Here is a 115,343-nt window from a genome sequence, read left to right as displayed (position 1 = left end):
TTTGCAAGCCAACCCCACTACTCTCGAAGCCAAGGGCAAAGATTTACTGACGCTTCAATAGGGAACCAGCAGCCAAAGCACCAAACAACAACATACTCAACATAGAAGTTGGTTCGGGAACAGATCTCGATACTGTGCCACTGATGCCCATCGAATAATCTCGGTTGTCAGGATAGAAATCAATACTGTAGCCTACCGTAAATGAGTTCCCGTTGTTGCCAGGAGGTGTCCCAATGGCATTTGTACCGCTTGTAGTGGCAATAGCAGCAGCAGGGATACTGTAACCATCTCCTAAATCGTAAAATGGAGTCACTGTCAACCAATAAGTTCCTGGCTCAAGGTAAAGATCTAACCCTGAAACGGAGAGAGTGGATACAGGTTGATCAGAGACGGTGAAAGTAGTAGGGATTATTGACGCAGGACTACGACCAAAAGCAACAGTTTCGCCGTTCAAAAATGGTGCATCATCTATTCGTTGTGAGAGGTTTGTTACAATTCCCCAAGAAGCTGTTGGAGCAGAAGCTTGAGAATATAGCAGGTTGTTAGACCAAACCGTGTCAATGTTCCAACCCTCATCAGTAGTTGGAATAGTAAAGTCGCTCCAAATAGTCCGGTTAGATTGTCGTTGACCAAGCCAGAATATCTGATTCGCTGCGAAGCCTTGCCCATCGGGGTCACCGTTATACCAAAGCGTGTCGGCAGCAGTAGGAGTGGCAGTAGCATAGCTGAAGGTAAGAGGAACTGCTAAAGGAAGGACAAGCTTACAAAGGGTAGGTATCAACCAGTTATTGATGATTTCTGAACGCATAAGACACCCTCCCTAGAGCAGCACTTCTTCTTTGCCTAATCCTCACCTTTTGGGTAAATTTCCTGCTCTACCTCAAAGTATATTTTTTGATGCTACCTGTACACGGTTTTACAGGATTTCTGAGGCACGCTACCAAGATAAAACGGAACCTTAAAAGTTTAGAAGAAGTACTGCTAAATCCAAGCTACATCGAATCTCGGTATTTTTGTAGCAGTTGGGGGATATAGTCATAGCCATCAACGCCAATGATTGGGATGATTTTTGGGCGCTGTTGTCCCAACAATCGTTGGAACGCCTCCATTCCCATCTGACCCTGCAAAATTGTTAGTAAACCTGCGGCTTTACGCCAATCATTAGAACCAATTTGTTCGAGAAGATATGCACCTAATGTTCCGGTGTAGATAGTTGTTTCCCAATTTTGTAAGCTATAGGATGCTTCAGCTAAGTAAGTGAGGTTGAGACCTTGGAGGTACAAATCGCCAGAAAATTGAGCGGCTTGCCAGCCTTTTTCTAGATATGCGATCGCTTTTTCCGGCTGTTGGATCACAACATAAGCAATGCCCAAACTACTAAAACACAAGGCTTGACTTTGACCATCGCTTAAGCGTTCCGACAATTGCAACCCTTGCTCTAAATAGTAAATTGCATTCTCATATACCTCTGGTTCTACCTGTTGGGTATCCTGAGCTTGGAAGACTTCACTGTAGCCAAAGTTTGCCAAGGCATTGGCTTCTCCTAACCGGTTTCCCGATTGCCGAGAAAGAATCAAGGCGCGTTGACTATAGTTAATTGCTTCAGCATAAATTTTCCGAGCGACATAAATTCGGCTGAGGTGATTGAGATTAGCCACTTCACAAGCCCTATCACCCGCTTCACGCGCAATCTCTACTGCTTGTTGATGAAACGATGTTGCTCGATCATATTGACCCTGAGCTTGTAGTGAATAACCAAGTAAAGTCAGAATTCGTGCTTTTTCCTGTGTTCCCTCAACACGCCGTAAAGGTTCATCTAAGTAATTCAGGGCATCCCGCAGATAGTTTCCAGCCAATGAGGCAAAAACACCACCGTAGAGGGGAAAATAATCTCGCTGGGCGAAGGCGCGGAGAATTTGCAGACTGACTTGAAAACAGCCATTAACAATAGCATCGCGTTGGTCACTACTTAGTGCATAGTTCAAGACACTAGCTAACTGTGACCAAATCACGGCAAAGGCGATGAAGGTCGAAATTGAAAGTTTAGCTCCTACCTTAGAGTCATAAACCATCTTATCGAACCAAACGACTAGCCCTCGCTGCAAGCACTGAAGAACAACAGCCAACTCCACCCAAGCACTAACTTCCAGATTTCGCTGACTATCTGCCCATTCATTGAGCGGTTGATTCCGGGCTAGAGCTTGAAATAGAGATTGGGGTAAGGGGCTATTGACCTGTTTTGCCCACAATGCCCAAGGTCCACGCTGTTCAGGGATGCCGTCAAATCCTAATGACCCTCGGTTTTGGTCGTAAATCCAGCTAACTAAGTGATCTTCCAAGCGTTGCCAGGAGGCTAAACCCGCTGTAATGCCTGCCGATAGTTGCTGAATTTCTTTTGCACTTTCAGAGTCAGATGCTGAAGCTTGTTTTTGTAGAGTTTTTGCGAGTTGAGTGAGTTGTTGTAAGTTCAGTACCTCTTGCCGATTCGGGTCAATCACTCGCACTAAAGCAGTGAGACGGTCAGCTGAGTTAGCTGAGGTAATGGCTTCAATGGCGGCGGCAAGACTTTTAGAGACTTGGTTTTGCTGCTGTACCCGTTCCCACTCACCACTGATCGTTTTTAGTGCCCTAAGCACCCGCATCGCCTTAGCTTGCTTGATTTCACTAACCGGATTGTCTACCTGCTGCTGGGTTGTACTCAGTTGCTCTTCGAGGCAACGCTCAAAGATTTCCCCAGTACCGCTACTGACTCCTTGCAATAGCATTTGATAGACCTGCTCTTTCGAGCGGATTTTCCCCTTTAGGGTTGCTTGCACAATTTCATCAATTAACCCTAAGTAGCGACTTTGTAGTGATAGAGGCTCTGACATAACTCCTGCTCTTGAAAGAGCTGACTTTACCTCAACTGTACTGCGAAATTCCTCTTCCTATCGCTTCTTTTAAGCTGACTTAGAAGAGGGATTGTTGTCCCAATTCCCAATTCCCAATTCCCAATTCCCTAAGTCAAACCTTTCCAATTCTTCTTACTAGACTCGCAACAGTCGTTGCGAGTTCGGCTGGTTCTACAGGCTTTGGAATGTGCATCTGAAAACCAGAGGCGATCGCTTTCATTCGGTCTTCAGTTCTAGCATAGGCTGTTAGTGCGATCGCTGGAATCTCTCCCCCCTGCTCTGCTGAGAGTTGCCGAACTTTACGAATTAAGCTGTAGCCGTCCTCAAGCGGCATTCCAATATCGCTCACTAAGACATCTGGCTGGAACTGTGATATAGCTTCCAATGCCTCACTCGCTGATGCAACGGCAAAGACTTTGGCTTCACACTCCTCCAAAGCGGCAACGAGAAGCTCTCGCGAATCCACCTCATCATCAACAATCAGGACTCGTACTCCATTGAGCGTTGGTGGGTTGTTGAATGGTACTCCCAGATCAACGGTGGGATGGACACGCTCACCGAGGTAAGGCTTGACGCGGACGGGCATAAGCGGCAGCTTAACGGTAAAGGTGGCTCCCTTTCCTTCCCCTTCACTATCAGCACGCACTGTGCCACCGTGCAGCTCAACCAATTGTCGTACAATCGCGAGTCCCAGTCCCAGCCCACTATAGACCCTGGTGCTAGAACTATCGGCTTGCCGAAAGCGCTCGAAAACGTAGGGGACAAACTCAGGGCTAATGCCTTTACCCGAATCCGTGACGGTGACTTCAACATAGGAGTTCACTCGCTCTAAGCGCACCATAACACGCCCCTCTTTGGGCGTGAACTTGATGGCATTTGATAACAAATTCCAAATGATTTGCTGCAAGCGATCAAAGTCACCCGCAACTGGCCCGGCTGCCGGGTCAAGCACTGATTGGAGATGAATTTCCTTGGCTTGGGCGGCAGGACGCACTGTTTCAAGCGCCGCCTCAATTACTGCAACCAGTTCAACCGGACGGACATTCAAGCGGAGCTTACCCTGGATAATCCGGGAGACATCCAGCAAATCCTCAACCAGTTGTGCCTGTGATTTGGCACTGCGCTCAATCGTTTGCATTGCGCGTGCCGTAGTCGCTTCGTCAAACTTTCGACTATTGAGTAACCGCGTCCATCCCAGCATCGCATTCAGAGGCGATCGCAATTCGTGGGAGAGAGTCGCCAAAAACTCATCCTTGAGGCGATTAGCAGCTTCGGCAGTGGCGCGTGCCTCCTGTTCACGGGCGAGTAGCTGGTTGCGTTCATCTTCCGCTTGCTTGCGCTCGGTGAAGTCACGCATGATTTTAGAAAAGCCACGTAGCTGCCCCGTCTCATCTTGTAGGGGCGTAGTGATACCACTTGCCCAGAATCGGCTACCATCTTTACGAATGTGCCAGCGTTCATCCTCAGCCCGACCTTCCGTCACTGCTGTTTCCAGTTCTTGCTTGTCTATACCGTGCTGAAGGTCTTCAGGGGTAAAGATTATTGAGCCAGGTTGTCCGAGAATTTCGGCTTCCTGATAGCCCAACATCCGTTCTGCTCCCAGACTCCAACGGCTAACCTGCCCTTGGGTGTCGAGGAATAAAATTGCGTAGTCCTTCACATTCTCCAACAACAGGCGAAACCGTTCTTCGCTGACCCGAAGTGCTTCTTCCGCCTGTCTACGGTCTGTCATGTTAGCCAGGATGTAAACAGCACCGATGAGTGCTCCACCCTCATTGAACACAGGGTCTACTGTTATGGAAAACCATTGGCTATCGGAGTGAACCTCCTGGCTTTCGCGCTGACGAGTTTGCTGAACGTGGCTGAAGGGAGCTGCCTCAACCGAACCCAGTGTCGTTGGCATTAGCTCTTGATACAGGCAACCAACGAGTTCACTAAAAGGTTTCTTTAAAAGCTCTGTCATGGCGCTATTGCAGCGCATAACTCTTCCTTCCCGATTCAGGAGGCAAACGCCATCGTTCATTGCATCAAATGTACTTTGCCACTCTCGCGCTAAGGAGAGTGCGGACTCCTCAGCCTGCCGAATGCGTAACAGAGATTTGACAGTAGCAATTAATTCAATCGGTTCTACAGGCTGCGCCAGGTAGCCATCTGCACCACTATCTAACCCCTGTGCCTTGTCCCGACTTTCAACAAAACTCGCGGAGAGATGGAGTACGGGAATAAAGGCAGTAGCTGGGTTAGTTTTGATTCGTCGGCAGACCTCAAATCCGTTTATATCAGGCAGCTTCACGTCCAGAATAATTAAGTCTGGTCTGGCTTCAGTTACGAGTTGCAAGCCAGCTTCACCTGTCGCTGCCTCAATGATGTTAAACCCCCTATGTCTTAACATCCGCTTGACAGCATAACGATTGGCTTCGTTATCGTCTACGTGCAAGATCGTGATTAGCTGCGACTCAGACATTATCTTCCTCACAAGGCTCTAGTGCTATCCCTGCCTTTACAAGTGCTTCCCTAACCCGTGTGATCGGTTCTGACACTCCTAACGTCCCTAGCGCGATCGCAACGTCCTGCAATGCCATTTCTTTAGAGAGAATCGCCACGGTACTCTCAGCCAGAGTCCCTCGCTCTTGGGCTTCAAGTAGCTGTGAGGTATTAATAATCACAGGAATGTGGTTAGTTGTAGAGTCGCTTTTGAGCAGCGATAAGACCTCGACACCGCTCATTTCTGGTAGGGAAAGATCGAGAACAATGCAGTCAGGCTTTTCGACTTGAGCCAGATGGATACCCTCGCGTCCATCGACTGCTTCAATAACATTAAGGTGAGTGTCACTTAAGAATTGCTTAAACACGTATCGGGCTGTTGGATCATCGTCAATAAGCAAGAGCTTACTTGGTCTCTCACGCTTTAACAGCCTATTGATTTGGTTCAACAATAAAAATCTATCCACAGGCTTAACTAAGAAGCCATCAGCCCCTAAAGCCATCACTTGCTTTTCATTATCAATGACGGTGACAACGAGAATAGGAATATCTTGGGTTACTTTATTTCCTTTCAGCTCCCGAAGAAACCCCCAAGTGTTTTGCTCCTCCAACAAAATATCCAACATGATTACGCTGGGGGTGAATAAAGCCATTGCTTGTTCGGCTTGTGTCAGCGTTCGTGCCAGGAAGGGTTGATAAATTGACCCTTGGAAATACTTCTCGTAAGTGAAAAGGGTTTCTGCATTGTCCTCTACCACCAGTACGGGCAAGCGTTGCGAGTCTACCTGCCAGGAGACTAACGGCAAAGCTGGCTCTTCGGTAGAACCAGGATAGACAGCAGGGATAGCCGCAAAAAAGCTAGAGCCAACTCCCAAGGTACTACTGACCCAAACGTTTCCTCCTAATAACTCTGCTAGCTTACGCGAAAGCGGTAGCCCCAGACCTGTGCCTTTTACCTGCCTTTGTAAGGGAGAGTCCACCTGGACAAATTCTTCAAAGATTCGCTCAGTATCCTCTGGTGCAATACCAATGCCTGTATCGGCAACGGAGAAAGTAATAGTATTGCCAACCCGCACGGCGGATACTCGAACCTCACCCGTGGGCGTAAATTTGAGAGCGTTAGAAATAAAGTTTCTGAGAATCTGGGCAACCTTGCCCTCATCGGTGTGAAGCGTTGGGATATCGTGGGGTTCTTCAAAGACTAAAGCAATTGAGGAGTTGTGAGCAAGCAGAGGGCGCAGCATTCCTCTGAGAGTTCCGAAGAGTTCGCTTACTTCAAATTCGTCGGGCTGTACGACAATTTTTCCCGCCTCCACTTTCGCAAGATCTAAGAGGTCGTTCACTAAATCAGAGAGTCCTTCTGCCGCTTTTCGGATGAATGTGACCTGCTTTTCCTGCTCTGGCGTTAACTCACCATCCATTCGGTCTAACAGCATCCGGGATAGGGAAGTAATCGAGTTAACAGGTGTACGAAACTCATGGCTCATGTTTGAGAGGAAACGGGTTTTGAGTTCGTTGGCTCGTCTTAAAGAATCCGCTTTTTCGTCTAATTCGGCGTACAGCGCTACGACACCCCGATTGGTATCTTCTAGTTCACGGTTAAGTTGAGTTAACGCCTCCTCTCGCTTTTGTAGTTCTTCTAAGGCACAGAGTAGTTCCTGGTTCTGCTGCTGGATTTCTTCAAATGGATTGCTAGGCGATCGCTTAATCAACTCATCCGCTATCTGTGCCAAACGAGTTGCATTCACTAAAGGCGATCGCTTTGGCAAGGGTTTTCCCATCCGCACAGTTGTCCCGTTACTGGGTGAAGACTCAATCTCGAACTGCTCCATGAGTCGCTTGCCGCCAAGAATCCCTAACCCCATGCCAGTTTCCGACGTATATCGCCCCTCCAAAATCGAGTTCAGATTGGTGATGCCTGACCCTTTGTCACGAATGCAGATTAGCAAGCTTTGAGAGGATTCACCTTCCACCCAAAACTCAACTCTTCCTCCCTTTGCATACTGAAAAGCGTTGCGGGCGATTTCCGATACAGCAGTGGCAATGCGGGTTTGATCTTGAGAGTCAAAACCCAACAGTTCAGCAATCTGCCGTGCCCGCTGACGGGTCATGACAACATCTTGTTCAAAGCGTATTTCTATCGTGAGGATAGCTGCCCTCATTTCATGTTTAGATCTTAGATTGTGAAAACTCTCCCATCTCCCCATCTCCCCATCTCCCTATCCTCCAATCTCTCCCTCACGGGCAACTAACACAGTTACGTCATCCCGACCTCGGTTGAAATCCCGGTATAGAACTCCAGCAATGAGACTGGGATGTCTGGTTACTAAGCCAGCATAGCGATCTAAACGCCACTGTGTGCCCAATCCATCAGAGTGCATGACCAGAAGCCCTCCTTTAGTCCACGGATAGACAAACTCCTGAATCTTGCGAACCTCATGCCCAACCGTGCCGTTATAGGAAACCAGGTTGTTGTTTTTTTCCGGAGAAAGAATCGTGCCAGAAATGTTTCCGACACCAGCAAAACGCACGATTAAGCGTTCAAAATCAACTTCTGCGATCGCTAAAGCGGCTCCGCGTGTACTTCGCAGTGCCGCGTGTGCCACCTCAACAATCTCTTTAGGACTTTTGCCCAGATTCTCTCGAAATACCCTTACCGCTTCACGGGAGGCAAGGGCGGCTTGTGAACCGTGACCCAACCCATCTGCCACTAAGAGCAAATAGCGACCTGAATCTTGATCGATTGCCCAAGCATCACCCGAAACGTCTTCACCTGTCTTGGGTAGACATACGACACCGCTTTCTAGATAGTTGTCTTGCGACTTTGCGGGTAAGCCATTAGCCCAGAGGTGGCTTAATAAGGCTGTACCCCCATTCGGAAGCGAATAAAGATCAAAAAAAGCTGAGAGGCGGCTAATTGCCCCCAAGCCAGTTCCAGGAGTTCCTGCTGTTGAAAAGCCATCACGCAGGCACTCGTTGATATTGCTGATTCCTGGTCCTTTATCCAAGGCTAAGATTTCAATGCCCTCGCTCTTGTCTCTGGTCAAAGGTTGTAGCAGTAGTTTGCCATCTGTGGCGTGCCGAACGAGGTTATTTGCCACTTCTGTAACCACAATGCCGACTTTCCCTCGCTCAGTCTCGTTGAAGCCAAGACGACTCGCAAGAGCGATCGCCATCCGTCGCGCTTCACCTGCCTGACTAGACTCTAAAATCGGTAAGGCAACGGGTTCTGTCATGATTTAAGTCATTTCCATTTGGTAATAGTAACGCAGGTGCCTTCTCCGACCTGGGAAACGATCTTGAATTCGTTGACCAGCCGCTTTGTTCCACTTAAGCCCATACCCAGTCCGTTACCAGTCGTGAAGCCGTCCTTTAGGGCTAGTTCAATGTCTGGAATTCCTGGTCCCTTGTCTTCAAACGTCAACTGTAGACCTTGACGAATTCCATCCTGTAGGACTTCCAGCTTTACCGTACCACCACCACCATAGTCCAGGGTGTTACGGGCAAGCTCACTCGCTGCGGTGACAATCTTAGTCTGATCTACCAGACTAAATCGCAGTTCCACTGCCCACTGACGCACGGCTTGCCGTACTAGTACAACGTCGGCAGAGGACTGGATGCTCATGGTTTCAGACCTCTGTCTGTCCATTTGCGCTCTCCGTGGAAGACGCTGCCAACGAGGCACGGAGGCGAGCCATTCCCTTTTCAACGTTTAATGCCGTACTAATTCCTGTTAAGGAGAGTCCTAACTCGACCAGAGTAATGGCAACGGCTGGCTGCATTCCGACAACAACTGTTTCGGCATCCAGTATCCGCGACATTTTGGCAATGTTTCCCAGTATCCGCCCGATGAAGGAATCAACAATTTCTAAGGCTGAGATATCAATCAGCACACCGCGAGCACTAATTTGGGTAATTCGGTTGGTCAGGTCGTCCTGTAAGGTCATTGCTAGGCGATCGTGCATATCGACCTGAATCGTCACTAGAAGGAATTCGCCCATTTGGAGGATGGGGATACGTTCCATAAACTCTCCTGGCTCTATAGTGTCCCACTTTTGGAACGACTGATTGTTGCCCCAGTTCGCTTTAGGGCAAGAGCAAAAGCATCGGCAAGTGAAGCTTTTGTGACCATATCCGCGAGATCTACGCCCAGGTAGACAATGGTTTGAGCGATCTGGGGACGAATGCCGCTAAGGATACAATCAGCGCCCATCAGACGAGCCGCTGTTACTGTCTTGAGTAAGTGTTGAGCCGTTAGGGTATCTACGGTTGGCACTCCTGTAATGTCAATGATTGCCACTTCCGAACCCGTCTCGACAATTTTCTCCAAGAGCGACTCCATCACCACTTGGGTACGGGCGCTATCAAGGGTACCAATAATCGGTAGGGCTAAGATACCATCCCACAGTTTTACGACAGGGGTTGAAAGTTCCATCAGCTCCTCTTGCTGGCGCATGATCACTTGATCGCGGGTTTTCTGATAAACCTCAGTTGTCCAAAGCCCCAGCTCGTCCAGCAGGTTGCTTGCTAACAAAATGTCTTCAACTAGGGCTGCTCCATCCTGTGCTTCGGAGCGGAGGTGGTTGAATAGGGGTTGCTTAAAGGAGAAAACAAAGGTTGCCGTTTCCGATGGTGTAAAGCCTTTCTGGGAACGAGTTCGGGAAACACTTGCCAACATTTCGCGCACTCCCTTCCACTCTGGGGCTTGAGTATCACTCAAGTCACTCTGCTGTACAGCAGTTTTAAATAGCTCCAAAAACTCTCTGCACTCTTCTCGCAACTCTGCCTCTTTGAGCAAACCATGGCGGTTACCATGAGCCAATTGCTGTTGGAGCCAGTCCTCTAACAGTTGAGTTTTGTAATTTGTAAAAATCTCTGGAATTTTACTTTTGCCGCTCAAGTCCATAAAAAATCCTCGAAGTTGGAACCCCCTGTCCTCAGACGGTAGAGGAAAACGGTTAGACGACTCAAGTCCCAGTGTTCCACCCGCCGAGAGTTCACTCATTATTACAGGTCAATTATTCTAAACTTTCCGGTTAACTAGCACGAGTGGTGCTGTAGAACTGTGAAGTGGCGGGAAATTTACGGGCGGCGCTTCAAGAGTGCCAAAGGATAAGTTAACTACTACTGGAGGTATTCCTTAAAGGCTGATTGACCTACTTATTATAGGTACAAAGTGGGTCAACTGCTGCGGACACTCTTTCCACGGGGCTGTTCTCTACAGACAACGTAAATAGACCTCTTGCTCTCATTCCTTTTCATCAAATTCTGGGGCAGGCGGGATGCCTACCCCGCCAGAAAAAAGGCTATGAGTGGGATGAGCCGAAAAGCCCGACCTAGCTATTGCTCTTCAAGAGGTTTAATGTATAGCAGTAGCCACGAATGTTAGGGCATTAAGGGGAGAAGAGCGTTCCTTAACTAGAGCCGATTTGACCCAAAGCTGACCGCCCAAAGCTGACTGCTGATGGCTATACATTAGCTGAACACTTGATTAGTAGAGCTAGCTTCTGTTGCTCGACATGCCTGTTGTCGCGTGGGAATTTCAATCCAAAACTCGGTTCCCTCTCCGGGTTTGGAAAAACACTGAAAAACGCCACCATGTTTTTCCACCACAATCTGGTAACTAATAGAAAGCCCTAAGCCTGTGCCTTTTCCAATCGGCTTGGTTGTAAAAAATGGGTCAAAGATTTGAGATTTTGTCATTTGGCTCATCCCCGGCCCATTGTCAGAAATCTGAATAACTACATCTTCAGCAGAAGCATTATTTTGAATGGTGTTAAGGGGCATGGAATAATTTTCCCTATCCCCTACAAAGGGTTTCATACCAGTGCGGATGGTGATCTGGCTCTCTTCGATTTGAGTTCCCTGTAATAACCGGGTTGTGTGGTACTCTTCTAGAGCATCGATCGCGTTACTGAGGACATTCATGAATACTTGATTGAGCTGACTGGCATAGCACTCAACTAAGGGTAATTCTCCATAGGCTTTAACAATCTTGATGCCGGGATAATTAGGCTTATTCTTCAGGCGATGTTGCAAAATTAAGAGTGTACTGTCTAAGCCTTCGTGAATATCCACCGGCTTCATCTCAGCTTGGTCAAGGCGGGAGAAATTCCTTAACGACAGCACTAGCTTACGGATGCGCTCAGTACCGATTTTCATGGAAGCGAGGATTTTTGGTAAATCTTCGTCCAGGAAATCTAAGTCAATATTCTCGGCAAGTTGGGCAATCTCTGGATTGGGATTGGGATAGTGTTTTTGATACAGGTGTAGAAGATTCAGCAAATCCTGAGCATACTGACTGGTGTAGGCAAGGTTGCCGTAGATAAAGTTGACTGGGTTGTTGATTTCGTGAGCGACACCCGCGACCAATTGCCCCAAGCTGGACATTTTTTCGGTCTGAATGAGTTGAGTTTGGGTCTGCTTGAGATTGTCAAATGCGATCGCAAGTTGTTCTGTCTGCTGAGTTGTCTGTGTCAATAATTTCGCTTGCTGTAAGGCAACACCGAGGTGCGCTGCAATCTGGGTCACAAAATCTATTTCGGAGGCGTTCCACTGTCGCGGTGTTCGGCATTGGTGGATACAGAGTAATCCCCAAAGTCGAGGGGGTGCCCCTGTCCCTTCTCCTCCTTTTAGCAATGGCACAACTAAGTTGGCTTGTACTTGAAATTTTGCCAAAATCTGGATGTGGCACTCACTTAAATTGGCATTGTAGATGTCAGCCACTGCCTGAATCCGACCTTGATGATATTGAGCAGCAAACTGATTCCCAAAGCAGTGGTCGTAGATTTTTGAGTCAAGTGCTGGCGGCAAATTGGGTTGAACATCTTCAGAGATAAATGTTCCCTCATCGTAACCAGAGTCAGGATTGAAGCGAAATATCGCAACTCGGTCAGCGTCTAGTAGTCGCCGGACTTCTGTCGTTGTTGCTTTGAAGATTGTCTCGACATCCAGGGATTGTCGGATTTTGGTAATGACTCCAAACAAGGCTTGCTGTTGTTGGGCAACTGTTGCGAGTTTTTGGGCTTGTGCTGTCGCTGTAGCGGCGGCGGTGCAGCTTTGTTCATACAGTTCGGCTTGCTGAATTGCAACAGCCGCTTGGTCAGCTAGCTGTTGTAGTAACTCAATTTCAGAAGCTTGCCAACGACGTGGTGCCTGACATTCTTGAGCAATCAAGAGTCCCCACAACTGTGCGCCAACTCCTATCGGGACGATCAGTGATGCCTGAATTTGGAACGCTGCCAAAAACTGTCGATGTTCTAGTGTGAGGTTGAATTGAGAGACATCGTTAATGACTTGTACGCTGCCTCCTTCGTATAGTTGACGCTGTGGGTCGGGAAAGTAGCCTTGAGGGTCACTGACTCCTAGAATTGATAAGCAGTTACCGTTGAGTGATTCCACAATCACTTGCCCTGGAGTGCTACTCGCAAATTGGTAAATTACTACTCGATCCGTATTCAGCAGGTGCCGGACTTCTCGCACTATTGTTTGCAGAGTAGTTTTCAAGTCAAGGGTGCTGCGGATTTGCTTCGTAATACGCTCCAAAGCCCGTCCCTGTTCCAATGATTGTTGTAATTTCGCCGTGCGCTCCTCGACTTGGCGTTCTAGATTAGTGTTGAGGGACTGGACAAGGGAGTAGAGTTTGTATTGCTCAATTGCCATCGCCAAATGACGACCTAACGCGATCGCAAGTTCAATGTCATTCGCTGTCCACTCTTGAGATTCACCTCGTTTTAACTCTCGCCAAACTTCAAAAGAGCGACGAGGCAGTTGTTGTTTCGCACTAGGGTCAAATTGTCCTGCCCATAAGGTTTCGGTATCAACTTGGGGACGAAAGACGCTGAGGTAGCCCAAGAACCCACAGCGATAATACAACGGTAAAACCAATATTCCTCGAATTGCTGTCGAGTTAAAGGCTGAGGTGAGAATCTGTAAGTCTGGGCTTTGATACAGGTTCGTCGTCGTCAGAGGTTCACAACCTTGTTGGAGATTAGGGATTGCTAAAGAGTCAGTTGATACACGCTTTGCTCTATTAATAGGCTCTTTCCCATTCCCATTCCCATTCCCGATTCCCGATTCCCGATTCCCGATTCCCGATTTCCCATTCCCGATTCCCGACAAAGCCCAAGCTGAAAAGACCGGATGCTGTTCAATAGGGTTCTGTATTTGCCCATCCCAGGACGAGGGTTGAGTCCCATAGACAAATACCTCAGCAGAATCAGCGGTTTTGTAAGGAGCAATGTAGAGTCTGCCACCACAGCCTTGGAGGGCGGTGACAGTTTCTTCTAGTGCCGTTTGTAGTTCAATCGTCGGTAGGGAATGTAGGAGAGTGGAGACTCGGTTAATGGTTGCTTCGATAAAGTGCTGTTGACGCGCTTGAGACAGGAGATTGGATTGAGCGATCGCCATTGAAACTTGATCGACTACCAATTGCACAATTTGCAATTCCTGTCTTGAAATTGAGTGGGCTTGGGAATGATGTGACACGATTAAGCCCCAAAGTCGCTCTTGACTTGGCGTTGCCTGAATATCGTAATGCACAATCGGTAGTACTAATGAAGAGGCGACACCCATGGCTGTGAGGTAAGCCGCATGGCAGGGGTCTACAGGGCGATAGTAAAATTCTTCAACCACAGGGCGATCGCTAGAAGCAACAGCATCCATAGGCGAGAATCCAATCATCCCAGCAGCAACATCGACGATTGAACGTAGGCGTACTGTCAGGTAAAGCTGCCGAGCAGTTTCAGGAATATCATCGGCTGGAAAGTTTAGCCCTTTGAGAGACGGAAGGCGATTGTCTTGAATAGACTCTGCCATCACTTCTCCACTGCCAGATTTGTGAAATCGGTAAATCATGACCCGATCAGTTCTCAAAAAGGCACGGATTTCACTTACCGTCGTTGTTAGGATTTCTTCTAATTCCAGAGATTGACGAATCCGATTAGTGATTCGACGCAGTAAATCTTCCTGGTTAAGCTCTGGCTGTCGCACTGTCGTACTCTCGCTAGGATTTTTTCTAGTTATGCACCCGCCATAAATGTTCGATGAAGACTTTCTCTGTACAAGCATTTTCTTACCTAAAAGCCAATCAGGACATACATACAACCCTGAAAGTTCATAAAAATTAAGCAAACTTAGCTACTTCTTGTACTTGTTCTATAGAATATACACAGATAACGATTTTTAGTTAATCTCTCGTGTGTTTACGGGTTGGCGTAATTCAGCGAAGCCGTCGTTTCGGGATAGATGAATAGGCATTAGTTATCAGACAATCTGTCTCACTTCCTCATTCCAAACTCTTAAAGCAGTGAGATTTATGGTTGTTCACAACTCAGTTCCTTGCCTAAACGTAAAGACAAGATGTGAATCGCTGGATGAAGATTGAGGCTTTTTCATTGTTGATGTGTGATTCTTTAGATAAGTAATGAGGGCAATTTATTTAATAGACTGATTCCTGTCCAAGGGTAACTGAGCCATGTAAAGCCAATCTCACCTGGGAAAATGGACAAATCAAGGGTTAAAGTGCATTACAGGTGTAATACTTCTTGAAAAAGCTTCAAGTGAATAAAAGATGATGTTATTGTTAATATTCTAATCTTGAAAGCTTCAATCCGTCGAATTCTGGAAATCGCTCATCAAGAAAAAGTTTTGACTTGAGGCGTTAGGGCTTAATTCTTACTGCCGCTTGCCACAATGCTAGGTTATTTGCTGCCGTTGTCGGATTTCTTGGCGAACATTCATGAGAATTTTCCCTAATTGGTTTTGACCCGTTTTATCTTGACCACAGCCCCAGTAATAATCAACAGGAGAGTCTTCCACAATCAGTTCTTCGCCAGTATCAAGCAGAATTGCCTGAATATCGGTATGGGTGAGAAATTTGGTTAAAACACCTTGCCACATGACTTGTGACTTCACCTGCTCCCAGTCGGGACGAAGTTTGCGAGTGCGATCGCGTCCTAAGGTTGCCGCATCCATCGGTGTTGGAGCATCGCGAATCACAGCGATTAAGGCTTCATCTTCGGTACCGACAAATTTGTGAGCTTGGTAGTAATGCTCCACAGTTTGCCAATACAACTCCTTGATTTGAATTGGATGGGGGGAGAAGTTGGAAAAGCAACCGTAGGGTTCAGTAACCTTATAAAAGTAAATCGTCATGTCAAACTATTTGTTCTATGCCTAGAGTAAAATATTGGAGACCTTTTCTTTAGCCAAGCTCAGCCTTGAGATAGTTGCCAGATTTAAAAAAGTGTCTCTGTTTTGGTCTAAATACTCTGCGAAGTGAGATTAGACAGTTCAACAGATTAACGCTGTAATCTGACTAGAGGCTGAGCCACACAAAGGCGTAATGCATATCTCCAGCAAGGCTGAGAGAATAGTTGTTGGGTTAGCTACTCTCTTTTAAGGATAGGATGGGTGACCGCTTTGTCCATCCCCTGTATAGGTGTCAAAGAGTCGGCACACGACAACTCAATGTTATAGAAATAGAAATAGAAGCTGTATCCAGAATCAAACTGAATCAAACCGAGTCATTCGTTTTTCTTCCCCAGTGGAGGCGCAGTACGCACCTAAAAATGCTACCGAATAATATTAGTAACTCAAGTTGCCAAGCCGTTATTTATGATCAACTCTCTAAATCGCGACTCTGCTTCTCTGGAATGGAGCAATTTTCAACTTAGTGGAAAATCAGGAAAAAGAGTTTCTATTGGCTCTTCCACAAGACACTAAAAAAAGCAAAGCTGTATCGTACTATACATTTAGTCAAGATTAGCTAGCTTTAAAAGTTAATATAAGATTAGCTAATGTTCAAAGCATCCACAATCCATGCTACTAAAGTTTCAATTAATTTAAATTTAGGCTAGGTGCCGTTATGGACTTTGAAGAAAATTATCAACAATGCTTAGATAAATTACTTTGGGTCAACGAGCAATTAGAGGTAAAAATTCCTCAAGCCCAACTTTATAAAATTGCTAAGCTTATTGTTCAAACAATGACGGGCCCTTGGCGCTATTTTCATTCAACCGAACATATTTTTGAAGTCGGTGGATATAGAGATGCGATTGAAGTACTAGCGGCTTTATTTCACGACATAGTATATGTACAAGTGGATGGAAGTGTAAATTTTAACCTCACCTACTATCTGACTCCTTTTATTAGAGAAGAGGAGGGGAAAATGTTTATTCAAGAGAAAAGTGAATATAATTGTGATTCCGACTTTGAGATGGTAGCTGCGATCTTTGGTTATGTTCCTGGGCAGCCGCTTTCTCCTTTTTCGGGGCAAAATGAATTTTTGAGTGCTGTCGTTACTGCTAAGGTCTTATCAGCTTTTTTGAGCGCATCGCTAATTGTACAGATAGTTGCTTGTATTGAAGCTACGATTCCTTTTCGCTCAAAGTCAGAATCAGGGTTGAGTCCTTGTGAAGTCTTATATCAGCGACTGAAGTTAACTAATGAGCAGTTCAATCTTCAGTTGACAGAGGAAGAAATCATTCAAACCTTGAAGCGCTCAGTAAGAGTGGCGAACCGCGATGTATATAGCTTTGCTAATCAGAGTTCTGCTATCTTTTTATCCAGCACTTGGAGTTTGTTACCGGAAACTAATCATAATCTCCAGAAATCGGGTTCTTACACGGTTCGTGATTACCGAATTGCCATGCAAAAGATGGCAAATTTCATGAACTTTCTCAATCCAGATCTAATTTTCCGTCAGTTCCAAGGAGAACCGGATGACCAAACCTATCAAAGCTTGGTTGAGCAAGCGAGGACGAATCTGCAAGCGGGACGGCTTTATTTGGAGAGCAAACTCGTTACAATTGCTATTCTTGAAGCCTTGTCTTTACGAATCGGCTCAGATGTTTCTCTATCAATCATTATGGGAGAATTGCCAGGTTCCGGAGTTTCTGTCGGTCGGTTGGTAGAGTATTTCCCTGATATTCATAAGGTTTATCAACCTGCAACTGATACTGAAATAACAGTATTGAATTTATTTGAAGTTGGACGAAGTAATAATACAAGTTACGATTTAAAAACTTCACCCTTAACTGCCTTTATCGCTAAGTACGTTGGATTTGATGAAATTCGAGAAATGCGATCGCACTCGTATTCCTTTTTCCAAGGAACTATTTCTTCCGAAGATTTCCTTGCTAAGTGTGATGCTGCTCTCATCAATATCATTACTAACGGCGTAATCAAACTCTTGGAGAATCGCAAAGCAGCATTGCTTGGTTCATGGCCGAGTACGTTTTAAAACAATCAACTGCAAGATAGTAACCTTTTTTGTGCTAAGGCGACACGGGAGCTTTTCTCTTCTTCAGTCCTCTCACGAAGTTAAGGATAGGTTATCGAATTAGTAATACATTAGCTTTAGTTTAACCCAAGGTTTTCTGCTTCTTGGGTAGTTATCAAAGCTCAGTCAGTAGAGCAATATAATTAAACGTGCTACAAAAATCATATGTTTTACTTTAGATAAAATATAAACGTAACCTCAAAAAAATATAATTTACCGCACTGATTTTTAATCCTAACTTTACTTTTACTGAAATACAATCGAAGGAATGATAGCAAGCACCATAGTTGTAATCTAATAATCCTGTGCTTAGGCTCATCATTAAGCTAGAGAGACGCATCTACTAGGCAATGTTGAGTACACCCTCGCCACAAACTATTAATTGTGCTTGTTCAAATACCGGATAGACTTACGCTTGATTCAAGTCTGGCAGACCTCCCAACACATGACTTTCAAGTTAGCTTAACAACCTTGGGGGAGGTAGTCGTAAAAAAGTTTCAGCGCCAGCCTGAGTTACCAGGGGTAATGATTACGAATGATAGTCAAATCGTAGGCATGATTTCTAGAACTCAATTCTTTGAGTGGCTCAGTCGTCCCTATGGATTAGAGACTTTCCTGAAACGTCCAATTAAATCCCTGTGGAGGATGATTGCGGATAGTGGGGAAATTGCTGATGTAGAAAAATTCCTAGAAAAGTATCTCGTGTTGAGTGCGACTTGCCCTATTGATAAAGCCGTAGAACTTGCTCTCAAACGTCGAACCTCCTTAGCCTATGAACCAATCATTATTGAATGGGCAGATGGACGGCGGCGGTTACTCGATATGCAAGTTTTGCTTTTGGCTCAATCTCAGCTCTTTGCCCTAGCCAAAGAAGCGGCTGATACCGCCAATAGAGCTAAAAGTGAATTCCTCGCCAATATGAGTCATGAACTGCGTACTCCCCTAAATGCCATTCTCGGCTTTACCCAGGTAATGAACCGAGATCCATTTATATCTACTGAACAGCAACAACATTTGGGCATCATCAATCGCGCTGGTGAGCATCTGCTGGAATTGATCAACGACATTCTCGAAATGTCCAAAATTGAGGCAGGCAGGATTGCCTTGAATGAAACTAGCTTTGACCTGTATCATTTGCTGGATAGTCTCCGCGAGATGCTACAACTCAAAGCCTCATCCAAAGGCTTACAACTTCTTTTTGACTATGCACCAAACGTCCCTCGATACGTGCAAACTGACGAGCGGAAGTTGCGAGAAGTCTTGATTAACCTTCTCGGTAATGCCATCAAATTTACTCAACAGGGACGTGTGACGCTGCGGGTAAGTATGCGGAATGGGGACAAGGAAGACAAGGGGGAACTTTCTCAAAACGCAGCCTTATCTCCCTACTCCCTATTCTTTGAGGTGCAAGACACAGGAGCAGGTATTGCCCCAGAAGAATTAGACGAATTGTTTACTGCTTTTGGGCAAACAGAAATAGGTCGGAAATCAGGGGAAGGAACGGGATTAGGTTTACCAATTAGTCAAAAATTTGTGCAATTGATGGGGGGGACTATTACTGTTAGTAGTAATCCCAGTCAAGGGACAACGTTTGCTTTTGATGTCCGAGTGAAGCTAGCTCAAGCGGCTGACATTTCAAAGACTCACCCAACCAATAGGGTTATTGGCTTAGCACCTGACCAGCCAAACTATCGCATCCTGGTGGTTGAGGATCGTTTAGAGAACCGTCTACTGTTGGTCAAGTTGCTAACCTCTTTAGGCTTTTTTGTCCGTGAAGCTGAGAATGGTCAAGAAGCTCTTGAATTATGGTCAAGTTACTCGCCGCACCTGATCTTGATGGATATGCGAATGCCTGTAATGGATGGGTATGAGGCTACTACACAGATCAGAGCACATCTCAAAGGTCAGGCAACAGTAATTCTTGCCCTGACTGCTAGTGTCTTTGAGGAGGAGCGAAATATTGTCTTGGCAGCAGGTTGTAATGACTTTGTGCATAAGCCTTTTCGAGAAGAGGTGCTTCTAGAAAAAATGGCAGAACATTTAGGGGTGCGTTATCTCTATGAAGAGGTAAAGTCGCTAGATGTTGTGTCTGGAGATGGCGCTTTCGAGGAAACTCAAGGTGAGTTGATAACTGACCAATCCCTCTCGCTTCACTTATCCCAAATGCCAACTGAATGGGTAAAACAACTTCATCAGGCGGCGAATAGATGTCTGGATCATGTGATTATTCAGCTTGTTAAAGAAATACCACAGGCTCATACGCCTTTAGCGATCGCATTGGAGAATTGGGCGAATAATTTTCTTTTTGAGCAAGTCCTAGATTTAATTCAACAGGTACAGGTAAAAGAACCATTATCCACTCTAAACAATTAGAAGCGTCAAACCTAATCTGAAAATAGGTGATAGGTGGTAGGAAAAGGGGTTTCCATCCTTTGTTGTCGCGAAGTGTATGAGCGGCTGTCTTAAAAGTAGGCAGTCATTTAATTGTTATTTCTCAGCTAAGTGATATTTCGTAAGGGTTGGTTTTCAGATGCTGAATTCAAATTACAGATGAATACTAATCAAATTGATACAACTAAAGGGAACATTCTTGTCGTTGATGATACGCCAGACAATCTGCGTCTTTTATCAGCTATTTTGACTCAGCAAGGTTATGAAGTTGGCAAAGCGCCTAATGGTCAAATGGCATTGAGGGCGGCTAAGACTGCCCTACCTGATCTAATTTTGCTCGACATTAATATGCCGGATATGGATGGCTACGAGGTTTGTGAACGCCTGAAGGCGGATGACCAAACTAAGGATATCCCTGTAATTTTTATTAGTGCTCTGGATGAGGTTTGGGATAAAGTCAAAGCCTTCCATGCTGGTGGTGTGGGCTATGTGATTAAACCATTTGAGAGCGAAGAGGTTTTGGTTCGTGTCGAGAATCAACTCGTGATCGCGCGACTTCGTTCCTCCCTTCAGAAACAAAATGTAGACTTGTTGCCGGATACTCCAGAACTTTTGGGACAAGAAGGACAAGGAGAAATTTTTGAATCATCCTCTTCCGTCTCTCTTGAACAGGCAAGTAGAGGAAACCTTCTCATTGTTGATGATACGCCAGACAATCTGCGCCTTTTATCCACGATTCTGACTGAGCGAGGCTATGAAGTTGGTAAAGCGCGAAATGGAAACATGGCATTGAAGGCAGCTAAGACTGCCCTACCTGATTTAATTTTGCTCGACATCAATATGCCAAATATGAATGGCTATGAAGTTTGTGAACATCTGAAAGCAGATGACCAAACAAAGGAGATTCCAGTAATTTTTATCAGCGCTCTTGATGAGGTTTTGGATAAGGTCAAAGCTTTTAAGGTTGGTGGCGTAGACTATATTACTAAGCCATTTCAGAGTGAAGAGGTGTTGGCTCGTGTTGAGAATCATTTAAAAATTCGTGCCCTCTCGAAAGCACTGCAAAGAGAACAAGAAAAATCAGAGAACTTATTGTTAAATATTTTGCCTCAAGCGATTGTTGAGGAGCTAAAACAAAATCAGAGGGCTACGCCTACACAGTTTGAGGAAGCGACATTTCTGTTTGCTGATATTGTTGGCTTTGCTCCCCAGACCTGCTCTATAACTCCTACAGATGTGGTTAACTTGCTAAATCAGGTATTTTCTATCTTTGATCAGCTAGCCCAGCAGCATGGTGTTGAGAAAATTAGAACGATTGGGGATGCCTATTTTGTAGCAGGGGGACTGCCTGTTGTGCGAAACGATCATGCCGAAGCGATTGCTGAGATGGCACTCGATATGCAAAAAGCGATCGCACATTTCCAATGGCCAAATGGTGAACCCATAACGCTGAGAATTGGCATTAACACAGGTGGCCCTGTGGTAGCGGCTGTGATTGGCATCAAAAAATTTGCCTATGATATCTGGGGGAATGCTGTAAATATTGCGTGTCGGATGGAAACGCAGGGAGTAGCAGGACGCATTCAAGTGACAACAGATACTTATGATCGGTTGCAGGATAAGTATGAGTTTGAAGAACGGGGCGTAATCACGATTAAGGGTAGGGGAGAAATGATGACGTATTGGTTATGTGATCGCAAATCAAGTTAACAGTTCTGCCGCGACTAATCCTTTTTGGATAGCAAGAATGGCGGCTTGAGTGCGATCGCGTACTTCCACCCAATAATATTGAGTCTTGTGAAACCTAACTTATGAGCGACTTCCAAAATGACTCGTGTAATTGGTTTAATCAGTGGCACATCTGTAGACGGGATTGACGCAGCTTTGGTGGAAATTTCTGGTACGGATATCGATTTGCAAGTGGAACTGGTGGCTGGGGAAACTTATCCATACCCAGATAGTTTGAGAGAGCAAATCTTAGCGGTTTGTGCTGGTGCCTCTCTTTCAATGGCAGAGTTAGCCGAATTGGATGATGCGATCGCTTTTCAATTTGCCCAAGCGGCACAATCCATTCAAAGCAACTCTCCCTCAGCTAGCTTAATCGGCTCACATGGCCAAACCGTCTACCACCGCCCACCTGTAAAGCCGGGAAGTCAACCAACTGTAGAACCCCTTCCCACCTCCCCACTGGGATACAGCCTCCAATTGGGACGGGGAGAGGTTATTGCCCAACTGACAGGTATCAAAACAATCAGCAATTTTCGTGTAGCTGATATTGCGGCTAACGGACAGGGTGCGCCACTAGTGTCAAGAGTGGATGCTTATTTGCTCTCGTCACCAACTCAACATCGCTGTATTCAAAACATTGGTGGGATTGGGAATCTTACTTACCTCCCAGCCCGTCAAGGCAATTGGCTAGAAGCCATCTGTGGCTGGGATACTGGCCCTGGTAATGCTCTTTTAGATTTAGCGGTGCAGCACTTTAGTGACGGCAGCCAAACCTACGATCAAGATGGTAACTGGGCGCGTCAGGGTACCCCCTGTCAGGCACTGGTTGAACAGTGGCTTAGCGAAGACTTTTTCCACCTATCACCGCCCAAGTCTACAGGACGCGAGTTATTTGGTGTTGATTACCTAAATCGCTGCTTGGCAGAGAGTACAGCTTATCACCTGAGTCCGGCTGACACCTTAGCAACGCTGACTGAACTGACTGCATCCTCAATTGTCCACAGCTACCGCAACTTCTTACCCAAAATGCCCGACGAAGTCCTCTTATGTGGTGGTGGTAGTCGTAATCTTTACTTAAAGCAGCGCCTACAAGCCTTGATGGAGTCGGTGGAGGTACTAACAACTGATGAGGCTGGGGTAAATGGGGATTTTAAAGAAGCGATCGCCTTTGCTGTTCTAGCCTACTGGCGCTCTCTTGGTATTCCTGGTAATCTTCCTCAAGTTACGGGGGCAGCAGCAGCCGTACCTTTAGGGAATGTCTATGTTCCAATAGAGTCTTAGTACAGAGTTCGGTGTAGTATGTAAGACTCCGGTTATACTCTTAATGATACTTACCGCCTTTCATCCTCATCTATGCCACTTTGGGAATCCGTCTACTTAAGTTAATGACTAATCCTTAGTTGAGAGAATGAAAGAGGCGATGTGTTGCATTACAAGCAAAGGTAAAAACCGTGGCTCACACCTTTTTAATGGAGGCGGGACGCTGGACACTCCAGGGAAATTGGCTGGAGCGAAATGGAATGCCAATAGCGGTCAAAGGTAAGACGATCGTTGCCTGGGGTCGGGAAAACTGGTTTACTATGGTCACAAAGCTAGTTTTTCCTGATAGCGATCGCGAAGATATTTCTTTTCAGTATCGAGGGCGTCTTGACGCTGGTGAGCGACAGTACACCTTTGTTTTACAACACAGTGTCTTAGGTCGTGTTGAGGGAGAGGGCTGGGTCACGCCGGAATCCATTGTGCAACGCTACTGGGTCTTAGGCGATAAGCAACGGCGCAGTGGCTTTGAGACAAGGCACCGGCTTGATGAAAACACCTACTACCTATCAAGTGGCATTATGGCAGGTCACTATCTCACAAGCACCATGGAGGCAACTCTAGAGCGTCAGCCAGAATCACCCTATTCTTGAGTTTAAATAGTGGGTGAGTTTAATTTAACAGACGAGCAACTAGGCGGTGGCTTGCTCAATGTCCCCAAAATAACTATTTCTTTTCTTGCAAGAGAGAAATTAATTGTAGGCAATCCCAACGCCGCCTCAGCTTGCTTTGTTTCCTACTCGACTCATCTGAGAATCGTTAAAACGATGACCTGAGCAAGCTGGGTCAACTTGTATCACAATCGCTGGAAAGTTATGAGGAAATACTTTTCCTTGAAACCTCCTAAATTATGTTCTAACGAAATCGATCGCTAGGTATATTTCACAACTGCTTCAAGCTGCACCCACTTAAATCATGTTGACAGACCCTAACACTGGTCGCTTACTCGCCAATCGCTATCAACTCGTTGAGCTGATAGGCAAAGGCGCTATGGGTCGAGTTTATCAAGCCAAAGATATGTTGCTGGGAGGCGTCATCGTCGCCGTCAAGTTTCTCTCCCAAGCCTTACTAAACAAGAAAATGCGCGAACGATTTGAGCGGGAAGCAACCATCTGTGCGCTGCTCGGCGAGAAAAGCAATCACATTGTTCGCGTCAGAGACTACGGCGTGGATGAAAATGATATTCCCTTTTACGTCATGGAATATCTGGAAGGAGAGAACTTAAGTGCAGTGATTCGACCGCACCCTCTACCTTTACCTAGATTTTTGAACATCACCCGCCAAATCTGCCTAGGGCTGCAATACGCTCATAAAGGCATCATTATTGAGAATCACCTCTCCCCAATCGTCCACCGCGATATTAAGCCAAGTAACATTCTTATTATCCAAGACACCTCTTTCGGTGAACTCGTAAAAATCCTTGATTTTGGGATTGCTAAACTTCTCCAGGAAGACAGTTCTCAAACTCACTCGTTTATGGGCACGATGGCTTATTGTTCTCCCGAACAAATGGAGGGGAAGGAACTCGATAACCGCTCAGACATTTACAGTTTAGGCGTAGTAATGTTTGAAATGCTCACCGGAGAGATGCCGATTGTGGGAGAAACGCATTCTTTCGGTGGTTGGTACAAAGCGCATCACTTTTCACCTCCCAGATCGTTTGAATCTGTTAACCCCAGATTGAGATTACCAAAGGCGCTAGAAAATCTAGTAATGAGCTGTCTGGCAAAAGACCCAAAGGCTCGTCCTCAAAACGTTACGGAAGTCCGACAGACTTTAGAATCTTTAGAGCAACGCTTTGGTCGGGGTCAGCAACTGGGTCAGCGCATTGGTGCCGCACTATCTAAATTACCCGTTGTCACCGACTTACAACAGAAGCCTTCTCTTAGTGCTGATGAAATTTGTTGGCAGGCTTCCTGGCCCAAGGACAAACCCGTCGCTGCGATCGTCTTTCCTCATATCATTACTAATGGCAGCGAAGCTTTAGCCACACTCTGGGTAATGCTAAACAAACAGGACATTCAGAATCGTCAGGTAAGTACACGATACAACCATTTCCTGTTTCTAATGTCACCTCATCCAATGATGCTCTGGATTACGGCTCTGCACAACCGTGAACATGGAGCGCGGTGGCTTCCTTGCTACTTAGACCTCAAAACAGCGATCGGTCAAAGAATGGTTAGGCGCTTGGGCGAAACTGGATGCTATCGTATTTTATTCTTTGCCTTAACAGAACCAGAACATTGCGCTAATGTGATGACTTCAACGATCGCCCCTATCCAACGCAGACGGTTCATAGATTGGGCAAATACGAGTCAGACATTAATCACAACTTCTCAGCCAGAACTGAGTAAGAGAATCCTCAAGCAAGAGTTTGAGAAACTCAAGCCGAAGATTTTGATGAAGTTGGAGACGATTTACACTGGCGATACTACTGATATTTCGGATTAGGGATTGGGAATTGGGAAGAGCGTAGAGCTAAGTTAGTTTCAGAACTCCCTGTCACTAGTCACCAATCCCCATCCCCATCCCCTATTAGAGCTGCTTGACTTCAGACACTAGCTGCGCTACGACATCCTTAGCACTGCCAAAGAGCATCATGGTTTTGTCTTTGTAAAACAGGTCATTATCGACACCTGCAAAGCCTGTACTCATCCCTCGCTTAATGACGATCGCATGTTTTGCCTTGTCTACTTCTAGAATCGGCATTCCATAAATTGGGCTACCCGTATCGCTGCGTGCGGCGGGGTTCACCACATCGTTTGCACCAATCACTAGAGCGACATCTGTTTCCTCAAACTGGGGATTGATGTCATCCATATCGTACAACTGGGGATAAGGCACATTCGCCTCTGCCAATAACACATTCATGTGTCCCGGCATCCGACCCGCAACCGGGTGAATCGCGTATTTTACCTCAACGCCTTTCCCTTCTAGCTGGTCAGCCAACTCGCGCACTGAATGTTGTGCTTGAGCGACTGCCATACCATAGCCAGGAATAATCACCACTGAGCGGGCATATCCCAACATCATTGCCGCTTCTTCTGGATCAACGCTCTTGACCGTTTTATCCGAGTTGCCACTGCCACTAGCACCAGCCACTGCCGATTTCCCACCTCCTCCAAATGCACCAAACAGCACACTTGTCAAGGAGCGGTTCATCGCTTTACACATAATCTGGGTCAGGATGATACCCGACGCGCCGACTAATGCGCCAGCGATGATCAACATATTGTTCATCACTACAAAACCAGCAGCACTCGCGGCTAAACCTGAGTAGGAGTTCAGCAGAGAAATCACCACTGGCATATCGCCACCCCCAATTGGGAGAACGAACAACACACCGAGTAAAAGGGAAATCGCAACCAAGCCTAGGAATACTGAGATATTGGCTTGTGTGACGATGAGATAGCCACTTGTGACGAGAAAGCCGATCAACAGCAGAGCATTAACAGGTTGTTGTAAAGGGAACGTAATCGGGGCACCAGGCAAGAGACCTTGCAATTTGGCAAAGGCGACAAAACTACCTGTAAGCGTGACACCACCAATTAAGACGCCGAGAATGATCGTAATCGTGGCGTCGAGAGATACAGGTTCCCCAGTACTAAGTAATCTCCAGAATTCTCCAATTGCCACTAAAGCCGAGGCAGCCCCCCCAAGACCATTGAGCAAACCAACCATCTGGGGCATATCGGTCATTTCGACTTTATAAGCTGCGATCGCACCCAGTACTGAACCAATCGATAGCCCCACGATAATCATTGGGTAGTTCAACACCTGCCGATCCAGTAGTGTCACCACTACTGCCAAGAGCATCCCTACCGCTGCTAAGGAATTACCCCGACGGGCTGTTGCTGGTGAACCCAACTGCTTCAAACCCACAATAAATAGCGACGCTGCAACTAAATAACTCAGCTCGATCCCCGTAGGCAGAAAGTCAATCACGCCTTCACCTCTTTTTTCTTAAACATTTGCAACATCCGATCCGTGACTAAGAAACCGCCCACTACGTTGATGGTTGCCAGCACTATGGCAATTAAGCCCAAAATCACAGTGACATTCCAGTCTTTTGGTCCAGAAATGAGTAGCGCCCCAATCACAGCGATGCCAGAAATTGCATTCGCCCCAGACATTAAAGGGGTATGAAGCGTTGGCGGCACTTTGTTGATCACTTCAAAACCAACAAATGACGCTAAAACAAAGACAAACAAACTTGCAAGTAATGCTGTTGTCATAAACTGAACTACGTTTTTCCGATACTAGACGCAATAAATTTGACGCGATTGACAAGCGAAAAAGAGAGTAGTTTCCTGGATTTAAACGGCTGCCCTAACCTGATCTAGAGCCTCCTTGACTCGTTGGTTCCGAATTTCCCCAGCGTGAGTTACGCAAGTGCTACCAATGATGTCGTCGTCAAAGTTCAGTTGTAATTCGCCATCTTTAACCAGGTACTGCAACAGGGTAGAGATGTTCTTGGCATACATCTGACTGGCATGTATTGGCATGGAAGAGGGTAAGTTAATCGGCCCGATAATCGTAACACCGTGGCGTACAACGTCCTTACCCGGTTCGGTGCCTGCACAGTTGCCACCTTGCTCAGCCGCGAGGTCAACAATCACGGAGCCAGGATTCATCTGGGCTATCATTTCTTCAGTGACGAGTAACGGGGCTTTTCTTCCAGGAACCTGAGCTGTTGTGATTACGACATCGGCATTCTTGACGTGTTCAGCTACGACTTCTTGAGTGCGCTGCTTGGACACCTCAGAGACTTCTTTGGCGTAACCTCCTGCGGCTACGGTTTCTTCGTCTAGCTTGACTTCGACGAATTTAGCACCGAGACTTTGCACTTCTTCCTTAACGGCTGGACGGATATCAAAGGCTTCAACGATCGCACCTAGACGTCGAGCCGTTGCGATCGCTTGTAGTCCTGCAACCCCTGCTCCCATCACAAATACCTTCGCCGGTTTGATGGTACCAGCCGCCGTGGTCAACATTGGGAAGAACTTGGGCAGTGCTGCCGCTGCAATCAGTACAGCTTTGTATCCAGCGACACCTGCCTGAGACGACAGAGCGTCCATACTCTGCGCTCGGCTAGTACGAGGAATCAGCTCCATCCCAAACGCTGTTATTTTCCGATTTGCTAAGTGCTGGGCAACCTCTGGTAACCCAAGCGGATTGAGGAAGCTAATCAAGACGCTTCCTTCCCGCATTTGGTTAATTTCATGTTCTTTGGGGACGCCTACTTTCAGTAGGATATCTGCCTCACCCCAGAGGGTAGCTGCATCATGGATAATCTTGGCACCAGCAGCTTCATAGGCATCATTACTAAAGAACGACGCCTCACCCGCACCGCTTTCTACCCAGATTTCTAAGCCCTGTTTGACTAATCGGGCGACGATATCAGGAATCAAGGCGACGCGATGCTCACCAACTTCTACTTCAATTTCTTTAGCGATCGCTATTCTCATGAACGCTCCTTGCAACTTCAGCTAGTGATAACGATAAAAACTTGCCTCAAACAAAACCAATCACTTCAACTTCCGACCCAGCACTTCACTGGCAGCACAAAAGAGCACTAGCACAGTGCAGGTAGCCAGCAGATCAAGTAAGGAAAACAAATCCCGTCATAATTTGCATCCTATGTTGCACTCCAAATCCTGATCGCTATCTTTAACTTCTCTTATGAATTCGATGTTTAGGCAGTAACAAATCTTAGAGTTGATCTGGGATTATCAAGTGGCGTTTGTCATACAACTTAAAATAAGTTGAGTAGAGGAAATAGGTCAAAATCCCTATCCCATAAAGAATTAGGGTTAGATACGGTTCTTAGTACAAACGCTCAGCTTGGTGAGGTGTTCTTAACAATTTGAATTAAAGCTTGCGACATTGTTGTGTATGGATTGCTGAAGTGATAAGAATATTTGGCGCTTTCTCACAGATTCTCCTTTTTGATCAAGGGGGAGTCAACCCGGATTTGGGATCAGAAGCTTTTCCGGGTAATAGGGAAAGAAACATGGCTAAAAACCTTACAACCATCAGCTACCGCTAAATATCAATCCGTAGCGGCACTTTTGGGGAACTTTTTACGTCAGGGTAAAGTAAGGAGTAAAGGGCAACGGTAGGATTAGAGTGATCGCTTTGTTAAAAGGCTGGGTAGAGAATTCTCCCTCTCTCCTATTTCATCTTCTTCAGTCATTATTCAAAGAGACTTAACTCTGATAAAGTCAAGAACAGTAAATTTTAGTAACGAACGTCACTACTATACCCTTAAGAGCAACAAGCCTATGTTCTCCACAAAATCATCCATACGCCGCCTGTTTAGTGCCCTGGCAGTTACGGGTTGCTTACTTACAGGTGTTGCCGCTACTAGTTGGGCACAGACTAACTCCGGATTAACGCTGTTTAGCGGAGTTCAGCGTGAAAATCAACTGAACTATTACCTAGATTTTGGGGGTCGCCCTGACCAATTCGATCGTTACCGACTACGCATCCCTGCCAAGAAAATGGAGTTGGGAGTTTCCCAATTTGCCATTTCTTATCCAGATTATTACAACGGCAAGTTTGATCTAAACAAAATTGAGGTGCGGGTTAAGGGTGATGCGGTTCCTCTGTCCAATGTCGAGTGGGATCAGGAGAATCATGTTGTTCAGATTGAGTTGGAGGAGCCAATTTCTGCGGGTAATAAAGTCGAGTTAGTGTTTTCTAACGTGAAAAACCCGCGATTTGGTGGGATTTATTACTTCAATTGCCAAATTTTGACACCCGGTGATGTTCCACTACCCCGTTACCTGGGTACATGGATTTTGAGCATTGGTCAAGGTTAGAATTCATACTCTCACAACGGGATGTTCTAGTATTGGTCGCTCATCGTTATTAGTAGAGGCGTGGTTAAGGAAAGCTGTGGCGTACCGCTTTGCGATCGCGTTTCTATGCCGTCAGTTACGGGTAAAACCTAACAACGAACCGGAATTGTAGGCACAGGAGTAATTTTCATAAAACGCCTTGATTGGGTGTCTAGCACCTGTCTCGTCTTTAATGTTGTAGAAAATCACGCCTCAAGCATTCCTAGAGCAAGCTTTCCCCTAGCCAAGGTGCTAATGTAATAGACTGTGGCTCTTTTACAAAACGTCAAATCGCTTTTTTTGAAGTAATCGCTCATGACTCAACGTACTCTTCACGGTACCAACCGTAAGCAAAAAAGAACCTCTGGTTTTCGCGCTCGGATGCGAACCAGAACTGGTCAAGCTGTAATCAAAGCTCGTAGAAAAAAGGGACGTTATCGTCTCTCTGTGTAGTTGCGGTTTATTGCTACAGAGCAATCCGCACTCTTGTTGCACTGTCGATTGTACTCTTGTATGGGAGTTGTTCGTGGCATTGCCTCAATCCAATCGACTTAGGCACTGGCGAGATTTCCAGACGGTTTATCAAAAAGGAATTCGTCGCTCAGGGCGTTTTTTAACATTGCGGGGTCTGCGGCAGCGTAATAATGTCGTAGACACCCCACCGTCAAGCAAGTCACTGGCGAAGGATGAGAGCAAGCCTCCAACTCGAATTGGCATTTCTATTAGCCAAAAAGTTAGCAAAAAAGCCGTGGTTCGTAATCGAATTAAGCGCCAAATTCGAGCAATTTTCCGCCAATTTTTGCCGCGTCTTTCAACGGGATGGCAACTGGTCGTGGTAGTAAGACCGGGAGCCCAGGAGTGCGATTATGGGCAAATTTTGCGAGAATTAGAGCAGTTGTTAGCAGACGCAGAGGTGCTTAATGGGCATTAAAGAGGAAACGTTCTTTGAAGGTGGCCCTCATGTTGGTGATTTGATTATTAATATATTGATCGGGTTTACGGTTGTTGGCTTGCCCTTAACCGTTGGTTCAATTGTGCGATCGCTTTGGCTACGCTATCGAATTACGGATCGCCGTATCTCTGTAACCGGGGGATGGCGAGGACGCGAACGCACCGATCTTATTTATTCAGAAATTTCAAAAATTATCAAAGTTCCTCGTGGTTTTGGGGGTTGGGGGGACATTGTTGTCACCCTGAGAGATGGTAGCCGCTTGGAGTTGCGTTCAATTCCCCGTTTCCGCGAAATCTACGACTACATTGCCGAAAAAGTCTCACAAAAAACAGGCAAACCCATCGACTCCGTAAAGTCTTAAGGTAACAGGCACCTTAGTCATGCCCAATCAGGTGTGACCCGCTAGAAGAGAAATCAAGTCTCTAACCCTCAACTATTGCAATCTACAAGGCAACAGAGGCGAACAACGTGCGGGTCATCTGGATGGCATCTGTCGGATAACCAGCCTCGCATTTTGACAAATTTTAGATAAATTAGATTAGAAAACTCTACAGCGTCTAGGTTGACTTCATACGAATGGACTTTGGTATCGGGTTTCTTTCTAACAACGTAATGCTGCCAATCCTGGATTTCTTTTACGGGATTGTGCCAAGCTATGGTCTTGCCATCGTGGCGCTGACTCTAGTCATTCGCTTTGCCCTCTTTCCTCTAAACGCTGGCTCCATTCGCAACATGAGGCGTATGAAGATCACCCAGCCGCTGATGAAAAAACGGCAAGAGGAGATTCAGAAGCTCTACAAAGATGACCCAGCCAAGCAACAGGAGGAAGTGAGCAAGCTCTTTAAAGAGTTTGGTAATCCCTTGGCAGGCTGTTTGCCTGTGCTGTTGCAAATGCCAGTTTTATTTGCCTTATTTGCTACCTTGCGAGGGTCGCCGTTCTCAGATGTCAACTACTCTGTGAACCTACAAATCTTCCCTAGAGAGCAACTTGAACTAATTCAACCTCAAGCGTTTGTAACCAAACCCCAAAATATTTACATCGCTGATGGCGTTCATGCTCCAGTCGCCGCTTTACTTCCCGCTGGCAACCGCTTGGTCGTTGGCGAAAAGACCAAAGTTGACTTTCAAACGGTTGAGGGCAAGCCTCTAAGTAAATTTATAGCTGAGTATCCGGAAACTGAAATTGCTCCCCAATGGCAAATCACCAAAGGTGCGGAGCGGGTGCAAATTCAAGAAGACGGAACCATCGAAGCGCTGGAACCTGGAGAAGTCACAGTTCAAGGTACTCTCCATGGACTTGCCGCAAATCGAGGATTCCTCTTCATTGATGCTTTAGGGCGTGTGGGGGCATTTGATGAAGATGGAGCAATCCACTGGGATATTGTCGGCATGATTATCGCCTTTGGAGTCAGCTTATATATCAACCAACTTCTTTCTGGTCAGAGTGGTGGTGATGCGGCTCCCCAGCAAGCAGCGATCAATAAGTTTACTCCCGTCTTGTTCTCTGGGATGTTCTTATTCTTCCCGCTTCCGGCTGGTGTGCTGATGTACATGCTGATTGCCAACATCTTTCAGACTGTCCAGACCTTCATTCTGATGCGGGAACCGCTTCCGGAAAATATCCAGAAGATGATGGAGCAGCAAGAGAAGGAGACAAAATCGTCCTCTGGAGAGACAAGAGAAGCACTGCCTTTTGAGCGGCGTTCCAAGAAGAAGGCTTCAAGTTAGACCCCTGTGGGCAGTTGCTCACAACGAACGATGAAAATGGCTTTTCCCCATTCCCTACTTCCTGAATCCCTATTTTCGAGAGAGTTATGAGCAACCAGCCAATGCAGAGAGGTCAGCAGTGGCTTGAAGAACTTCTGCACTTATCAAGCTTGCCTACCCGTGTTGAAGCCACAGATATCGACGACTCACAAGACGATAAGCCAAGCTACTGGCTAACAATTGATCAAACCCAACTAACTAGCGCCCATATTCAAACCTTAATTGGTCCAGAGGGCACAGTCCTTGACGCAATCCAGTACCTAGCTAATTCAATTTTGAATCTGGGTCAAGGTGAAGAACTTCAAGCCTCTTACACCGTTGAACTTGACGGCTACCGCCTCCGCCGTCAAGAGGAACTTCGGGCGATGGCGACAGACGCCGCCGAGCAAGTCCGCCAAACGGGTCAAGAGTTTGAAATGAAATCCTTGTCTTCGGCAGAACGGCGTCAAGTTCATACCTTTTTAAAGGAGTGCGACGACTTAGAAACTGAGAGTAGAGGGCAAGAACCCGATCGGCGCCTTGTTGTGCGTTTACGCTCTCAAAATGGCTCTTAACAATTAAAATTGGCTCACAACTGGGTGTGAGTCATTTGGAAAGTGGGATAAGTATCATGGAAGCGATTCATATTCCTTGGCTGCTCAAGCTACCAGAGCAGACAAATGAAATTCAAGTTAATGAGTTGATTGCTGGTTTAGAAACCCTAACACCAGTGAGAGGACGCTTAAAAGTGAGGCATCAAGGTAATTACCTGGAGGTTTCGGCTCAAGCGGAAACGATTATTACTTTGACTTGTCACCGCTGTTTACAGCAGTACAACCACCGTTTAAAACTGGATGCCTCAGAACTCGTTTGGTTAGACGAGTCAGCCAACCAACCGGATGACGGGCCTCTAGAGCGTGAGACGGCGCTGGACGATTTGGTGGAAACGTTGCCGCCGCAAGGGTATTTTCAACCCGATACTTGGTTGTATGAGCAACTGTGTTTGGCAATTCCTCCACGGCAACTGTGTGACCAGCAGTGTCCAGGAATCCAAGTTACGGACACGGAGAGTGCCTCGCCTACGGATCGGCGTTGGGAGGCTCTGGAAGCGCTAAAGCGACAACTTCCCGGATAGTCCGCTCTACTCAAGAGTTATGGGTTATGTTATAAGCTTACGAGTTATGAGTCCTAAAACTAGTGGCTCATAACTCGTAAGCTTATAGAGGTAGATGTACGACGGCTGAGTTTCCCTGGTGCCATGAGTTTCAATGATGAGTTTGAGCTGCTTCTACGTGCCCGCTATCCGTTGATTTACATCCCGACTCCGGAAGAGGAGCGAGTGGAAACGGCGATCGCACAATCGGCAAAACGCCTAGGCGATCGCGCTGTCTATATTTGGGATTTTGTTGATGGCTATCAGGGCAACCCCAATGACATGGGTTTTGCTCGTCGTAATCCCTTGCAAGCCTTAGAATTTGTAGAAAAACTACCAGAAAGTGCAGCGGCAATCCTTATATTAAGAGATTTCCATCGCTTTTTAGAAGATATCTCCGTTTCTCGTAAACTTAGGAATCTATCTCGCCGTCTAAAATCCCAACCTAAGAATATTGTGATTGTGACACCGCAAGTCGCTGTTCCCCCAGACTTGACGGAAGTGCTAACGGTTCTGGAATTTCCCTTACCCGATGCCTCGGAAATTAAAGCGGAGGTGGGACGCTTACTCGCGGCTACGAGTCAATCTCTGAGCGATAAAGTCTTAGATGAACTGGTGCGTTCTTGTCAAGGTCTTTCCTTAGAGCGGATTCGTCGGGTTCTCACTCGTGCGATCGCATCTCACGGAGAAATCCAACCCGAAGATGTGGAACTGGTTCTAGAAGAGAAACGCCAGTCGATTCGTCAGACACAAATTTTAGAGTTTTACCCAACTCAAGAAAAAATTTCTGACATTGGTGGCTTAGACAACCTGAAAGACTGGCTGCTGCGTCGGGGTGGGGCTTTTACAGAACGGGCGAGACAATATGGCTTACCTCATCCTCGTGGCTTGCTACTCGTCGGAATTCAGGGAACGGGCAAATCGTTAACCGCAAAAGCGATCGCTCATCACTGGCACCTCCCACTACTTCGCCTAGATGTTGGGCGTTTGTTTGGTGGCTTAGTCGGAGAATCTGAATCTCGCACTCGGCAGATGATTCAACTAGCCGAAGCCCTCGCCCCCTGCATTCTCTGGATTGATGAAATTGACAAAGCCTTCTCTGGACTGGATTCTAAAGGAGACGCTGGAACGACGAGTCGTGTCTTTGGCACCTTCATTAGCTGGCTAGCAGAGAAGAAATCTCCAGTATTTGTTGTCGCCACTGCCAACAACATCCAAGCTTTACCCCCAGAAATGTTGCGTAAAGGGCGGTTTGACGAAATCTTCTTTGTCGGGTTACCTAGTCAGGAAGAACGTCAGGCAATTTTCGAGTTACATTTATCTCGACTGCGACCTCATAACTTAAAAAGTTATGATCTAGACCGATTAGCCTACGAGACACCGGACTTTTCAGGTGCAGAAATTGAGCAAACTCTGATTGAAGCCATGCATATTGGGTTCAGCCAGAACCGAGACTTCACCACTGATGATATATTGGAAGCCGCGAGTCAAATCATCCCCCTAGCTCGAACAGCGCAAGAGCAAATCCAGTTCCTCCAAGACTGGGCAGCCGCCGGAAAAGCCCGCTTAGCGTCTAGAGATAGCCGTCTGAGCAGTCGCATTCAGCGTCAACTTCAATAATTTCTTGTTGGTTGTTTGTTATGGGTATCAATCAAGCAACCAACACCTAATAACCCACAACTAACAACGAACAACTCCTATGAGTTTTTCAGGTATAGCTAAATTTGTCATTGGTTTTATTGTCGGTATCCTCCTCTTGGCGGGTAGCAGTGCCGCTACTGCCTATTACTTCTTTACTAAACTTGCCGCTCCCCCTCCTAAACCAATCTTTGCGGAGGAGCAACCGAAGGCTTCACCCGTTGCCAAGAAAACTAGTGCGCCCTCAACCTCCAATCAACCCAGTAAGCAACCCACCCCTAGTGCCTCACCCTCACCAACAGAGGAACTACCACCAGGCGCTTACAAGGCTCGTGTTACCTGGGAAGAAGGCTTAAGCCTCCGTGATGGGCCAGGAGCAGAGGCAAACCGTATTGGTGGGGTTGCTTTTAATCAAGAAGTCATCGTTCTTAAAGAGAGCAATGATCAAAGATGGCAGCAGGTACGATTAGCCGAAGGGACACAAGAAGGCTGGATTAAGTCAGGTAACATTCAACGAGTCAATTAAGGAAACCGTTTCGGATTGTCCTATATAGCGGTTCTCAATTACCTGGGGTACAGCGAAAAGGCTCCTCGTTTATAGCCCCAAGCGTCTTTCTGGCATGAACCATGTAGCTTGCTTCTCACGAAGTGCGAATACCATGAAGCCAAATACTGGTACTTTACTCTCATTGAGAACTGCTATGGACTAGGGCGAGAAGTGCAAGTAGCCTAACGATTATTCCTTTATTGGTATGGGTTTGATAGATTTAGCAAATGACAACTTAGACTGGAGGCAAATTGACACGCCTCTTGTGAAAATCGTCTGTCAACTTAATTTTATTAAGAAAGGTAGCTAAATTTTAATCTTAATTGCAAAATCCCAGGTAAGTGGAAAGCTAGCTATGAAGGGATGGTAGTTTGTATGAACTGTAACTCACAGTCTTAACAACTCTACTTACAAACTACAAAAGATGTACAACAATAATTCTGATAAAGACTGGCTAACTGCTGCTGTAACGGCTGCCTTAGGTGCTGGAATCGTTACATCTTTCGCCGTTAGCCAAGGCCAAAATCCATTTGTTGCACTAGCGATTACTGGTTTTTCTGCGCTTGTTGCTGTGTTGTTCAGTCAGACAGGATTGATTTAAGAGATAACTTCTCTTAACTGATAGCTGGAAAAGCACTCACCTTGTTAATCGTCAATTTAGTGAAGAATAAGCACTTTATAAATGATTAAACGCCTCAGTAACAAGGTGAGTTAATAAGGGCAATACTCAGACTCTAACCTATTAGCTGGTGGACTAGAAACAAGCACTGAGATTGAGGTCTCCTGTAGCAGGAAACCCATTGGACATCCAGCCAACAACAGGGGACGTGAGTCTAACCCACTCGCGCCCTTCACTGTCTACTCTCGACTGTGGAGGATTATTGAGCGTGACTCGCTCTTCAAAAAATACTGTACTGAGTGGACGAGAGTAAATATCCGGTCGTTCACGGACAACCACACCCTCAAGTCCTTGATAAGTAACTTGGCGGCAGAGGTTTGAGCCAGGAGGACGAGGACGGGTGACAACTTCTTCTGAGCGAGGAGGACGAGGACGGATGACTACTTCTTCCGGTTCTTCCGAGCAGCGCTTAAGGTCTCTTGCCTCTACAAACCCCCTAATCGGAGAACTAATGGCTATCCACCCCCCCCTACCATCTTCCTCTGCTAGGACAACTTGTTCATTGGATTCTAGCGCTCTAGTTGGACTGGCACTTGAACGCTCTCGGTAGACAAATATTGATCTAGATGCGGCGCGGCATTGCCCTACAAGCCCCTGTGCTAAGTGAAACGTCCGCTTCTGCTGAGACTGGTTTAGTTCCGCTTCAAGAATCAGGTTAGCTGAACTAGTGTTGGAGAAAACAGTAGCGATCGCTCTTATATCTCCTACAGCACTTAATGCTAAAGCTAAGAGAGCGACAGGTGTTCCCCAGTAACTCATATTTTTCATGCCATTAACCCCTCACTCACTTTGTCAGTCTCTTAGTTAAATAGCAGACCTATAAAGACTTGTGCAAATCATAAGGTTTATTGAATCACATCTTACAATCTGACTACTGGCTCACTCGTTGAAAGGTCAGCATTTTCTACCAAGGCTTAACAGAGTTAATGCTTCCGATGCGTCTAATCCTTCAAATAAGTAACTAGTCGTAGGGCGATTTCTAGAAAAATCAAGAGCTTGGATAGTCAGCCAGAATTCCTCTAAACCAATAAACAACGCAGCGATTTCAATTTGACTCTAAATTTTTAGTTAGAAGCACTACTCCTAGAGAAGTTAGTACACACTAGCTTTATCGAAACTAAACTTGAGCATAACTATCGGTAAATAAATTAGCAAAATCGTCGTTTCAATTGATAAACTAGCGAGATAAATTTCCTAGAAATGATATGGAAACTATTGCCTATCTTCATCTTGCACTAACCCACGAAGAACCTACTGACATCACTCAGAATTTAACCCTAGAGAATTTAAAGCTTCTAGAGTGGCTCAAGCAGCAAAAGCTAGCCACACACACTCGGATTTATTTGCTATCCCTGGTTGTTAGCCTGAGCATTTTGGGGATAGCAGGTGAGGCATTGGCTCAACGAGTACTTAGACAAGGCTCACGTGGTTCGGATGTAGAGTTAGTTCAAGAGCGTTTACAAGAGCTGGGATACCTTTACCAATCTCCTGATGGTGTGTTTGGTCCCGCAACTAGGAATGCACTTATCCGATTTCAGCAAGCTTATGAACTGACTCCTGATGGCGTTGTAGGCTCGGAGACGGAAGCAGCACTATTTGACCAAGTAGGGCAGCGTCCATACAATACATTTAATACCCCGCCCCTTCCAACTCTCTATCCCCCTTCTGTGTCCAGCTATGAGGAACGCTCAGTTCCCAGCCGTTCTGGTCGCTTGACAGATATAACTCTATTGCAACGAGGGGATAGTGGACCAGAAGTCCGACGACTCCAGGAAAGGTTGAGACGTGAAGGGTATAATCCTGGTGCAATTGATGGCATATTTGGAAGAGATACTGAGAGAGCTGTTCTGCGGTTTCAGAGAGCTAATGGTTTAGAGGCTGATGGCGTGGCTGGTCGAGAAACGCTCACAGCCTTGGGAATCGGTTCTGGTTCTCCAAGAAATTCCTATGTGGTAGTCGTACCAATTCGCGGTGACGATACACTTTCTGAGGTGCGACGGTACATATCTAGTGCTACACGGAGAAACTCAAAACGTGGTGAGTATGTTAATGCTAGGGCGTTTAATAACCGAAACGAGGCTGAAAGCCTGTCTTATCAGTTGCGATCGCGTGGATTTGATGCACGGGTGGTGTATCGCCCATAGTTGATGTATCCCAGGTATCTTAAATAGTGAAATCTCCAGCTAAACTGGTGCTTTGCTTTGTGATGCTTCTGGTAGAACAATGGAAACTCTTGCTTATCTTCACCTTGCCTTAGCCAACGAAACCCCAACTGATAACGATTACATTGCTTCGATTTCGACGTGGGAGGGTATAAATCTGTTTGAAATGCTCAAGCCGCAGAAGCTTTCAACACGAGCCACCTACAGTTTGCTCTCCTTCACCATTGCACTAGGGATTTTAGGAACGGCAACTCAGACATTAGCCTTGGTACAAGAAGGCTCACGCGGTTCACAAGTAACAGCCATCCAGCAGCGTTTACAGCAACTGGGTTACTTCAAGGCAAATGTTACTGGCTATTTTGGCTCCCAAACGAAAGAAGCGGTCATCCGATTTCAGCAAGCTAAAGGACTGACACCGGATGGTGTAGTGGGTACAACTACAGAAACGGCTTTGCGTGGACAACCTGCCCCTCGCCCACAGCCTGTAAGAGTGCCTTTTAACGGTGTTTTGCGATTAGGCGATCGCGGCGACAAAGTTAGTCTTCTTCAAGAGAGTTTAGCAGCAGCCGGTTACTGTAGTGGGACTAGAGGTGTCTTCGATTCACAGACTCAAGCGGTTGTTCGGCAATTCCAGCAAGCCAGAGGACTAAGGCCTGATGGCGTTGTCGGTCCACAAACTAGAGCCGCCTTGCCTGCAATTGGTGGATCAGAGTCAACACCTACATCAGTAAGTGTGACTAGTCAGTTTGATACACGATCTTTGCAAAGGCGTTTGCAAGCCCAAGGATTCTATCGCGGCGTAATTGATGGAATTTGGGGACCACAAACTCAAGCCGCAGTGGAAGCCGCTCAACGCGCCTATCGCGTTAGTACCAGTGATATAAGAACCGGACGCTTTTAAGTCGTTATCCTAAACACCAGCACTGCATCTACTCAGCAGAGTACTAATTTCTACAACCGTTTCACCAAGCTAGCATCGATATCTTGTAGCGTGGCACAGCCGCTCAACGCCATTGCTAAATTTAACTCGTCCCGCAACAGTTCCAGTACATGATGCACCCCAGCTTCTCCACCAACAGCTAGCCCCCATAACACGGGACGCCCTAACAACACAGCTTTAGCGCCTAATGACAATGCTTTCAGTACATCTGTGCCGCGTCGGATGCCACCATCCACGAGAACTTCTGCTTTGTCTCCTACTGCTGCAACCACCTCCGGGAGAGCATCAATAGTTGCGATCGCACCATCTAATTGCCTGCCCCCATGATTTGACACAATCACTGCCTTTGCTCCATGTTCTACTGCCCGCAGAGCATCGTCCCCTCGCAAAATTCCTTTCACAACGACTGGCATTGTCGTTATTGATTGCAACCATTCCAAATCCTGCCAGGTTAGGCTTTGGTCAAGCTGCTGCGTAAAATAGGTAAGCAACCTCGAATCTTCTACTGTTGCAGGAATTTCCCTACCCTTCATCGTCACGAGATTTGCCATTTGCATTCCTGACGGCAGTGTAAAAGGATTACGCCGACTTTTTTCCCTAGAGCCAGCCAGTTGTGCATCCACAGTCAAACATAAAGCACTAAAACCCGCCGCCTCAGCCCGTTCGACCAAGGCACGAGTAAGGGCGCGATCATGATGAATGTATAGCTGGAACCATTGAGGTGTGGACATTGGCACACTTGCCACCTCCTCCAAACTTTTGGTAGACATTGTACTCAATACCATTGCCACACCCATCTCAGCCGCTGCCCTACGTGTTGCCATTTCTCCTTCTGGATGTGCTAGACATTGGAAAGCTGTTGGAGCAATCAAAATCGGCATTCGGACAGCTTGTCCTAAAATTTGAGTACTTAAATCTCGATGACTGACATCTACTAACATCCGAGGAGAGAGTTTGAAGCGCTCAAAAGCTTCCCGATTATCCCGCAACGTTACCTCATCCCAAGCGCCACCTGTGTAATAACCCAGTGCCATCTCGGATAAATACTGACTCGCTAATGATTCGTACTCAAAAAGGTTAATCGGTCTTTCTGAAGAATTGATTATCGGTTTTGCTTGCACCGAATGAGCCGACTGTGCCTTCTCCAAGCAAACCTTTAGCTCTTTAACTAGCACCTGTACATGAGGTTCATCGAGTACGGTAAAGTGAGTACCGGGTACATCATAGACCTCCAGACCTTGCTCAAACCGATCACCTCAACCCAATAAAGGGTCTCGAAACCATTCTTCTTCTTCTGCCCATGTATTTGCTCTCAAAAGAATTCCCAAACCTGGATAAACGTTAGGTTTGTAATTTTTTAAAGCTAGTCGATTTGTCTGCTCAATAGTTGGGAGAGTTGGAGTTGGTTCGGCGTTGGCTAACACAAGTCCTCGGTTTTGAGAAAGCTTATGTTGAAGCTTTTCCCTCATAGACGTTTGAATCGTCTTGATTCTCGTTGTCACTTTGTTGAGGATGTAATTTGGTCCCAGGCGTGAAAAACTTTGCCAATGATTAGAAAGCCGCTCTTTAACTGACAATTTTTTGAAGGCCACGACACTGCCCGCATCAAAGAGAACCAGCAGCGCTATCTTCTCACCTTGAGCAACTAGTTGCTGTGCCATCTCGAAGGCAACGGCTCCCCCAAAGGAGTAACCAGACAAATAATAAGGCCCTTGTGGTTGGATGAGGCGTACTTCTTTGAGGTATTCGGTTGCCATGTCTTCAACGCGAGATAAGGGCGCTTGTTTGCCATCTAGCCCTCTTGCTTGTAATCCATAAACAGGTTGATCTGAGCCTAAATAACGCGCTAAGTTCCAGAAATTGAGAACATTGCCCATTACGGCATGGACGCAAAACAGGGGTGGCTTAGAGCCAGCAGGTTGAATGGGTACTAGCGCACTCCAAGAAACAGTAGACTCCTCTTCCTTGGTGAGAAGGTTCGCTAGTTCCTCTACTGTTGGTGCTTGCAGTAGGATAGCGAGAGGTAGGTTTTTGCCAACTATTTGCTCAACTTGAGCAAGCAGTTGAGCCGCAAGAAGCGAATGTCCCCCTAACTCAAAAAAATTGTCTTTGATGCTAATGTTCTCAATGCCTAAAACCTTCTCCCAAATCTGTGTCAACTGAAGTTCTAAGTCATTTTGAGCTGTTACAAAGGTTTCCTTTCTCTCGGCATCATCTTGAGTAGGGGCTGGGAGGGAAAGGCGATCAAGTTTTCCATTTGGCGTTAGGGGCAGCTTATCCAGAAGCACGAAGGCAGAGGGCACCATGTAGCTGGGTAACTTCTCCTCTAAGACAATACGAAGTTCTTTAATCAAAGCGGTTTTGCTGATGTCTGCGGAAGGTAGCTTAGGAACGATATAAGCGACAAGCCGTTTGTCGCCTGGTTTGTCCTCTCTAGCCGTGACGACACTTTGCCTAATCGTAGGGTGTTGTTCCAGTACCGACTCAATTTCCCCTAACTCAACACGCATCCCCCGAAGCTTTACTTGAAAGTCAACACGACCTAGTATTTCTAAGGTGCCATTGGGTAGGTAACGTGCTAAGTCACCTGTTTTGTAGAGTCGCGCTGATGACTCAGATGCGATCGCGCTAGCGCCCTCACCAAGGGCGATCGGTTGTTCTTCTACAAAGGGGTTATCAATAAACTTCTCAACATTGAGTTGATCCAGGTTAAGATAGCCACAAGTTACATTAGCACCTGCAACATGGAGTTCACCTGGCTCCCCAACAGGAACTCGCTGGAGTTCAGAGTCGAGGATATAAACCTGAATCTCACAAAGAGGATACCCGACGGGGACATATCCCTGTTCTCGATCAAATTCAGTTGGGATAGGATAAGCACAAACTCCAATGGTTTCTGTTTGACCGTAAATGTTGACAATACGGGGTTGATTTTTTAACTTGCAGCGCAACTTTTTATAGAGTTGACAGTGCAGCAAGCCGCCCGAAAATACTAGGAGTCGTAATTTGGATGCTAGAAGTCTGTCTTGAGAGTTCTGATCCAAATTTTCAAGTGCCTGAAGTCCATAACGCCAAACTGACTCAACAGTATCAATGATGGTTACACCCTGTTTCTGGATTAACTCAAATAATGTTAAGGGGTTCTGTGTTTGTTCGCGAGTAGCGAGAACCACTCTAGCTCCTTGAGACAGAGGTACAATTAACTGCCGAATTGATGAGGAAAATGAGAAAGAAGCTGTGTGGAGATAGACATCATCGGGCTGAACCTGCAAAACTTTGTTGATTGCCTCAATATAATGTGAAACATTTGTGTGGGAAATTTGTACGCCTTTTGGTTTGCCTGTGGAACCAGAGGTATACATCACGTAGGCAAGGTTCTGGGGTTTTACCTCGTTAAGGGGTGTTTCTTGACTCTCCTGTGCAATGGTTTCCCACTCTTTGTCAAGGCAAATTACAGGTACTCCCTGCTGGAGAAATCCTTCAACTAGATGCCTCTGAGTTAATAGGAGTGATACTTGAGTGTCTTCTAGAATGAAAGCAATGCGTTCTTTTGGATAGGCAAGATCCAGGGGCACATAAGTACCACCTGCTTTAAGGATTCCTAAAATTCCTACTACCATCTCTATGGAGCGTTCCGCACAAATTCCGACTCGCATTTCAGGAGCCACGGATTGCTTTTTGAGGTAGTTCGCTAGCCGATTAGCTTTAGCATTAAGTTCTTGATATGTCCATTGCTGATTTCCTTGAACTAGTGCGATCGCGTGTGGCGCTAGCTCAACCTGAGACTCAAAGAATTGATGCATACAAAACATATTGGTACTGACACGTCTAAATGAATTTTTGGTTGCATACACCCTATGAAACTCAAGAGCAAATCAACAAACTTATTTGGTTTACTCAATAGCAGGTGATTAAATGTAAATTTACTATAAATCTCCTTATAGCAAAAAAACTTTCACTAGACTTTATCAGAAGATAATGTTCTTTTATTTAAATTGAAGTTTGTGTCTAATTTTAGAGTTTTAGCCTGAAGTTCTCTTTTAGAACTTCAGGCTAAACTTACGAGTGAGTTTCACCTACCTCAATAGTCTCTTAGCTAAGAGCTTCCAGATAATCTCTCACACGGTTACGACGCTTTGGTTGGCGCAATTTTTGTAAGGCTTTCGCTTCAATTTGACGCACTCGCTCACGAGATAACTCTAGAGCACGACCAATTTCTGCTAAGGAATAAGGATGACCATCTCCTAGACCAAACCGCATCCGAATGACATCTCGTTCACGGCTAGTAAGGTCTGCTAGAAGTTGCTGCAAATCGCGTTGTAGCGCTTCTCGCATCAAGACTTCTTCGGGAGAAGTCTCCTCGGTTTCGAGCAAGTCACCTAACTCCGTGTCTTTTTCCTTGCCTACTTTAATTTCCAAAGAAACAGAGCGAGGCACACGGAGTAAAACTTCCCGAACCTGAGGAGGTGTCATTTCTAGCTCAACGGCAATATCCTCAATCGTTGCTGTGCGACCTCTTTCTTGGGAGATTTTGCGCTGAGCTTTTTTGATTTTGTTGAGTTTTTCGGTGATGTGAACAGGGAGACGGATAGTACGGCTTTGAGTTGCGATCGCTCTGGTGATGCCCTGACGAATCCACCAGTAGGCGTAGGTGCTGAATCGGTACCCCTTCGTGGGGTCAAACTTCTCGACTGCCCGCTCTAATCCAAGTGTTCCTTCCTGAATTAGATCTAGCAGTTCCAATCCACGATTTTGATACTTTTTCGCCACCGACACCACAAGGCGCAGGTTAGCTTTGATCATGTGTTCTTTGGCTCGGACACCCTGAGCTTGAATGTTATCTAGCTCTTTGACTGTCAAGCCAGCTAACTCTGCCCAACGCCGTTTTCCAGCCGCCAAGCTCGGCTTCAAGTCCGAAACTTCCACCCCAGCGACAGCAGCCCAACGCTCCCAAGAGGGACGGTGACCTAACTGGGATACTAAACGGTCATGAGCATCAATTAGATGGGCAAAGCGCTGAATCAGTTCATCCGCCTGCGTCGCAAACTCAGCCCGTAAGTCCAACAGCCGCATATATCGCTGAACTTTTTGGGCTTCCGATACTTCCTCATCTCGCCTTAATAAACGAACCCGACCAATTTCCTGAAGGTATAACCGAACGAGGTCAGTAGGGCGGCGGCTGGTACTCTTGGTAAAGTTAGTAGCGTCTGTACTCTCACTCTCCGTATCAACCAAATCAACTACCGATGGTTCCACATCTTCACTTGTACCGTTAAGCTCAAAGCCAAAGGCAGGTAGCTCGTGGTCGAATTCTGTGTCGGCATAGAAAGGAGTGGCTGGCATAATGATCTCTTAATTACGACTGGTGACCACACTTGATGCTCGTGCGTCACACCTTATTACTAGAGTTCCCACCCTTGATGACCGAAGAACAACGCTTATCTTTTTTTTTACTGGAACGTACTAGCTGTCTCACTAGGTGAGTGTTACCAGTAATTAGGATTGATGAGTCGCTTTAGTGTCAAATACTAGATGAATTTCAGCAAGCAGCTTAAATCCATCTTTAGTAAGATGACTATTCGTCTCTCTTTAGTAACTAGTATAAGCGGAACACTAACTAAAGATAGTGACTTCGGTCAAATGGATATGTTAATCTACATCACCTCTTAGGTAGATTCCTGAAGAATTATCCAGATTTAGAAAAAAAGTTTTAAGAAAAAGTTCCTTTTTTTCCGGAGCCTGAGTTAGGTTAGTAAGATTTGACATCAACTAACTTAACTTGTGGCTACTCTTGCTTGATATCTCGCAACATTAGCGCCTCAACGGCTGCTTGTGGTGTAATCTCCCCTTGAAGCAAGCGATAAACCTGACGAGTGATAGGCACTGAGATTCCTCGCCTTTGCGCTCGTTCAACCAAAACGGCTGTTGTGTTGACACCTTCTGCTGTTCCCTCTAGGTGTGCCAAGATGTCCCTTAGGGTTTTGCCTTGGGCGAGTTGGTAACCCACTTGATAATTGCGGCTGAGGCTGCTGTTGCAGGTTGCCAATAAGTCTCCCAGTCCTGACAAGCCATAGAATGTTTCGGGTTGAGCGCTCCAATCTGCGCCGACTCGGATGATTTCAGTCAGTCCACGAGTGAGGAGAGCCGCTTTGGCGTTTGTTCCTAACTGCAAGCCATCACAGGCACCCGATGCGATCGCCATAACATTTTTGAGCGTACCACCCAGTTCAACACCAAGGGGGTCAGGATTGGTGTAAACCCGGAAGTTCGGCGAAGAAAAGGCTTTCTGTACTACCTCTGCTGCCTTCTTGTTGGTACTGGCAACAACACTAGCCGCAGGCAGTCCTTGCTTGATTTCTTTAGAAAGATTTGGGCCGGAGAGTACAACGACTGGATTAGCAGGGAACTCCGCTTGCCAAATTTGAGAGGGAGTACGAGTCGTCGTAGCATCCAATCCTTTCGTTGCTGTTACGAAAATTGTCTCAGGAACAATTGGCAATGACTGTAACTGGGACACGACAGAACCGACACCTGACATGGAGACTGCTGATAGAACAATATTTGCCCCCACCAGGACATCCTCTAATCTTTCCTCGCTACGACGCGACCATATACAGACATCATGACCGTTTTGAGATGCCACAGAACTGAGGGCTGTTCCCCAGACACCGGCTCCAATGATGACGATTTTGGTCATTTGTTAGTGGTTTAGTTGTCAGTTGTCGTCAGCGTAGCATCCTATTACCCCAGCACATCTTGTCTAGGATAGCGTTTCATTAACTCCCTGACTTGTTCAGCGTGGTAGGAACTGCGGGTAAGCGGGGAGGAGACGACTTGCAAGAATCCTAAGGATTCACCCAGTTTTCTCCAAGCATCAAATTGTGCGGGTGTAATGAACTGAGCAACATCTAAGTGTTTTTGGCTCGGTTGGAGATACTGTCCAATCGTGAGGATATCGCAGCCTACTGCACGTAAGTCCTGCATGACTTCTCGGATTTCTGCATCGGTTTCACCCAAACCAACCATCACGCCAGATTTTGTATAAGTCCAAGGCGCTAGCTCACGCGATCGCCTCAGGAGTTCAAGCGATCGCTGATAATTTCCCTGAGGACGCACCCGTCGATAGAGTCGGGGTACAGTTTCAGTATTATGATTAAGGACTTCTGGTTTAGCCTGGAGAATTACTTCAAGGGAATCCCAGTTTCCACATAAGTCAGGAACCAGCACCTCAATGGTTGTCTGGGCTGAGACACTACCGATCGCTTCGATACAACGTGCAAATTGGGAAGCTCCCCCATCCGGTAAATCATCCCGGTTTACTGAGGTAATAACTACATGGTTTAAGGCTAAACGCCGTACTGCTTCTGCTAAGCGTGTTGGTTCAGTAGGGTCAAGGGCTTTGGGCTTTTTCTCAAAGTCAATATCACAGTAGGGACAGGCGCGAGTGCAAGCTGGTCCCATAATCAAAAACGTAGCGGTTCCAGCATTGAAACACTCGCCAATGTTTGGGCATGAAGCTTCTTCACAGACAGTATTTAGCGCCAAATCCCGTAAAATTTCTTTAACGTTTCCGACGCGCTCCCACTGAGGTGCTTTAACACGTAACCATTCTGGCTTAACAACCACTCTCTTAGAATAGCTCCCACTGAAGTTACACAGTGTTAATCCTAGCAAGCGCGAGGCTCTTTGCCATACAACGTGATATGATGTATGGATTATAGCTTATCGGGATGTAGCGCAGCTTGGTAGCGCACTTCGTTCGGGACGAAGGGGTCGCAGGTTCAAATCCTGTCATCCCGACTGCAAAGCATTGCAAATTAAAGGCTCTTAGCTTTTGTAGCTATAGAGTCTCAATTTATTTTTTGAGTGTAGAGAAATCAATGGCAAAAGGAGTAAATTTAGATACAGATAGTCTTAATAAAGTTATCTTGCAATCAAATTTTCAAAATTGTTGAATAAGCCGCCGTTGAAGTCATCCCCACCACTGATGAGCATCGCACGCCTCTAAAAAGCGATCGCTCTAATCCATCACGCTTCATACACTGTAAATATTACTCAATATCAAGTTCAGCTTTTTGACAAAGGCTAGGTCTGACACTAGTAGGGTATCCAGAGTAAACTGTTGCTGACACTCTTGCCTTAAGACAGGTAGTTATCGCTTAGGTTCGCTTTGAGATAACAACTTGCAGGTGTGTGAGTTATTTTTACCCTTAAGTTCAAAACATACACTCTTACTTGGCAGATGCCCGTTAGTCCAGCTTTATGTCAGTCGCGCAACCAATATTTATCTTGGGATCTCAATGTTCTTTCACCTCCTTGGTTTGGGCTATGCTTGGTCAGCACCCGGAAACCTATGGAGTGCCAGAACTCAATCTGTTGCTCACAGAAACTTTAGAGGAGTTCGCTCTCAGTCTAAGAGGTTCACGCCAATTCCAAAGTCATGGATTATTGCGTACTATCGCTCAACTTTATGCTGGTGAACAAACTCTGTGTTCCATTGACATGGCACATCGTTGGATTTTTAACCGTCTTCACTCTATGACCGCAGAAATTTATTTTGAGTTATGTCATAAAGTTTCTCCTCTGCGTCTAGTCGAATCCAGCCATGTGTATGCCACTGATCTGGAAATCTTAAATCGCATCTACAACACTTTTCCGCACGCTTACTTCCTTCATTTGCTTTGTCATCCCAGAACTCAAGGCGAGTCAATTATGAAGATAGCTAATGGTGCTATGGCAATTCTAGAGGACTGGATAGATTATTCAACTGAGCCACCAGTCGTAGAGCCGCAGTATGGTTGGTACAAGCTCAACTCCAACATTTTAGATTTTTTGAAAGGTGTTCCTGCTAGTCAAAAAATGACTATTCGTGGCGAAGACATTATCAACGAGCCTTGCTTCAATCTGGAAAATATCTGTCGCTGGTTAAACTTAAACTGGGATGAATCTGTCTCAGCGGCGCTATTGCGTCCTCAAGATTCATCCTATGCTTCTTATGGGCCTTATGGAACTCATTTGGGTCTCGATCCGCACTTTCTCAAATATCCCGCTCTTGAGGCACATAAAACGACAGGAGTCGTTAAGCTCGAAGGCCGACTCTCATGGCGCAATGATGATAAGGGATTCATCCCTGAGGTACTCCAAATGGCTCAAGAATTTGGTTACGAGTAGATTTTTTTTTGCTGAAACATGCTGATGTTAATAGGAAACGAAGAGGTTCCCTATGTGGATCAAGGAACCTCTTGGTAAAAATGAAAGTCAAAAAGTTTAATTTAAGACTGGAAAAATTACCTCCAAAGTGGGTAGACTTCTGTATGAATTGCAAAGTTAAGGTTTTTTTACCACTAGCAGTGCTTCGTTGTGCCACTTCAGTTGTGCTGACGCTCTTAATAGCAAGTAGCTGTAGTGCTTTCCCGATCAGCCAGTCTTCCTCTAGAACACAAACGGGAGATTCTGTGTATAAACAGAACTCTGAACCTCATACTATTAGTTCCCTTCCCAAAGCGGAAGTAACCAATTCTGTGTATCAAGCTAATCCAGGACCCTATACGGTCGGCGTTTTGGATAATATCACCCTCACAGACACTCGTCGCGATCGCGATGTGCCAGTCAAGATTTACTATCCACAAGGACAGGGACCGTTCCCTGTGATCATCTTCTCGCATGGAGCAGGAGGCTCTAAAGAAATCTATAGTTACCTGGGCGAGTTTTGGGCAAGTCATGGATATGTCTCTATCCATCCCACACACCAAGGTACTGATACAACTGTCCTGAGAACACAGGGACTAGCAGGACTAGCCAGAAATAGCAATGAGCCTAGACAACGCCAGCAGCGTTCTCAAGATATATCGTTCATAATCGACTCTTTCGGTACATTGGAACGTCAGGCTCCCGAACTAGGCGCAAAAATGGATCAATCCCGAATTGGGGTTGCGGGTCATTCTCTTGGTGCTTACACAACTATGGCAGTTGCTGGAGTCCGCCTAGCTCCCCCTTGGGGTCAAGGTGGAGGGGTTCGTGACCCCCGTGTTCGAGCCTTTATTGCGATCTCTCCTCAAGGTCCAGGAGATGCTGGTCTAGATAGGTACTCCTGGGATGCAATTACAGCACCAGTGATGATTGTGACAGGTACTCGTGACATCGCACGTGAGACTGTAGGACGCCAAGAACAGCCAGCATCGTGGCGGCGGCAGTCTTTTCAGTACATGCCTCCTGGAGATAAATATCTTGTCTGGATCACGGGTGCTACCCACTCCGCTTTTGGTACCGGTGAGAGTCGCGCTGGTATAAGAGGTGAAAATGGTGTAGGACTGAGGAGGAGAAGATTGCTAAGAGAGAACAGGCAAAGACAAACTGACGCTAACACTGAAGCTAACACGACTGGGATAGCTGATACAGAGACTGTACAACGCTATACCAAAATAGCAAGCCTAGCTTTTTGGGATGCTTATCTCAAGGGAGAAACCCCAGCCAGAACCTATCTGAAGTCCACTCAGCTTCAAACTTATAGTGATGGTGATGTCTCAGTTTCTGTGAAGTAATTGGCGCTCTTGTCTACTAAGTAGATTTTGCCTGTTGGTCAAGAGATTAAGGAAGCCAAGACCAAATTTCAACCTGTACAAAGCGAACAATAGAACGAGTGAAGGCGGCAAAAACTGGCATGGTGCGTCCTTCAATCTTTGCATAACCAGACATCCCAGCTTTAAGCAATCTATCTGTGTTAGGCAGGTCTACAGTGACTTTTACAAACTGTTCAGTCAAGCTAGAAGTAGATTCATCAGCATTAGTAAGCTTAGTGGAATCACTAGCAGCGATCGGCTCCACAGAAACCACTTCTCCAGTAAGGGGTTTATCTGGATAAGCTAAAAGCTTAACCTCTACTTTTCTACCGACAGAAAAATCGCCTATATCGTATTCTGGGACTTCTACTTCGCCTCGAATATGATGATTATCTTCAGCAACAGCAAACGTTTCACCTTGATCTAGATAGCTACCCACTTTTTGGTTAAGAGATGAGGTCACTAGATAACCATCAATTGGCATCACCAAGGGAGTTCGTTTAACTTGGTCTTGATTATATTTCAACTGTTGCTGGAAACGCTTAAGATTAGCACGAGCCGCTTCAACTTCTTTACGAGCTGCTTCAATCTCTTCAGGAAAAGGACCACTCAACACTGAGGCTAAGTTAGCTTCTGCTTTCTTTATATCTTGACGCTTTTTCTCTACATTCTGTTTGGCTTCTTCAACATTCTGTTTGGCTTCTTCAACATTACTACGGTCTGTTTCTGCATCTTTTGCAGAATTTTCATATTGTTGTAAGGAGAAAGCGCCCGTATTGTACAAAGCCTTATAACGTTCCGCTTGACGAGAGCTAAATTCTGCCTTGCCAATAGCTGTTTTAAGCTGTTCTTGAGCAACTTCCACTTGTTGTTTGGCAACTTCCACTTGTTGTTTGTCAACTTCCACTTGTTGTTTGGCAACTTCTACATCTTCCTTTCTAGGAGTAGCGAGTAGTTTTTTCAAGTTAGCCTGTTGCTTCTCTAGCTCAGCTTGCTGCTGTCTTACTTGCTCTTGTGTTATTAATACTGAATTTTCTATATCAACTGCCTCTAAATTCGCAATTACAGTTCCCGCTTTTATCCATTGACCATCTCCACCCTCGAAAAAAACTTTAGTGATTTTACCTTTGACTTGTGCTTGAATCTGCTGCTGTGTTGGAGGTGAGATTTTGATTACACCACCAGGACGATATGGGTAAGGCAAAAAAAGTAATATACCTAAAGCAACTAAAAGAGATAGTCTAATGAATTTCTTCACCCAAGACTTTAGTATCTTATTAAAGCTGTTCGATTTATTAACAGATTTAGGAAAATCACTGAGAAACAAATCTACCTCTCCCAGTGGATGAAATAATGGTGTTTGCCGAGAGCGATCGCTTGTTTTTTCTAAATTATTTTGGTTATGTGAGTTCTTTCTATCCTGCTTTGGGTGAGTCGCTACCCATAAAGTCCGAAAGCCCAGCATAAAAGGTAGACTAATTAGTAAAGCTGTGGCTCCGTTTCCTAAAATACCAGGAGAAATATTTCTTAGCAGCCTATGAGACATATCATTAACTAGCTTTAGTGCCAAGAATATCCAAGTAAGGATCATCAGAAGAGATAATCCTTGTAGCTTCAGTTTCTCTGGGAAAGTTAATCGCTTTGGCAAAGGTCGCCGCTTCAGGATCATATCGAAGATAAGAAGATTCTTTTTAAGCCAGTTCGGGGGAAGACGAAAGTATGCAATCATCAATCCGTAACCGTCAGATGGCCAAAACGGGCTGGAGTCAAAGAGGAAGTCTAGGTATCCCATATAAGCCAATGAAATAGCCCAACCTCTCAATCCATTTTCAGTTCCCTTCGTCCAGTACCAAATCAAGGTTCCTAAAGAAAATATAAGAATTCTAATTATTAGTGGTGTGCCAAAAGACCATAACTGAATCTTACGTGGAAGCTGCCATATCCCATCTTTTTTTAGATAAAAGCGAGGCAGAATCCCAAATGTTAGCTTCAGCCCAAACTCTCCTACAATTCCACCATAAGAAGTGCAAACTATTCCCTGAGCTAGCTTACTAGTTAAATTGACGACAGTCATGTTTAAAAGATGATAAGCCACCCAAGAGGTCGGTTTTACCAATAAACCTATATCGCGTCTAAATAGTAATTGATTGTTGAATATAGTAAATAAAGCTAATATCAATAAAGGGATTAGTAACCAAAGTAACAAAGTGGCAATTGGCTGAAAAGGCTTAGCCATCTTTGCCAGAAATTTAAAAAATGATTCTGAATTAGATACTGCCCAGACTTTGCCTCTTTTTCCTTTCTTTCGACGCTTAGATAGAGTTGAGAATTGTAATTTTTTATTTTCTTCTTCGCTTTCCGTTGAACTAGTACCGAGAGGAAGCGTCTCTTGCTCATCAAATACTTCCAGAAGACCACATTCTGCAATTTCTTGTGAAAATTGATTAAAATCCTCTTCTGTTAGTACTAACCCAAACTGTCTTTCAAAAGCTGCTAATATTTCTGATGGCGTAGAAATACCATCCATAGATTTGCATAATAAATATTCCTCTTCCCCAAATTCAAACGCTTCACCAGAACTTGGCTTCTTGAATGAATAAGAGTGTTTTGAAGTCTCCGGATCTACGGTTGTTGTAATCAATAGATCTTTTCGTAAGCGAGTTTCTAAAGGTTTATACATGACAACAGCAATACCACGATACACTTGGCGTTACAAAACTTAACCGAATTGGTTTGAAAGCTAAGATAAAGTTTGCCTTACAACAATCCATCTAATTTAACTAACATAGCTAATTTATTGAGACTTTATGCCCAGGAAGATGAGGGATTGGCAATAGACGCTATAGGTTGGGTTGTGGGCAATGGGTACTCTGGAGAATAGCTTGATTGTTATAGTAGAGCTTTGTCCAGCGATTTGCCCTATAGGTTGCTCCACAGGGAAGTGCGGCTGAATTGTCTAGAAGTTGTGAATAATAGAGAGGTAAATACGTTAAAATTAACACCAACTTGCCCTATGCCTAGACTGCTTACAAGAACTTCTCGGAACAAAGGCTAGATAATGATGAAGTAGTGAAAAGTACTGGTGAGGTGGACAATGCCGTAAACATTCGTAGTTAGGATGAATAGGTTAGCTCATTAAACAAGAAGCTGATTTGACTTAAGTTAAACCTACTTGTAGAGTTAGAGGTTTCGCCACGTCTAGAGCCTAAACTTGCTGAAGCAAAAGCTGTTAAAGACAGCTTTGTCGGTTTTCTACTTGAATGACCTGTGAGGAGCCTGAACCCCTTACAGCAGCATTTGAGAATGCTATGATAAAATCCACAATTTACGAACAACGGAGTTTTTATGCCAAAATTTATTCCTAGTGTAAAACGGCTGACTGAAGAAAGAAACCAAGTAAAGGTTCAGGATATAGCACCTCAAGTTTCAGATAGAGATCGATTAAAAATCGGTCTTTCACTTGCCAAAGAAAAACGTCTTGATGAGGCTTTAGACGAATTTAAAGCTGTTTTGGAAAACAATTCTTCATCTATTCCTGCCCATATGGGTGCAGGAACTGTGTATCTGAGACAGAAACGATATGATGAGGCGATGAATCACTTCCAAAGTGCAGTCAAACTAGATCCCTTGATGTCGAAGGCAGCATTAAAAGTAGGGAGGATTTACTTCATAAAAGGTGAGCTAGATAAGGCAGCTGAGGAGTTTCAGAATGCACTCAACCTAGACCCTAAATCGACTCAAGCTTATATAGCAATGGGTCAGGTTTTCATGAAGCAGAAGGATTACGAGGCTGCCATAAAGCAGATTTCTAAGGCTTTACGCTTAAATCCACAACTGGCTAAGGCTCGTCTACTAGTTGCCCAAATTTATAAAGCCCAGGGGAAGATTCCAGAAGCAATCGCAACCCTTAACACTGTACTGACGATCGATCCCAAACTTTTTCTTCCTTATTTATTAATAGGTCGCCTTCATCTTATCCAAAAGGAATATGGTCTAGCAAAAGAGGCTTTTCAAAAAATAATTAACAACGAGCTGCCAACACCTGGGGCTAATCTGGCGAAGCTCTTAGGCTTTGCAGAAGCTTTAACTGGAGTAAATGAACTAGAAGAGGCTGTTCAAATTCTCAGGAATTTGCCTGAAGTTGATGCTATTGCCGCCAAAAAACATCAGCTGTTTGGAGATGTTTATTACAAACAAGGCTTATTTAGGCAAGCGACAGAGGAGTATCAAGCCGCAAAATTCCTAGCTTCACAGGAAGAGAATGCGATTGATGAAACGGATGACTTTGACATATTGCTAGAACAGGATGACACTCAATGGGAGGACTTAGCAAGTACCTACAGAGCCTTAGGTAAGTCATTACTTTCCGATCCTTCTAATCCTCAAACTCCACAAAGACGCATTTCGAGCCTTTAAGTTTAGAGTTTACATAACGCTATGTGAGCGTTTTTTTCTCAGTTCGCTGTCGGTAAGTTGATAACAGATAGATACAGTGGCTCAGAAAAAAATTGATTCAGGCTTAGCTAATGAAACAAAAAGACTGTTTCAATCCTTCTTGAGTAGAAAGTTTATGTTCAGCCCTTTCTTAGAGAAGTTGGCTCAATAGCCAGAGTAAACTTAGCTTGATGTATTAAGTTGTAACCGTTTGACTTTACCCAATAAGATTGTTCTAGATGACAACAGACCATAGTGCATCAGCCGAAAAGCGACAAGCAATTCTACAACAAATCAGAGAACGTCACGGTAGCAGACAGAAATCCTCTAATAACCAGCAGGATATTGAGCTGCGACAGAACCTAGCTAGGAGTAACCAACAGACCCGTAACAATCAAGAAAAAGCTCTTCCTATCGATTTTCTGAAGAATGTTCAACAATGGATAAACAGCCCAGAAATTGAGCCAAACTCTACCTCTCTACAGGAACTTGAGCAACGTAAGCAAGAACTTCAATATCGCTCTGCTTGGCTACTAGGACTACTTGAAGTTACACAAAAGGAATTAAACGCTATACAGGAACATATAAAAATAAGAACAACAAAGTAACCTCTACAGGATAAAAAATAGAATGCGTGTGTTTCTTATAGAATCTTAAATCTCCTAGTTTAATGTAGAAGCTTAGGCATATTGTATGATTCTGGAGCTACATCAAATACTCAGGATTTCTACGAAACTTTAATGCCAAAGAGAGTTATAGCGATTCTCGTATCAGTGAAGCACATCTTACTTTCTTGCCAATTCCCCATTCCCAATTCCCGAAAACCCAGAACTTGTATCTCATCCTTTAGGAGAACCGCTACATATCACTTTCTTATCTCTGTATTGGAATTGCCTGTCTGAGGATTACCAATGGCTGAACCTCTAATAATCTTGTGCCCTTTACGTTCCTTCTCATCAGTTGCCTGTGGAATGCTAGGTCAACATCCAGAAATGTATGGTTTTCCGGAACTTCATCTATTTGTTGCAGACAGTATGCAAGAACTAATGCTGTATCACGAACACAAAGGTAGGGTAAAGGGAGGACCGGGCTTACTTCGGACGTTGGCACAGCTGCATGATGGAGTTCAAACAGAAACGACCATTCATAAAGCAAAACAATGGCTAGATGAACGGCAGAGTTGGTCTACCAAAAATGTCTTTGATTATCTGCTTGAACAGATTAATCCCAAAATAGGTATTGATAAAACTCCTGTAACTGTTATGAAATCTGAATTTATTGAGCGTGCCTATACAATGTTCCCTAAAAGTAAGTTCTTACATTTAACCCGTCATCCTATATCAGCGGGAAAATCAATGCAGGAGTTTTTTCAACAAATGTCAAAAATCTCTGTTAGAGAGTCTTCAAAGACATTAGATCCCGCTAGACTTTGGCTCCAAACGCACAGCAGAATTATGGAATTTACTAGCACACTGCCAGTGGGACAAAGTATGCGGCTCAAAGGAGAGGATTTATTATCTAATCCAGACGTATATTTACCACAAATAGCTGAGTGGCTTGGTGTGCGAACGGATAAAGAAGCGATTGAAGCAATGAAGCATCCAGAAACTTCATCCTATGCTTCTATTGGACCACGAGGAGCACGGGGGGGTAATGATCCGAAATTTTTAAAAAGCCCTGTCCTACGTGTAGGTCAAGTTTCAGAACCATCACTGAATAGAGCTTTGGAATGGGCATTAGATCAAGGATTTTCCACAAAAATTACTAAACTTGCAAAGCAAATGGGCTATCAATAGCGGTAGCAAAAGCTACATAACTATGTATTAGTAAAATCAGGCACTAAGTCCTAATACAACTAGGCAAAAGCGTATTACATTGCTATCCATAAATTCTAGAATGACTGAACCATTAATTATCCTATGTCCGTTACGTTCTTTTTCATCAGTTGGATGTGCCATGATTGGTCAACATCCAGAGATGTATGGTTTTCCTGAGCTTAATCTTTTTGTTGCAGACAGTGTTGAGGAAATGCTGCTGTATTATCTCCGCCAAGGAAGACCTCAAGGTTTGCATGGGTTGCTACGCACACTGGCACAACTACACGATGGTGTCCAAACAGAAACAAGCATTTTTAAAGTTCGAGCATGGCTACAAGAACGAATGGACTGGTCTACAAAAAAAATGTTCGACTATATCCTGGAACGAATTAGCCCTCGAATCGGTGTAGACAAAAGTCCCGTAACGGTTATGAAGCCAGAATTTATCGAACGTGCTTATGCAATGTTCCCGAAGGCTAACTTTTTGCACCTGACTCGCCATCCCATATCAGCAGCCAAGTCGATTCGTGAGTACCTTAAGCAAATGTCAGAGGTACGAGAAAATCTTTTTAAACCAATGTTAAAGACCAGTGGAACCCCTAAGCCACTCATTAAGAATGCACTCAAAGAAACTACCTTTGACCCGGCTCGCTTATGGCTTTACACTCACAGCAGCATTATCAACTTTACTAGTACGCTGCCTGTAGGGCAGAGTATGCGATTAAAGGGGGAAGACCTGCTATCCGAACCAGACTTGTATCTACCACAAATAGCAGATTGGCTTGGTTTACGAGTTGATCAGGATGCTATTGAGGCGATGAAACATCCTGAGAATTCATCTTATGCCTGTCGCGGTCCACTAGGGGCTAGGGGTGGGAATGATCTAAAATTCTTAGATAGCCCTAGATTACGTTCTGGCAAAATTTCAGAGCTATCACTGAAGAGCAAGACTGAGCTAGATTGGGCTTTGAATCGACAATCTTCACAAAAAATAATTCATCTAGCTAAGCAAATGGGTTATCAGTAGTTCTATTACTAACTAGAAAAAGAAATGTCTAAAGACTCTTTACTAGCGGCTCAATACTTTGCCAGTACCGAGCAAAAAGGTTACCAACAGTTGACAAGTAGTTTTAGCTGTTTCCTATTCTTATTTCAAAATCATTTATATCTTGCAATCACATCTAATTCAACACAAAAAGCAAATCACTCTGGCAAATTATTACGTCATGATTCCCTAAACGATACCTGGGATGAAGTGTATCAATTACCTCTATTAAATGAGGATAGTAGTGCTTATTTGACAAAGGCATCAAAGTCAAATATTAGTCAGAATGATTTAATCCATCATAACAAAATATTCAGCGAGATAGCTATTTTTAAAGGGGAAAGCGATAATGCCCCAATGCTTTATCTAAGTCTTATCTCCTCGCTTGAATCGCAACTTTTACGCACAGAAACTTGTGAATCTTTTCATGTAATTCCAAAGGCTAAAGTGGAACAGTATAGGTTGTCTTTCCGCCAACTTTATCCGTTCCAAAATAAGCTTTATGCGTCCTGTTTAGGAAGATTAACGGGTGAAGCCGAAAAGTGGGAAGATCTGCCTATTGTCTATGTTTCAGATGATCCAGCATTAGGACTATGGCAATGCACAAGTTTATCGGGTTTTGGCGACTCGAATAATAAAGCCATTTCCCAGATGGTGGCATTCAATGATTGCCTGTATGTGGGAACTGTAAATCTAGAGCAAGGATTTCAAGTCTGGAAAACTCAAGTTATTGAACCTTTTTCTTACTCTTGGAAGCAGGTTATCTCCAAGGGGGCATATAGATATACGATGAATGAATTTGTATCATCTATGGTTGTTTTTAAAGGCAATCTGTATGTTGCTAGTGGCAGATCATTACTTGCTGAGAATAATACCCATGAGTTTAATACTGCTCCTCCTGAATTGATTCGTATTTATCCTGATGATAGTTGGGACTTAATCGTCGGTACACCGAAATTTACCCCTGAGGGATTAAAGGTACCTTTATCGGCAATGGGACCAGGTTTTGATGACCTTGAGCAATCGAATTTTCAGTGCCTACTGGTTCATGATAATTATCTTTATGTTGGAGTCCAAAAACCGGGCAGGTTTCAAATGTGGCTTTCAGAAGATGGAGAAATCTGGGAAACTATTCCTTTAGAGGGAATTACTAATTATCCCCAAGTCGAGCTATGTGCGGCTATGTCCACCCCATTTGGATTAACCTTTGTTTTTGATACAATCCATGGTCAAACTGCAAATAATTCTTTATCTAATACACTTGGAGTTAATGGTTTAGAGATTTGGATTGGCAAGGAACACTAGTGCAAGAAGAAAAGAAGGCAGGAGGCAGAAGGCTTTTATGAATATTGCTTGTACAGTAAGCTTTTTAACCTTTTTCAACTGGATAGTTATTTCCGCTACGCTGCACTAAGTTGTTCTGATTCTTGTAGGGCTTTAAAGTAAATCCAAGCATTATGAAGACTCAAATAGCACCAGTTTCTGAAAAATTTGGTACTCTACTGCTAGGTACAAAATGTAGCAGCATTTTTAGCTTAGATAGAGATGAAGTTATTGACTTATTTAAGTCTTCTAATTTATTACTTTTTAGAAGTTTTAACGTTAACACTGATAAATTTAAAGCCTTTACTGAGTTATTTAGCACTAACTTTATGGCTTATATAGGTGGCGCCTATAACCGGGAAATGATTAAAGGAGACAAGACTCTCTTATCAGTAACAGGTCATAGACTTTCCTTTGCAGTTCCTCCTCACGGAGAGATGTATTACAAAAAAAATAAACCCCAACTTATATGGTTTTATTGTGCTACTCCACCCTTAAAAGATGGTGAAACTACGGTTGGTGATGGAGCTGAGATTTATGAAGAACTAAGTTCTTCTACCAAAAAGCTTTTTAGCACAAAACGATTAAAATATATTCGCAATTATCCCAAGGCGATATGGAAGGAAATCTATCAAACTGATGACCTGAGAGTAGTTAAAAAAATATGTGACGAAGAAGATATCTCTCTTAGGGTAGATCAGGAAACCTATGCGATCGCAACGGAGTATTTATGTTCAGCCGTTGTTCAAAGTAGAAGAGAAAGTCATCCTATTTTTATTAACAATATCTTACCCGTAGTAGAGCAAGAGTTACAGGGTAAGGAAGCTAGTCTTGTGAGGTTTGAAGACAACTCCAAGATTCCCGACGCTGTTATCGATGAACTAAAAGAAGTTACTGACCGGCTCATGAAGCCAATTCAATGGCAAACGGGGGATATCTTGATGATTGATAATACAAGATTGCTTCATGGCAGAAGGTCATTTTCAGATAATCAAAGGGATATATATGTCAGGCTGTGTAACGCAGCTTTCCCCTTTTGAGAGCTAGGGATAGTTTCTTGTTTAGCTGCTTTGCCAAATTTCAAGACCACCATTGGGATTATCTTCATAAGTCCATTGCTCATTGACTTGAATGGCAGCACGCGGACCAAAAGGATTAGCGGTACCCATAAAAAGACCATAAGGTGTAGATACGATATTACGGAGTCCGTAGTTATAAAAATTGCCAAATCCTTGACGGCTTACTGGTAGCCAGTTTTCTCCATCAAAAGACCGCCACAGATCGAAACCGCCTTGATTCTTAATGAGATTTTCAATGCCTACTTGCTCTAGCAGCCAATTTAGCTTTTGAGATTGACCTTTAAGTCTGTTAAAGCGCAGGATGATGCTCCAATTCATGGTACCTGCATAAAGCCAACCATCATGAACTCCCATTCGCCAGATGTAACCATTGGAAATACTACCAAACCCTGCTGGCAATCCACTTAAAGGAAACTTACCGTCTCGCTCATCACCCACGATAATTTCCCAGGAGCCATCGTGAGCTATCCTGATTATTTCAGCTCCTGCCGGACCTATTTTATTCCGATGATCGTAACCCCCGTTTTGTATACCAGTGCCTACATATAAAGCATCTTTGAAAACCAACATACTGACGGTTCCCTGATTGAGGCTGCCCCGGTTTGCACCACGAGTAATTACTTTTGTCCAGTGGTAAGGAGGTTCTCCCTGTGCATCAGTGCGCCATATTTGAAAGCCGTTATTGTTAAACGTACCAACGTAGAGATAATTACCAAAATCAATCAGTTCGTAGATTGTCTTGTTATCAAAGTCACCAAATCCCGGTTCGTTGACAGCTTGCCACTCCTCTTGAACAGGGTCGCTAGTTTCATAGATGATAGGAATACCCGCCGTGTTTTGATTGCCGCGAGTAGCACCCGCAGGCGTTGTATAGAGTTTCCCTTTAAAAGGAAACAAAGAACGTAAGCTCGTGATCGGTAGACCAATTAAACCTGGTTTGGAGATTGGAAAAAAATTGATACCATCTTCAGAGCGAAGGATAATCGTGCCTGAACTACGAGAACGCGCACAGGTAGCAACGTAGAGGGCAGGCTCTGAATCGGATTTTCCTTGAAATACTGTCATAGCCCGGTAGCCAAAGTCACGGCTAAATTCAGCTCCTTGAGAATCGGTAACCATCGGAGATTGATAAACACGTTCCCAATAAGCTGTGCCTGGGCTATAGCGCCAAATTTCTCCCCGTGCTTGAGTATATTCAAATTCTTTGGAATAAACAGTATGAGGGCATTCGACTGGCCAAACATTGACATTTAGCGGAACGTGCGGCTTGAGAAAACAGAGAGTTGCCCGACCCGTGCCAACATACAAATGGTCTTTGAACCACACCATGGAGTAAGCGTAGGAATTGTTGCGATCGCCAAAGCCGTTTTCACTAATCTTGCGGAAGTTTGAGAAGCTTAGCCCAGGATTTGGTTCTGGATTAAAAGGTTTCATAATCAGTAAGTCTAGGACGCGGTATAAGATTTTACTAAATAAATCAATAGCTTTGGTCTAGCTGGGGTAGAAGCAACACATAATTCATATACCCTGAGTAGGTAGAAGACATCTTTAGCCATCAAAATAGCTTGAAGTTGATTAGTAGCTAAAGTTTTTCAAGATCGGAGTAACTAACTGCACTCAAGGAGAAACTATTATGACTACTGAACCTACTGTTCCAGACGATCGCGCCCTGACACCCTACGACCCAGAAATGCGTGCTCTTGTTAAGCAAGAGATGCCCAATGCTTCTGAGCAAGTGCAGAACGAAACTATTGCACTGATTGAAGCGATAAAAAAACGGGCTCAGTCAGAGGCACAAGGAGCAGGTGAAGTGACCCGTGATGCCTATCTAACCGCTGTCCGACAAATACGGGAAGTGATTGAACAAGATCTCACCACTCAGCCCTCATCCGCTTTTCTTAGGGCTGTTTCTCCTCCTAAATAGTCGTTGGCATATGCACTATGCAACATTCCTATTACATCAATCAATTCGTTAGGTTGGTGGATTAAAAACTCCGGATTCTGTGCTGCCAAGGCTTCTTTTGAGTTAAAGCCCCAGCTAACAGCGATCGCTTTCATATTAATTTTTTTTGCTGCTTCAATATCTCTAGTTTCATCTCCTACATAGATAACTTCTTCCGGAGTCAAATGGTTCTTTTGTAGAAACTTCCGGAGGACTTTATGCTTACTAAATAACTTTGTTTCTGAAAAAATAAAACTAAACAAGTCTTCCATTTCATGTTTTTTTAGAAAGATTCTGACATTCTCTTCTGAGTTGGAAGTGAGTATCCCAAGCTGATTTCCTTCATAATTTAGTTTGGCTAGAGCTTCTTCTATGCCAAATATGGGATTCAAATATAGAATTTCATTATGTAAATCGGCTTTTAGTCTTTTCAAAAGAAAAGGTATCTTAAAAAGCGAGATTCCTGATTGTTTAATTATTTCTCTAGAACCCAAATTTCTGATTTTAGCGAGGTCATCTGGAACCGCCTGCTTATAGCCGAATTCGCTGGCTAAACGATTACTAATACGAACGACGGCATCAAATGTGTCAGCAAGCGTACCATCGAAATCAAAAATAATTACTTTTACACTCATCATGCAAGCTCGGACTTTTAACAATAATTAGCTTGATGGCTTCGTTGCCTCAAGATTAGCTTGGGCATTCCGCCGCAGCATATCTGGCTTAATTCGCCTTAACGCCGAGGCTGGAAAGCGCCGATTCCACTCATCATCCGAGATGTTTGCTAGTTCGGTGAGTGTGGGAGCGATATTCCAGGGGTAGGGTTGAAATTCTGCTACATCAGTTGTGTGAGCAAAACGTTGGTTCCAGGGGCAGACATCCTGGCAGATGTCACAACCAGCAACCCAGCCTTCTAAACGGGCTGCAATGAACTCTGGCAAGTCCTCAGCCCGATTTTCTATCGTGTGATAAGCAATGCATCGATTAGCATCAACGACAAACGGTTTAGCGATCGCACCCGTAGGGCAGGCATCGAGGCAACGGGTACAGCTACCGCAGTGTTCTGTGTGGGGCGCATCTGGGGGCAACTCTACGTTAGTTAAGACTTCCCCTAAAAATACCCAACTGCCATACTTACGTGTAATTACATTGCCATTTTTGGCAATCCAACCGATCCCCGCACGCTCTGCCCAAACTTTATCCTGTACTGGCCCTGTATCAGCATAGTAACGCGCCTTGACCTCTTCACCTTGCTCAGAAAGCCAGTTAGTAAAGGCTTTTAACTTTTTATGCATTACCTTGTGGTAGTCTCGCCCCCAGCCGTAACGAGAGATTTTGGCAAATTCAGGCTCATTTGGACGTTGGTGAGGAGTGTAGTAGTTGAGAGCAACACAAATCACTGATTGCACTTCTGGCATAGAGGCACGGATATCGAAGCGTTTAGAATTTTCCATCCACGCCATGTCAGCCTGATACCCCAGCGCTAGCCATGCCTTGAGGCGCTGCTGTACAGCGGAGTCAGTATCAGCATCCACAGCCGCAACTCCACACAAGTCAAAACCTAGCGAGTAGGCTTTTTCTTTCAAGTGACTGATGCTGATAGGTATTTTCACTGGTAGTGACATTAATCACAAATAAACCAGACCAGTCATTATAGTTTTTCTGGCTTGGTATTTGTAATCTTTACTTGCAATTCTTAATTATACGTTGCAATATGAATTAAGTGAGGTTAAGCAAAGAGACATACATGCCTCCAATTGATTGAACGTCAAACACTACTAAGAAGAACTGGCTGGAGTTCAGAGGAGGGAGTTCTATAAAATCCATCTAAGAGGGCAGGTCTACACCTGCCTTTTTATTTAATACTGGTTTCGAGCTTGAGGAAAGTACTAATGAGCATTGCTAATGACATAAGCCCAACTAACGAGTCTGCTGCTACTACCGACTTAACTATAGAAGGAATTGATGAGCCAGTCGTGCTGCGCTACTTTGAGACGATGAATGCTGGTGAGTATGAAGCAACAGCCGTTTTGTTCGGCGATACAGGTACAATGCAGCCACCCTTTGAGCAACCCATTGAAGGAAAAGAGGCGATCGCAAATTACCTGGAAGCCGAAGCCAAAGGAATGCAGCTATCTCCCAAAGAGGGAATTGCTGAATCACTAGATAATGACCAAACCCAAATTCAAGTCACTGGCAAAGTGCAAACACCTTTGTTTGGTGTCAATGTATCCTGGATATTTCTCCTGAGTGCAGAACGAGAAATTCTCCATACAAGAATCAAGCTACTCGCTTCTCCCCAAGAACTTTTGAGCCTTCGCCGCTAGCCAGTAATGAATTCACGAACAAACTGTATGGCAGACATCTTGTCTGCCACATCTTCTTCCCTCCAACCTGAAAATAGGAAGTAGGAGAAGCGTCTTTTTTCTTGCAGTCGAGCGAATATCTTAACTATTTCAAATAGTAAAAATAACTAGAGCTAAATTGTGTTAACTTAGCAAAAATTATAATTTAGATTAAAAAAAACTATTATTGGTTGAGATTTGTAACAATAGTGGTTTCTAACAGCTATTTTCTGTAAAGTCTAAGCTCGAAAGTAGCGAATTGTAGCGAGACACCCGATATCTCTACCTTTGCGATCGCAAAGGCTTATTTTTCAGGCTCAAGATAAAGAGTAACAACGCTGGCTGAAACCTACCTACTTATTGAGATTCTTCTGGTTTAGGTAAACTCGCTTCCATCTTCAGGCAGTTGCGACCATTGACCTGCAAGCGATACTCCACGCGATCCATCAGTCGATTCATAATGAGCCAACCATAGCCACTTTCCTGCTTATCATCTGGATTTGGCGGCAAATACGTTGATAGATCAAACCCTTTGCCATGATCCCAAATCTCCAGTGCAATATCCCGTTCTTTGAGTTCCAAACGAATCAACACCGGCAAATTGGGCTGATCTCGATGAGCGTGACGCACCACATTGGAATACGCTTCCACCAACGCCAGCCGCAAACGATTAGATTGACGTGACCAATCGACAGAGTCGCCTAACTCCGCCTCCAGACTACCCAGTAGCCAACTTTCGACAATCGTCAAAAACTTCAAGTCACTTGGGATGTGCAGTTCCGTTTTCATAGACTACAGAACCTCCAGAGAGAGTATAGTTTGGTCATCTTCCTGAACATTGTTAGTCCGTTCTCGAATGCGATTTAGTAAATTGGTCAAGTCAAAGGGGGCTGATTCTTGACGCAGCAGTTGCCAAAGTCCGTCTTGCTTGAGCATTGCACCAGTGTTTTGCTCACAGTTTTGTGGGCGGGGGTTCACTTCTTTTACGGTCGCCTCTGTAATTCCATCACTGATTAACAGAAAGAGATCACCCGCATTTAACGTCAGAACTCCTGCATTCGCTTTCCAAGTGGCTAAAATCCCCAAAGGAACGCCACGAACTTTGAGGTAATTTGGTTCCACTGTCACCGAATTTTCAGATACAGCCCGTTGTTGAACGATTAATCTGTGAGACCAGACAATGGGATAGATGTGACCTGCGTTCGCGTAGACCAACTGCCGCGATGCTGGGGTATAGCGAGCTAGCACCATTGTGATGAAACAGTTGGTACTGACAAGATCATCGGACATAATGCTGTTGAGGTTTCGCATGACAACCTCCGGTTCTGGAGATACTTCTTGCGCGAGTTCTCGTCGCAAAATAGAGATGGCACTCGCCATAAATAGAGCCGCAGGGACACCTTTACCAGATACATCTCCAACTGCTAACCATACATCTCCTTGCGGATGAACATAAACTTCAAAAAAATCGCCTCCAACTTCTCGCGCTGGGTAGCAGTGGGCTTGCACTCGCAAACCTTCGACATCCGGCAAGCTTTGGCGTAGTAGGTTGTTTTGGATCTGGCGAGCTACCTCTAGTTCAGCACGCATCTGCTCAGCTTGTAGCTGGGTACGTTGGTAGAGTTTGGCTTGGGAAATCGCTAAAGCGGCTTGCTCAGCAACAGCTTCAATTAACTGAACATCTTGTGATGTCCACAGACGTCCTCTCTCATTTTGATAGAGAGATAGAACTGCCAAGAGTTGTTGCTGACAGATTAACGGGACGAGTAGATGTACGGAAGTATTGCCGGAGGTTTCATCCTGAACAATCTGTGTCTGTCGGTTCTCTAAAGCGTTTAGAACAGTTGAGTCGGCATCGGGAAGGGGGAGTAGTTCTGTGCTATCTTCCTGATAACAGAAAGATTCTAGTGTTAGCTGGTCACTATCTACTGGTCGCAAAATACAACTTTTGGCTTCAAACGTCCGACCAATTGTCGTGACAATCGTTTGTAGCATACTGCTGTAGTCGAGTGACTCTCGAATCGCCGTTGTCACCACATTGAAAAGTTCTTCTCGTCGTAAGGCGCGGCGCAGCTCATTAGTTCTTTGCTTAAGCACCCGGTAGGTGTCGGCAGCTTGTTGAACGACGGCTTTCAGGTTTTCAGGGTTCCAAGGCTTAGTGATGTACTTGAATACCTTGCCAGAGTTAATCGCTTCAACTAGATCTTCAACATCCGTGTAGCCAGTTAAAAGAATGCGAATCGTTTCTGGAAAGCGCTCAACCGTCTTGCTCAAGAATTCAGTTCCGTTCATTAGGGGCATTCGCTGATCAGAAATGATCACTGCCATTTCCCCATGAGTGTCTAGAAGTTCAAGAGCTTTCATCGCTCCGTCTGCTTTGAAGACGCGAAAATCTCGTCGAAAGGTTCTGTACAACAAATCTAGGTTGTCAGGCTCGTCGTCAACCACCATCAGTTTGAGTTTGCTCCGATCTGCCTGACTCATTTGGTCACTCCGGTTCTCTTGTTCGTTAGAGACGACAGCTTGAGGATAATCGGACTGGATGCTGTCGGCGTTCCTGCTTACCAACAACCTGACACAATTCTCAACGTGTGCTTCCTGCTTAAGATATCCCTAATTGTTAACTCAGGGGTGTGTTCCTCATTCACCTAAAATTGTCTCCTTCATGGTCGGATAAGTTGGATACAGCATCCATGGCAATTAAGAGCGATCGCACTCTTATGCACTCCCTCAAGCTTGGAAAATCGCACTTTAGGTGAAGTGAAGCCCCAAACAGGAGCAAAATACTCATCTATTCGAGACTATAGTAAATCAGACAACCCATACATAGCTAGAAAAACTGCAAGAGGAGCCAGCAGTATAGACTACCACTGGCTCTTAATGTCTAAAAAAGAATCGTTACTGCCTGTAGACAAAGGATTCTGGTGTTCATTCAAGCCAAACTGGTTGAGAAACACCCTAGTCTTAGATGAGTAAGCGAACTGGGTCATAGTTCTTACTCAAGGGTATTGCTCAATAACACCAAGTTCAAGGATGGGTTTCACGCCCAGACGATTGCTCTAACAGCTTCATGGTAATGTTACCGTCTCGTAGGCAGCGATCGCTTAACCAACTAAGCCAGAGCGAAGCGCACGAACTGCCGCTTGAGTACGGTCATCGGCACACAGCTTATTCAGGATATTACGGACATGGGTTTTGACAGTTCCCACCGTGATGTAGAGCTTTTCTGCGATCGCGGCATTGCTGCAACCTTCAACAATTAGCTGCAATACTTCCAATTCCCGTTCCGTTAGGGGATAGGCTTCAATCAGTTGGCTATACTCTGGTTCAGCAGCATTGATCGTTACAGTTTTCAAGGCAGCAGCGGCATCAGCACCCACCTCGCTTGACTTGGCTTGTGTTAGCACAATTCTTGCGATCGCAGGGTCAATCCAAGCATTCCCTTCGTAGGTGACTTGTAGCGCCTCTAGCAAATTATCGAAACTGATATTCTTCATGCAGTAAGAGTCCGCTCCAGCAGCAAACGCCGCCATCACAGCTTCCTCGTTATCCTGCAACGTCAAAACCAGAATCTTGGTTTGAGTCTCCTCTTCAGCGCTTCTCGCTTCCTTGAAGCGCCGTGTCAACTCAATGCCATCAATGTCAGGCAAACCAATGTCCACAATTCCGATATCCGGCCTGGACGTTTCCAGTAATTTCAGACCATCGGTGGCATTGGCTGCCTCTCCTACAAATTCAATTTCGCTACGCTGTTGTAGCGCTGTTCTGATCCCGACCCTCGTCAGGTCATGGTCTTCAATGAGAGCAACGCGGATTTTACTCATCGTCAACGTCCAGGGTGTGCAATTTTTTAGCGGTTACAGGAGAAGTTTATAAACTTTGGGTCAAACACCGAGTGATGTCCACCCATCGGTAGGGGTAGGGATTTCTGCACTTCGGATAGATTCTGAATGATACCGTCTCTTTGGCATCTTTCTTTACAGCTAGCTTAATCTAAAGCCTTTTTTCTAGCACCTTTATCTGTTGATGCGGAGCTAAGACTTTTAAAAAGAACTCATAATGGATAAACCCTTTAATCAAAACTTATCTACCTCTGGCGATAACGGTAAAGCTTCACAAGACTTTCATAGTCTTGAGCAACGCTTAGAGCTAAGTGAAGCGAGAAGTCATTGTCTTCTGGCAACCCTTTCTCAGATGGCTTGGTTCGCACAAGTCAACGGTGCAATTACTAATTTTAACCAGCAATGGTATGAGTATACTGGGTTAACCGTAGGAGAGTCACTGGGCTGGAAATTTTTTAAAGCGATACACCCGGAAGATCGCGATTCCTTGAGGGATAGTTATGGGGATTTTCGCCTTAGCTCCGTAGCATCGGCTTCACAAGTGCAAGCTGTAAAAGCACCCAGATCGCTTAACCTTAACCCAGAAAGTAGAGGAAACCGTAAACCCGAAGAGACTGGGGAAGAACAAGTTGATGGCTTTTTGGGCGAACCCTTACCAGCTTCCTACTTTAGCAGTGGCTTCACTGCCAAATCGAATGCTACGCCAGATCAGGCGATCGCTTCCTTGGCGTACACCGCGGCCAGTAGTAATCTGGAGCCAAAGAAACTACAGAACACCGAAATTGAATGCCGCATTCGTGGCAAAGATGGCGCTTACCGCTGGTTTATTGCACGAAAAATACCAGTGCTCGGAGGAAGTGGTCAGCTTTTGGAGTGGGTTGGCACCTTCACACTTAAAAGAGAATTAAAACCCTACACAGTTACCCCTTTACAACAAAATACAGAAGCTCATACCCATCAGATACCCTCACAACTACAGGTTGAACTAACGAGTCAACTCTCACTCGGTAAGCGGCAACCTACCCAATTACGGGTAAGGGAGCAAGCTAAACAGCTCCAGCCGAAACTTCCGAGTGAACTGTCTCAGGTAATTATCTGGGAAGCTGAGGCAACAACCGGGCAGTTCACCTTTGTTAGTCAAAGTGCTGAGAGACTTTTGGGCTATCCGATTGAGCAGTGGCTCACTCAACCTGATTTTTGGACTAATCTGGTTCATCCGGAAGATCGGCAGTGGACTCTCGCCCTGTACCGCAGACAAATGCTCCAAAGTCAAGACTGTGAGTTGGAGTATCGGTGCATCGCCGCAGATAATCGGGTAGTCTGGCTACGCGATCGCGCTTGTGTGATTCGAGATGACCAGGGTCAAGTTTACAAGCGTCGCGGGTTGATGGTTGATATCACCTTTGCCAAGCAGGCAGAAACAGAGCTTCATAGGCGTCTGTGTCAGCAATCTGCGATTACTCAACTGACTCAATCAGCACTTTTGGCGACGGACGTTTCCGCACTACTCGACGAGAGTGTTGCCCTAATTTCCCAAGCACTAGCGGTGGAGTATTGCAACGTTCTGGAAGGGCTTCCCGATAGCAATAACCTGCGAATGCGTTCCGGAATCGGTTGGTCACCAGGCTTAGTTGGGCAAGCGGTAATCGAAGCTAGTCCCAATACCCAAGTGGGTTACACCTTGCACTTGAATCAAGCGGTAGTTGTAGAAAACCTCCATCGTGAAACTCGTTTTCAAGGCTCACCCTTACTTCATGAACACGACATTGTTAGTGGCATTAGCGCCATCATCCCAGCAGGGCAAAACCCAGAAAGTGATGAGGGCAGATCACCAACTCCCCCTAATCGTCCTTTTGGCGTTTTAGGTGCCTATACCAGTAGACGTCGAGTGTTTAGTCAAGGTGATGTTGAATTTCTCCAAGCTGTTGCTAATGTTTTGGCAATCTCCATTGAGAACCAACGAACTCATGATTCTCTGGACAAGGTAAAAACCCAATTGGCTCAAGCAACGGTTGCCTTGGAAAAGCGAACTCAGGAACTTGACCAGTTTGCCTATATAGCCTCTCACGATTTGAAGGCACCGCTACGAGCGATCGCTAATCTATCGGAGTGGATTGAAGAAGATATTTTTGACCAACTCAATGAAGACAACCAATACCAAATGCAATTGTTGCGAGGGCGGGTTCATCGGTTAGAAGCTCTCATTGATGGTATGCAGCACTATTGTCGTGCTGGACGAATTACAGGTACGCCAGAAAGGGTGGATGTAGAAGCGTTGTTGAAACAAGTGATTGAGACACTAACACCACCGCCTGAATTCATCATTGAAGTTGCGCCAGGAATGCCAACCCTAGTTACAATGCGATCGCTTCTTGAGCAAGTATTTACTCAGCTCATCGACAATGCAATCAAGCATCACCCCAAAGCTGATGGTCAAGTGAAAATCAGTGTTCAGGAGCAGTTAGAGGCTTATGAATTTGCTGTGACGGATAATGGTGAAGGAATTGCGCCTCAGTTCCATGAGCAAGTATTTGTGATCTTTCAAACGTTGCAAGCGAGAGACGAAGTAGAGAATACAGGTGTTGGTTTAGCGATCGCAAAAAGAATTGTAGAAGGACAAGGCGGTACGATCCGATTGGAATCTCAAGAAGGTCAAGGGGCGACCTTTTACTTCACTTGGCCTAAGTCGAATGGCACTGACATAAGAGCCTTGAAATAAATTTCACCCCTCAAAGCTGAAGTAAGCTTTAGCTTACTACATCAGCCTTTCAACCCGTTTCAACGGGTTTTAGCTTTTAGCCCGAACTTTAGTTCAGGGCTTAAGTCAGTGACATTCAGCCTAAGCCGTTAAGCGAGTCTTGAAGCCAGATTAACTTCCTACCTCCCAACTTTGTTCGTCGATCTAACAGCGCGTTAATTTAATTGGAGAAGCTTGTTGATCGACTTGTGCAAGGAGTATGAATGATGGGTACCTCCAAAATCTCGCGAACTCAGCGTAGGCTCCAACCTGACCTTTCAGTCCGCTGGCGAGGTGGCTTAATTCTCTCGATTCCCGTTCTATGTTTGTTTGCTACAGTTTTCGTAATTTCCGCGCTGTCTTCTCAAACATCAGCAGCGATAGAGCGAAGGGAACAGAGTCGGCAAACTCTCTTAGATACTCATCGTTTACTCAGAGATTTACTCAATGCTGAAACTGGTGTTCGAGGTTACGTGATTACCAGGCGTCGGGAATTTCTAAAACCTTATACAGAGGCAAGAAATCTCCTACCTGAGTCACTTAATGCACTTGGCGCTAGAGTGCAAGCCAATCCAGCACAGCGTCAACAGTTTGAAGCGATTCCAACACTAGCGCAGCAACAAATGAGGCTTTTAGAGGAGGTTCTCAAGACCAGTGACCGACAAGGAGCAACAACAGAAGGCTCTCCCCTACTGACTGAGCAGCTGCTCAAGAGCAAACTGAACATGGATCACCTGCGGCAGGAAATTACCAAGTTTGCCCAGCAAGAAGAACGTTGGCAAGATACTCGCGCTTCGCAAGTCCTGTGGTGGCGGGAACTAACAAAAACTGTTCAGTGGAGCGCTTTGGCAACTGGGTTACTCGGAGCAGGTGCAGCTTTTTACCTCTTCAATCAGTTAGACCAGGATTTGGCAGAACGCGCAAGCAGCTTGCGAGAAGGGAATATCTATTTACAGAGCGTTTTCGACAATGTTGTCGATGGAATTCTCATCCTGAACGAGCGTGGCTACATTCAGACGGGTAATGCTGCTGCTGTTGAAATCTTTGGTTATGAATCGGATGAAATTGCTGGTAAACACCTACAACGACTGATTGCAGAATCCTTTACAGATGATAGTGGCAAAGTGATGGGTTCTCTGGTGGGGAACAATCAAAACAAACTACGACTTCAGCAGGAGACAGTAGGGCGACACAAAGACGGAAAAACCTTCCCAATGGAATTTGCCTTTAGCGAGATGCAGCTAGAAAATGAGCTTCTGTTCATTGTGATCGTGCGTGACATCACTGAACGTAAGCAGGCTTCCGAAACCCTGCTCAAACAAGCTCAGCTATTGGATTTGGCGAATGACACGATTATGGTGCGCGACCTCAATGACATGATTACCTATTGGAATCAAGGTGCTCAACGGATGTACGGCTGGACAGCAGCCCAAGCGCTGGGAAAATCCGTTCATCAGCTGCTAAAAACTGAGTTCTCTCAACCACTAGAGGAAATAAAAGAGACGTTGTTCCAAAACGGGTACTGGAACGGGGAACTAGTAAATTCTCGACGTGATGGCACCTGTCTTACTATTGCCAGTAGCTGGACATTACAACGCAATGAGAAAGGACAGCCAGTAGCTTGCCTGGAAATCAATCAGGACATTACTGAACGTAAGCTTGCAGAGGCGGCTTTGCAGCGTAGTGAGGAATTGTATCGCACTTTGGTTGAGAACTTTCCTAATGGCGCTGTATTTTTGTTTGATCAAAATCTGCGATACAACATTGCGGAAGGAACAGGATTATCGACGGTTGCTCTTGATAGTAAGACGCTTACGGGTAAAACAATTTGGGAGACATTGCCGCTGGAAACGGCTCAATTACTTGAGCCAATTTATCACGAGGCGCTAAAGGGCAAAGTGACTGTGAGGGAAATACCCTTTGCCGATCGCTTTTACTGTGTCCATGTGCTGCCTGTAACTAATGAACAGGGAGAAGTGGTTTCCGGGATGACGATGACTCAAGACATCACGGAGAGTAAGAAAACAGAAGAGGTTTTGCGATCGCGTGCTGAGGATCTGGCGCGGATGACGTCCGTTTTGGCACAGACAACCACAAGTCTAGAAAAGCGCAACGCCGAACTTGACCAATTTGCCTATATAGTGTCTCACGACCTCAAAGCGCCTTTAAGAGCGATCGCCAATCTCTCCCAGTGGCTTGAAGAAGACTTAGAAGACCACTTAACCGAAGACACTAGGCACCAAATGAATTTGATGCGATCGCGTGTCCATCGGATGGAAGCTTTAATTAATGGTCTATTGCAATATTCCCGTGTCGGACGGCTCCAAGCTGAATTGGAACCCGTGGAGGTCGAGGCGTTACTCTACGATGTCATCGATTCTTTAGCACCACCACCTGAATTTACCATTAAGGTGATGCAAGGAATGCCAACACTGATTACCGAACGCTTGCCCCTAGAACAGGTGTTTGCCAATTTAATCAGTAATGGAATTAAACACCATCACCGGCGGGATGGGCGGATCGTCATTTCTGTAACTGAGCAAGCCGACTTTTACGAGTTTGCTGTTGCTGATGATGGGATAGGAATTGCCCCTGAGTTCCACAAGAAAGTTTTTGTGATGTTTCAAACCCTAGAAGCTCGTGACAAGGTAGAAAATACTGGGGTGGGTTTAGCAATTGTTAAGAAAATTATTGAAGATAAAGGAGGCACCATTTCCCTGGAATCCCAGCTAGGACAGGGAGCAACATTCCGCTTTAGCTGGTCGAAGCATTCAATGGGATAAGGAATTTCATTATGGATGAAAAACAAACGAGTCTACTACTTATTGACGATGACGAAGTTGATGTCATGACCGTCAAACGGGCGTTTAAAAAAAACAACATCACTAGTCCACTTTATGTAGCAGCCAATGGTATCGAGGCGTTAGCGATGCTGCGAGGCAACGAAATGCCAAAACTCCTGATGGGACAGCGCCGACTCATTTTGCTTGACCTAAATATGCCAAGAATGGGTGGAATTGAGTTCCTGCGGGAGTTACGGGCTGACCCAGAACTGAGAGCGCTGCCAGTGATTGTACTGACAACCTCGAATGAGGACAAAGATAAGGTGGAAGCTTATGATCTTAACGTCGCTGGATATATCATCAAGCCTGTAACGTTTACAAAATTTGTGGAAGCGATAGGAACGCTCAACAAGTATTGGATGCTGAGTGAGATGCCCTAACTTGGCGATCGCATAGAACTAGCGACTGATGACTATTGAATGTTCACTCCTACAGCGGAAAATTAACCCATCAATGTGTAGAGGCAGAAGTAGAGGGAGTTTTACACAATACTTATAAGGAGCCAACAGCTATGAGCGAGACGCTCCCTAGCTAACAGCTAACTATGGAAGAGATTATAAAAATTCTTGTGGTGGAAGATGATGAAGTAGATCGCATGGCAGTCCGTCGATCGCTCAAGACGGCGGGTATTTCTGTAGAAATGTCAACAGCCATTGATTGTAAAAGTGCGATCGCCACCCTTGATCAAGAAAATTTTGACTGTGTTTTGCTCGACTATCGCTTGCCTGATGGTGACGGACTTGCTTTAGTTCAAGAAGTCCGGAGTACCGGAAGCAAAGTCCCCATGGTAGTTTTGACAGGTCAGGGAGACGAGCAAACCGCTGTCGAACTCATGAAGGCTGGAGCATCGGACTATCTTCCCAAAAGTAAACTCTCTCCAGATACGCTCTCGCGCAGCCTCCGCAATGCTGTTCGCATCTATCGGGCGGAACGGGAGGCGGCGCTGGCAACACAGCGCTTGCGTGAAAGTGAAGAACGCTACCGCTTGGTGCTTGAAGGCTCCAATGATGGAATTTGGGACTGGGATGTCTATACTCACGAAATTTATTGTAATGACCGCCTTTATGAAATTACTGGCTTCTCACCAGGTGAGGTGACAGCCAACTACGACCTCTTTTGTAAGCTGCTGCATCCGGATGATCGCATGAGAGTTAGCCATGCTGTGGCAGCTCACTTGCAAGATGAGATTGAACTAGATGTAGAATTTCGCCTTTTGCATACTTCCGGGGAATATCGCTACTGCATCGCTCGCGGTAAAGCTTGGCGGGACGAGCAGGGACGACCTTTTCGGGTATCTGGCATTGTAAGCGACATCACCGATCGTAAGCGAGCAGAAGAGTCTCAACGATTTCTGGCAGAAGCGAGTGCGATGCTCTCAGCGTCCCTCGATTATGAAAAGACTCTAGAAAGCATCGCCCAACTAGCGGTGCCATTCTTAGCTGATCTTTGCCTTGTCGATATTGTAGAGAATGGTGTAGTTCGTCGGATGGGTGTTGCCCATGCGGAGCCCACACAAGAATCACAGGTACGACAACTACAGTACCGTTACCCACCGGACATTAATGGACAACATCCAGCAATGAAGGTGTTGCGAACTGGTATCGCTGACCTGAATCCAGAGATTACTGAAGAAGATCTGCTGTCGGCGACTCGCGATGCCGAACACCTGCAAATTGTGCGCGATTTGGGCTTCAAATCCTATATCATCGTGCCGCTTTTGGTGCGAGGGCGGACCTTGGGGGCAATTTCCTTCGTGTCTACCCAAGAGGGACGGCGCTATGGTGTAGCTGACTTGGCTTTGGCGGAGGAACTTGCCCGTCGAGCTGTATTATCAATTGAAAATGGTCAGCTTTATCATACTAGCGAAGTGGCTCGAAGCGCGGCACAGGAGGCAAGTGAGAACCTGCGTCAGGCGATTTTGATTCTGGGAGAGCAGCAGCAACAACTACGAATCCTACAGCAGTTAACTAATCTACTTAACCAGCGTCTGACTGACTTACCCGGTTTGTTACGGGAGATGGTGGGAGCAGTCGCACAAGCAATTCCTGGTGCCCAGTTTTGCTTCATTATGCTCAACAACCCTCAATGCGATCGCTTACTTTTGACGGTAACCGCTGGGGTTGGGACAGAAAAGCTAAAGCTGGAAGACGCATTCTGTCCTGAAAAGGGATTGCTCTCTCAGGTCTTTTCGACAGGTGAATCACAATTAATTCAAGGGAACTATTGTAATGCCCAGGATTTAGACGAGGTTCCGGCAGCCATTTACGCTGTTGCGATCGAGTCTGTGGAATCGGGACGTTTGGGAATATTAGCAGTTGGGAATTGGGAAGATCAGAATGCGTTTGATGAGGAAGATCGGAAGCTCTTGTTAGCTGTCGGTGAGCAGGCTGCGATCGCAATTGATAATGCCCGGATGATTAAAGCTTTAGAAGAGCAAGAGGCTCGTTTAGAAGACCAGAATGAGCAACTTGCCGCACAAAATCAGGAATTGGAAAACCAACGAGAGCAGCTTCATTTGCGGAACCTGCAACTCTTGGAAGCCGCACGATTGAAATCCCAGTTCCTTGCCACGATGTCTCATGAATTGCGGACACCGATGAATGCGGTTATCGGTTTTTCTCAATTGCTATTGCGCCAGCGCCAAAGTCCGCTCACGCCTCAACAAAACGATATGATGGAGCGCATTCTCAACAACGGCAAGCACCTACTAACACTAATTAATGAAATTCTTGACCTCTCCAAAATTGAGACTGGGCGTCTAGAACTGAAACTAGAAGCGTTCAACCTGATAACGTTGGTCAGAGCCATCACTGATGAGCTTCGCTCACTCGCTGACGAGAAGCACTTAGCACTGACCGTTCACGCTGATTTAGAGAACGCTAATGTGATTAATGACAGTGTTCGCTTGCGGCAGATTTTGGTCAACCTCCTCTCCAATGCAATTAAGTTTACCGAAAGCGGCAGTGTTGAAGTGGAAGTGAAGGAAATCTCCCCGGATCAGCTAGCAATCAGTGTCAGAGATACAGGGATTGGGATTGCTGAGGATAACTTGAAAAATATTTTTGAGGAGTTCCGGCAACTCGATCAGACGACGACAAGGAAGTATTCTGGTACAGGTTTGGGGCTAGCCATTACAAAATCATTGGTTCAGCTCATGCAGGGAAGCATCACGGTAGAGAGTAATCTTGGCCAAGGGTCTACGTTTTGCCTCGTCTTCCCTCGACACCTACAACTCACATCTCCAGGCGTGCATGACACCACAGATGCCTCAACCCGCCGAGACACTCGTGTTTTAGATGGCGCTGCCGCTACCCCGACACTTCAAGGCTCTCAAATAGTAAGACGGCTATATTAGGGGATTTGGTTGTTGGTTGTTGGTTGTTAGGCGATCGCAAATTGAATTGGCAAGATAAAGTACTTCTAGATCGTCAGTCGATACAGAAATTTCCTAATCGGGGATTGCAAAATCCAGGTAACTTAGTTACGGTTGACGGCTTACGAGTAGCCGTTCGCGCAAAATTATCCGTATTAGTCCTGTTCTGCTTTACTAAGATTCTTGTCAAGATCGAGTTAGAATGAGCCGTCTTGTGCGCCTACAATGACTACTTCAGTATCAATGACAGCACCCTTGCCAGATAACGAAGCGCAGAGGCTTGAAGAGCTTTTGGAGTACAAAATCCTTGATACTCCAGTTGAACAAGCCTTTGACGACCTCACACGTCTAGCTGCCTACATTTGTGGTACCCCAATTTCTTTGATTACCTTAATTGATGCCCAGCGGCAATGGTTCAAGTCAAAGGTAGGTTTGGAGATATCAGAAACACCTCGCGAACATGCGTTCTGTGCCCATGCTATTGTGCAGCCCGACGTTTTTATTGTTCCTGATGCGACAAAAGACGAGAGGTTCGCGACAAATCCTCTAGTTACCTCTGATCCTAATGTGCAGTTTTACGCTGGCATTCCTCTGATTACACCAGAGAAGCAAGCGCTGGGAACCCTATGTGTAATTGACCATGTACCGCGAAATCTTAGTCCGGAACAGCTAGAGGCTTTGCGAATACTAGCTCGTCAGGTACTCAAGCAACTTGAACTCCGGCGTAATTTAGCCAATCTGACACTTCAAGATACCGAGCGCAAACAGGCGCAGAAGTCACATCGGCAATTTTTTAAGGGGATTGCAGGAGGATTTGGTTTAGCCGCAGCAATTCTCATCATCATTGGGGTTGTCTCATATCAGAGCGCAACTAAACTGATTGAGGTCAACAGTCGTGTCCAACAGACTCAAGAGAGGCTTAACCATCTCAAAGAAATACTCTCCCTTGTGACGACTGCCGAGAGTGGACAGCGTGGCTACATCCTCACGGGAGAAGAGCCTTACTTAGAACCCTATCGTGTAGCAACTGCAAACTTTAATCAAGAAATTCAGCGTCTTCAGCAATTAGAGATGGATAACCCTAATCGTTACAAGCAACTTGAAACCCTGGAAATGCTAATTGAAGACAGGCTTGCTCTCCTCAAGGAGATAATCAACTTACAGAAAAATGGGAAATCTGATTTAGCCTTGCAGGTGATCGAGACAGGTACGGGAAAGAAGCTCATGGATAAAATTCGCTCTCGTATCCGTGAGATGGAAAATGAAGAGAATGCCTTGTTGAAGCAGCAATTGACAGTGGCGGGAAGAAGTGCTCGCTACACGATTCTTACACTTGCGATCGCAATCAGCCTAACGTTTATAATTCTCTGTGGAATTTATTCCCTCATCTATCAGGAAATCACTGAGCGCCAACGGGTGGAAGCTGCCCTAAAAAAAGAGCGCAATTTTATCTCTGCTGTTATTGATACCTCCAGCGCCTTGGTAGTGGTTCTCGATCAAGAAGGGAAGATCGTCCGCTTCAACACAGCCTGTGAGCAAACAACTGGTTACTCTTTTGAGGAGGTAAGAGATAGATATTTGTGGAACCTATTTCTAATTCCTGAAGAAGTGGAGTCGGTTAAAACGACCTTTGCAAAACTCCAAGCCGGACAGTTCCCGAACGAGTTTGAAAACCACTGGTTAACAAAGGATGGAAGTCGCCGACTAATCGCCTGGTCTAATACCGCTCTCCTTGACAATCAGGGTTCGGTTGAGTATGTCATCGGCACTGGCATTGACATCACTAGGCGTAAGCAAGCAGAGAAAGCTCTTCAAGAGAGCGAGGAACAGTATCGCTCGGTTGTGGACAACCTCAAAGAAGTCATTTTCCAGACGGATACAGCAAGGCAATTGACGTTTCTCAATCCTGCCTGGACAGAAATTACTGGATTATCCCTATACGAAAGCCTCGGCAAGAGATTTTTGGAATTAATTCATCCAAATGATCGCCAACTCCATAATCAATACTTTCAATCCCTCATTGAACGCCAAAAAGAAGACTGCCGCTACCAGATTCGCTACTTGACTAAAAACGGTGGCGTGGCATACATGGAAGTTTATGCCTGCCAGATATTAGCTGATGACGACACTGTTATTGGAATTTCTGGCACCCTCAACGATATTACTGAGCGCAAGCGCAGAGAACAGCATCTAAGTGCAGAACACTCTGCGACACGGATTTTGGCAGAATCAGCCACGCTAAGCGAAGCCACTCCAAAACTCCTGCAAGCTATGTGCGAAAGCTTAGGATGGGATCTCGGCGAATTCTGGAGTGTGGACGCAAGCGCGAATGTCTTACGTCGTGTTGAAAGCTGGCATCGTCAGTGGGTTGATGTTTCGGAGTTTGAAGCGGCGACTTCACAGATTACTTTTGCGCCTGGGGTTGGACTACCGGGGCAGGTTTGGGAGAATACGTCACCGGCTTGGATTGCTAATCTTGCTGAAGATGCGAACTTTGTGAGAAGCTCAATCGCGGTAAAAGTTGGACTGCACGCTGCGATTGGTTTCCCTATCCTCAGTGGAGATGAGAGGTTGGGTGTCATGACCTTCTTCAGTCGTGAGATACAGCAGGCTAATGCAGATTTACTAAAGATGATGACAGCAATTGGTAGCCAAATCGGTCAGTTCATCAAGCGCAAACAGGCTGAGGAGGAATTACAGCAGCAGAATGAAATTTTGCAGGCTGAATTGAATCAAGCGGCTGAATATGTGCGATCGCTTTTACCCCGTCCTCTAACCGGAACCGTAACGACTGAGGCACAGTTTGTTCCTTCGCTTCAGTTAGGGGGTGATGCCTTTGACTATTACTGGCTTGATGCTGATCATTTGGTAGTTTACTTATTAGATGTCGCAGGACATGGAGTTCGATCGGCATTGCTGTCGGTTTCAGTGCTAAATGTTTTGCGATCGCAATCCCTCCCCAACACTAATTTTCATCAACCCAGCGCTGTCTTAGCCGCCCTCAATCATGCCTTCCAGATGAACGAAAACGGGGATGACTACTTCACCATTTGGTATGGTGTCTATAACCGAGTAAATCGACAACTTGTTTACGCTTGTGCAGGACATCCACCCGCAATTTTGCTATCTGAAGCTTCAACCGCTATCCCTGTAAAACAACTAGGCTCATTAAGCATACCCATAGGAATGCTCAGCGATGCTGATTTCGATGAGGATTCTTGTGAAATTCAATCAGGCAGCACGCTGTACCTGTTTAGCGATGGAGTTTACGAAATTCCTCAACCTGATGGTCTTATTTGGGGACTCAATGCCTTTATTGATGTTCTGATTAGCTATAAAAAAAGCAACACTGACAATCTAGAAACGGTGTTGCATCACATTCAGGCATTAAACGTTAAAAAAGTGCTGGATGATGATTTCTCCTTATTACAAATTAATTTTGATTAAAGTTAGGAGAAATCATCTAATTCTAAAATTTTAAGCTTGCTCAACAGAAGATACTTTTTCTTCAAATTCATTTCGGCTGTTGAACATTTTAAAGACCCGATCCATTTTGGTAAGTTCAAAAATCATCCTAACTTGCTCACTAAGAGAGCACACAAAAAGTTCTGCACCCGCAGAACGAACAACTCTGAGGGTAGAGACTAAAGCCCCTAAGCCAGAACTGTTCATAAACGTTACATCCTGAAAGTCTACTAAGACAATATTCGTTCCACCTTCTACAAAATTGCTAATCTCGTGGCGCAAACTATTAACAGCAACACCGTCTAAAATACCGGAAGGTTGAATGATTTTCACGCTAGAATTCATTGTTTTAATTCCTAAAGATTTGAAGTGAGTTTCGATTTTGCTAAGGTCTTGTGATCACAAACCGCGAACACTAATTTATAGCTATGATTTTGGTTGCCAAACTGCCGCACGAATGATTACCCAAAATAGGGAGAGATTATAGACTGCCCAAGCTGCATTCAGCAGATAAAGCGAGGGATTTTCTAGATTTCCAGTTGCGAAGCGATAAACACACCACAACATTCCCAAAAGAGTTAGAGCAACAATAGTCAACTGCGGCCAAACTAAGCGAAGATAAATTCCAGATTGACGTTGTTTTGGCGTAACTTGGAATTTGATAGGTCGTCCCGTGAACACGCTCCAAACCGCTTGGATAAATAGAGGAAATAAAGCGATCGCATATTGTTCAGAACGCCAAAGTTCTCCAGCCGGGACTCCCCAACTAGCCGCCATAAATGTCAAGCGGTTGAGGATAAAGGTAGGGATAAAGTGTAGGGCAAAGTCAGCTCCATAGGCGTGTACTGGAATAATTCCCGTAAAGAAATAGATGATTGGGCAGGCAATAAAAACAAGCGTTGCAAAGCCAGAAAAATAGCTGTACATTGTCTGAAAATATTGCAGTTGTTGCCAAAATGTTAACCCTGTCTTGGTAAGAGGATTTTCACGCAGTAGGACTTGAATCGTCCCTTGCGCCCATCGTAGTTTTTGTTTCAAGGTAGAACTGAGGTCATCCGGTGCCAATCCTTCTGATAATTCTTCATGGTGATAAACCGACTTCCAGCCAGCAGAATGCAGACGCATCGCTGTATTCATATCTTCCGTAATACTGTTGCTAGATACACCACCCACTAAATCAAATTCGTCTAATCGTTTCTCATCTTTAGAAAATTCATCAGAGAAGTTTTGTAGTCCAACATTAATCAAGGCTTCACGTCTTAACACAGCATTTGTTCCTGTGTAAAACGCAGAATTCATCCCATCTTTACCCTGTTGGATTGGGCCATAGAATAAGTGAGCTTGATGTCCAAAGGGGTCGCCAGTGGGGATGTTATAAAAAGCTTGCGGTGTTTGCACAAACGCAATCTGATTACTGTCATATTTCCCAGTTTGGAAATTATAAGTATAGAAATAGGGTAAAGCTCGTTGCAGAAAGTGAGATTTGGGAATATGGTCTGCATCCAAGGTTAGGATAAAGTCTCCCGCAGTTTCCCCTGAAAAAATTGCGTAATTAATGTTTCCTGCCTTAGCATGGTGAGGCTTACCCTTGGGCTTTGGACGAGCAATGTAGCAACAACGCGCAAGTTCACTTAACTCCAGCTCTTTTTGATAAATTGCCTTTTCTAAGTTTCGCCTTTCACTGGCAAGATAGTCACTGACAGCGTGATGTTTGGGGTTCAATAAAAGAATTAATTGTCGAAAACTCTGTAAACCTCCAATTACAGCTTCAAGCCTACCTGTCGTGTTAGAATCGGTAACTTTTGAATAGGACTTTATTATCAATAAGCAATTGCGATTATCTGGTGTTCTTGTATAACTCAGATAATCAGCAATCCGCTGCATAATACCTACGCCACGACCACCTTCAGCCATTTCATCTACTTCATCTGGTAGTTGTTGTAGATGTCCTTCAAAATCAAAATCCCTGCCGTAATCCCAAATCCGAAGCTCTATCGATTGGGTAAAGATTGTGGCTTCGATATCAATGGGAGTTTCTGGTGATAGCCCTTTGTGGGCATGGCGAACTGCATTATCAAATCCTTCAGCTAGCACGGTTTGGCACTCGATCCAAACTTTTGGAGGAATCGAGGGTTGCCGTAACGTTTCAAACCAAGATAAAACTTCGGATAAATCCTTTGGTTGTGTATGAACTTGAAGTTGGAATGATTGGAGAAGCTCCTCAGCTTTTGGGACTTCTGGTGTCAGGTTTTCTAGCTGCCGTAGACGGGTAACAAGTTGCGATCGCTCTTTATTAATTCGCTCAGCTTCCTGTTGCAGGAGTGGAGATTGCAAATCATCCAAACCTAGCCGTTCTGTCATCGCTCGGAGTTCTGGCGAATTGCCATCATCCAGAACATACACACACAACTTGGTTGTAGGATAGTCCATCGCTAGAGCTGCCCTAGTAGTTTCCTGGACAATCTCTACAGGTTCGTTATAGCAAGTAATAAAAACATCAACACTTGGCCATTCAGAACGAGGCAACGGCGGTGTCATTTGATTAAGAGACTTTACCCGCCGCACAATTGGTCGCCACAGCCCAAGTAGGAACATTACGCCGCCGAAATAGCTGTAAATTTCTGCTATCAGTAGAGGAATCGAGAGCCAGAGAGCGGCGAAATTAATCGAATGGGTAATGCGCCAGTGTAGATACCATGCCCCAAAGATGAGATTGATTTCTGCTAGATAACGAAATAGCAGTGTCCGATCTTTAAGACGGGAACGGATGTTACCGGAAAATGTTGGTGAGTTCTCGACAACCGAGATTGAAGGGCTAATAGTCATTAGAGTTAAGCAAGTCAAAAGTCAAAAGGGACAACAAGATGATTGAGGTTATCTTTCTGAAGAGAGCGATGGGGAAGAATCTCGTCCAGCCCCCAGTCCTTGCAAGGTAATAGGTGTAGTGCTGTCACTAACTGAAACCCAATAAGCCCCAGTGGAATCAGTAATCAATCGTGCTGTCTGCGTGGCACTATTCGGCAAACCACGACCCGCATCGCCTGCTGCCACTGCCCGCCACCAAGGAGAATTCATTGATGTTTCTGGACGAATCAGGGGTTGGTGATTTGTTGCCCTGTACAGCAGAGATTGCAGAATTAGGCTGTTGCTGCTGCCTCCCAAGGCAGTCGTAGGTTTACCCGTTTTTTCATAAAAGCCCTCATAGTAGCCAAGCTGAGGGTTGTAGAGGTCTATTGTTGCTTCCCATAATTGGCGGGTATATCCGTTTTCTGGGAACAAGGCATGAAAGCCGAAGGCGACGGCAGTGCTGACTGTACGCACATCTGGCACCGACTTCCCGTCATCCGCTAGAGTTGCCCAAGCCCCTTCCCGACTAGTAATCGTGTTATGAACCACGTAAGGCGGTTTATCAAGCAGGGTAGTGGCAGCAGCCGTAAAGGTGCCAGTACGACGGTAACGCGACTCTTGGGCTTGAAGAATGGGTTGTACCAGTTGCCGCATTTGAGGGTCATAGCCAAATTCCAAGCCATAGAGTACGAATGGATTACTCACCGTATCTTGTGCCGACTGTTGATGGCGTTGAGTTGGCACCTCAACTCCTTCTACTGAGGTCGTTTGATATTGACCACCGACAGCGGAACGATTAGTATTAAACCCCCATAACTGAAAGGCACGGGCTGCATATTCCTCGTAGCCAAGACGGGTTTCATGATTAACTCGTGTCAAGAGTCGCCCATTCTCATCCTTAGTTACTCTCCCGCTAAACAGAAGACCATCCCGTACTACTTGTGAGTACGACCACTCCAGCACAATTTCATCGACGGCTTTTGTGTATTCGGGATGATAGTTCTTCAGGGTATAGAGTGCCGCTAGTACCCGCCCAATATCAAGGGCTGACCAACCTGTTCCTTCTGCTGTGGGATTGCTGCTTCCTTGTGTAGCAGGATTACCGCCATAGTCTACGGGTTGCAATGACTGGGTATCATAGCCTCGGTGGGGTAACTGTCCAGCAAACAGAGGCAGTCTCTTCAGTGCCCCTAATAGGTGCCGGGTGCGATCGCTAAATTCTCGCTCAGTGATAATGTCAAGAGCGCGTGCTGCATTTAGAGCCGCTAAATAATCCCCTAATCCCCACAGCGTTGCATCTTTCATGTCACTGCGGTCATCAACCAATCCACTGTTCGATTGATAATTAGCCTTAAAGTATTGCCAAGCTGCCTCTGCATAACGCCGTTCTGGAACGGTTAGCGGTCTTGCTAGCTTGGGAAAAGCTGAGGGCTGAGGCTTTCCGACCGGAGGAATGGGTGCGACGGCAATAACTGGTGTCTCAGCCGGTACAGGTGCAGAGTTTTGCCTCCCTTGGGATGAACTACCTGTAGCCGTTGGAGTTGCAGCATTGCTATTTGGCTGCCCCGGTGCTGCAAAAGTGACCAAACTTGAGCCGATGAGTGGGCGATTTCCTCTAGCTTTGTAGTACAAAATCTCCAGAATTAGCCCATTCGTGTTGCCTGTCAGCGATTTATTTGGCTGCTTTGTTTCTTCGTATAGTCCAGCATAAAAGCCACCCCCATCAGGGCTACGCAAATCTTTTACCGCATCAAACACTTTTTGAGCATAGGCATTATCGGGGTAAAGATAGCGCCAGCCGAACGCCGCTTTCGTGCTGATACTTCGTAGTTGTGGATAAAGCTTATTTTCTTCAGTAATGGTTGCCCAGGAATTACCGTTGGAATAAACCGTGTTGTAGAGAAAATAAGGGGCTTGGTCAATGTTGTCTTCTGATACAGAGGTCAACTGCCCTGTAGCATCAAAGCGTCGCTTTTGTACTTCTAAAACGTTGGCAGCATATTCTTTTAAAGCTCCTTCCAAACCAAATTCAATACCGTCAAGGATGTAGGACTCGCTGACTACATAATTGTTAGCCTGAGTGCTTTGGTAGTCACGGGTATCAACGGGGACTTTGACACCGTTAATATCTACGAATTGATAAGGTTCTAGTGCCAGTGCCTTGGATGCTTTAAAGCCCCAAAGTTCATAGCCTCTAGCGGCATATTCCTCATATCCGAGGCGTCCTTCTTGCACCAGCAATGTCTCTTTGTTAGGAAGAACCATGGCTCCGTAGAGTTGGTCATCTTTTAGCGATCGCTCTATCTTCCACTTGTCCAGAATTCCTTTAATCCAATCACCGTATTGCGGATGACAGGTACGGACAACATGAAAGGCAGCTAAAATACGACCGACATCTAACGCAGACCAGCCAATGCCACGCTCTAGCGGGTTGTTTCCATAATCAGTCATCTGCCCAGTTGCCGCGTTATAAACTTTGTTAGGCAGAGTATCCTCAAATAGCTTGAGTTCACTGAGCGTCTTCAAAAACTGGTTGAGCCTAGAGTCAAATTCTCCTTGGTCAATTAAATTCAGCCAGCGTGCAGAATTCAATGCCATCAAGTAATTGCCAATGTCCCAGAGGCTGCCGGAGGGATACCCTCCAACTGAATTGGTAAATCCTGTTGCTGGCTGATAGTTGTTAACAAAGTACTGCCAAGCCGCCTTAGCATAAATCTGTTCCTCTGGTGTTAAAGGAGCGCTGATCTCGGCACAGGCATTAGGTGCAGTCGTTGGGATTTGAGCCACGCTTGGCTTGGACAAAAAAACAGTTAATAAAGATTGTGAAACTGCCCCTATCAGGAATAAGGCAATTAGCCTCAACCACTTTTGCTGATGGCGTTTTTGCATCATCAGAAATTACTTTCCTTTGGGTTAAAATATTGACTCTTTATGCAAATCATGCATCATTGGTTCAGTTAAATTAGGCAGTTTAGCGAGGTGGTTTTACACCTGCCCAGACAGTAAATGGCTTTCCTATCTTTTTGTAGAGCAAACTTTCGAGCATGACGCCGTTATTGTTAGCCGTCAAAGACTTATTAGGCTCCTTTAAGGATTCATAAAAGCCGTTGTACCAGCCTTTATCAGTTTTTAGGTTGGCTTGGACAAAATCAGATAACTGGCGAGTGTATGGTGTGTTGTAGAGTACATGCCAGCCTAATGCTGCTTTAGCACTGAGAAACCGTAAATCATTATGTGTTTCCCCTGTATCTGTAATTGCTGCCCAAGGTTGCCCGTTGACGAATAGAGTATTGTAAACAAAATAGGGAGCGCGATCGAGGTTATCTTCTGTAACGGCAGTTAACTGTTTTGTAGTTTTGTACCGAGCCTCTTGAGCGGCTAATATCCGGTCAGCATAGGCTTTGGGTAATGATTGAAAGCCAGTTTCAATGCCATCCAGAATATAGGGTTCGCTAAGAACATAGTTATTCGCTCCAGACGTTTTGGCATCCCGTTGATCATAGGGAACACCCTTTCCGTAGAGATTGACAAAGGCAACATTAGATTGAGAATTCAGGGCTTTCTCTACATCTAAACCCCAGAGTTTTAGACCATAAGCCGCGTAATTTTCGTAGCCCAATCGACCTTCTTGGTTTAGCTGTTCTTTACCCTTGACGATCGCAGTGCCGTACATTTGACCATCTTTGGTAAGACGATCAACCTGCCAGTGTTTCCAAACGGCTTCTGTTTGCCGCTGCAACTGCGGATATTTAGCTCCCACAATCTTGAGCCAAATCGCTAAACGCCCCAAATCGAGGGCTGACCAGCCAATTTCTTCTCGTTTATCGAGTTGACCGTAGTTAACAGGAACTAGGGTTTTAGCGTTGTAGACTTTGTTAGGCAGTTCACCTTTATAAAGGGGCATCGTAGCCAGCGTTTTCAACATCCGCCTCATCTTGGTGTTAAATTCTGCCTCTGGGACAATATTCAACTCTTTAGCGCTGACTAAAGCTGCGATCGCAGCCGCTTGATCCCACATTGTGACTGAGGGAAACTTATCGGCTGAGTTCACCAAGCCTGTTTCATCATTCCAGTTGCGCTCAAAGTATTGCCAAGCTTGACGCGCCATTGCTAATTCCTGTGGACTCAACTCGCCTACACCAGGAGCAACATAAGGAGTCTTAGTTTCTGCAATCTCCTTCGGACTCACCGATGTTCCTGGTAGTTCCACAGATTGCGCGTCTAGTTGGGCAACCGTTGTTGCTTTAGTATTTGTTGCTTTAGTATCTGGCTCAGGTGTAGCGGTTTGAGCCGTAGATACTGTAGTTCGTGAGACGGAAGCTGTTTTATCAAGGTGATTGGACAGAACTTCTAAACCTGCGATCGCTACAACTGCTGTCACTACTCCCCCTATAGAGGCTAAGATAGACAACTTTTTGGGGGGAGGGTCAAAGTCAGAATTCATTACAACTCCTGGTTAGTAGATATCCCGTCTTCTCGCTACTCAGGTTTACTCATCCTGTATTGATGAAGACTCTGTAAGCAGAGGTGACGGGTTGCTTCTCTTTCATAGAGTTCCCGATTTTTTTCTCTGAGGAACAGCAACTACCAGATAAAACCTAAAATTTGATCCGGAGTTGCCCTGTAAAGGATTGATTGTTGTACGCACTTTCCCCTGTGTCTCGATTTCGAGTATTCGAGAAGGCATAACCGAAGTCCGCTTCCACATTGGTCGATAGCTTTGCTGTACAGCGAGCTTGATAGCCATTACTGTTATCCCATTCCCCTTTCAGTCGTTGCTGTCCCAACGTTGCTGCGACGCGACAGCGTAGATCCTCAAAGACATTTCCCTCCCAAGCGACTTCGCCGTTGTAAACCAGGAAATCGGATGGAGAAAAATAGCCACTCGTTTCTTGAACATCATCCGTATAATTCCAGTTAAATACGTTAGCGGCTATAGAAAATTGTCCAATTTTGTGTTCTAGTCTGCTAAAAGACTGCTGCTCAAAATTGCCATCGTTATAACTGCCCAAACGCAACGATGAATACAAGCTAGTCTTCGGGTCAATTTGCCAGTAGATACTCGGTCCGAACCGCCAAGCTGTGATTTGATTGTCTAGGGTTTCGGCATTAGACTTGTACGGACCTTGTTCTACATCAGCCGATATCACCACCCCTGATTGAAGTTGACCAGATGGGCTAACCTTCATTGCAATTGGCACTTCTACCCTGGCATTAAAATTGAGAGCCGTTGGCAAACGGTCGAAGGTATCAACTCCCCCTCCTACCGTTACAGTTACTCGATCAATCTTTCCTTCCCATTCAACTTGCAAAGGAATGTTTGTAACTGACTCAACATCTTGCTGTTCAAAAGAATTGAAGCCCGTTCTGATACGAAAACGGTTGCCATTAGCTAAGCGAAATTGAGCGGTTTCTTCAATAAATAGATTGCGTTGGTCAAAGTTATCTGAATCCCTACGAAAATCTGTTGTCAGACTTTCCAATTTGACAGCAGGAGTTACAGGCTCTGTTGAAGTTTGTGGTTGGCTGGATGGTGCGGGTGGCTGGGGTTCCGGTGGTGGTAGTCGCAGCCCAGGATTGAAGTTTTCCGGCACCGCCATCAACTGAGGTAGTGGTTTTGAGGGATAGTGCAGCTCAACTAAGGAGTCTTCAAAACCGTTAAGTGTTTCTGGGTTAGGGTTTTCCAGCTTGTCAGCAGAGGGAATTTGTTCGGTCAGTTCTGACGCTGAGTTTTCGTTTTCAAAGGTGTTGAGAGAAACAGAGTTCTCAGTTACAGCCTGTAACTTACCTGCCCCCAAAGTGCAAATTCCTACGCTCAAGATTAGGGCTGATTGGTATTGCAGATATTTCCAACCTACCTTTCGTACCGTAGTTGTTTGGGTGTTGGTTTTAGTTTCAGACATGAAGACAAGTTCTTGGTAAATGCCAAAGAGCTACCGAATTTGCATTTAGGGCTAGGTCGTTTACTGTTGGCTTAGGTTGACAGCCCTTTTGCTTCTGAGAGGTTGACCTCAGTTAGGTTGACACCCGTTAGGTTGGTCTCACTTAGTGTGGTAATGGTGTTCCAAAAGCTGGTATTCGGATGGTAGGATTGCATCTTCAAATTCATCCCTGTTAGTGAAAATTTGAAAAATTCGCTCCATCTTAGTCATTTCAAATATCATGTTCACTTGCTCATTAATGGAACAAAGGAAAATCTTACTGCTTGTTGCTTTCACAATTTTCAGTGCTGCTAAGAGAGTTCCTAATCCAGAACTATTCATAAACGTTATGTCCTGAAGATCGAGCAGCACAATATCAATACCTGTTTCCACGGCGGCATTGATATCTTTACGCAATTGAGTTCCCTGAATACCATCTAAAATTCCAGAGGGTTGAAAAACTTTGACTACAGAACTCATTTAGGGAACTCCTATTCTTTGGTTAGATGCTTGGACAAGATTTGATTTGCGATCGCTACAACGGCTATCACGACTTCACCTACAGAAGCTAAGATAGACAGTCCTTCTCGCTACTCAGGTTCACTCATCCTGTATTGATGAAGACTGATAGGCAGAGGTAACGGATCGCTTCTCTTTTATAGAGTTCCCGATTTTTTTCTCTCAGGAACAGCAACTACCCGATAAGACCCAAAAATCTGAGACTGATGTTGGTAGTCACAAACCCATACACAAACACCCCGATTGCAACATTAGGGTTCTTCTTAGCTAGTCGTAAATGAATTGCTTGTTTTAGGTCAAAGGCAGTTTCCCTTTCTCCTTTGACGTTCATAATCCGCCCGGAGTTTAAACTCCGGGCTAATAGCTCAAGTCCACTTCAGTGGACTAAAACTCTTATCCAGTCGTCTTTAGATGAAAATTCCTCTCCCCTACCACCTACCACCTATTTTCTAGATAGATGTGAGCTTACGCTGTTTAGAGGCAACCGTTTAGCCTCCCGTCCAAGCAATGGGGGGACTGGGATAGGAGGGAGACACAAAAGGACTTGTACTTGATTTAGTTTCTTCATCCAGGACGTTCACCACCTGATTGTATAAGTCCTCTGCCTGTTGCATAGAGTCACCAATGCTGGTCAATCCCAGTTTGCCAAACTCCGAAAGGGAACCCATTAGGTGAAACACGCTGCCCGTTCTGGTGCTGCTATCAAAGTGTAGACGGTGGTGAGCAATGATATCCATCAGATCATTGGGCATTAATCCTTGGTAGCGTTCTTTTTGCAGGTTGTCAGAGGCAATGTAGTACTTCTCTCGACCTTGATGGCTGTAAAAAAGACCTGTAGAAGAATCATACCGACCATTGGTTAAATATTTGAGGGTCATGAAGGGATGGGTTGTGCCGCCTTTGCGTAGGTTGATTTCAATCGCTTGCAAATCCCAGGCTGCCCCCTTGCTATCGGGTTGATGTACCGCGACAAAATCGACCCCGTAGCGTTCCATTGCCCCTTTTTGAGCTAATGCCTGACCAACTCGTTTCCCCAGTTCTTGTAGGCGTAGCCGATACACTTCATCAGCAGGGAATCGGCAACCGAGATAAATCTGACCGTCTGGGCCACCTAAGATTTGATCGTGGGTAGACAGTATTTCTACTTCGCCATTGGGAGTGATGTAACCTTGGACACTAGGCGATCGCTTTTCTTCTCCTTCAATAAATGCCTCTACCAGTGCGCCTAACTCTGGGACACGACTAGAAAAATTTGCCCAAGTCTCTGTCTTCGCTTGGAAGCTTAAATGCTCCATACGTTTATGAAGTGCTGCCACACGTTGGGCATGGGAGACATTCCCCGGAGACATTTCTGCTATTGGTCTTAAGTCCAAAATCGCATTACCCTCTCCTGAAAAACCTTCGTTAAGTTTGACTACCATCCGCTTTAAGTCGGGTTGGCGTTCCCACAACTCGGCAGCTACCTCGGCTAAATCATCAGCCTTCGTGACACTCTCACTGCCATCTGGATGAGTCACACCGGATTCTGCGAAAATTTCCCGACTGCCGCTTTTGGTGCCCCAATACAGTAAAGCAGGGTCTGGAGCAAGCAGTGGTAAATCTAGTCGCACAGATAACTCTTGCTCTAGAAAAGTCGAGTTATAACAAACCATGTAAGATTTGTGAGGGCGCAGGGCTTGACGAATTCGCTCAATTAAGCGGGGACGCTCTAAAATCTTTTGGGTAAGGGGTTTGAGGGAGCCATCATAGGTCGAAAGCAGCAGCAAGCGATCGCGTGCGTGAGAAAAGGGAATCCCAGGCAACAACTGCAAATAGTACTCAATCACAATCGGCGACATTGGCTGCGCTGTAACGTAGATCAAGCGAGTACGGGGGTTACGCAGACGAATCAACGAGAACAAAAGTCGTTCTTCATAGTGTAAAAAGCCCTGAATCTTCTTCAGTTCTCGCTGGTCAACACTAACGGACGGCACCACCAAAATATCGTGGTCATCCATGTCAAATAGGTCAACATTATGCCAGCGATCGCGCAACTGGTTTTGAAGGTGCCGAAATTGCTCTGCTTGTTCAGAGGAAGAAGAATTTAACGTGTGCATCGCCCCAAACCCGCCCTAATGCTGATCAATGCAATCTTAACGGTTGCTGGGGCAACTGGTTAATAAACCTTCTTTGTTAAGTCCTGTGAGTTTTACAGACAAAAGAAGGCACCATCAATGGCAAATTAAATAGGGCAAACAAAATTGGAAAAGGGACGCTACCGATGGAACTCGTTAAAGTTCAATTGATGTTCGAGAATGCTCCACGACGGTCTCATAAGGATTACTCAGCGGAATTGGAAGACTTAAATGGAAAGTTAGTCGAATTATCCCGACTCCCTACCCAAGGCGAGTTAGTCTCGTTTCCGGACGGGAAGCTACATACTGTAGGACCATGCTTTACCGTCATAGAAGTTGTTCATTTCGCTTCTCCTAGCACAACTGGTTTAGTCGGTCAAGTAACACTGCGTAAGTGCTTCCCCAGGTAGGTGATGTTGTCTGAAAAGTTGTTGTTGCAATGATGTATGGCAGAAAGCCGTCAGCTATCAGCTTTTTTGTTTTCTTCTGTATCTCTTGTTTCACACATCTTCTGCTGTACCTCATCTCTCCAGGAAACTGCTATATGTAGCTGTCGCCATAAAGGTTAGGACGGATTTAACGGTCTAAACAACCACTTACTAGTACTCAAGCTTCTGCCCTCTGCATAAGAGCCTTTTGCTAGCTATAAGTGCCGAGTAGCTGACTAAGATATCCTGTGCGTGATTCACCCTAGATGAGCCAAATGGATGAAGTACCGTTGAGATGCAGTACGTCAAACTTTCACTGTAGTCAAATGTTTTTGCATTCAAAGGTGATTCAGTATGGGTTTCTACTCCCAGGTAATTGCGCCGCGACTGCTGGATTGGGGTATGTCCGACCCCAGTTTAGCTTTGTACCGTCGCGAAGTTTTGTCAGATGTGCAAGGAGAGGTGCTAGAAATCGGTTTTGGCACAGGGATAAATCTCTCTTACTACCCTGAGCATCTTCAACAACTTGTTACAGTTGATGCCAATCCTGGGATGAATGCCTTAGCTCAAAAACGGATCGAATCCTCCAATATCCGAGTCGATAACCGAGTTCTCAATGGCGAGAACCTGCCGATGGCTGACAACACATTCGATTGCGTTGTCAGCACTTGGACGTTGTGCAGCATTGCTAATGTTGAGCAAGCACTCAAGGAAATCTATCGGGTTCTCAAGCCAGAGGGACGGTTCTTTTTTATTGAGCATGGGCTGAGTGATGACCCAAAGGTTCAGGTATGGCAAAATCGCCTGAACCCGATCAATAAAGCGATCGCAGTTGGCTGTCATCTCAACCGCAACATCAAGGCACTGGTAGAAGCCCAGTTCAAGAACGTAACTGTTGAGCAGTTTTACGCGCCAAAAAGCCCAAAAATTGGTGGCTATATGTACAAAGGCGTTGCCAGCAAGGTTTGATCGCGATTAACGTTCCATATCTTCTACAGATTTAGGAACAGCGTCTGTCAGAACATCATGCCCTTCAGCGGTTACTAAGACATCATCCTCAATCCGAATTCCAATCCCGCGCCAACACTCGTCAATCGCTGGTTGTCCTTCAACGGGTTCGGTATCCGGTCCAATATAAAGTCCTGGTTCTACGGTTACGACATGACCGGGCTGCAAAATCTGCCAGTTTTCACCGTGTTTGTAAGCACCTGCATCATGGACATCTAACCCTAGCCAATGCCCTGTGCGATGCATATAGAAGGGTTTGTACTTCTCTTCTTTGATGATTTCCTCAATGTCTCCGGCAAGGAGTCCTAAATCCATCAACCCTTCGACTAGCACTCGTACAGCGGTGTCATGAAATTGGTTATAGGGGTTTCCTGGCTGAATTTGTGCGATCGCATCTTGCTGGGCTTTCAAGACAAGCTCATACAGTATCTTTTGCTCTGGAGTAAATTTATTACCAACCGGGAAGGTACGAGTAATATCTGCGTTGTAGTACCCATATGCACACCCTGCATCAATTAGCAATAGGTCATTATCCTGCATCTGTCGATCATTCTCAATGTAGTGCAGCACACAGCTATTCGCACCCGATGCCACAATCGAAGGATAAGCAGGTCCCAGCGCCCCCCGTAGGCGAAAGATATGTTCGATCTCCGCCTGAACTTCGTACTCATAGCGTCCTGGTTGGGCAAATTCCCGTGCGTGGTTGTGCGCTTCAACAGAAATCGCAACCGCTTTCCACATCATCTCCAATTCCGCAGCACTTTTGACTTGGCGCATTGCATGGAGAATTGGATTAGTTGATTCGATCGCGAATGGTCCTGTGCCACGCTTGGAATAGGTTCTCATCAAGCGTTGCCAATGATCGAGGATGGTGTCGTTGAATTTGCGATCGCGTCCCAAGTGATAATAAATCCGATCTGCCTTTTCTAAATACTGGGGCAACTTCTCATCGAGTTCCGCAATTGGATACGCCTCATCTGCACCAAATTTCTCCTTAGCCGCTTCCACACCAGTACGGTAGCCTGTCCAAACTTCTTTCTCCCGTTCTTTGGGTTGAACAAATAAAATAAAGCGATGTTCTTCATGATGTGGCGCTAGCACAGCAACCGCTTCCGGCTCATTAAAACCCGTCAGGTAGAAAAAATCGCTGTCTTGCCGAAAAGCGTACTCAACATCGTTGTGCATCACAGCAACTGGAGCGCTCTTGAAGATCGCCGTACCACTGCCAATCTTCGCCATCAACTGCTCACGACGTTCTTGGTACTCTGTATGCAGAATCATAACGGTCTTCACTATCTCGAACTTTATAGATTTACTACCTAATACTCTGGACAACACTTAGCCAGAGTTGTTATTTGTTGAGGAGTAGCACCCCTCAGTCAAATTCGCTACTCTAATCAGGGAGTGTATTGCCTAGGGTTTTACTGAGACATTATAGGCATTCTACTGAAACTTCATAGGTTTAGAACCGACGTTACTTCTAAGCAAGGAGAATAAATAGAACTTACGCACCTTTAACATAATTTCGGGTAGTTTAAGCTGTCGTCACTCCCCGTAACCTTCCTTAAAAAAGGTGAGCTAGATGTAAATCCTGATATAGCCAAAATCAGGGATCATTCTCGCGTCAAACTCTTGAACCACAATCCCATATCCCCAGACATTAAGAAAAGAGGCAACAATGGCCCACTTTCCTATCCAGGAATATGACCAAGTAACCGATCCAAAGGTAAAGGCAGTCTATGAGGAAATTCTCGCTGAACTAGGATTTGGCATTGTACCCAACCTGTTTAAATCAATGGCAATTAGTCCAGACTTTTTGGAAGCTAGCTGGAAAAACTTCCAGGCTACAATCTTGCAGGGAAGTGTACCCCGGACTATCAAGGAAATGATCGGCGTTGCCATTTCCCAAGCTAATGGTAGCCAGTATGCGCTCCAAGTTCACCTACATGGGTTATCGGCATTAGGAATTAGTGAAGAAGTCCTCCAGACGCTTGTCTCTGATTTTGATAACTGCCCGCTACCTGAGCGAGAAAAAGCTGTCATTAGCTTTGGCTTAGTTGCTGCTACCAAACCTCATAAATTGACCTGTGCATCTTATCAACACCTGCAAGACTTGGGGCTAGATCAAGAAGAACTCTTCGAGCTTATTGCCACGGCAAACTTGTTTACAGCACTTAATCAATACACAGATACAATCGCCCTAGATATTGACAATTTATGAGTTTTTATCCTTTTTCGATTAGTGGCGGGAGGCTTGAAGCTCAGGATCGGGAACAACTTCTACAAACAACGCAACGCCTACTCACTGAAGTTCAAGCACTTTCAGTACGCATTGCAGCAGTGAATGAAATTGCCAATGCAATTAACCGTTCCCTAAATTTGGATGAAATTTTGCGGATAGTAGGCAAGCAAGCCAAATGGTTGCTGGACTTCAAACATTGTAGTGTCTGTCTCAAAAGCGACGATGGTTCTTGTCGTATCGTCACTTTATTTGGTCCAGCAGTGGAGTGCAGCTCTTGTGTTTTCTCAGATAACAATCCGATTAGTCGGGCATTAAAAACTGGACAGCCCCAACTTAATCCCAAAGATTATAAAAATACTTTTCTATCCGCCTACGCTTCACAAATCATTATTCCTCTAGAACGGGAACGACAAGTTATTGGTTCGATTAATTTCGCGACAACGCCTCCACAAACCTACACTCATGAAGATTTACGCATTGGCTTTTTACTAGCTTTGCAAGTATCTACTGCTATCCAAAACGCCAAGCATTTTAAGGAAATGGACTTGCTGCTAGAGGAGATGAATCGGCTGTATTCGGAACTCGATGTGGAACGACGCAAGTCTGATAAACTCCTATGTAATACACTACCACTAGAGATTGCTAATGAGCTGAAGCAAACTGGTAAAGTTAAACCAACTTCCTACAAATCTGCCACAATTCTCTTCACGGATTTCAAAGACTTCACTAAATTAGCTGAACAGTTAACGCCAGAAGAATTAGTTAATGAACTGGATTATTGCTTCTCCTACTTTGATATGGTAATTGAAGCACACAAACTGGAGAAGTTGAAAACGATTGGTGATAGTTATATGTGTGTTGCAGGAATTCCTATTCCTAATAAAACTCACGCCATTGATGCTGTCCTTGCCGCTCTACAAATTCAAGCATTTATGGGTTGGCGAAGACAAGAAAAGATTTTAAACAATCACCCGTATTGGGAAATTCGGCTGGGTATTCACTCTGGCTCTTTACTCGCTGGTGTTATTGGCAAGAAAAAGTTTACTTATGATGTGTGGGGGGATGCGGTTAATACTGCCTCCCGAATCGAGTCATCTAGTATTCCCGGTGCTATTAATATTTCTCAATCGACTTTTGAATTAGTAAAAGATTTTTTTGAATGTGAACATCGAGGGAAGATAGAGGCAAAAAGTAAAGGTTATATTGATATGTATTTTGTTCTTGGCATTAAAAAGCATCTGGCTTTCGACCCCTTAGGTTTGTTGCCCAATGATGAGTTTAATGCCCTTTACTCAAGTATTGAATCGAATTAATCAGGGGCAACCCTAGGCAGAGCCGCAGGTGAAGAGATTGCCCCTCCTGTATGGGCTAACGAAGAATAACTTTGATTTTTGCCCAGTTAAATTCGCTAAAAGTTGTAACTCAAGACTTGAATTACTGAGCCACTCTGAGGCAAATCGCTTGATTTGAGGGTTAGCATATCGCTGTTGAGTCGGCGCACTGTCATCCCATCCATCAACGTCAAGAATTCATCTACTGGCACAATATCGCAAGCCGCACCATCAGCAGCTTGTGTTCGGAAATGAGTAGGAATGACAACTTTAGGATTAAGGGTGCTGATTACTTGCTTGGCTTCTTGAGGATTGTAGGCTTTTGGTCCGCCTCCCACAGGGATGAGTGCTAAATCAGGACGCCCGATAAGGATTTTTTGCTCAATATCAATTGGTGCAGCTGCTCCCCCTAAATGTAGGGTTTTGACACCCCCTTGAGTCCATAGCCAAGCGACGTTATTGCCAAAGCGGCGTCCACCAACGCGATCGTGAGCGATACTAATACCCTGTATCTGTATGCTACCCACCTGATAGACACCTGGTTCAAAAAGTATCCGAGGATTCCCTGGAAGCCCCTCGGCGGCTCCTTCATCAAATAACTGGCTACTAATTAGGACTAAATCGGCTGCCACCTTGGGCACACGATACCCAGCCGTACATCCTAATGCCCGAAATGGATTCACTAGAATTCGTGTACCACCACCAGTAAATAAAAAGCAGGTATGCCCAAGCCACTGTACTGAAAGTGCCCCACCCGGTGCTTGCGCTTGATATGAGCTAAGTCCAGAAGCTAAACCCGTTCCAAGCGTTGTGAGCAAACCAGCACCCGCGTAGCGCATCAACTGTCGCCGTTTCATGTTTTCTTGAATTAGTTCCCCATTGAGTTTACTGCCATTGAGTGACGACACGACGCTGGAAGTGATTCCAGGAAGTTTCGCATTAGCTGTTTACCAGAAGAGGTGAGAATACTCTCTGGATGAAATTGGACGCCTTCAAGGTGGGGATAGTTCCGGTGTCTGACACCCATAATGGTTCCATCCTCAACCCAAGCCGTTATCTCCAGTACCTCTGGACAGCTACTGCGGTCAATCACCAGACTATGATACCGAGTTGCAGTAAACGGATTAGCTAATCCCCGAAACACACCAACACCTATGTGATAAATCTCAGAAGTCTTACCATGCATCAGTACAGGGGCTGAAGCAATCTCTGCACCGAATACTTGACCTAGGCTTTGATGACCCAGACAAACGCCCAAAATCGGCACAGTTGCACCGAGATTTGTGTATAACGACCCAGAGATACCTGCATCTTCAGGACGACCTGGACCCGGAGAAATGACTATCCCATCGGGTTGGAGTCTCTGGATTTGTTCTAGGTCGATTTTGTCATTGCGGTAGACCTGAACTTCTGAGGCTACAGGTAATTCTTTACCTAATTCTCCTAGGTACTGAACCAGGTTGTAGGTAAAACTATCGTAGTTGTCAATAACGATGATCACTCAACATAACTCCTTTGGGTCTGAAATTCTTCAAAGCGCTACTCAATCGCTTCTCGACCCTCTTTATCCTAGATTGCTATTGCATAACTGACTGAATTAATGTCAATAGCGGTGGGATTAGGAGTGACCCAGCGACAAATACTGCTGCGATCGCAGAAATGAGAACAGCACCCGCTGCACAGTCTTTCGCAATTTTTGCCAGTTCATGGTAAGTCTGTTTGACCGTTAAGTCAACAACCGACTCAATGGCTGTGTTTAACAACTCCAACGCCAGCACTAATCCGCTTGTTATGCAAATCACAGAAATTTCCACAGCACTTAGGTGTAAAAAAACACCCAAGCTAATTGCTAGGGTGCCAATTACAGTGTGAATGCGAAAGTTGCGTTGTGTCACAAAGGCATAAGACAGACCAGCCCAGGCATATTTGAAACTAAGCATTAACGTCGGGGCAATCCGCCATGCTAAGTCCCGTTTACGTTTTATCGGGTCAGATTGGTTAGGATTCGGCATGGACAGGTCTTGAGGCATAGACAGCGCACTTGATGTGAGGAATTGAGAGTGAGTAGACTGAGCCTTTTGTAACACCATTGATTTTTGCTTCATCTAAAGGGGTACATAGTAAGAATGTAGAACCAACCCTAGCGTTGGATAGTTAGATTGACACTCTGAAGTAAGGTTTCCTGCTGATTAAGCATTTCTATCAAACGTTCTTCATCCGGATGATCCCATCCCAAAAGATGAAGTAAGCCGTGGGCAGCTAACCACGCTAGTTCAGTTTGTAGGGGATGCCCTTGTTGTTGAGCCTGTCGCTCAGCTGTATCAACCGAAATCACAACATCCCCAAGATACAAAGGCACAGACAACTGAAATTCGGTTGGTAACTGAGGAGAGTTTACCTCCAAAGCGGCGAAAGCTAGTACATCTGTTGGTTGATTTTTGTGACGGTACTGAGCATTAAGTCCCTGGATCTCTGCATCGTCAGTAAGGCGAAGTGTGAGTTCATAGGCATCAGTCGGTGAGAGAGCAGGTTGCAGGATTTCTAGCCATTTATAAAACCAGCTTTCCCAGAGTGAGATCGAAATTGAACAGGGGAGTTTTTCCGCCTCACTAATTGTTGACCGGGACGCGGTAAAAAAATAATCCTGAACACTCACTTCAACTTCCACACTTAAAGCCTCTTAAGGAATTGCCACAGACATCTAACGGGTTAGGTAGGCAAGACCAACAAGCACGGTCAATAAGCCAGCCGTTGTTAGGAAAAAATGTTTTAGGGATGTCCCGCGCTTACGCACCATGTTACGCATAGCGAGTTTTACATAACTTGGCTTGTGTTCTGTTGCGGCTGGCGGGTTTATCGTTTCCTCAGAGCCTTGCTCTAGGGCTTCGGGTGCTGAAGATGGATTACTCATAAAATAAAGTGAATTTCGCTCAATGGTTATTTTATGACTCTAATGTAACAGTTTGCTTAACAATTGCTACTCAATCCCTAGAATTTGAAGAAGGCAGAGGGCTTTTATGTAACGAATTGGAAGAGGATTTTTCCTCAAGGGAGCTTTGGCGATCGCAAAATCCCCCTTGAGAGTCAGCAGATCATACTACAGCGATGAGAAGAACTATCAGGACTGTAGGTTGATCGAAGCTAGGCATTAGATCAAAGACACCGAGGCAATAAAGCGCAGAGGCTCAAGGCAGATAAGCCTGTTCTAGGTTAGCTGATTTTCCTGGCGGAGGTAGGCTTCAATAAAAGGGTCAATGTCGCCATCTAAAACATCACTAACGGCTGTAGTTTCAACATTCGTGCGTAGGTCTTTTACCATCTGATACGGATGAAAGACATAGTTACGAATCTGGTTCCCCCAAGCGGCTTCTACCATATCGCCTCGAATTTCGGCAATTTCCTGGGCACGTTGCTCCTGAGCAATAATTAGCAGCTTTGCTTTCAGAATCGCTAAGGCTTTCTCTTTATTTTGCAGTTGACTTCGCTCCTGAGTACAACGCACAGCCACACCTGTCGGAATATGCACAATCCGCACGGCTGTCTCTACCTTGTTGACATTTTGCCCGCCCTTGCCACCAGCACGAGTGGTTGTAATTTCTAAATCCTTGTCTGGAATGTCAAGCTCAACGGAGTTATCGATCAACGGCATTATTTCCACGCCAGCAAAACTTGTCTGCCGCTTGCCGTTCGCATTAAAGGGAGAAATCCGCACGAGTCGGTGCGTTCCTTTCTCAGCTTTGAGATAGCCATAAGCATTACGCCCGTCAACTTCTAGCGTGACTGACTTAATCCCTGCTTCGTCTCCTTCCGAAAGTTCCGCCAGTTGTACCTTGTAACCCTGCTTCTCTGCCCAACGGGTGTACATTCGCAGTAAGATTTCCACCCAATCTTGGGCATCAGTCCCTCCTGCACCCGCGTTAATTGTGAGAACAGCACCTTTGGCATCGTAAAGTCCTGAGAGCAGTTGTTCCAACTCCCAACGCTCAAGTTCCTGAGTAAGTTGAGTCAGATTGGTTTCAGCTTCTTTTAGCAGAGATTCATCAGCTTCTAGTTCTAGTAGCTCTAAAACTGCTTTGGCATCCTCCAGACTGCTTCGCCAGTGAGCATATTGCTGGAGGCTTGATTTGAGGTCGTTAAGTTCTTGAAGTGTCTGCTGCGCTGACGTTTGGTCATCCCAGAAATCTGGTTGTGCAGCCAACTGCTCCAAGTCCTGGATTTTTGCGTTTAGAGCTGGAACGTCAAAGATAGTCCTGGGTTTTACCCAGGCGCTCTGACAACAGTTCGACTTCGCGTTTGATATCTAATGCTTCCATGATGATTTCTATCCTTCGCTACCACACTTTGGGTTGCATAGTTGATTTTAACTAGAGTCTGGCATGAGTCACAAAATAGGGGTGCAGTTGGCTACACCCCTCCCCTATCCTGCTTATGTTTTATGAAATAAGCTAATCAGCCTACAAAACTTGGAAGGCACATCAGCCTTAGATTAGTCGCGACCGTTTAAGGCAATGAGCAGCCGTAAAATGAAGATAAACAGGTTGATGTAAGTCAGGTACATCGACAAAGCAGCAGGTAGATACTCGTCGTCGCGGTAGGTGCGAGGCAGGATGTAGAAATCCACGACAGCCGCCCCAGCAAATAGAAAGACACCAATGCCGGAGATGCCAATTTCTAGCCAACTGGGAACACCGCCTCCAAAAAATGAGAAGAGCAGCTGAGCGACCAAGACGACAACTAGGGCAATCATGCCTAGCTGTACGGTTTTGGTGAGAGCCATACCGTCTTCATCAGACAAGTTGGAGCCAATTTGTCTACCTGCAATGAAGGTAACACCACAGCCGAGGGCAGCAAAACCAATTCCTTGCAAACCAACGCCTGGTGTTCTGAGGGCAAGGAAGATTAGACCACTAAGGGTATAGCCAGATAGCAGACTGTAGCTAGCCAACAGGGGCAGTGCGACACCGTTCTTTCCTTGTCGGGCAATGCCACTGGCTACGAAGAAAAGAGCGATTTCAGCAATCAGGGCTACCCAGAAGGTTGTCATGAATAGCTGTGGGTTGGAACGGAGAACACCAAGTCCTCCGTAGGTGCCGAGTGCGGTTAAGACAAGTCCGCCACCCACATAGGGAAGCGCGTTGGCGATGACATTCGGTCCAACTAGCGCCTGACCTTTGGCTTCGCGAATTGCTTGACGAAAGTTACTGGTGTTGCTCATGAGATTTCCTCTGAACTTTCCGATGAGTTACAAACACAAATTTATCTAGTCCTATTGTGACGAGTTCTGAAGCACTCGGCTAGGAGGGAAAACTAGCCAACGTCAGTTTCTGCCTAAAGGCACATTTAAGCGATCGCAAATTTCCCCGTTAAGTCATCTCCGCATATATACGGAGATGGAAATTGTCGAGCGCAATTATTTCCGTAAAACAACGATAGTTTAATCCTTTCTATGTACAGACAATGATTTCAGGATGGCTTAGTTACAGCAAGCCACTTGATGGCATAGGTTGCAGAAATTGAGGTTTTTTATATCATGGCGACTCAGTCTGTCCGTTTTCGCGGAATGGAACTTTTGATTGCTTACTCCCGAAATCCAACGGTTGAAGTTCGCAATCAGATAGTACGGTTAAACATAGGTTTGGTAAGAAAGATTGCTTATCGAGTCAGTCAGCAGTGTACTGAACCTTATGAAGATTTACAGCAAATTGGCTATCTCGGTTTGATTCGTGCCATTGAGCGGTTCGACCCTCATCAAGGCTGTGCTTTCAGTTCCTTTGCTGTGCCTTACATTCGGGGCGAGATGCTACATTTTTTACGTGACAAGGGCAGTACTGTCAAGATTCCGCGTCGCTGGCAGGAACTGCAACGGGAAGGGCAAAAAGAGAGTAAAAAATTGGAAGCTATCCTCGGACGGCTGCCCAAAGATGCTGAGATTGCTCAAGCCTTGAAGGTATCATTGCGCGAGTGGCAGGAAAGTAAATTAGCTATTCAAAATCGCCTACCTTTAAGCCTGGATGCAACGGTAGGGCAGACGGTTGATTCTGTCCTAACGTTGGGAGAAATGTTACCTGACGCCTATCATGAAGCTTGGCAAAATCGGGAAGAAGAGCGACAACAGCTACACGGAGCAATGAGCCATCTAGAAGAGAAGACTCGCAGTGCTATTGAGTATGTTTGTTTGCGGCAACTACCGCGTGAGGAAGCAGCCAAACACATTGGTGTTAGCCCAATGACAGTATCAAGACATGTGAAGCGAGGCATAAACGAGTTGGTGTGCTTGTTACAGCCTCAAGTATCTGGTCGTCTTGCTAGTTAACGCTAGATTGTTAGTGGTTATTAGTATCAGTTTTTAGAGTAGAAAATAGGCTTTCCCAGTTAGCTGGGTGGTTGCTATCTTCTCCCTCTTTCACTTCAAAAGTGACATTACGAGCCTTAGGTTGCTCTAGCACCTGAACACAAAGCTCAGCAATATCTTCTCGACTCACCTTGCCCCGGATGTTGTCACCTTGCTCAAAGACCAAAGCCTTACCTCCAGGTTCTTCGGTTAGAGCACAAGGTCTGATAATAGTGTAAGGAACCCCACTTTGGCGCACACTCTCTTCTCCTCGTAGCTTCCAGGTGAGAATTCCTCCTAGTTGGTCGTTCATCCGTACCGCAGGTGGTTCCTCTTCTAAGTTAATTCCCGGACGTCCTGGACGAGTGACACCCGCTGAACTAATCATAATGAACTGCGGTTTTGGGGCACTACCATAAGCTTTAATCGTTTCCACTTGTAGGGCAAAGCCACCTGGTTGAAATTTCGGGTTCAGTTCTCCGTCATACTCAAACTTGCTGAGCATTAGCTGCAACGCATAGATTTGGCTAGAATCGAAGGCTGGAGTGTCTTTTAGTGTTTTAGCGCGAAATACTGGAATCAGAGCCTCAAACGGAATGCGAACATTAATCCAGCTATCTTTATCTGTATCGAACGAATAGCAGTAGGAAATACCATCCCATTTGGCTTCCGATCGCAAAATAAACTTATACCGCTGACCATCTCCCTTCACACACAGTTCTATTCCCTTGTATTCAGCCAAATCCACTGCTGGCTCGAAGTTACGGGTACGAACTGAAACAAAGCCACCGGAGTTTTGAGTCGATACATTTCCAGTGAAGAGTGCTGCCTTATCAATTAGTCGAATAGAACTCTCACTAACGCCACCCATCACAACATCATCTACAGCACCCCAAGTTTCTTTCACGTCATCTGTTGGGTGCTTAAAATCAAATAGCAGCTTTTCCCCTGCCATTCCCAGACTCATCGCCGCCGCTTGTACCAAATTTTTGATACCTTGATAGTCCACAATTTCAGGACTATCCACAACTTCTGGCATATAGAATTTAATGCCTTGATAGTATTTTGCTCGGTCAGGTGTATCGCCTTCGACAGGCTGAACCCGGACTCCTGTGCAACACACGACAGCAGAAATACCGTCTGTCAGTGCAGGGGTTAATGTCTCTGGGATGGTGATGTCTGCCTCGAATAGTTCTACATCGTTGCCAAGCATCTGCTGTGCTTTTTTGGCATCCCTGACTAAAGCACGTACTTGATAATTTTGCTCGACTAGGTGTCGCACAACTCGCTTCCCGACACCGCCAGTTGCGCCAGCTACCAGTATTACTCCCATTTGTTTGCCTCTACTCTGGTTTTCTGGTTTACGATTGGTGCGTGTGAATAGCTGCTGTAGCCAGTTCAGGAAAGGGATGACCTCGAAGTAGGTCAGTGTTTCAATAAATCTGCCAGCGTCCCACTGGGAGCGATTTTTTTCAGTCACAACCGCTGCCTTTATATTTTCTTTAGTGTATCGAAACTGCCCTAGCTTTCGTTTCTAACATCTACAGCAGTACAACGGCATAAGGAAGAAGAATCCCTTCCCAACCCTCTCCTGATTTATGGCTACCGTGTCTACACATCTAATGAAGATGAGCCAGTCTCGTAAAAGCGATCGCCTTCCCACTTTCAAGAACTTAAACCCCTGCTTCCTTGACATAGGCAACAGCCATTGGTGCAAGCTTTGGCTCTAACTGAGCAATCACCGAATGATCCAGGTCAGTCCAAACTCTTGGCTGACCAAACATACAGGGTTGTAAAATTGCCCACAATTGACCATCCTGGCACAAGTGAGCATGAATCAAGGCTCGGTGTCCAAAGTTTTCTCGCTCGAAATCTACGTTGACGACTTCTGGACTTGCGGTCTCTACATCCTCCACAAAAATTGAGTCTTCAGCACGTAGCGCGGCGGCAAATAAGGGGTCTTCTTGGGGTAATGATTCCGGTTCTTCCTTCCAGTCAGCGTCTGTGACATCCGGATATTGGTCGCTGCGAAGCCAGCAGTAAGCAATTTTCCCCATTTTAGTTTGAGGATTACGCAGATAAAGAAAGCATCGATGACACTGCAACAGGTCGCCTAAAGCTGGTAGTATCTCAGCAAAGACAGCATCCGGTTCACTAGCAGTGGCAAGGATTTTTTCTAAAACTGGGGGTAAAGCTTGGTCAGCCATGCGCTTGTTGTCGTGCCGTTGAGTGTGAACAGGATAAATCGAGACTTGCTTTTATTATCCAGTGGAGTCTAAAGGCGATCGCTCTCCCAAAAGCCAGAAACTTGTCAAGATATCACTTTGACCAGAGGATAAGTATATGAGTCTATCCGTTATCAAAAATTACTAATCATTAGGAGCAACGTGGATTTATGCTCCAGTTTCAGCCTCCTGGCTTTGGGCAAAAGGTCGCTAATACTTCCTTGGGTTCGATGGTGTACTACACACCAGTTGCTCCCCCGTGGACAGTAGCAGTGCCGAATGAGGAGGAGTTACCTAGTCTGATCTTCCTGCATAACTTCGGTGGCGGTGCTTCGGCTTATGAATGGTCAAAGGTATATCCTGCTTTTGCCACGACTCACCGTGTCATTGCGCCTGATTTGATTGGTTGGGGGCAATCTGCTCATCCCATCCGGGACTACCAGGTGAGTGACTATCTAACAACACTGGCGGAGTTTATCTCACAGGTAACTGATTCTCCAGCAATTGTTATCGCCTCTTCCCTTACAGGTGCGTTGGCTGTTCGTATTGCAATTGAGCATCCAGAATTATTCAAGGCGCTATTTCTTGTTTGTCCCTCTGGGTTTGATGACTTCGGGCAAAATGCTGGAAGGAGACTACCGCTAAATATTGTTAGAACACCACTCTTAAGCAGCCTGATTTATACCTTAGGGGCAACGAATGATGTTGCTGTGCGTAACTTTTTGGTGCAGTTTCTCTTCGCAAAAGCTGAACGGGTAACTGAAGAAATGGTGGCGGCGTATCTCGCTTCTGCACAGCAACCAAATGCCGAATATGCAGCGTTGGCGTTCTTGAGGGGTGACCTTTACTTTGATTTACCCCTGTATATTGATCGATTAACAGTACCAACTACTGTTGTTTGGGGAGAAGAGGCACAGTTTACCCGCGCTGATTTAGGTAAGCGTCTGGCACGTTTAAACCCAAAAGCGATTCAAGACTTTCAAGTTATACCCGAAACGGGTGTACTCCCGCATCTGGAGCAACCAGCTATAGTGATTGGGTTACTGGAGCGCTATTTGCGATAGCGAAGCGCTGCTGCCAAGCAGATCGCTCGAACACTCACAAGTTTAGTTTTTTGACATTCCTCCTCTACTCCCCAATCTCTGTTTTCCACTGGCGGAGATAACGGAGCAAAAATTTTAAGAATATCACCCTTGAGCTAACCGTTTCTAAGCTTGGGTGGTATCTGTAGAAGGGGTGGCAGTGTCTGACTCAGACGAGGAGGTAAAGCTTTTTGAAATCCAGCTAGTCAGAATGTGAGATAACAACCCCATCGGACCAGCGAACAAACACAACGCCAGCGAGTGAACTGTCCAAACACCAGTCCGCTGTCCTTCCCAATAAATGTAGCGCCCAACAAATAAATCCATTACCAGGAAATGAATCCAGCCAGTCGCGGCGGCTTTTTCATCCGCAAAGAATCGGGCAATATCAGCTAGTTGAGGATTAGACAACGCTTCAGCAGATTCTGGTGTAATGCTAGTGACGAATAAATACACATATAAACCAGCCAAAGCAACAAAAGGTAGATAAGATTCCATCACTTTTCGAGTCACACCCCAGTTTGGCAACAGAATCATTAGCGCCCAAAAGGGTAGAACGAATAAATTAGCGCCATTAAACAGTTGAGTAATTGTCATAGCAAAGAGAAGGATGTTGAAAACGTAAATCCCCTTGATTCTACAAACTTCGGAAGATTCAGATTAGGTAGCATCTATACCTGATAGGAGAGTTAAGAGGCAAATCCTTTTGAGAGACTGAAACTACTAAGGTAAACGTGGTTTTAATAGAAAAACGTCAAATCAACTTCAGGAGGAACATTATGGGAATCGGTGATCAAATAGGGGATGTATTTAGAGGTTTAAGGGGTGACGAGCGCGAACGACGCTATGATGACCGGGAACATCGCGATCGCAATGATGACCGTGAGTACAGATACCGGGATGATGATCAAAAGTATCGTCGCCACGATGATGATGATGAACACCGCTCTCGCTATCGGGATGATGATCAAAAGTATCGTCGCCACGATGATGACGATGATGAACACCGCTCTCGCTATCGGGATGAAGATAGAGAGTATCGTCGTAACGACGATGACGATGATGACGAGCATCATTCTCGACACCGCGATCGCGACGACGATGACGATGATGACGATTAAAAGTTTGGGTTTGTAGCAAAAAACTACTGCACATCAATACGTTTTGAGTAGACAGCAGACTCTCTGATCTGAATATTTTGTTAAAGTAGCTTGCTGTAGGCACAGTCAAAACAATTGACTGTGCCGTACTTTTGATCAGGGAACCGATTATCAATAGGGACAAGTTGATGCCGAACCCATCACAGCAGCAAGAGCAAATCCGCGCCCATGTTTTTATTACTGGCAGAGTCCAGGGAGTTGGCTATCGCTTCTCAACGAGGGATGAGGCTAATCGATTGGGTATCAACGGCTGGGTGCGAAATCTTTCGGATGGTCGTGTGGAAGCGCTTTTTGAAGGGAGTAAAGCTGCTGTTGAGGAGATGATTAGCTGGTGTCACCAAGGACCACGAGGCGCTGTAGTTAAAGATGTGGCAGTTGAGTACGAGGAACCGGAAGGGTTGCAGGGGTTTGAAACTAGGCGCTGAGAGCATTTGCTAGGGTGGTTATCATCTCGATTAAAACCTGAGTAGCGCTGGCATGAGTATTGATGATGAACTTTGCGAACTGCAAACGGTCACAGAAGGCGATCGGGCGCTGCAATTATTTATAGACCGCTATGAGTTGACTCGCCTATTTGCAGAGTATCTAAATGATGAGTCACCCCGTAACAAGATTCTGTTCTTTCATGGGGATGGCGGCAATGGCAAATCTTTACTGTTGAAGTTCCTGCGGCAAAGATGTTGCAAGCTATTCTTGCCGGAAACCTGGCAGCAACTCCAAGCTATACCCAAGGCTGAGGTGGCGAAGGTTGCAGCTTATATCGAGAACGCTAAACCAGGAGAGGACTGTATCCCGGTGCCAGCAGTACTCCTGGATTTTAGTCAGAACCTAATCGGAGATAGACTCAAATCTCCTTTTGATGGCTTGTTGATGTTACGGCGAAACTTAGCCGAGGCTTTTGCTGACTTGCCCTACCCCTTGCGCTTCCCTCTTTATGACTTCGCCTGTGTTTGGTATTTCTACAAGACTGGCAACCTGGAACAGGCAAAGGAACTACTGCCATCGGAAGAGATGGATTTTATTACTGGAATTGTGGATGCTGTCAGCGATACGTCTTATGCGAGCATCGCCAAAGCGGTACTCGGTGTCTTTGGCAAGCATTTAGGCGAGAAATTCAAACTCTCCCTCCAGAAACGGGGTTTAAAGGAGGAAGATATTAAAGCGATTCAGGGGATGGAACCCCATACGGAATTAATTGATGCCTTGCCGCGTTTGTTTGCCAAAGACCTCAATGCAGCAATGGCACAGCAAGAAGAGCTTAAAAGAATTGTCCTATTTTTTGACGCCCATGAAGCGTTTTGGGGTCATCAGCGCGACCTGCCGGAGGAGGTGTTTTTCCAACGGGATGAGTGGCTGCGGTGTTTGTTGAGAGCGCTAGACTTGTCAGCAGGAATTGTGGCAGTGGTTGCGGGTCGAGAAAAGCCGCGTTGGGTTGAAGCAACTCGGTTTGCCATTCCCCAGCAATACCTCGATAGTCAGTTGGTGGGGCATTTTTCGCCAACCGATGCCAGAGATTACCTGCAAAAGGCGGATGTTAAAGATGCTGCCTTACAGCAGAGTTTGATTGACTACGCTAGCGTTGCAGCCGACGAGGTGCATCCACTTTATCTGGGTTTGTGTGCCGATGTAGTCCTGGCAGCAAGAGCGCAGGGGAATTTTTTGACACCGGATGACTTCCCAACTGCCCCGGAAACGCTTGACAAATCCAGGGAGTTGATTAATCGACTCTTGAGATATGTAGATAAAGAAGTCGAGGTGGCAGTTCACGCGCTAAGTGCTTGTCGGGCTTTCGATTTTGAGCTTTATCTCAAACTGGGTCAGGCGCTACACTTTCACGCCACTCGTGCAGCTTTTTTTGACATCCTCACGCGCTTTTCCTTTGTGTGGCAGGTACAACGGCGGGGTGAGAATTGGTATCGCATCCACGATTTGCTGCGCCGCTTGGATGATGAAAGCGGCAATGAGATAACCCGTCGCGCTCATGAGGTTTTGGAGCAGCACTATCGGGAACGGGGGGAAGTGGCAGAGGCGATTTATCATGCCAACCGCTTGGATTGGGAGCGGGGTGTGGAGGAATGGGTAGAGGTGTTTGATGCTGCCTTGAAGTTGAGCCGTAATGATCAATGCCGCACGCTGCTAGAAGTTAGGAGCGATCTATTAATTCAAAATGACTTTTATCTGGGCAGAATCTCACAATCCGAAGCCGATTACTTTGCAAGCTTAGCTCGATATGAGGAAGCCAAACAGGAATACTTAGAGGCTATTGCCGCCTATGAACAAGACCTCAGCCTTATCCCTAAAGATACCGCTACCCTTAACAACAAAGGGACTACCCTCTTTAAACTAGGTGAGTTGCAGGTGAGGCTGGCACTGTATCCAGAAGCGTTGCACAGCTACCAGCAATCGCTAGAAGCCTACAACCAAGCCCTTCATCTTACCCAGGATGATGCCGATGCCCACAACAACAAGGGTAATGCACTGCTGGGCTTGGGCAATTTGCAGGCGAGGCTGTCCCAGTATCCAGAAGCGTTGCACAGCTACCAGCAAGCCCTAGCAGCCTTTGACCAAGCTCTCAACTTGGTTCCTAATGACAACTATGCCCACAACAACAAGGGTAATGCACTGCTGGGCTTGGGTAATTTGCAGGCGAGGCTGTCCCAGTATCCAGAGGCATTGCACAGCTACCAGCAAGCCCTAGCAGCCTTTGACCAAGCTCTCAACTTGGTTCCTAACATATCTGGAAGTTTTCAACAACAGGGGGAATGCGCTCGTAAAATTAGGTGACTTGCAATACCAGATGGCCCAGCATACAGATGCCTTGCACAGTTACAGGCAAGCGCTTGCTACCTATGACCAAGCCCTCCAGCTTGCCCCGAATTTAGTGCAATGTCTTAACAACAAGGGGACAGTACTTGCAAAACTATGTATCTTGCACACACAACTGGAACAGTATCCAGAGGCGTTGCACAGTTATGAGCAAGCGCTGGCTACCTATGACCATGCTCTCTACCTTGCTCCGGATGACACCTATATCCACAAAAACAAGGGGTTAGTGCTTCACAGGTTGGGTTTCTTGCAGGCAAGGCGCTCATTACAGGTAAGACTCTCAGAGAACATAGAAGCACTTAAGAGCTGGCAAGGGGCTGTGGCAGCGTTTTCTTGCTACCTGACGATCGTGACAGGCGATGAGTACATCCGTAATTTAAGAGATTTGCTACAAAAATTTCTTGATAATTTATGACTCTTGAATGCGATCGCACCTTTAGTATTAATGAAAATGGCATCGCCTAAACTTAAATAGCAAGTTGTCAGGCAAGAACATTTAAGGAATTAAAAACGATGTCTTTGCAAGAATTACGCGAACAAGCATTGCAGCTATCCGTAAGCGATCGCTTGGAATTGATGAGTGCCATCCTTCAGTCACTTCAACACGAACTCAGACCTCGTCCTGAGCGTAAAGGCGCAGCGCAGAGGATGCGCGGACTACTCAAAACCGATGCGCCCCCTCCAACTGATGCCGAAGTTGAAGCGATGTTAGAAGAACGCTTGGTGGAGAAATACCTGCAATGAGGGTATTAGTGGACACCAACATTATTCTGGATGACTTTCTAGAGCGAGAACCTTTTGTAGAGGATGCAGCAGGTCTGATGGAAGCGATCGAATCCGAGAGAATTGTTGGGTATGTGACAGCAACAACTCTAACTAATATTTTTTACATTGCTAGAAGGCAAACAAGGAGCGTTGAGCTTGCTAGACAAGCAGTTTCTGAGACACTAACGCTGATGGAAGTTTGCTTGGTAGACCGTGTGATTTTGGATGCAGCATTCTCCTCTAACTTGAGAGATTTTGAAGATGCCGTTCAATTAGCTTGTGCAATGGCATCAAGGCTTGACGCCATTATCACCCGTAATGCACAAGATTTTGCGGGTGCTACTTTGCCAATTTTGTCAGCTAGTGAATTATTAGAGAGTTTGTCTTGAACTGGTGGTTGTTTTTTGGGAACGTTAGCCTTTCGTCTATCTCTCGTAAGGGTTTGCACTAATCCGCCCTTTATTGACACTTCTGAGATAGTAGCCCCTCGTTGGTCTATCTTTCAGGTCGAATGTACTATCACTCCCTACTCTCCATATCTTGTAGTTGGAGAAGGTTAGAGGAGTTTGCGGTTCGCAGACTTCAGGCATGTGGTCACCGAGTATGAAGTACGCTGGTCTTTTTCCCATAACCCTAGCTAAACCATTTTTGTCCACTACAACAGACGTTTCCTCGTCTACAGCTATGCCCAAGGCGCTATCAGATAAACCGTCTCTAATTAGGCGAGCAATGAAGGTCATGGTGCGACCCATCCTGTCCCGTGCATCAAAGTGTGTATCAGCAACAGTTCCCTTGAGATTTTCCCAATTGAAGAAATTGTCGGTGAAGCTAATATCCTCGTAAGGGTCTTCTAGCGCCTCTTCAGTTTCAACGGTGTCCGAACAAGCGTTGTAGACAAAATCACTTTGAATCATTGTGCCTGCACTGGTTCCCCCGATGCCGCCTCCTCTTGCATAAACAGACTCTACAGCCGTCTCAACTCCTGTTTTTTTGAAATTCCGGGCATATTCGCACTGGTCACCGCCAGTGAAGAAAATTACCTCAGCATTTCTAACTGTATCTACAACATCAGCTTTATTGGCATCCTCTCGACTCGTGATGACAAGAGTTTCCACGGAGTCAACACCGTTCATTGCAAGGATTGGCGCGTTATAGCTATCATCGCCGGACGCTCGAATGACTACAACATCGACCTTAGTGGCGCAGTTGGTACATCCCCTAACCTGATCGATCATCCACTCAATAGCAGGGTCTACGTCAGTACCACCACCACCCAAATCATGAGCAGGTCCAGCTAATGCCGGATTGACATCGCCAGCGTTGCCCTCCAAATAGCGTGTGACCTTTGCCTCAGCAGGTGATGCCACCAAAACTATGAGTAAAAACAGCACCACCGCAAAACTTTTCAGCATTGTCCTTGTTATTAAATCCTTAGACCACAGACTCATTGCTTTTTCCTAGACCAAAGCAAATCTTCCAAGGCTAAACTTTGTCACACCGCGATCGCACTTGTCTAGATGCCAGGAAAAGCTTGCTGACTAATCACCATGAAAAATGCGATCGCTTCTCTTGGGTTGTGAGTGCGATCGCATTATCTTAAACAAGTTGTTCTACTTCAATTCAAATTAACTTTGTAGTTGTCGCTGCGGAGGCATTACAACCTTCTTCGCTAAACCAAAAGTCTTTAATACTTGAATCGCCCACCAAGTGACATCAACTTCCCACCATTTCCGTCCGGCTGGAGCAACATTTGGCTGAGCATGGTGATTATTGTGCCAGCCTTCTCCATACGTTAAGATCGCCGCCCACCAAAGGTTACCAGAGTTATCATCTACCTCAAAGCTTCGATAACCTCGCATATGAGTTGCCGAATTAATCAACCAAGTGCTGTGCCAAAGTAACACTGTTCTGACAAACATCCCGTAGATGACAAACGACCATCCACCCAAGGCATAGAGCAACACTCCTAAGGGAATTTGCAGTAACAAGAAGTTGCGGTCAAGCCAGCGATAATATGGGTCTCGTGCTAAATCAGGCGCAGATTTCTTATAGTTTTCGTAGTTAAAAAACTCGTCGTTCTTGTAAAACAGCCAAAGCATGTGGCTCCACCAAAAACCCCGACGAGCTGAATATGGGTCTTTTACTTCGTCCTCTGTGTGAGCATGATGCTGACGGTGACCGGATACCCAAAAGATGGGGCTTCCTTGCAGTGCAAAGGCACCGATGGTCGTAATGATATACTCCAACCACTTTGGTACCTGAAAACTACGATGGGTTAAAAGTCGGTGATAACCCAAGCAAATGCCGATGCTGCCAAATAGCCAGTGTAGAAAAATCGTGACTCCCACGGCTGACCAGGAGAAAAACCAAGGAGCCAGTAGTGCTAAAGCGTGAATTGCCGCGAAAAACGTCGCGCTAACCCAGTTAAAAGTTAAAGGCGGTCGAATTTCCGGGACAGCAGAGAGTGAGTTGTTAGTCATGAATCTTCCCTCTTTTGTAGAGAGGTCGTTATAGTGAGGAGATGCAAGTAATACTTGCACTCTTTAAATCTAACAACGGTTTTCTAAAAATGCAAGTGTTACTTACATTTTTATGCCTTTATGCATATGCCTCGAACAAATTCTTCAACTCGACAGCGCTTAGTCAATGCAGCGCTTGAGTTATTTCGCTCTCAGGGCGTTATCGAGACGACAACTCGGCAGATTGCAGAATTAGCACAGGTTAATGAAGTAACGCTGTTCCGCCAGTTCGGAAGCAAGCAAGGGTTGCTTTTGGCCTTGATTGAAGACTCTGCGGTGTTTACTCACCTGGGTGAATCCTTAAGAACGCAAGTAAATCAGACAAGCCATGTAGATGAGGCGCTAAGAAACTATGCAAGCGATCGCCTAAAAGCGCTAGAAAAGATTCCAGACTTACTGCGTTCAGTAGTTGGTGAGGCAGGGCAATACACCGTCGAAAATCGTCGGGCGCTAGGAAGAGGTATCACTCTCGCCAATCGTGATGTTGCCCACTATCTCGCAACCGTTATTGAGCGTGAGCAGCTACACTGCCGTTTACCTGCTGAAAAATTATCTAGCTTGCTCAATGTGATGTTGTTCGGATATTTAGTCATCGAATTGACAAGCGAGTTCCATGAACTTTGGGAGAACCGTGAGGATTTTTTAGAGAGTTTAGTGGAGGTGTTCTTATATGGAGCTGTTTCACCCTTACCAGAATCTTCAGCAGGTGCTGTCAGTCTAGACAAAGAGACTCCTTTAGAAGCAAGGAAAAATTCAAATGAGAAAGTAGCTGATTTACCCGCTTCTTTAGTTCGCTCGATTCTGCTACAAGCGAAAAAGCAGGGATTGCAGGATTATGCTCTCGCTTACGTGCTATTTGGAGCTGGTTTGCGTCCGCAAGAGGTTGTCGCTTTAGAGCGATCGCATCAAATCATTGATGAACACCAACACCTGTTGCAAATCACTCAAGGTGCAGTTCGACAAGTGCCAGTCAATCAGTGGATTATGGGAAAGCGGTATGGCTCCTACATTCGCAATCCTCTAAGTCAGTGGCTCAAGAGTCGTAAAGATGAGCAGTTGGCGATGTTTGTGAATGAGGAAGGTCAACGGTTTTCAGAGGAAGAGTTACGTGCTTTCTGGCAGACATTTACTTCAGGATTATTAACACCTGAAGGTCAACCGCTATTTGTAGAACAAGCACGACAAACTTGGTGCGTAGAAATGCTGATGAAGGGAATTGATTTAGAGGATTTGAGTATCCTCAGCGGTTGGGATACTACGCAATTACATCCCTATGCCCGGAGAGGGAGAGAAAAGGCGGCTTTAGAACGAGCGCTTCGCCTCGATCAAAAAGCTTAGACTAGCTTGAAAATAAGGCAGAAGGAGTAAGAAAAATTTTCATTCCTTTATTGTGAGCAAAACAGCTCATGGTGCCTAGTAGTGCGCCACAAAGATTATGACAGGTTAACACAGGGATATAAATATAAGT

General features: G+C 45.5%; 95 protein-coding genes and 1 tRNA gene. 49 read left to right on the top strand and 47 right to left on the bottom strand.

Annotated features, from left to right (window positions below; all coding sequences use genetic code 11):
- Positions 1-43: 43 nt before the first annotated feature.
- The 10 genes from AC5JL3_RS01685 to ybiA all read right to left on the bottom strand — a co-directional run bounded on the left by AC5JL3_RS01685 (position 44) and on the right by ybiA (position 15,530).
- A complete protein-coding gene (locus AC5JL3_RS01685) occupies positions 44-808 on the bottom strand; it encodes a hypothetical protein (protein ID WP_496072836.1) in 765 nt (254 codons plus the stop codon).
- Positions 809-992: 184 nt separating this feature from the next.
- On the bottom strand, positions 993-2,870 hold the full coding sequence (locus AC5JL3_RS01680; protein ID WP_496072835.1) for a tetratricopeptide repeat protein: 1,878 nt from the start codon (positions 2,868-2,870) through the stop codon (positions 993-995).
- Positions 2,871-3,003: 133 nt separating this feature from the next.
- Positions 3,004-5,355, bottom strand: coding sequence for a hybrid sensor histidine kinase/response regulator (locus tag AC5JL3_RS01675; protein ID WP_496072834.1), 2,352 nt, complete (start codon positions 5,353-5,355; stop codon positions 3,004-3,006).
- The gene (locus tag AC5JL3_RS01670) at positions 5,348-7,537 is read right to left on the bottom strand and encodes an ATP-binding protein (RefSeq protein WP_496072833.1); all 2,190 of its coding nucleotides are present in this window, start codon (positions 7,535-7,537) and stop codon (positions 5,348-5,350) included. Before AC5JL3_RS01670 ends, AC5JL3_RS01675 begins: the two co-directional genes overlap by 8 nt.
- A gap of 57 nt (positions 7,538-7,594) precedes the next feature.
- Positions 7,595-8,611 carry an ATP-binding SpoIIE family protein phosphatase gene (locus tag AC5JL3_RS01665; RefSeq protein ID WP_496072832.1) on the bottom strand — a complete coding sequence of 339 codons (1,017 nt, stop codon included), beginning with the start codon at positions 8,609-8,611 and terminating at the stop codon, positions 7,595-7,597.
- An 8-nt stretch (positions 8,612-8,619) separates the two neighbouring features.
- Positions 8,620-9,000 (bottom strand): anti-sigma regulatory factor, encoded by a 381-nt coding sequence (locus AC5JL3_RS01660; RefSeq protein ID WP_496072831.1) that lies wholly within the window; start codon positions 8,998-9,000, stop codon positions 8,620-8,622.
- Positions 9,001-9,004: 4 nt separating this feature from the next.
- Positions 9,005-9,400, bottom strand: coding sequence for an STAS domain-containing protein (locus tag AC5JL3_RS01655; protein ID WP_192219805.1), 396 nt, complete (start codon positions 9,398-9,400; stop codon positions 9,005-9,007).
- Between the two features lie 14 nt (positions 9,401-9,414).
- Positions 9,415-10,380 (bottom strand): STAS domain-containing protein, encoded by a 966-nt coding sequence (locus AC5JL3_RS01650; protein ID WP_496072830.1) that lies wholly within the window; start codon positions 10,378-10,380, stop codon positions 9,415-9,417.
- Positions 10,381-10,850: 470 nt separating this feature from the next.
- Positions 10,851-14,366, bottom strand: coding sequence for a GAF domain-containing protein (locus AC5JL3_RS01645; protein WP_496072829.1), 3,516 nt, complete (start codon positions 14,364-14,366; stop codon positions 10,851-10,853).
- Between the two features lie 705 nt (positions 14,367-15,071).
- Positions 15,072-15,530, bottom strand: coding sequence for a riboflavin biosynthesis intermediates N-glycosidase (ybiA, locus tag AC5JL3_RS01640; RefSeq protein ID WP_496072828.1), 459 nt, complete (start codon positions 15,528-15,530; stop codon positions 15,072-15,074).
- 712 nt (positions 15,531-16,242) lie between these two features.
- On the opposite strand from ybiA, the gene AC5JL3_RS01635 reads away from it, so the two are divergent.
- From AC5JL3_RS01635 to AC5JL3_RS01605, 7 genes are all read left to right on the top strand, one after another.
- Positions 16,243-17,619 carry a hypothetical protein gene (locus tag AC5JL3_RS01635; protein WP_496072827.1) on the top strand — a complete coding sequence of 459 codons (1,377 nt, stop codon included), beginning with the start codon at positions 16,243-16,245 and terminating at the stop codon, positions 17,617-17,619.
- A 423-nt stretch (positions 17,620-18,042) separates the two neighbouring features.
- Positions 18,043-20,031, top strand: coding sequence for an ATP-binding protein (locus tag AC5JL3_RS01630; RefSeq protein ID WP_496072826.1), 1,989 nt, complete (start codon positions 18,043-18,045; stop codon positions 20,029-20,031).
- 177 nt (positions 20,032-20,208) lie between these two features.
- Complete coding sequence (locus AC5JL3_RS01625; RefSeq protein ID WP_496072825.1) at positions 20,209-21,759, top strand: response regulator; 1,551 nt, start codon at positions 20,209-20,211, stop codon at positions 21,757-21,759.
- A gap of 117 nt (positions 21,760-21,876) precedes the next feature.
- Positions 21,877-23,058, top strand: a complete 1,182-nt coding sequence (locus AC5JL3_RS01620; protein WP_496072824.1) for an anhydro-N-acetylmuramic acid kinase — start codon at positions 21,877-21,879, stop codon at positions 23,056-23,058.
- Between the two features lie 170 nt (positions 23,059-23,228).
- Entirely contained in the window at positions 23,229-23,687 is a 459-nt protein-coding gene (locus AC5JL3_RS01615) for a hypothetical protein (RefSeq protein ID WP_192219810.1), read from the top strand.
- Between the two features lie 9 nt (positions 23,688-23,696).
- Complete coding sequence (locus tag AC5JL3_RS01610; RefSeq protein WP_496072823.1) at positions 23,697-23,870, top strand: hypothetical protein; 174 nt, start codon at positions 23,697-23,699, stop codon at positions 23,868-23,870.
- A gap of 139 nt (positions 23,871-24,009) precedes the next feature.
- Positions 24,010-25,545, top strand: coding sequence for a serine/threonine protein kinase (locus tag AC5JL3_RS01605; protein ID WP_496072822.1), 1,536 nt, complete (start codon positions 24,010-24,012; stop codon positions 25,543-25,545).
- A gap of 84 nt (positions 25,546-25,629) precedes the next feature.
- On the opposite strand, the gene AC5JL3_RS01600 is transcribed toward AC5JL3_RS01605, so the two are convergent.
- From AC5JL3_RS01600 to AC5JL3_RS01590, 3 genes are all read right to left on the bottom strand, one after another.
- Entirely contained in the window at positions 25,630-27,039 is a 1,410-nt protein-coding gene (locus tag AC5JL3_RS01600; RefSeq protein WP_496072821.1) for an NAD(P)(+) transhydrogenase (Re/Si-specific) subunit beta, read from the bottom strand.
- Positions 27,036-27,329 carry an NAD(P) transhydrogenase subunit alpha part 2 gene (locus AC5JL3_RS01595; RefSeq protein ID WP_496072820.1) on the bottom strand — a complete coding sequence of 98 codons (294 nt, stop codon included), beginning with the start codon at positions 27,327-27,329 and terminating at the stop codon, positions 27,036-27,038. The genes AC5JL3_RS01600 and AC5JL3_RS01595 overlap by 4 nt, the downstream gene beginning before the upstream one ends.
- Before the next feature lie 81 nt (positions 27,330-27,410).
- On the bottom strand, positions 27,411-28,562 hold the full coding sequence (locus AC5JL3_RS01590) for a Re/Si-specific NAD(P)(+) transhydrogenase subunit alpha (protein ID WP_496072819.1): 1,152 nt from the start codon (positions 28,560-28,562) through the stop codon (positions 27,411-27,413).
- Between the two features lie 816 nt (positions 28,563-29,378).
- Between AC5JL3_RS01590 and AC5JL3_RS01585 the strand changes: the two genes are divergently transcribed.
- The 11 genes from AC5JL3_RS01585 to AC5JL3_RS01535 all read left to right on the top strand — a co-directional run bounded on the left by AC5JL3_RS01585 (position 29,379) and on the right by AC5JL3_RS01535 (position 36,573).
- The gene (locus tag AC5JL3_RS01585; protein ID WP_496072818.1) at positions 29,379-29,918 is read left to right on the top strand and encodes a DUF2808 domain-containing protein; all 540 of its coding nucleotides are present in this window, start codon (positions 29,379-29,381) and stop codon (positions 29,916-29,918) included.
- The gene (locus AC5JL3_RS01580; RefSeq protein ID WP_496072817.1) at positions 29,905-30,069 is read left to right on the top strand and encodes a hypothetical protein; all 165 of its coding nucleotides are present in this window, start codon (positions 29,905-29,907) and stop codon (positions 30,067-30,069) included. Before AC5JL3_RS01585 ends, AC5JL3_RS01580 begins: the two co-directional genes overlap by 14 nt.
- Positions 30,070-30,251: 182 nt before the next feature.
- Positions 30,252-30,389 carry a 50S ribosomal protein L34 gene (gene rpmH / locus AC5JL3_RS01575; protein WP_496072816.1) on the top strand — a complete coding sequence of 46 codons (138 nt, stop codon included), beginning with the start codon at positions 30,252-30,254 and terminating at the stop codon, positions 30,387-30,389.
- Between the two features lie 73 nt (positions 30,390-30,462).
- A complete protein-coding gene (gene rnpA, locus AC5JL3_RS01570; RefSeq protein ID WP_496072815.1) occupies positions 30,463-30,867 on the top strand; it encodes a ribonuclease P protein component in 405 nt (134 codons plus the stop codon).
- Positions 30,857-31,249 (top strand): PH domain-containing protein, encoded by a 393-nt coding sequence (locus tag AC5JL3_RS01565; RefSeq protein WP_496072814.1) that lies wholly within the window; start codon positions 30,857-30,859, stop codon positions 31,247-31,249. The genes rnpA and AC5JL3_RS01565 overlap by 11 nt, the downstream gene beginning before the upstream one ends.
- Positions 31,250-31,464: 215 nt before the next feature.
- Entirely contained in the window at positions 31,465-32,616 is a 1,152-nt protein-coding gene (yidC, locus tag AC5JL3_RS01560; protein WP_496072813.1) for a membrane protein insertase YidC, read from the top strand.
- An 86-nt stretch (positions 32,617-32,702) separates the two neighbouring features.
- Entirely contained in the window at positions 32,703-33,209 is a 507-nt protein-coding gene (locus tag AC5JL3_RS01555; RefSeq protein ID WP_496072812.1) for a Jag family protein, read from the top strand.
- A gap of 56 nt (positions 33,210-33,265) precedes the next feature.
- On the top strand, positions 33,266-33,769 hold the full coding sequence (locus tag AC5JL3_RS01550; RefSeq protein WP_496072811.1) for a YceD family protein: 504 nt from the start codon (positions 33,266-33,268) through the stop codon (positions 33,767-33,769).
- 123 nt (positions 33,770-33,892) lie between these two features.
- A complete protein-coding gene (locus AC5JL3_RS01545; protein ID WP_496072810.1) occupies positions 33,893-35,407 on the top strand; it encodes an AAA family ATPase in 1,515 nt (504 codons plus the stop codon).
- 79 nt (positions 35,408-35,486) lie between these two features.
- Positions 35,487-35,951 (top strand): SH3 domain-containing protein, encoded by a 465-nt coding sequence (locus AC5JL3_RS01540; RefSeq protein WP_192219824.1) that lies wholly within the window; start codon positions 35,487-35,489, stop codon positions 35,949-35,951.
- Positions 35,952-36,396: 445 nt separating this feature from the next.
- Positions 36,397-36,573 (top strand): hypothetical protein, encoded by a 177-nt coding sequence (locus tag AC5JL3_RS01535; RefSeq protein ID WP_192219826.1) that lies wholly within the window; start codon positions 36,397-36,399, stop codon positions 36,571-36,573.
- A gap of 153 nt (positions 36,574-36,726) precedes the next feature.
- Here the strand turns inward: AC5JL3_RS01535 and AC5JL3_RS01530 are convergent, their stop codons facing one another.
- Positions 36,727-37,419, bottom strand: coding sequence for an SH3 domain-containing protein (locus tag AC5JL3_RS01530; protein ID WP_496072809.1), 693 nt, complete (start codon positions 37,417-37,419; stop codon positions 36,727-36,729).
- Positions 37,420-37,856: 437 nt separating this feature from the next.
- On the opposite strand from AC5JL3_RS01530, the gene AC5JL3_RS01525 reads away from it, so the two are divergent.
- Both AC5JL3_RS01525 and AC5JL3_RS01520 read left to right on the top strand, forming a co-directional pair.
- Positions 37,857-38,795 (top strand): peptidoglycan-binding domain-containing protein, encoded by a 939-nt coding sequence (locus AC5JL3_RS01525; RefSeq protein ID WP_496072808.1) that lies wholly within the window; start codon positions 37,857-37,859, stop codon positions 38,793-38,795.
- Between the two features lie 79 nt (positions 38,796-38,874).
- On the top strand, positions 38,875-39,714 hold the full coding sequence (locus AC5JL3_RS01520; RefSeq protein WP_496072807.1) for a peptidoglycan-binding domain-containing protein: 840 nt from the start codon (positions 38,875-38,877) through the stop codon (positions 39,712-39,714).
- Between the two features lie 50 nt (positions 39,715-39,764).
- On the opposite strand, the gene AC5JL3_RS01515 is transcribed toward AC5JL3_RS01520, so the two are convergent.
- The 5 genes from AC5JL3_RS01515 to lipA form a co-directional block, all read right to left on the bottom strand.
- Entirely contained in the window at positions 39,765-40,874 is a 1,110-nt protein-coding gene (locus tag AC5JL3_RS01515; protein WP_496072806.1) for an alpha-hydroxy acid oxidase, read from the bottom strand.
- Between the two features lie 135 nt (positions 40,875-41,009).
- The gene (locus AC5JL3_RS01510; protein WP_496072805.1) at positions 41,010-43,556 is read right to left on the bottom strand and encodes a non-ribosomal peptide synthetase; all 2,547 of its coding nucleotides are present in this window, start codon (positions 43,554-43,556) and stop codon (positions 41,010-41,012) included.
- Positions 43,557-43,845: 289 nt separating this feature from the next.
- Positions 43,846-45,096, bottom strand: coding sequence for an RNA polymerase sigma factor SigC (sigC, locus tag AC5JL3_RS01505; protein WP_496072804.1), 1,251 nt, complete (start codon positions 45,094-45,096; stop codon positions 43,846-43,848).
- A gap of 442 nt (positions 45,097-45,538) precedes the next feature.
- Positions 45,539-46,450: an NAD(P)H-dependent glycerol-3-phosphate dehydrogenase gene (locus tag AC5JL3_RS01500; protein WP_496072803.1), complete on the bottom strand. Its 912-nt coding sequence runs from the start codon at positions 46,448-46,450 to the stop codon at positions 45,539-45,541.
- A gap of 44 nt (positions 46,451-46,494) precedes the next feature.
- Entirely contained in the window at positions 46,495-47,379 is an 885-nt protein-coding gene (lipA, locus tag AC5JL3_RS01495) for a lipoyl synthase (RefSeq protein WP_496072802.1), read from the bottom strand.
- Between the two features lie 100 nt (positions 47,380-47,479).
- On the opposite strand from lipA, the gene AC5JL3_RS01490 reads away from it, so the two are divergent.
- The 3 genes from AC5JL3_RS01490 to AC5JL3_RS01480 all read left to right on the top strand — a co-directional run bounded on the left by AC5JL3_RS01490 (position 47,480) and on the right by AC5JL3_RS01480 (position 50,294).
- Positions 47,480-47,553, top strand: a tRNA-Pro gene (locus AC5JL3_RS01490).
- A gap of 462 nt (positions 47,554-48,015) precedes the next feature.
- Positions 48,016-48,924 (top strand): sulfotransferase family protein, encoded by a 909-nt coding sequence (locus AC5JL3_RS01485; RefSeq protein ID WP_496072801.1) that lies wholly within the window; start codon positions 48,016-48,018, stop codon positions 48,922-48,924.
- 284 nt (positions 48,925-49,208) lie between these two features.
- Positions 49,209-50,294: an alpha/beta hydrolase family protein gene (locus AC5JL3_RS01480; protein ID WP_496072800.1), complete on the top strand. Its 1,086-nt coding sequence runs from the start codon at positions 49,209-49,211 to the stop codon at positions 50,292-50,294.
- A gap of 46 nt (positions 50,295-50,340) precedes the next feature.
- Here the strand turns inward: AC5JL3_RS01480 and AC5JL3_RS01475 are convergent, their stop codons facing one another.
- Positions 50,341-53,016: an HlyD family secretion protein gene (locus tag AC5JL3_RS01475; protein ID WP_496072799.1), complete on the bottom strand. Its 2,676-nt coding sequence runs from the start codon at positions 53,014-53,016 to the stop codon at positions 50,341-50,343.
- Between the two features lie 641 nt (positions 53,017-53,657).
- Here AC5JL3_RS01475 and AC5JL3_RS01470 point away from each other — a divergent pair.
- The 6 genes from AC5JL3_RS01470 to AC5JL3_RS01445 all read left to right on the top strand — a co-directional run bounded on the left by AC5JL3_RS01470 (position 53,658) and on the right by AC5JL3_RS01445 (position 59,971).
- Positions 53,658-54,728: a tetratricopeptide repeat protein gene (locus tag AC5JL3_RS01470; RefSeq protein WP_496072798.1), complete on the top strand. Its 1,071-nt coding sequence runs from the start codon at positions 53,658-53,660 to the stop codon at positions 54,726-54,728.
- 257 nt (positions 54,729-54,985) lie between these two features.
- Complete coding sequence (locus AC5JL3_RS01465) at positions 54,986-55,354, top strand: hypothetical protein (protein ID WP_496072797.1); 369 nt, start codon at positions 54,986-54,988, stop codon at positions 55,352-55,354.
- A 303-nt stretch (positions 55,355-55,657) separates the two neighbouring features.
- Positions 55,658-56,542, top strand: a complete 885-nt coding sequence (locus AC5JL3_RS01460; protein ID WP_496072796.1) for a sulfotransferase family protein — start codon at positions 55,658-55,660, stop codon at positions 56,540-56,542.
- A 100-nt stretch (positions 56,543-56,642) separates the two neighbouring features.
- On the top strand, positions 56,643-57,590 hold the full coding sequence (locus AC5JL3_RS01455) for a sulfotransferase (RefSeq protein WP_496072795.1): 948 nt from the start codon (positions 56,643-56,645) through the stop codon (positions 57,588-57,590).
- Positions 57,591-57,614: 24 nt separating this feature from the next.
- Entirely contained in the window at positions 57,615-58,913 is a 1,299-nt protein-coding gene (locus tag AC5JL3_RS01450) for a hypothetical protein (protein WP_496072794.1), read from the top strand.
- Between the two features lie 152 nt (positions 58,914-59,065).
- Positions 59,066-59,971 carry a TauD/TfdA family dioxygenase gene (locus tag AC5JL3_RS01445; protein ID WP_496072793.1) on the top strand — a complete coding sequence of 302 codons (906 nt, stop codon included), beginning with the start codon at positions 59,066-59,068 and terminating at the stop codon, positions 59,969-59,971.
- Positions 59,972-59,992: 21 nt separating this feature from the next.
- Here the strand turns inward: AC5JL3_RS01445 and AC5JL3_RS01440 are convergent, their stop codons facing one another.
- Positions 59,993-61,444 carry a hypothetical protein gene (locus AC5JL3_RS01440; RefSeq protein WP_496072792.1) on the bottom strand — a complete coding sequence of 484 codons (1,452 nt, stop codon included), beginning with the start codon at positions 61,442-61,444 and terminating at the stop codon, positions 59,993-59,995.
- 199 nt (positions 61,445-61,643) lie between these two features.
- Here AC5JL3_RS01440 and AC5JL3_RS01435 point away from each other — a divergent pair, with 199 nt between their 5' ends.
- Positions 61,644-61,934 carry a hypothetical protein gene (locus AC5JL3_RS01435; protein ID WP_496072791.1) on the top strand — a complete coding sequence of 97 codons (291 nt, stop codon included), beginning with the start codon at positions 61,644-61,646 and terminating at the stop codon, positions 61,932-61,934.
- Here AC5JL3_RS01435 and AC5JL3_RS01430 read toward each other — a convergent pair.
- Together AC5JL3_RS01430 and queG are read right to left on the bottom strand one after the other, a co-directional pair.
- Positions 61,889-62,590: an HAD-IA family hydrolase gene (locus tag AC5JL3_RS01430; RefSeq protein WP_496072790.1), complete on the bottom strand. Its 702-nt coding sequence runs from the start codon at positions 62,588-62,590 to the stop codon at positions 61,889-61,891. The genes AC5JL3_RS01435 and AC5JL3_RS01430 overlap by 46 nt on opposite strands.
- A 24-nt stretch (positions 62,591-62,614) precedes the next feature.
- Positions 62,615-63,577, bottom strand: coding sequence for a tRNA epoxyqueuosine(34) reductase QueG (gene queG, locus AC5JL3_RS01425; protein WP_496072789.1), 963 nt, complete (start codon positions 63,575-63,577; stop codon positions 62,615-62,617).
- A 267-nt stretch (positions 63,578-63,844) separates the two neighbouring features.
- Here queG and AC5JL3_RS01420 point away from each other — a divergent pair, with 267 nt between their 5' ends.
- Complete coding sequence (locus tag AC5JL3_RS01420) at positions 63,845-64,279, top strand: ketosteroid isomerase family protein (protein ID WP_496072788.1); 435 nt, start codon at positions 63,845-63,847, stop codon at positions 64,277-64,279.
- Positions 64,280-64,654: 375 nt separating this feature from the next.
- On the opposite strand, the gene AC5JL3_RS01415 is transcribed toward AC5JL3_RS01420, so the two are convergent.
- The 3 genes from AC5JL3_RS01415 to AC5JL3_RS01405 all read right to left on the bottom strand — a co-directional run bounded on the left by AC5JL3_RS01415 (position 64,655) and on the right by AC5JL3_RS01405 (position 68,121).
- Positions 64,655-65,086: an ATP-binding protein gene (locus AC5JL3_RS01415; RefSeq protein WP_496072787.1), complete on the bottom strand. Its 432-nt coding sequence runs from the start codon at positions 65,084-65,086 to the stop codon at positions 64,655-64,657.
- Positions 65,087-65,089: 3 nt separating this feature from the next.
- Positions 65,090-66,781 carry a SpoIIE family protein phosphatase gene (locus AC5JL3_RS01410; RefSeq protein ID WP_496072786.1) on the bottom strand — a complete coding sequence of 564 codons (1,692 nt, stop codon included), beginning with the start codon at positions 66,779-66,781 and terminating at the stop codon, positions 65,090-65,092.
- Between the two features lie 620 nt (positions 66,782-67,401).
- Positions 67,402-68,121: a response regulator gene (locus tag AC5JL3_RS01405; RefSeq protein WP_192219848.1), complete on the bottom strand. Its 720-nt coding sequence runs from the start codon at positions 68,119-68,121 to the stop codon at positions 67,402-67,404.
- Between the two features lie 235 nt (positions 68,122-68,356).
- On the opposite strand from AC5JL3_RS01405, the gene AC5JL3_RS01400 reads away from it, so the two are divergent.
- From AC5JL3_RS01400 to AC5JL3_RS01380, 5 genes are all read left to right on the top strand, one after another.
- The gene (locus AC5JL3_RS01400) at positions 68,357-70,858 is read left to right on the top strand and encodes a PAS domain-containing sensor histidine kinase (RefSeq protein WP_496072785.1); all 2,502 of its coding nucleotides are present in this window, start codon (positions 68,357-68,359) and stop codon (positions 70,856-70,858) included.
- Between the two features lie 242 nt (positions 70,859-71,100).
- On the top strand, positions 71,101-73,659 hold the full coding sequence (locus AC5JL3_RS01395; RefSeq protein WP_496072784.1) for a PAS domain S-box protein: 2,559 nt from the start codon (positions 71,101-71,103) through the stop codon (positions 73,657-73,659).
- 11 nt (positions 73,660-73,670) lie between these two features.
- Positions 73,671-74,099, top strand: a complete 429-nt coding sequence (locus AC5JL3_RS01390; RefSeq protein ID WP_496072783.1) for a response regulator — start codon at positions 73,671-73,673, stop codon at positions 74,097-74,099.
- Positions 74,100-74,263: 164 nt separating this feature from the next.
- Entirely contained in the window at positions 74,264-77,074 is a 2,811-nt protein-coding gene (locus AC5JL3_RS01385) for an ATP-binding protein (RefSeq protein ID WP_496072782.1), read from the top strand.
- Positions 77,075-77,317: 243 nt separating this feature from the next.
- Entirely contained in the window at positions 77,318-80,539 is a 3,222-nt protein-coding gene (locus AC5JL3_RS01380; protein WP_496072781.1) for a PAS domain S-box protein, read from the top strand.
- A gap of 30 nt (positions 80,540-80,569) precedes the next feature.
- On the opposite strand, the gene AC5JL3_RS01375 is transcribed toward AC5JL3_RS01380, so the two are convergent.
- The 8 genes from AC5JL3_RS01375 to AC5JL3_RS01340 all read right to left on the bottom strand — a co-directional run bounded on the left by AC5JL3_RS01375 (position 80,570) and on the right by AC5JL3_RS01340 (position 91,940).
- On the bottom strand, positions 80,570-80,902 hold the full coding sequence (locus tag AC5JL3_RS01375; protein WP_496072780.1) for an STAS domain-containing protein: 333 nt from the start codon (positions 80,900-80,902) through the stop codon (positions 80,570-80,572).
- 81 nt (positions 80,903-80,983) lie between these two features.
- Positions 80,984-83,383 (bottom strand): glycosyltransferase, encoded by a 2,400-nt coding sequence (locus AC5JL3_RS01370; protein WP_496072779.1) that lies wholly within the window; start codon positions 83,381-83,383, stop codon positions 80,984-80,986.
- A gap of 48 nt (positions 83,384-83,431) precedes the next feature.
- Positions 83,432-86,296, bottom strand: coding sequence for a DUF3131 domain-containing protein (locus AC5JL3_RS01365; protein ID WP_496072778.1), 2,865 nt, complete (start codon positions 86,294-86,296; stop codon positions 83,432-83,434).
- A gap of 79 nt (positions 86,297-86,375) precedes the next feature.
- On the bottom strand, positions 86,376-87,848 hold the full coding sequence (locus AC5JL3_RS01360; protein ID WP_496072777.1) for a DUF3131 domain-containing protein: 1,473 nt from the start codon (positions 87,846-87,848) through the stop codon (positions 86,376-86,378).
- 154 nt (positions 87,849-88,002) lie between these two features.
- Complete coding sequence (locus tag AC5JL3_RS01355; RefSeq protein ID WP_496072776.1) at positions 88,003-89,307, bottom strand: hypothetical protein; 1,305 nt, start codon at positions 89,305-89,307, stop codon at positions 88,003-88,005.
- A gap of 71 nt (positions 89,308-89,378) precedes the next feature.
- Positions 89,379-89,501 carry a pentapeptide repeat-containing protein gene (locus tag AC5JL3_RS01350; RefSeq protein ID WP_496072775.1) on the bottom strand — a complete coding sequence of 41 codons (123 nt, stop codon included), beginning with the start codon at positions 89,499-89,501 and terminating at the stop codon, positions 89,379-89,381.
- On the bottom strand, positions 89,446-89,805 hold the full coding sequence (locus AC5JL3_RS01345) for an STAS domain-containing protein (RefSeq protein ID WP_496072774.1): 360 nt from the start codon (positions 89,803-89,805) through the stop codon (positions 89,446-89,448). Before AC5JL3_RS01345 ends, AC5JL3_RS01350 begins: the two co-directional genes overlap by 56 nt.
- A gap of 527 nt (positions 89,806-90,332) precedes the next feature.
- Positions 90,333-91,940 (bottom strand): peptide ligase PGM1-related protein, encoded by a 1,608-nt coding sequence (locus AC5JL3_RS01340; protein ID WP_496072773.1) that lies wholly within the window; start codon positions 91,938-91,940, stop codon positions 90,333-90,335.
- A gap of 164 nt (positions 91,941-92,104) precedes the next feature.
- On the opposite strand from AC5JL3_RS01340, the gene AC5JL3_RS01335 reads away from it, so the two are divergent.
- Both AC5JL3_RS01335 and AC5JL3_RS01330 read left to right on the top strand, forming a co-directional pair.
- Positions 92,105-92,368, top strand: a complete 264-nt coding sequence (locus tag AC5JL3_RS01335; protein ID WP_496072772.1) for a hypothetical protein — start codon at positions 92,105-92,107, stop codon at positions 92,366-92,368.
- A gap of 372 nt (positions 92,369-92,740) precedes the next feature.
- Positions 92,741-93,355 (top strand): class I SAM-dependent methyltransferase, encoded by a 615-nt coding sequence (locus AC5JL3_RS01330; RefSeq protein ID WP_496072771.1) that lies wholly within the window; start codon positions 92,741-92,743, stop codon positions 93,353-93,355.
- Positions 93,356-93,361: 6 nt separating this feature from the next.
- Here the strand turns inward: AC5JL3_RS01330 and AC5JL3_RS01325 are convergent, their stop codons facing one another.
- Complete coding sequence (locus AC5JL3_RS01325; RefSeq protein WP_496072770.1) at positions 93,362-94,675, bottom strand: aminopeptidase P N-terminal domain-containing protein; 1,314 nt, start codon at positions 94,673-94,675, stop codon at positions 93,362-93,364.
- Between the two features lie 397 nt (positions 94,676-95,072).
- Between AC5JL3_RS01325 and AC5JL3_RS01320 the strand changes: the two genes are divergently transcribed.
- Both AC5JL3_RS01320 and AC5JL3_RS01315 read left to right on the top strand, forming a co-directional pair.
- Positions 95,073-95,615 (top strand): carboxymuconolactone decarboxylase family protein, encoded by a 543-nt coding sequence (locus AC5JL3_RS01320; protein WP_496072769.1) that lies wholly within the window; start codon positions 95,073-95,075, stop codon positions 95,613-95,615.
- On the top strand, positions 95,612-96,949 hold the full coding sequence (locus AC5JL3_RS01315; protein ID WP_496072768.1) for an adenylate/guanylate cyclase domain-containing protein: 1,338 nt from the start codon (positions 95,612-95,614) through the stop codon (positions 96,947-96,949). The genes AC5JL3_RS01320 and AC5JL3_RS01315 overlap by 4 nt, the downstream gene beginning before the upstream one ends.
- A 95-nt stretch (positions 96,950-97,044) precedes the next feature.
- Here AC5JL3_RS01315 and AC5JL3_RS01310 read toward each other — a convergent pair whose 3' ends face one another.
- The 7 genes from AC5JL3_RS01310 to AC5JL3_RS01280 form a co-directional block, all read right to left on the bottom strand.
- Positions 97,045-97,824, bottom strand: a complete 780-nt coding sequence (locus AC5JL3_RS01310) for an MBL fold metallo-hydrolase (protein WP_496072847.1) — start codon at positions 97,822-97,824, stop codon at positions 97,045-97,047.
- A gap of 11 nt (positions 97,825-97,835) precedes the next feature.
- Positions 97,836-98,468, bottom strand: a complete 633-nt coding sequence (locus tag AC5JL3_RS01305; RefSeq protein WP_496072767.1) for an anthranilate synthase component II — start codon at positions 98,466-98,468, stop codon at positions 97,836-97,838.
- Positions 98,469-98,544: 76 nt separating this feature from the next.
- A complete protein-coding gene (locus AC5JL3_RS01300; protein ID WP_496072846.1) occupies positions 98,545-98,979 on the bottom strand; it encodes a diacylglycerol kinase family protein in 435 nt (144 codons plus the stop codon).
- 128 nt (positions 98,980-99,107) lie between these two features.
- Positions 99,108-99,635 (bottom strand): rRNA maturation RNase YbeY, encoded by a 528-nt coding sequence (gene ybeY, locus AC5JL3_RS01295; protein ID WP_496072766.1) that lies wholly within the window; start codon positions 99,633-99,635, stop codon positions 99,108-99,110.
- 33 nt (positions 99,636-99,668) lie between these two features.
- Positions 99,669-99,878, bottom strand: coding sequence for a DUF3285 domain-containing protein (locus AC5JL3_RS01290; protein ID WP_496072765.1), 210 nt, complete (start codon positions 99,876-99,878; stop codon positions 99,669-99,671).
- A 294-nt stretch (positions 99,879-100,172) separates the two neighbouring features.
- A protein-coding gene (gene prfB / locus AC5JL3_RS01285) for a peptide chain release factor 2 (RefSeq protein WP_496072764.1) occupies positions 100,173-101,280 on the bottom strand; the annotation gives its coding sequence in 2 pieces (ribosomal slippage) (positions 100,173-101,207 and positions 101,209-101,280; 1,107 coding nt in all).
- Positions 101,281-101,453: 173 nt separating this feature from the next.
- The gene (locus tag AC5JL3_RS01280; protein ID WP_496072763.1) at positions 101,454-102,182 is read right to left on the bottom strand and encodes a Bax inhibitor-1/YccA family protein; all 729 of its coding nucleotides are present in this window, start codon (positions 102,180-102,182) and stop codon (positions 101,454-101,456) included.
- Positions 102,183-102,497: 315 nt separating this feature from the next.
- Between AC5JL3_RS01280 and AC5JL3_RS01275 the strand changes: the two genes are divergently transcribed.
- A complete protein-coding gene (locus AC5JL3_RS01275) occupies positions 102,498-103,280 on the top strand; it encodes an RNA polymerase sigma factor SigF (RefSeq protein ID WP_496072762.1) in 783 nt (260 codons plus the stop codon).
- 10 nt (positions 103,281-103,290) lie between these two features.
- Here the strand turns inward: AC5JL3_RS01275 and AC5JL3_RS01270 are convergent, their stop codons facing one another.
- Both AC5JL3_RS01270 and AC5JL3_RS01265 read right to left on the bottom strand, forming a co-directional pair.
- Positions 103,291-104,778, bottom strand: coding sequence for a CIA30 family protein (locus AC5JL3_RS01270; RefSeq protein WP_496072761.1), 1,488 nt, complete (start codon positions 104,776-104,778; stop codon positions 103,291-103,293).
- Between the two features lie 193 nt (positions 104,779-104,971).
- Positions 104,972-105,505, bottom strand: coding sequence for a GAF domain-containing protein (locus tag AC5JL3_RS01265; RefSeq protein ID WP_496072760.1), 534 nt, complete (start codon positions 105,503-105,505; stop codon positions 104,972-104,974).
- Between the two features lie 188 nt (positions 105,506-105,693).
- Here AC5JL3_RS01265 and AC5JL3_RS01260 point away from each other — a divergent pair, with 188 nt between their 5' ends.
- A complete protein-coding gene (locus AC5JL3_RS01260) occupies positions 105,694-106,587 on the top strand; it encodes an alpha/beta fold hydrolase (RefSeq protein WP_496072759.1) in 894 nt (297 codons plus the stop codon).
- Positions 106,588-106,731: 144 nt separating this feature from the next.
- Here AC5JL3_RS01260 and AC5JL3_RS01255 read toward each other — a convergent pair whose 3' ends face one another.
- Positions 106,732-107,202: an ABA4-like family protein gene (locus AC5JL3_RS01255; protein ID WP_496072758.1), complete on the bottom strand. Its 471-nt coding sequence runs from the start codon at positions 107,200-107,202 to the stop codon at positions 106,732-106,734.
- Positions 107,203-107,384: 182 nt separating this feature from the next.
- Between AC5JL3_RS01255 and AC5JL3_RS01250 the strand changes: the two genes are divergently transcribed.
- From AC5JL3_RS01250 to AC5JL3_RS01225, 6 genes are all read left to right on the top strand, one after another.
- The gene (locus AC5JL3_RS01250; protein WP_496072757.1) at positions 107,385-107,726 is read left to right on the top strand and encodes a hypothetical protein; all 342 of its coding nucleotides are present in this window, start codon (positions 107,385-107,387) and stop codon (positions 107,724-107,726) included.
- Positions 107,727-107,893: 167 nt separating this feature from the next.
- Positions 107,894-108,190, top strand: coding sequence for an acylphosphatase (locus AC5JL3_RS01245; protein ID WP_496072756.1), 297 nt, complete (start codon positions 107,894-107,896; stop codon positions 108,188-108,190).
- A 52-nt stretch (positions 108,191-108,242) separates the two neighbouring features.
- Positions 108,243-110,549 carry a tetratricopeptide repeat protein gene (locus AC5JL3_RS01240; protein ID WP_496072755.1) on the top strand — a complete coding sequence of 769 codons (2,307 nt, stop codon included), beginning with the start codon at positions 108,243-108,245 and terminating at the stop codon, positions 110,547-110,549.
- 13 nt (positions 110,550-110,562) lie between these two features.
- Entirely contained in the window at positions 110,563-111,006 is a 444-nt protein-coding gene (locus AC5JL3_RS01235; RefSeq protein WP_496072754.1) for a hypothetical protein, read from the top strand.
- A 98-nt stretch (positions 111,007-111,104) separates the two neighbouring features.
- The gene (locus AC5JL3_RS01230; RefSeq protein WP_496072753.1) at positions 111,105-111,335 is read left to right on the top strand and encodes a hypothetical protein; all 231 of its coding nucleotides are present in this window, start codon (positions 111,105-111,107) and stop codon (positions 111,333-111,335) included.
- Positions 111,332-111,745, top strand: a complete 414-nt coding sequence (locus AC5JL3_RS01225; protein WP_496072752.1) for a putative toxin-antitoxin system toxin component, PIN family — start codon at positions 111,332-111,334, stop codon at positions 111,743-111,745. Before AC5JL3_RS01230 ends, AC5JL3_RS01225 begins: the two co-directional genes overlap by 4 nt.
- Positions 111,746-111,781: 36 nt before the next feature.
- On the opposite strand, the gene AC5JL3_RS01220 is transcribed toward AC5JL3_RS01225, so the two are convergent.
- Positions 111,782-112,768: a cyanophycinase gene (locus AC5JL3_RS01220; RefSeq protein WP_496072751.1), complete on the bottom strand. Its 987-nt coding sequence runs from the start codon at positions 112,766-112,768 to the stop codon at positions 111,782-111,784.
- Positions 112,769-112,981: 213 nt separating this feature from the next.
- The gene (locus AC5JL3_RS01215) at positions 112,982-113,836 is read right to left on the bottom strand and encodes an acyl-CoA desaturase (protein ID WP_496072750.1); all 855 of its coding nucleotides are present in this window, start codon (positions 113,834-113,836) and stop codon (positions 112,982-112,984) included.
- 126 nt (positions 113,837-113,962) lie between these two features.
- Here AC5JL3_RS01215 and AC5JL3_RS01210 point away from each other — a divergent pair, with 126 nt between their 5' ends.
- Entirely contained in the window at positions 113,963-115,213 is a 1,251-nt protein-coding gene (locus AC5JL3_RS01210) for a TetR family transcriptional regulator (protein WP_496072749.1), read from the top strand.
- Positions 115,214-115,343 lie beyond the last annotated feature (130 nt).

It is taken from the genome of Symplocastrum torsivum, from assembly GCF_059505465.1.
This window is presented reverse-complemented; position numbering and strand designations above follow the sequence as displayed.

Excerpts from the sequence above, each read along its gene's own strand:
- AC5JL3_RS01280 (WP_496072763.1), bottom strand. The coding sequence starts at position 102,182 with ATGAGCAACACCAGTAACTTTCGTCAAGCAATTCGCGAAGCCAAAGGT.
- AC5JL3_RS01380 (WP_496072781.1), top strand. The coding sequence starts at position 77,318 with ATGACTACTTCAGTATCAATGACAGCACCCTTGCCAGATAACGAAGCG.
- AC5JL3_RS01415 (WP_496072787.1), bottom strand. The coding sequence starts at position 65,086 with ATGAAAACGGAACTGCACATCCCAAGTGACTTGAAGTTTTTGACGATT.
- AC5JL3_RS01500 (WP_496072803.1), bottom strand. The coding sequence starts at position 46,450 with ATGACCAAAATCGTCATCATTGGAGCCGGTGTCTGGGGAACAGCCCTC.
- AC5JL3_RS01465 (WP_496072797.1), top strand. The coding sequence starts at position 54,986 with ATGACAACAGACCATAGTGCATCAGCCGAAAAGCGACAAGCAATTCTA.
- AC5JL3_RS01460 (WP_496072796.1), top strand. The coding sequence starts at position 55,658 with ATGGCTGAACCTCTAATAATCTTGTGCCCTTTACGTTCCTTCTCATCA.
- AC5JL3_RS01675 (WP_496072834.1), bottom strand. The coding sequence starts at position 5,355 with ATGTCTGAGTCGCAGCTAATCACGATCTTGCACGTAGACGATAACGAA.
- AC5JL3_RS01405 (WP_192219848.1), bottom strand. The coding sequence starts at position 68,121 with ATGAGTAAAATCCGCGTTGCTCTCATTGAAGACCATGACCTGACGAGG.
- AC5JL3_RS01350 (WP_496072775.1), bottom strand. The coding sequence starts at position 89,501 with ATGCAATCCTACCATCCGAATACCAGCTTTTGGAACACCATTACCACA.
- AC5JL3_RS01435 (WP_496072791.1), top strand. The coding sequence starts at position 61,644 with ATGACTACTGAACCTACTGTTCCAGACGATCGCGCCCTGACACCCTAC.
- AC5JL3_RS01650 (WP_496072830.1), bottom strand. The coding sequence starts at position 10,380 with ATGAGTGAACTCTCGGCGGGTGGAACACTGGGACTTGAGTCGTCTAAC.
- AC5JL3_RS01215 (WP_496072750.1), bottom strand. The coding sequence starts at position 113,836 with ATGACTAACAACTCACTCTCTGCTGTCCCGGAAATTCGACCGCCTTTA.
- AC5JL3_RS01310 (WP_496072847.1), bottom strand. The coding sequence starts at position 97,824 with ATGAAACGGCGACAGTTGATGCGCTACGCGGGTGCTGGTTTGCTCACA.
- AC5JL3_RS01230 (WP_496072753.1), top strand. The coding sequence starts at position 111,105 with ATGTCTTTGCAAGAATTACGCGAACAAGCATTGCAGCTATCCGTAAGC.
- AC5JL3_RS01565 (WP_496072814.1), top strand. The coding sequence starts at position 30,857 with ATGGGCATTAAAGAGGAAACGTTCTTTGAAGGTGGCCCTCATGTTGGT.
- AC5JL3_RS01555 (WP_496072812.1), top strand. The coding sequence starts at position 32,703 with ATGAGCAACCAGCCAATGCAGAGAGGTCAGCAGTGGCTTGAAGAACTT.
- AC5JL3_RS01220 (WP_496072751.1), bottom strand. The coding sequence starts at position 112,768 with ATGCTGAAAAGTTTTGCGGTGGTGCTGTTTTTACTCATAGTTTTGGTG.
- AC5JL3_RS01430 (WP_496072790.1), bottom strand. The coding sequence starts at position 62,590 with ATGATGAGTGTAAAAGTAATTATTTTTGATTTCGATGGTACGCTTGCT.
- AC5JL3_RS01315 (WP_496072768.1), top strand. The coding sequence starts at position 95,612 with ATGAGTTTTTATCCTTTTTCGATTAGTGGCGGGAGGCTTGAAGCTCAG.
- AC5JL3_RS01275 (WP_496072762.1), top strand. The coding sequence starts at position 102,498 with ATGGCGACTCAGTCTGTCCGTTTTCGCGGAATGGAACTTTTGATTGCT.
- AC5JL3_RS01360 (WP_496072777.1), bottom strand. The coding sequence starts at position 87,848 with ATGAATTCTGACTTTGACCCTCCCCCCAAAAAGTTGTCTATCTTAGCC.
- AC5JL3_RS01255 (WP_496072758.1), bottom strand. The coding sequence starts at position 107,202 with ATGACAATTACTCAACTGTTTAATGGCGCTAATTTATTCGTTCTACCC.
- ybiA (WP_496072828.1), bottom strand. The coding sequence starts at position 15,530 with ATGACGATTTACTTTTATAAGGTTACTGAACCCTACGGTTGCTTTTCC.
- AC5JL3_RS01420 (WP_496072788.1), top strand. The coding sequence starts at position 63,845 with ATGAGCATTGCTAATGACATAAGCCCAACTAACGAGTCTGCTGCTACT.
- AC5JL3_RS01370 (WP_496072779.1), bottom strand. The coding sequence starts at position 83,383 with ATGACTATTAGCCCTTCAATCTCGGTTGTCGAGAACTCACCAACATTT.
- AC5JL3_RS01390 (WP_496072783.1), top strand. The coding sequence starts at position 73,671 with ATGGATGAAAAACAAACGAGTCTACTACTTATTGACGATGACGAAGTT.
- AC5JL3_RS01530 (WP_496072809.1), bottom strand. The coding sequence starts at position 37,419 with ATGAAAAATATGAGTTACTGGGGAACACCTGTCGCTCTCTTAGCTTTA.
- AC5JL3_RS01235 (WP_496072754.1), top strand. The coding sequence starts at position 110,563 with ATGGCCCAGCATACAGATGCCTTGCACAGTTACAGGCAAGCGCTTGCT.
- AC5JL3_RS01410 (WP_496072786.1), bottom strand. The coding sequence starts at position 66,781 with ATGAGTCAGGCAGATCGGAGCAAACTCAAACTGATGGTGGTTGACGAC.
- AC5JL3_RS01340 (WP_496072773.1), bottom strand. The coding sequence starts at position 91,940 with ATGCACACGTTAAATTCTTCTTCCTCTGAACAAGCAGAGCAATTTCGG.
- AC5JL3_RS01250 (WP_496072757.1), top strand. The coding sequence starts at position 107,385 with ATGGGAATCGGTGATCAAATAGGGGATGTATTTAGAGGTTTAAGGGGT.
- yidC (WP_496072813.1), top strand. The coding sequence starts at position 31,465 with ATGGACTTTGGTATCGGGTTTCTTTCTAACAACGTAATGCTGCCAATC.
- AC5JL3_RS01260 (WP_496072759.1), top strand. The coding sequence starts at position 105,694 with ATGCTCCAGTTTCAGCCTCCTGGCTTTGGGCAAAAGGTCGCTAATACT.
- AC5JL3_RS01665 (WP_496072832.1), bottom strand. The coding sequence starts at position 8,611 with ATGACAGAACCCGTTGCCTTACCGATTTTAGAGTCTAGTCAGGCAGGT.
- AC5JL3_RS01300 (WP_496072846.1), bottom strand. The coding sequence starts at position 98,979 with ATGCCGAATCCTAACCAATCTGACCCGATAAAACGTAAACGGGACTTA.
- AC5JL3_RS01485 (WP_496072801.1), top strand. The coding sequence starts at position 48,016 with ATGTCAGTCGCGCAACCAATATTTATCTTGGGATCTCAATGTTCTTTC.
- AC5JL3_RS01330 (WP_496072771.1), top strand. The coding sequence starts at position 92,741 with ATGGGTTTCTACTCCCAGGTAATTGCGCCGCGACTGCTGGATTGGGGT.
- AC5JL3_RS01240 (WP_496072755.1), top strand. The coding sequence starts at position 108,243 with ATGAGTATTGATGATGAACTTTGCGAACTGCAAACGGTCACAGAAGGC.
- AC5JL3_RS01440 (WP_496072792.1), bottom strand. The coding sequence starts at position 61,444 with ATGAAACCTTTTAATCCAGAACCAAATCCTGGGCTAAGCTTCTCAAAC.
- AC5JL3_RS01525 (WP_496072808.1), top strand. The coding sequence starts at position 37,857 with ATGGAAACTATTGCCTATCTTCATCTTGCACTAACCCACGAAGAACCT.
- AC5JL3_RS01355 (WP_496072776.1), bottom strand. The coding sequence starts at position 89,307 with ATGTCTGAAACTAAAACCAACACCCAAACAACTACGGTACGAAAGGTA.
- AC5JL3_RS01635 (WP_496072827.1), top strand. The coding sequence starts at position 16,243 with ATGGACTTTGAAGAAAATTATCAACAATGCTTAGATAAATTACTTTGG.
- AC5JL3_RS01375 (WP_496072780.1), bottom strand. The coding sequence starts at position 80,902 with ATGAATTCTAGCGTGAAAATCATTCAACCTTCCGGTATTTTAGACGGT.
- AC5JL3_RS01455 (WP_496072795.1), top strand. The coding sequence starts at position 56,643 with ATGACTGAACCATTAATTATCCTATGTCCGTTACGTTCTTTTTCATCA.
- AC5JL3_RS01385 (WP_496072782.1), top strand. The coding sequence starts at position 74,264 with ATGGAAGAGATTATAAAAATTCTTGTGGTGGAAGATGATGAAGTAGAT.
- AC5JL3_RS01210 (WP_496072749.1), top strand. The coding sequence starts at position 113,963 with ATGCCTCGAACAAATTCTTCAACTCGACAGCGCTTAGTCAATGCAGCG.
- AC5JL3_RS01625 (WP_496072825.1), top strand. The coding sequence starts at position 20,209 with ATGAATACTAATCAAATTGATACAACTAAAGGGAACATTCTTGTCGTT.
- AC5JL3_RS01225 (WP_496072752.1), top strand. The coding sequence starts at position 111,332 with ATGAGGGTATTAGTGGACACCAACATTATTCTGGATGACTTTCTAGAG.
- AC5JL3_RS01265 (WP_496072760.1), bottom strand. The coding sequence starts at position 105,505 with ATGGCTGACCAAGCTTTACCCCCAGTTTTAGAAAAAATCCTTGCCACT.
- AC5JL3_RS01680 (WP_496072835.1), bottom strand. The coding sequence starts at position 2,870 with ATGTCAGAGCCTCTATCACTACAAAGTCGCTACTTAGGGTTAATTGAT.
- AC5JL3_RS01400 (WP_496072785.1), top strand. The coding sequence starts at position 68,357 with ATGGATAAACCCTTTAATCAAAACTTATCTACCTCTGGCGATAACGGT.
- AC5JL3_RS01320 (WP_496072769.1), top strand. The coding sequence starts at position 95,073 with ATGGCCCACTTTCCTATCCAGGAATATGACCAAGTAACCGATCCAAAG.
- AC5JL3_RS01540 (WP_192219824.1), top strand. The coding sequence starts at position 35,487 with ATGAGTTTTTCAGGTATAGCTAAATTTGTCATTGGTTTTATTGTCGGT.
- AC5JL3_RS01585 (WP_496072818.1), top strand. The coding sequence starts at position 29,379 with ATGTTCTCCACAAAATCATCCATACGCCGCCTGTTTAGTGCCCTGGCA.
- AC5JL3_RS01395 (WP_496072784.1), top strand. The coding sequence starts at position 71,101 with ATGATGGGTACCTCCAAAATCTCGCGAACTCAGCGTAGGCTCCAACCT.
- AC5JL3_RS01245 (WP_496072756.1), top strand. The coding sequence starts at position 107,894 with ATGCCGAACCCATCACAGCAGCAAGAGCAAATCCGCGCCCATGTTTTT.
- AC5JL3_RS01620 (WP_496072824.1), top strand. The coding sequence starts at position 21,877 with ATGACTCGTGTAATTGGTTTAATCAGTGGCACATCTGTAGACGGGATT.
- AC5JL3_RS01535 (WP_192219826.1), top strand. The coding sequence starts at position 36,397 with ATGTACAACAATAATTCTGATAAAGACTGGCTAACTGCTGCTGTAACG.
- AC5JL3_RS01595 (WP_496072820.1), bottom strand. The coding sequence starts at position 27,329 with ATGACAACAGCATTACTTGCAAGTTTGTTTGTCTTTGTTTTAGCGTCA.
- AC5JL3_RS01450 (WP_496072794.1), top strand. The coding sequence starts at position 57,615 with ATGTCTAAAGACTCTTTACTAGCGGCTCAATACTTTGCCAGTACCGAG.
- AC5JL3_RS01605 (WP_496072822.1), top strand. The coding sequence starts at position 24,010 with ATGTTGACAGACCCTAACACTGGTCGCTTACTCGCCAATCGCTATCAA.
- AC5JL3_RS01590 (WP_496072819.1), bottom strand. The coding sequence starts at position 28,562 with ATGAGAATAGCGATCGCTAAAGAAATTGAAGTAGAAGTTGGTGAGCAT.
- AC5JL3_RS01335 (WP_496072772.1), top strand. The coding sequence starts at position 92,105 with ATGGAACTCGTTAAAGTTCAATTGATGTTCGAGAATGCTCCACGACGG.
- AC5JL3_RS01345 (WP_496072774.1), bottom strand. The coding sequence starts at position 89,805 with ATGAGTTCTGTAGTCAAAGTTTTTCAACCCTCTGGAATTTTAGATGGT.
- AC5JL3_RS01290 (WP_496072765.1), bottom strand. The coding sequence starts at position 99,878 with ATGAGTAATCCATCTTCAGCACCCGAAGCCCTAGAGCAAGGCTCTGAG.
- AC5JL3_RS01550 (WP_496072811.1), top strand. The coding sequence starts at position 33,266 with ATGGAAGCGATTCATATTCCTTGGCTGCTCAAGCTACCAGAGCAGACA.
- AC5JL3_RS01325 (WP_496072770.1), bottom strand. The coding sequence starts at position 94,675 with ATGATTCTGCATACAGAGTACCAAGAACGTCGTGAGCAGTTGATGGCG.
- queG (WP_496072789.1), bottom strand. The coding sequence starts at position 63,577 with ATGTCACTACCAGTGAAAATACCTATCAGCATCAGTCACTTGAAAGAA.
- AC5JL3_RS01670 (WP_496072833.1), bottom strand. The coding sequence starts at position 7,537 with ATGAGGGCAGCTATCCTCACGATAGAAATACGCTTTGAACAAGATGTT.
- AC5JL3_RS01685 (WP_496072836.1), bottom strand. The coding sequence starts at position 808 with ATGCGTTCAGAAATCATCAATAACTGGTTGATACCTACCCTTTGTAAG.
- AC5JL3_RS01470 (WP_496072798.1), top strand. The coding sequence starts at position 53,658 with ATGCCAAAATTTATTCCTAGTGTAAAACGGCTGACTGAAGAAAGAAAC.
- AC5JL3_RS01660 (WP_496072831.1), bottom strand. The coding sequence starts at position 9,000 with ATGAGCATCCAGTCCTCTGCCGACGTTGTACTAGTACGGCAAGCCGTG.
- AC5JL3_RS01655 (WP_192219805.1), bottom strand. The coding sequence starts at position 9,400 with ATGGAACGTATCCCCATCCTCCAAATGGGCGAATTCCTTCTAGTGACG.
- rpmH (WP_496072816.1), top strand. The coding sequence starts at position 30,252 with ATGACTCAACGTACTCTTCACGGTACCAACCGTAAGCAAAAAAGAACC.
- AC5JL3_RS01365 (WP_496072778.1), bottom strand. The coding sequence starts at position 86,296 with ATGATGCAAAAACGCCATCAGCAAAAGTGGTTGAGGCTAATTGCCTTA.
- AC5JL3_RS01520 (WP_496072807.1), top strand. The coding sequence starts at position 38,875 with ATGGAAACTCTTGCTTATCTTCACCTTGCCTTAGCCAACGAAACCCCA.
- AC5JL3_RS01545 (WP_496072810.1), top strand. The coding sequence starts at position 33,893 with ATGAGTTTCAATGATGAGTTTGAGCTGCTTCTACGTGCCCGCTATCCG.
- sigC (WP_496072804.1), bottom strand. The coding sequence starts at position 45,096 with ATGCCAGCCACTCCTTTCTATGCCGACACAGAATTCGACCACGAGCTA.
- AC5JL3_RS01445 (WP_496072793.1), top strand. The coding sequence starts at position 59,066 with ATGAAGACTCAAATAGCACCAGTTTCTGAAAAATTTGGTACTCTACTG.
- AC5JL3_RS01510 (WP_496072805.1), bottom strand. The coding sequence starts at position 43,556 with ATGCATCAATTCTTTGAGTCTCAGGTTGAGCTAGCGCCACACGCGATC.